Source organism: Enterobacter sp. Taxon_2 (genome assembly GCF_058355295.1).
Genome location: NZ_CM178024.1, coordinates 4,517,370 through 4,632,712 on the forward strand (window position 1 = coordinate 4,517,370; position 115,343 = coordinate 4,632,712).

Annotated in this window: 85 protein-coding genes, 2 tRNA genes and 3 rRNA genes (2 of these 90 cut by a window edge); 29 read left to right on the plus strand and 61 right to left on the minus strand. The window is 56.3% G+C overall.

Annotation, left to right across the window (positions count from 1 at the left end; all coding sequences use genetic code 11):
• The 4 genes from arnA to AC4IC4_RS21575 all read right to left on the minus strand — a co-directional run.
• Positions 1 to 276 carry the 5' end (the start) of a bifunctional UDP-4-amino-4-deoxy-L-arabinose formyltransferase/UDP-glucuronic acid oxidase ArnA gene (gene arnA / locus AC4IC4_RS21560; protein ID WP_290094175.1) on the minus strand. Its footprint begins 1,707 nt before the window's first position, so 276 of the gene's 1,983 nt are visible here — the first part of the coding sequence; it begins with the start codon at positions 274 to 276; its stop codon lies beyond the left edge, outside the window.
• Complete coding sequence (arnC, locus tag AC4IC4_RS21565; protein ID WP_023333737.1) at positions 273 to 1,256, minus strand: undecaprenyl-phosphate 4-deoxy-4-formamido-L-arabinose transferase; 984 nt, start codon at positions 1,254 to 1,256, stop codon at positions 273 to 275. The genes arnA and arnC overlap by 4 nt, the downstream gene beginning before the upstream one ends.
• Before the next feature lies 1 nt (position 1,257).
• Entirely contained in the window at positions 1,258 to 2,397 is a 1,140-nt protein-coding gene (gene arnB, locus AC4IC4_RS21570) for a UDP-4-amino-4-deoxy-L-arabinose aminotransferase (protein ID WP_491471858.1), read from the minus strand.
• 452 nt (positions 2,398 to 2,849) lie between these two features.
• Entirely contained in the window at positions 2,850 to 3,356 is a 507-nt protein-coding gene (locus AC4IC4_RS21575) for a phenolic acid decarboxylase (protein ID WP_024908855.1), read from the minus strand.
• A 99-nt stretch (positions 3,357 to 3,455) separates the two neighbouring features.
• Here AC4IC4_RS21575 and AC4IC4_RS21580 point away from each other — a divergent pair, with 99 nt between their 5' ends.
• On the plus strand, positions 3,456 to 4,337 hold the full coding sequence (locus AC4IC4_RS21580) for a LysR family transcriptional regulator (RefSeq protein WP_491471859.1): 882 nt from the start codon (positions 3,456 to 3,458) through the stop codon (positions 4,335 to 4,337).
• Between the two features lie 32 nt (positions 4,338 to 4,369).
• Entirely contained in the window at positions 4,370 to 5,164 is a 795-nt protein-coding gene (locus AC4IC4_RS21585) for an SDR family NAD(P)-dependent oxidoreductase (protein ID WP_491472850.1), read from the plus strand.
• A 5-nt stretch (positions 5,165 to 5,169) separates the two neighbouring features.
• Here the strand turns inward: AC4IC4_RS21585 and AC4IC4_RS21590 are convergent, their stop codons facing one another.
• Positions 5,170 to 5,616 carry an NlpC/P60 family protein gene (locus tag AC4IC4_RS21590; RefSeq protein WP_491472851.1) on the minus strand — a complete coding sequence of 149 codons (447 nt, stop codon included), beginning with the start codon at positions 5,614 to 5,616 and terminating at the stop codon, positions 5,170 to 5,172.
• 321 nt (positions 5,617 to 5,937) lie between these two features.
• Between AC4IC4_RS21590 and AC4IC4_RS21595 the strand changes: the two genes are divergently transcribed.
• On the plus strand, positions 5,938 to 6,600 hold the full coding sequence (locus tag AC4IC4_RS21595) for an HAD family hydrolase (RefSeq protein ID WP_024908852.1): 663 nt from the start codon (positions 5,938 to 5,940) through the stop codon (positions 6,598 to 6,600).
• A 60-nt stretch (positions 6,601 to 6,660) separates the two neighbouring features.
• On the opposite strand, the gene AC4IC4_RS21600 is transcribed toward AC4IC4_RS21595, so the two are convergent.
• From AC4IC4_RS21600 to AC4IC4_RS21610, 3 genes are all read right to left on the minus strand, one after another.
• On the minus strand, positions 6,661 to 7,686 hold the full coding sequence (locus AC4IC4_RS21600; protein ID WP_024908851.1) for a TerC/Alx family metal homeostasis membrane protein: 1,026 nt from the start codon (positions 7,684 to 7,686) through the stop codon (positions 6,661 to 6,663).
• 166 nt (positions 7,687 to 7,852) lie between these two features.
• Entirely contained in the window at positions 7,853 to 8,251 is a 399-nt protein-coding gene (locus AC4IC4_RS21605; protein WP_024908850.1) for a potassium channel family protein, read from the minus strand.
• Positions 8,252 to 8,359: 108 nt separating this feature from the next.
• Positions 8,360 to 9,553: a BaiN/RdsA family NAD(P)/FAD-dependent oxidoreductase gene (locus AC4IC4_RS21610; RefSeq protein ID WP_463727356.1), complete on the minus strand. Its 1,194-nt coding sequence runs from the start codon at positions 9,551 to 9,553 to the stop codon at positions 8,360 to 8,362.
• 228 nt (positions 9,554 to 9,781) lie between these two features.
• Here AC4IC4_RS21610 and pitA point away from each other — a divergent pair, with 228 nt between their 5' ends.
• From pitA to AC4IC4_RS21625, 3 genes are all read left to right on the plus strand, one after another.
• Entirely contained in the window at positions 9,782 to 11,281 is a 1,500-nt protein-coding gene (gene pitA, locus AC4IC4_RS21615) for an inorganic phosphate transporter PitA (RefSeq protein WP_032648248.1), read from the plus strand.
• A 174-nt stretch (positions 11,282 to 11,455) separates the two neighbouring features.
• Positions 11,456 to 11,845, plus strand: a complete 390-nt coding sequence (locus tag AC4IC4_RS21620; RefSeq protein WP_248273317.1) for a polymorphic toxin type 44 domain-containing protein — start codon at positions 11,456 to 11,458, stop codon at positions 11,843 to 11,845.
• Positions 11,823 to 12,230, plus strand: coding sequence for a hypothetical protein (locus AC4IC4_RS21625; RefSeq protein WP_491471860.1), 408 nt, complete (start codon positions 11,823 to 11,825; stop codon positions 12,228 to 12,230). The genes AC4IC4_RS21620 and AC4IC4_RS21625 overlap by 23 nt, the downstream gene beginning before the upstream one ends.
• Before the next feature lie 43 nt (positions 12,231 to 12,273).
• Here the strand turns inward: AC4IC4_RS21625 and uspB are convergent, their stop codons facing one another.
• Positions 12,274 to 12,609: a universal stress protein UspB gene (uspB, locus tag AC4IC4_RS21630; RefSeq protein WP_003861224.1), complete on the minus strand. Its 336-nt coding sequence runs from the start codon at positions 12,607 to 12,609 to the stop codon at positions 12,274 to 12,276.
• Positions 12,610 to 12,892: 283 nt separating this feature from the next.
• On the opposite strand from uspB, the gene uspA reads away from it, so the two are divergent.
• Positions 12,893 to 13,330 carry a universal stress protein UspA gene (gene uspA, locus AC4IC4_RS21635; RefSeq protein ID WP_003861223.1) on the plus strand — a complete coding sequence of 146 codons (438 nt, stop codon included), beginning with the start codon at positions 12,893 to 12,895 and terminating at the stop codon, positions 13,328 to 13,330.
• 108 nt (positions 13,331 to 13,438) lie between these two features.
• Here uspA and rsmJ read toward each other — a convergent pair whose 3' ends face one another.
• Positions 13,439 to 14,191: a 16S rRNA (guanine(1516)-N(2))-methyltransferase RsmJ gene (gene rsmJ / locus AC4IC4_RS21640; protein ID WP_491471861.1), complete on the minus strand. Its 753-nt coding sequence runs from the start codon at positions 14,189 to 14,191 to the stop codon at positions 13,439 to 13,441.
• Between the two features lie 7 nt (positions 14,192 to 14,198).
• The gene (prlC, locus tag AC4IC4_RS21645; RefSeq protein ID WP_491471862.1) at positions 14,199 to 16,241 is read right to left on the minus strand and encodes an oligopeptidase A; all 2,043 of its coding nucleotides are present in this window, start codon (positions 16,239 to 16,241) and stop codon (positions 14,199 to 14,201) included.
• Positions 16,242 to 16,448: 207 nt separating this feature from the next.
• Between prlC and AC4IC4_RS21650 the strand changes: the two genes are divergently transcribed.
• Positions 16,449 to 17,291 (plus strand): 23S rRNA (adenine(2030)-N(6))-methyltransferase RlmJ, encoded by an 843-nt coding sequence (locus tag AC4IC4_RS21650; protein WP_023333753.1) that lies wholly within the window; start codon positions 16,449 to 16,451, stop codon positions 17,289 to 17,291.
• 71 nt (positions 17,292 to 17,362) lie between these two features.
• A complete protein-coding gene (gorA, locus tag AC4IC4_RS21655; RefSeq protein WP_024908845.1) occupies positions 17,363 to 18,715 on the plus strand; it encodes a glutathione-disulfide reductase in 1,353 nt (450 codons plus the stop codon).
• 11 nt (positions 18,716 to 18,726) lie between these two features.
• Here the strand turns inward: gorA and AC4IC4_RS21660 are convergent, their stop codons facing one another.
• The gene (locus AC4IC4_RS21660) at positions 18,727 to 22,287 is read right to left on the minus strand and encodes a response regulator (RefSeq protein WP_491471863.1); all 3,561 of its coding nucleotides are present in this window, start codon (positions 22,285 to 22,287) and stop codon (positions 18,727 to 18,729) included.
• 269 nt (positions 22,288 to 22,556) lie between these two features.
• Between AC4IC4_RS21660 and AC4IC4_RS21665 the strand changes: the two genes are divergently transcribed.
• A complete protein-coding gene (locus AC4IC4_RS21665) occupies positions 22,557 to 22,865 on the plus strand; it encodes a Biofilm associated protein A (protein WP_491471864.1) in 309 nt (102 codons plus the stop codon).
• Between the two features lie 5 nt (positions 22,866 to 22,870).
• Here the strand turns inward: AC4IC4_RS21665 and AC4IC4_RS21670 are convergent, their stop codons facing one another.
• Positions 22,871 to 24,130, minus strand: coding sequence for a tetratricopeptide repeat protein (locus AC4IC4_RS21670; protein ID WP_491471865.1), 1,260 nt, complete (start codon positions 24,128 to 24,130; stop codon positions 22,871 to 22,873).
• A 308-nt stretch (positions 24,131 to 24,438) separates the two neighbouring features.
• Between AC4IC4_RS21670 and AC4IC4_RS21675 the strand changes: the two genes are divergently transcribed.
• Positions 24,439 to 27,357, plus strand: coding sequence for a transporter substrate-binding domain-containing protein (locus AC4IC4_RS21675; RefSeq protein WP_491471866.1), 2,919 nt, complete (start codon positions 24,439 to 24,441; stop codon positions 27,355 to 27,357).
• 99 nt (positions 27,358 to 27,456) lie between these two features.
• Here the strand turns inward: AC4IC4_RS21675 and AC4IC4_RS21680 are convergent, their stop codons facing one another.
• From AC4IC4_RS21680 to AC4IC4_RS21710, 7 genes are all read right to left on the minus strand, one after another.
• Complete coding sequence (locus AC4IC4_RS21680) at positions 27,457 to 28,143, minus strand: response regulator (protein WP_491471867.1); 687 nt, start codon at positions 28,141 to 28,143, stop codon at positions 27,457 to 27,459.
• A gap of 49 nt (positions 28,144 to 28,192) precedes the next feature.
• Positions 28,193 to 29,668 (minus strand): TolC family protein, encoded by a 1,476-nt coding sequence (locus tag AC4IC4_RS21685; RefSeq protein ID WP_491471868.1) that lies wholly within the window; start codon positions 29,666 to 29,668, stop codon positions 28,193 to 28,195.
• A gap of 1 nt (position 29,669) precedes the next feature.
• Positions 29,670 to 30,908 carry an HlyD family type I secretion periplasmic adaptor subunit gene (locus AC4IC4_RS21690; RefSeq protein ID WP_491471869.1) on the minus strand — a complete coding sequence of 413 codons (1,239 nt, stop codon included), beginning with the start codon at positions 30,906 to 30,908 and terminating at the stop codon, positions 29,670 to 29,672.
• Positions 30,905 to 33,163, minus strand: coding sequence for a type I secretion system permease/ATPase (locus AC4IC4_RS21695; RefSeq protein WP_491471870.1), 2,259 nt, complete (start codon positions 33,161 to 33,163; stop codon positions 30,905 to 30,907). The genes AC4IC4_RS21690 and AC4IC4_RS21695 overlap by 4 nt, the downstream gene beginning before the upstream one ends.
• Positions 33,164 to 33,391: 228 nt before the next feature.
• The gene (locus tag AC4IC4_RS21700) at positions 33,392 to 34,297 is read right to left on the minus strand and encodes an OmpA family protein (RefSeq protein ID WP_491471871.1); all 906 of its coding nucleotides are present in this window, start codon (positions 34,295 to 34,297) and stop codon (positions 33,392 to 33,394) included.
• A 44-nt stretch (positions 34,298 to 34,341) separates the two neighbouring features.
• On the minus strand, positions 34,342 to 40,011 hold the full coding sequence (locus AC4IC4_RS21705) for an Ig-like domain-containing protein (protein WP_491471872.1): 5,670 nt from the start codon (positions 40,009 to 40,011) through the stop codon (positions 34,342 to 34,344).
• Between the two features lie 86 nt (positions 40,012 to 40,097).
• Entirely contained in the window at positions 40,098 to 45,002 is a 4,905-nt protein-coding gene (locus AC4IC4_RS21710) for an Ig-like domain-containing protein (RefSeq protein ID WP_491471873.1), read from the minus strand.
• A gap of 189 nt (positions 45,003 to 45,191) precedes the next feature.
• On the opposite strand from AC4IC4_RS21710, the gene AC4IC4_RS21715 reads away from it, so the two are divergent.
• Positions 45,192 to 45,926, plus strand: coding sequence for a LuxR C-terminal-related transcriptional regulator (locus tag AC4IC4_RS21715; protein ID WP_491471874.1), 735 nt, complete (start codon positions 45,192 to 45,194; stop codon positions 45,924 to 45,926).
• Positions 45,927 to 46,111: 185 nt separating this feature from the next.
• Positions 46,112 to 47,761, plus strand: a complete 1,650-nt coding sequence (locus tag AC4IC4_RS21720; protein WP_032648240.1) for an alpha,alpha-trehalase — start codon at positions 46,112 to 46,114, stop codon at positions 47,759 to 47,761.
• 59 nt (positions 47,762 to 47,820) lie between these two features.
• Here AC4IC4_RS21720 and AC4IC4_RS21725 read toward each other — a convergent pair whose 3' ends face one another.
• Complete coding sequence (locus AC4IC4_RS21725) at positions 47,821 to 49,410, minus strand: STY4199 family HEPN domain-containing protein (protein ID WP_491471875.1); 1,590 nt, start codon at positions 49,408 to 49,410, stop codon at positions 47,821 to 47,823.
• A gap of 149 nt (positions 49,411 to 49,559) precedes the next feature.
• On the opposite strand from AC4IC4_RS21725, the gene AC4IC4_RS21730 reads away from it, so the two are divergent.
• Together AC4IC4_RS21730 and AC4IC4_RS21735 are read left to right on the plus strand one after the other, a co-directional pair.
• Positions 49,560 to 50,099, plus strand: coding sequence for a GNAT family N-acetyltransferase (locus AC4IC4_RS21730; RefSeq protein ID WP_370884491.1), 540 nt, complete (start codon positions 49,560 to 49,562; stop codon positions 50,097 to 50,099).
• A 71-nt stretch (positions 50,100 to 50,170) separates the two neighbouring features.
• Positions 50,171 to 50,509, plus strand: coding sequence for a lysozyme (locus tag AC4IC4_RS21735; protein ID WP_491471876.1), 339 nt, complete (start codon positions 50,171 to 50,173; stop codon positions 50,507 to 50,509).
• On the opposite strand, the gene AC4IC4_RS21740 is transcribed toward AC4IC4_RS21735, so the two are convergent.
• On the minus strand, positions 50,488 to 51,087 hold the full coding sequence (locus AC4IC4_RS21740) for a response regulator transcription factor (RefSeq protein ID WP_048991723.1): 600 nt from the start codon (positions 51,085 to 51,087) through the stop codon (positions 50,488 to 50,490). The two genes, AC4IC4_RS21735 and AC4IC4_RS21740, sit on opposite strands and share 22 nt — an antisense overlap.
• 156 nt (positions 51,088 to 51,243) lie before the next feature.
• The gene (locus tag AC4IC4_RS21745; protein WP_491472852.1) at positions 51,244 to 52,002 is read right to left on the minus strand and encodes an SDR family NAD(P)-dependent oxidoreductase; all 759 of its coding nucleotides are present in this window, start codon (positions 52,000 to 52,002) and stop codon (positions 51,244 to 51,246) included.
• Positions 52,003 to 52,121: 119 nt separating this feature from the next.
• Between AC4IC4_RS21745 and AC4IC4_RS21750 the strand changes: the two genes are divergently transcribed.
• From AC4IC4_RS21750 to AC4IC4_RS21760, 3 genes are all read left to right on the plus strand, one after another.
• Positions 52,122 to 53,021, plus strand: coding sequence for a LysR family transcriptional regulator (locus AC4IC4_RS21750; RefSeq protein ID WP_491471877.1), 900 nt, complete (start codon positions 52,122 to 52,124; stop codon positions 53,019 to 53,021).
• Between the two features lie 50 nt (positions 53,022 to 53,071).
• A complete protein-coding gene (yhjD, locus tag AC4IC4_RS21755) occupies positions 53,072 to 54,097 on the plus strand; it encodes an inner membrane protein YhjD (protein ID WP_032648228.1) in 1,026 nt (341 codons plus the stop codon).
• Between the two features lie 260 nt (positions 54,098 to 54,357).
• Entirely contained in the window at positions 54,358 to 55,680 is a 1,323-nt protein-coding gene (locus AC4IC4_RS21760; RefSeq protein WP_024908835.1) for an MFS transporter, read from the plus strand.
• 93 nt (positions 55,681 to 55,773) lie between these two features.
• Here the strand turns inward: AC4IC4_RS21760 and AC4IC4_RS21765 are convergent, their stop codons facing one another.
• Positions 55,774 to 57,816, minus strand: coding sequence for an AsmA family protein (locus AC4IC4_RS21765; RefSeq protein WP_491471878.1), 2,043 nt, complete (start codon positions 57,814 to 57,816; stop codon positions 55,774 to 55,776).
• A gap of 65 nt (positions 57,817 to 57,881) precedes the next feature.
• On the minus strand, positions 57,882 to 58,655 hold the full coding sequence (pdeH, locus tag AC4IC4_RS21770; protein WP_024908833.1) for a cyclic-guanylate-specific phosphodiesterase: 774 nt from the start codon (positions 58,653 to 58,655) through the stop codon (positions 57,882 to 57,884).
• A gap of 228 nt (positions 58,656 to 58,883) precedes the next feature.
• Between pdeH and kdgK the strand changes: the two genes are divergently transcribed.
• Entirely contained in the window at positions 58,884 to 59,813 is a 930-nt protein-coding gene (kdgK, locus tag AC4IC4_RS21775; protein ID WP_491471879.1) for a 2-dehydro-3-deoxygluconokinase, read from the plus strand.
• Positions 59,814 to 59,874: 61 nt separating this feature from the next.
• Here the strand turns inward: kdgK and AC4IC4_RS21780 are convergent, their stop codons facing one another.
• From AC4IC4_RS21780 to bcsR, 9 genes are all read right to left on the minus strand, one after another.
• Complete coding sequence (locus tag AC4IC4_RS21780) at positions 59,875 to 61,368, minus strand: M16 family metallopeptidase (protein WP_024908831.1); 1,494 nt, start codon at positions 61,366 to 61,368, stop codon at positions 59,875 to 59,877.
• Positions 61,369 to 61,595: 227 nt separating this feature from the next.
• On the minus strand, positions 61,596 to 62,882 hold the full coding sequence (locus AC4IC4_RS21785; RefSeq protein WP_032662127.1) for a dicarboxylate/amino acid:cation symporter: 1,287 nt from the start codon (positions 62,880 to 62,882) through the stop codon (positions 61,596 to 61,598).
• Positions 62,883 to 63,041: 159 nt separating this feature from the next.
• Positions 63,042 to 65,048: a biofilm formation regulator HmsP gene (gene hmsP / locus AC4IC4_RS21790; RefSeq protein ID WP_024908830.1), complete on the minus strand. Its 2,007-nt coding sequence runs from the start codon at positions 65,046 to 65,048 to the stop codon at positions 63,042 to 63,044.
• Between the two features lie 119 nt (positions 65,049 to 65,167).
• On the minus strand, positions 65,168 to 68,650 hold the full coding sequence (bcsC, locus tag AC4IC4_RS21795) for a cellulose synthase complex outer membrane protein BcsC (protein WP_491471880.1): 3,483 nt from the start codon (positions 68,648 to 68,650) through the stop codon (positions 65,168 to 65,170).
• The gene (bcsZ, locus tag AC4IC4_RS21800; RefSeq protein ID WP_491471881.1) at positions 68,632 to 69,738 is read right to left on the minus strand and encodes a cellulose synthase complex periplasmic endoglucanase BcsZ; all 1,107 of its coding nucleotides are present in this window, start codon (positions 69,736 to 69,738) and stop codon (positions 68,632 to 68,634) included. Before bcsZ ends, bcsC begins: the two co-directional genes overlap by 19 nt.
• A gap of 6 nt (positions 69,739 to 69,744) precedes the next feature.
• On the minus strand, positions 69,745 to 72,165 hold the full coding sequence (bcsB, locus tag AC4IC4_RS21805) for a cellulose biosynthesis cyclic di-GMP-binding regulatory protein BcsB (protein WP_157189855.1): 2,421 nt from the start codon (positions 72,163 to 72,165) through the stop codon (positions 69,745 to 69,747).
• 10 nt (positions 72,166 to 72,175) lie between these two features.
• The gene (gene bcsA / locus AC4IC4_RS21810) at positions 72,176 to 74,791 is read right to left on the minus strand and encodes a UDP-forming cellulose synthase catalytic subunit (protein ID WP_491471882.1); all 2,616 of its coding nucleotides are present in this window, start codon (positions 74,789 to 74,791) and stop codon (positions 72,176 to 72,178) included.
• The gene (gene bcsQ / locus AC4IC4_RS21815) at positions 74,788 to 75,540 is read right to left on the minus strand and encodes a cellulose biosynthesis protein BcsQ (protein WP_024908825.1); all 753 of its coding nucleotides are present in this window, start codon (positions 75,538 to 75,540) and stop codon (positions 74,788 to 74,790) included. The genes bcsA and bcsQ overlap by 4 nt, the downstream gene beginning before the upstream one ends.
• Positions 75,541 to 75,551: 11 nt before the next feature.
• Positions 75,552 to 75,740, minus strand: coding sequence for a cellulose biosynthesis protein BcsR (gene bcsR, locus AC4IC4_RS21820; RefSeq protein ID WP_024908824.1), 189 nt, complete (start codon positions 75,738 to 75,740; stop codon positions 75,552 to 75,554).
• A gap of 175 nt (positions 75,741 to 75,915) precedes the next feature.
• Between bcsR and bcsE the strand changes: the two genes are divergently transcribed.
• Genes bcsE through bcsG form a run of 3 tightly spaced genes read left to right on the plus strand, consistent with a single transcriptional unit; the run spans position 75,916 to position 79,341 of the window.
• The gene (gene bcsE, locus AC4IC4_RS21825) at positions 75,916 to 77,478 is read left to right on the plus strand and encodes a cellulose biosynthesis c-di-GMP-binding protein BcsE (RefSeq protein ID WP_024908823.1); all 1,563 of its coding nucleotides are present in this window, start codon (positions 75,916 to 75,918) and stop codon (positions 77,476 to 77,478) included.
• Positions 77,472 to 77,669, plus strand: coding sequence for a cellulose biosynthesis protein BcsF (gene bcsF / locus AC4IC4_RS21830; RefSeq protein ID WP_024908822.1), 198 nt, complete (start codon positions 77,472 to 77,474; stop codon positions 77,667 to 77,669). Before bcsE ends, bcsF begins: the two co-directional genes overlap by 7 nt.
• Positions 77,662 to 79,341 carry a cellulose biosynthesis protein BcsG gene (bcsG, locus tag AC4IC4_RS21835; protein ID WP_267215683.1) on the plus strand — a complete coding sequence of 560 codons (1,680 nt, stop codon included), beginning with the start codon at positions 77,662 to 77,664 and terminating at the stop codon, positions 79,339 to 79,341. Before bcsF ends, bcsG begins: the two co-directional genes overlap by 8 nt.
• A gap of 48 nt (positions 79,342 to 79,389) precedes the next feature.
• Here the strand turns inward: bcsG and AC4IC4_RS21840 are convergent, their stop codons facing one another.
• From AC4IC4_RS21840 to pepQ, 12 genes are all read right to left on the minus strand, one after another.
• Entirely contained in the window at positions 79,390 to 80,382 is a 993-nt protein-coding gene (locus AC4IC4_RS21840; RefSeq protein WP_491471883.1) for a family 8 glycosyl hydrolase, read from the minus strand.
• A 16-nt stretch (positions 80,383 to 80,398) separates the two neighbouring features.
• On the minus strand, positions 80,399 to 81,361 hold the full coding sequence (birA, locus tag AC4IC4_RS21845) for a bifunctional biotin--[acetyl-CoA-carboxylase] ligase/biotin operon repressor BirA (RefSeq protein WP_032648208.1): 963 nt from the start codon (positions 81,359 to 81,361) through the stop codon (positions 80,399 to 80,401).
• Positions 81,358 to 82,386 (minus strand): UDP-N-acetylmuramate dehydrogenase, encoded by a 1,029-nt coding sequence (gene murB, locus AC4IC4_RS21850; RefSeq protein ID WP_032648206.1) that lies wholly within the window; start codon positions 82,384 to 82,386, stop codon positions 81,358 to 81,360. Before murB ends, birA begins: the two co-directional genes overlap by 4 nt.
• 124 nt (positions 82,387 to 82,510) lie before the next feature.
• A 5S ribosomal RNA gene (gene rrf, locus AC4IC4_RS21855) occupies positions 82,511 to 82,626 on the minus strand.
• Between the two features lie 69 nt (positions 82,627 to 82,695).
• Positions 82,696 to 85,600 (minus strand): 23S ribosomal RNA (locus AC4IC4_RS21860).
• Between the two features lie 170 nt (positions 85,601 to 85,770).
• Positions 85,771 to 85,846, minus strand: a tRNA-Ala gene (locus AC4IC4_RS21865).
• Between the two features lie 38 nt (positions 85,847 to 85,884).
• Positions 85,885 to 85,961: transfer RNA gene (locus tag AC4IC4_RS21870), tRNA-Ile, on the minus strand.
• Between the two features lie 70 nt (positions 85,962 to 86,031).
• A 16S ribosomal RNA gene (locus AC4IC4_RS21875) occupies positions 86,032 to 87,571 on the minus strand.
• Together the 16S, 23S and 5S rRNA genes with 2 tRNA genes alongside form the textbook arrangement of a ribosomal RNA operon.
• A 353-nt stretch (positions 87,572 to 87,924) precedes the next feature.
• A complete protein-coding gene (gene hemG, locus AC4IC4_RS21880) occupies positions 87,925 to 88,470 on the minus strand; it encodes a menaquinone-dependent protoporphyrinogen IX dehydrogenase (protein ID WP_032646055.1) in 546 nt (181 codons plus the stop codon).
• 10 nt (positions 88,471 to 88,480) lie between these two features.
• Positions 88,481 to 89,932, minus strand: coding sequence for a Trk system potassium transporter TrkH (trkH, locus tag AC4IC4_RS21885; RefSeq protein WP_023309600.1), 1,452 nt, complete (start codon positions 89,930 to 89,932; stop codon positions 88,481 to 88,483).
• A 39-nt stretch (positions 89,933 to 89,971) separates the two neighbouring features.
• Entirely contained in the window at positions 89,972 to 90,586 is a 615-nt protein-coding gene (locus tag AC4IC4_RS21890; RefSeq protein WP_491471884.1) for an IMPACT family protein, read from the minus strand.
• On the minus strand, positions 90,586 to 91,917 hold the full coding sequence (gene pepQ / locus AC4IC4_RS21895; RefSeq protein ID WP_491472853.1) for a Xaa-Pro dipeptidase: 1,332 nt from the start codon (positions 91,915 to 91,917) through the stop codon (positions 90,586 to 90,588). Before pepQ ends, AC4IC4_RS21890 begins: the two co-directional genes overlap by 1 nt.
• A gap of 190 nt (positions 91,918 to 92,107) precedes the next feature.
• On the opposite strand from pepQ, the gene fadB reads away from it, so the two are divergent.
• Positions 92,108 to 94,297 carry a fatty acid oxidation complex subunit alpha FadB gene (gene fadB / locus AC4IC4_RS21900; protein WP_491471885.1) on the plus strand — a complete coding sequence of 730 codons (2,190 nt, stop codon included), beginning with the start codon at positions 92,108 to 92,110 and terminating at the stop codon, positions 94,295 to 94,297.
• A gap of 9 nt (positions 94,298 to 94,306) precedes the next feature.
• Positions 94,307 to 95,470, plus strand: a complete 1,164-nt coding sequence (gene fadA, locus AC4IC4_RS21905; RefSeq protein ID WP_008501515.1) for an acetyl-CoA C-acyltransferase FadA — start codon at positions 94,307 to 94,309, stop codon at positions 95,468 to 95,470.
• Between the two features lie 159 nt (positions 95,471 to 95,629).
• On the opposite strand, the gene fre is transcribed toward fadA, so the two are convergent.
• Together fre and ubiD are read right to left on the minus strand one after the other, a co-directional pair.
• The gene (gene fre, locus AC4IC4_RS21910; protein WP_008501516.1) at positions 95,630 to 96,331 is read right to left on the minus strand and encodes an NAD(P)H-flavin reductase; all 702 of its coding nucleotides are present in this window, start codon (positions 96,329 to 96,331) and stop codon (positions 95,630 to 95,632) included.
• Between the two features lie 42 nt (positions 96,332 to 96,373).
• Positions 96,374 to 97,864, minus strand: a complete 1,491-nt coding sequence (gene ubiD, locus AC4IC4_RS21915; RefSeq protein WP_196243980.1) for a 4-hydroxy-3-polyprenylbenzoate decarboxylase — start codon at positions 97,862 to 97,864, stop codon at positions 96,374 to 96,376.
• 173 nt (positions 97,865 to 98,037) lie between these two features.
• Between ubiD and rfaH the strand changes: the two genes are divergently transcribed.
• Complete coding sequence (gene rfaH, locus AC4IC4_RS21920; RefSeq protein WP_023309605.1) at positions 98,038 to 98,529, plus strand: transcription/translation regulatory transformer protein RfaH; 492 nt, start codon at positions 98,038 to 98,040, stop codon at positions 98,527 to 98,529.
• Here the strand turns inward: rfaH and tatD are convergent.
• The 9 genes from tatD to udp all read right to left on the minus strand — a co-directional run bounded on the left by tatD (position 98,526) and on the right by udp (position 106,437).
• Complete coding sequence (tatD, locus tag AC4IC4_RS21925; protein ID WP_420277572.1) at positions 98,526 to 99,308, minus strand: 3'-5' ssDNA/RNA exonuclease TatD; 783 nt, start codon at positions 99,306 to 99,308, stop codon at positions 98,526 to 98,528. The two genes, rfaH and tatD, sit on opposite strands and share 4 nt — an antisense overlap.
• A 41-nt stretch (positions 99,309 to 99,349) precedes the next feature.
• Positions 99,350 to 100,120, minus strand: coding sequence for a Sec-independent protein translocase subunit TatC (tatC, locus tag AC4IC4_RS21930; RefSeq protein ID WP_032646063.1), 771 nt, complete (start codon positions 100,118 to 100,120; stop codon positions 99,350 to 99,352).
• Positions 100,121 to 100,122: 2 nt separating this feature from the next.
• Positions 100,123 to 100,665 (minus strand): Sec-independent protein translocase protein TatB, encoded by a 543-nt coding sequence (gene tatB / locus AC4IC4_RS21935; protein ID WP_024908001.1) that lies wholly within the window; start codon positions 100,663 to 100,665, stop codon positions 100,123 to 100,125.
• A 3-nt stretch (positions 100,666 to 100,668) separates the two neighbouring features.
• On the minus strand, positions 100,669 to 100,923 hold the full coding sequence (gene tatA, locus AC4IC4_RS21940; protein ID WP_024908000.1) for a Sec-independent protein translocase subunit TatA: 255 nt from the start codon (positions 100,921 to 100,923) through the stop codon (positions 100,669 to 100,671).
• A gap of 76 nt (positions 100,924 to 100,999) precedes the next feature.
• Entirely contained in the window at positions 101,000 to 102,640 is a 1,641-nt protein-coding gene (ubiB, locus tag AC4IC4_RS21945; RefSeq protein WP_024907999.1) for a ubiquinone biosynthesis regulatory protein kinase UbiB, read from the minus strand.
• Entirely contained in the window at positions 102,637 to 103,242 is a 606-nt protein-coding gene (gene ubiJ, locus AC4IC4_RS21950; RefSeq protein ID WP_061716323.1) for a ubiquinone biosynthesis protein UbiJ, read from the minus strand. The genes ubiB and ubiJ overlap by 4 nt, the downstream gene beginning before the upstream one ends.
• A 13-nt stretch (positions 103,243 to 103,255) precedes the next feature.
• Positions 103,256 to 104,011, minus strand: coding sequence for a bifunctional demethylmenaquinone methyltransferase/2-methoxy-6-polyprenyl-1,4-benzoquinol methylase UbiE (ubiE, locus tag AC4IC4_RS21955; RefSeq protein ID WP_023309612.1), 756 nt, complete (start codon positions 104,009 to 104,011; stop codon positions 103,256 to 103,258).
• Positions 104,012 to 104,077: 66 nt separating this feature from the next.
• The gene (gene rmuC, locus AC4IC4_RS21960; protein ID WP_491471886.1) at positions 104,078 to 105,535 is read right to left on the minus strand and encodes a DNA recombination protein RmuC; all 1,458 of its coding nucleotides are present in this window, start codon (positions 105,533 to 105,535) and stop codon (positions 104,078 to 104,080) included.
• 140 nt (positions 105,536 to 105,675) lie between these two features.
• The gene (udp, locus tag AC4IC4_RS21965; RefSeq protein ID WP_003860792.1) at positions 105,676 to 106,437 is read right to left on the minus strand and encodes a uridine phosphorylase; all 762 of its coding nucleotides are present in this window, start codon (positions 106,435 to 106,437) and stop codon (positions 105,676 to 105,678) included.
• A 255-nt stretch (positions 106,438 to 106,692) separates the two neighbouring features.
• On the opposite strand from udp, the gene AC4IC4_RS21970 reads away from it, so the two are divergent.
• The gene (locus AC4IC4_RS21970; RefSeq protein ID WP_024907996.1) at positions 106,693 to 107,499 is read left to right on the plus strand and encodes a dienelactone hydrolase family protein; all 807 of its coding nucleotides are present in this window, start codon (positions 106,693 to 106,695) and stop codon (positions 107,497 to 107,499) included.
• A gap of 38 nt (positions 107,500 to 107,537) precedes the next feature.
• A complete protein-coding gene (locus AC4IC4_RS21975) occupies positions 107,538 to 109,001 on the plus strand; it encodes a glycoside hydrolase family 1 protein (protein ID WP_491471887.1) in 1,464 nt (487 codons plus the stop codon).
• A 43-nt stretch (positions 109,002 to 109,044) separates the two neighbouring features.
• Here AC4IC4_RS21975 and metE read toward each other — a convergent pair whose 3' ends face one another.
• A complete protein-coding gene (gene metE, locus AC4IC4_RS21980) occupies positions 109,045 to 111,306 on the minus strand; it encodes a 5-methyltetrahydropteroyltriglutamate--homocysteine S-methyltransferase (RefSeq protein ID WP_491471888.1) in 2,262 nt (753 codons plus the stop codon).
• Positions 111,307 to 111,421: 115 nt separating this feature from the next.
• On the opposite strand from metE, the gene metR reads away from it, so the two are divergent.
• Positions 111,422 to 112,375, plus strand: coding sequence for an HTH-type transcriptional regulator MetR (gene metR, locus AC4IC4_RS21985; protein WP_491471889.1), 954 nt, complete (start codon positions 111,422 to 111,424; stop codon positions 112,373 to 112,375).
• Here metR and AC4IC4_RS21990 read toward each other — a convergent pair.
• The 3 genes from AC4IC4_RS21990 to pldB form a co-directional block, all read right to left on the minus strand.
• Positions 112,263 to 113,162 carry a carboxylate/amino acid/amine transporter gene (locus AC4IC4_RS21990; RefSeq protein WP_032646069.1) on the minus strand — a complete coding sequence of 300 codons (900 nt, stop codon included), beginning with the start codon at positions 113,160 to 113,162 and terminating at the stop codon, positions 112,263 to 112,265. The genes metR and AC4IC4_RS21990 overlap by 113 nt on opposite strands.
• Before the next feature lie 82 nt (positions 113,163 to 113,244).
• Positions 113,245 to 114,045 carry a sugar/pyridoxal phosphate phosphatase YigL gene (gene yigL / locus AC4IC4_RS21995; RefSeq protein ID WP_491471890.1) on the minus strand — a complete coding sequence of 267 codons (801 nt, stop codon included), beginning with the start codon at positions 114,043 to 114,045 and terminating at the stop codon, positions 113,245 to 113,247.
• 31 nt (positions 114,046 to 114,076) lie between these two features.
• Positions 114,077 to 115,069, minus strand: a complete 993-nt coding sequence (gene pldB / locus AC4IC4_RS22000) for a lysophospholipase L2 (RefSeq protein WP_024907990.1) — start codon at positions 115,067 to 115,069, stop codon at positions 114,077 to 114,079.
• 109 nt (positions 115,070 to 115,178) lie between these two features.
• Between pldB and rhtB the strand changes: the two genes are divergently transcribed.
• Positions 115,179 to 115,343: the start of a homoserine/homoserine lactone efflux protein gene (rhtB, locus tag AC4IC4_RS22005; protein WP_008501533.1), read on the plus strand. The gene runs 456 nt beyond the window's last position; only the first 165 of its 621 coding nucleotides appear in the window; its start codon is at positions 115,179 to 115,181; its stop codon lies beyond the right edge, outside the window.

Sequence of the window (115,343 nt, forward strand, 5' to 3'; positions counted from 1 at the left end):
GATCTCGTCGGAGAGCAGGTTGCGATAGTAGAACGAGAAGATCACGTCAGGCGCGAGCGCGCGGATGCGATCCACCCACAGCGGGTGATTTACGTCGTCCGGCGCATAAACCGGGATCCCACGCTCGGCGGCGATACGCGCCACGGAGCCGAAAAAGTTATTCTCTCCGGCGGTGTCCGGATGAGTAAAGATTGCCGCAATGTCATAGCCCGCTTCCAGCAGGGCCAGCGTGCCCGTGCACCCCATATCGTGATAGGCAAATACAACAGCTTTCATGGGTGAATTTCCTCTTGAGATGCTTTGTGTTCCTGACGGACAACACGTTGAATAAAGTAGCGCGGACGCGCGCGAACATCGTTATAGATACGGCCAATGTATTCACCGAGAAGGCCCATCCCGACAAACTGGGCGCCGATGAACATAAACAGCACGGCAAAGAGCATGAAGACCCCTTCCGCCGCCCACTGCGGGCCAAAGACCAGTCGCAGTACCACCAGCAGAACGGACAGCGCAAAACCGGCCACGGCGATGATGCTGCCGAACACGCTCAGCAGACGCAGCGGCGTGGTGGTCAGGCAGGTGATGAGGTCATACATCAGGTTGATGAGACGCATAAAGCTGTACTTCGATTCCCCGTGCTCGCGCTCGGCGTGCAGAACCGGGATTTCCGTTGCCTTGCGGGCAAAGGTGTTCGCCAGAATAGGAATGAAGGTGCTGCGCTCATGGCAATGCAGCATGGCGTCGACAATATGGCGGCGGTAGGCGCGCAGCATGCAGCCGTAGTCACCCATCGCTTTACCGGTGGTGCGCTGGATCAGGCGGTTAATGGTGCGTGACGCCAGCTTACGGAACAGGCTGTCCTGGCGGTTCTGACGTACCGTGCCGACCACGTCATAGCCTTCATCGGCTTTGGCAACCAGGCGCGGGATCTCTTCCGGTGGGTTTTGCAGGTCAGCATCCAGGGTGATAATCAGATCGCCCGTGACGTGGCTAAACCCCGCCATAATCGCCGAGTGCTGGCCGTAGTTACGGTTGAGCAGCACGGCTACGATGTGGCTGCCTTCAGCCTGCGCGGCTTCGGTCAGCATCAGTGCGGAATTATCGCTACTGCCGTCATCCACCAGCAGAATTTCATAAGCCTTGCCCATCGTGTCACAGGCGGCCGTTGTACGGCGGATCAGCTCGGGCAGGCTCTCCTGCTCGTTATAAACCGGGATGACCACGGAAACTTTTTGTACAGGTGGTGCACTGAACATATCAATGTCCTGCAAGCTGATGGAGTGCGGTAATGACACGGGTTGTGTCGTCATGAGTCATATCCGGGAAAAGAGGGAGGGAACAAATACGCGCGCTATTCCATTCAGAATTCGGGAGCGATACTTCAGGAAAACGCTCGCGGTAGTATTTTTGGGTGTGGGCCGCGCGGAAATGGAGACCGGTACCGATGCCTTTCTCTTTCAGAGCCGCCATCAGGTTGTCGCGGGAAATTCCACAGCGCGCTTCATCAACGCGAATAATAAACAGGTGCCAGGCGTGCACGTGCGGCCATGACGGAATGGTGAGCGGCTGGAACGGCGTATCGGCAAGTTCCCGCAGGTAGCGTTCAGCGATTTCCTGGCGGCGCCTGTTGGCCTCTTTCAGTTTGCCCAACTGCACCAGCGCCAGCGCGGCGTTAATGTCCGCCAGGTTGTATTTATAGCCCGGCGCGATCACTTCCGCCTGCGGCGCACGACCGTGCGTCTGGCGGTCATAGGCATCTACGCCCAGGCCGTGGAATTTCAGACTGCGGATCCGCTGTGCCAGCTGGGCATCATCCGTGACGACTAAGCCGCCTTCCGCGCAGGTCATGTTTTTAATGGCGTGGAAGGAAAAAATCGCCGTCCCTTTCCAGCCCACGTGACGGTTTTTGTAGTACGTTCCGGCGGCATGGGCCGCATCTTCAATCACCGGAATACCGTGACGTTCACCGATGGCATGGATAGCGTCGATGTCACACGGCGCGCCGGCATAGTGAACGGGAATAATGGCTTTAGTGCGCGGGGTAATGGCGGCTTCAACGGCTTCTGGCGTCACCATTAATGTGTCTTTATCCACATCAATCATGATCGGCGTGGCGCCCAGCAATACGATCATATTCAGCGTGGAGACCCAGGTCTGGGAAGGGGTAATGACTTCATCGCCCGGGCCAATATCCAACGCCATCAGCGTGACGTGCATACCCGCGGTGGCTGAACAGACGGCAATCGCATGCTGATTCCCGGTAAGTTGACAGAATGCCTCTTCAAGCTCCTGATTCTTAGGCCCCGTGGTGATCCAGCCCGACATCAAAACGTCCTGAAGCGCCGCAATTTCCTCAGCGCCCATCGACGGTCGCGAAAAAGGCAGAAAATCACTCATTATTAATTTCCTTGCTGTATTAAAGGCGTCATCTATTACTGCGCTGTCGTAATGGGCAGCTCAATGGGATCATGCAAGATGGTTATTAAATAAAGACCAAATAAAATTAAGTCGCTATAACAGTTATGTCAACAAACCATCAACTGAAGCAAAAGTAGCGTCGTTTTCTTAGGAAAAAATTAAGACAGGCGAAGAGCGGAAGGGAAACAGCACATAGAATAGGATAGAAAATCGTTTTACAACAGCAAGATAGTGTTTCTAACTATTTTTTTGTTTTTTTGTGGGTGGACTCACAGGGATTACTCTACTATTTCATTTCGTTTACATTAAAATTATAAGAAAAGTAAATGAATACTCAACCAAAATAAAAATCCCGGAGGTTTGGGCGGAAATTCCGTCATCCTCCGGGAACTTTCTATTAATATCAATTGTCGCGCATTCAACTGTCGCGCTTAGTTAAGATTAGCAGGAAAATCATTCGGCAATTCGCTGGCGGCGCAGGCGATAACGCTTTCATTATTTGCGCCGCAGTCGCGCACAAAGGTGATCGTGGCAAATTCATCAATTACTTCCGTTGGATACGCCGGACCCGCATCGCGATAGCTATTCATCAGCGGAATATGGTCGTTCTGGAAGCAGACGGTTTTTTCCGGGTTGTTCATGACCCAGCGCGGGAAGAAGATGGTGCCGTGGAACAGTTTGTCGCCCAGGTTCACAATCAGGCTGACGTCGGTACCTGTTGGCTCGGTCCAGGAAATTTTATAGATGCTCTCCCCTACCCGCACGATGTAAGCCTGCTGATCTTTCACCCAACGGTTTGCCACCAGACCGCTGTGAATACGGTAATCCAGGGTCGTCTCATTTTTGACGTAAATCTCGTAGTTCCAGCCGTTGTCGTAGGTATAAACAAGGTGTTTGCCAACGAAACCGCTTAAGTCGTGTTTGTCGAAGGTGTTCATAAGATGTCTCCTTTGTTTTGATGAGACGATCGTACCCCTTCAAAAAATGGATGAATAACGCTATGTTTTAATCAAATTCATCCAAATTTTAGATAAATCATGCATAAGACGACGCTGGAACAATGGTCCTTACTGGAACGAGTGGTGGAAGCGGGCAGCTTTGCCAAAGCCGCAGAAGAAACCCACCGCAGCCAGTCTTCGGTGAGCTATAACCTGTCGCTGCTGCAGGAGCGGCTGGGCGTGGCCCTCCTGGTGCCGGAAGGACGACGGGCGGTGTTAACCCCGGCCGGTGAGCTTCTTCTCAGCCAGGTTAAACCGCTGCTGAAAGCCTTTTCGTATGTTGAGACGCGCGCAGCGACCCTTCGCAACGGGATGCGCACGCGGTTGGATCTGGTGGTGGACTCCATTTTCCCGCGCCGCCGCCTGTTCGCCATTCTGCGCCAGTTCCAGCAGCAGTATCCGCAGACCCAGGTCCGTCTCACCGAAGTGCTGGAAAATACCCGCGCCGACGCCATTAACGACGAAGCCGATGTGATGATCTTAACCCGCCGCCAGGACATTACCGGGCTCGGCGAATGGCTGATGAATATCGACTTTGTTGCCGTGGCCCATCACCAGCATCCCCTCTTTCACCTCGACGCGCCGCTAAATGATGAGATGCTGCGCCCGTGGCCGCTTATCCAGATTGCGGACAGCCAGCCCGCCGCGCGTGCGGCCGGTGAGTCGTGGACCTTCTCCACCATCGATGCCGCCATAGAGGCCGTCGTCTCTCAGGTCGGCTACGGCTGGCTGCCAGAGGAACGCATCCAGACCCAGCTGGATCAAGGCGTCCTGAAACGCCTGCCGCTGAGCCACGGTGCACGCAGAGCGACGCCGCTTCACCTGATTGTAAAGCGTTCCCTCGCCCCGCTTGATGAGCAGGTGGAGACGCTGCTGCGCCTTTTTAGCCAGGAGCCGTCATCCTCACCTGCTACGCTTTAAGGTCCGAACGTTAAAACGATAGGGAGCAGATGATGAAAATCGACTTTGCGGGGAAAGTGGCGCTGGTGACCGCCTCAACCGGCGGGATCGGGTTCGCCATTGCCAGAGGTCTGGCAGAAAGCGGTGCCGAGGTGATCGTCAATGGCCGCAGCACGGAATCGGTGAACAAAGGCATTCAGCAGCTGCAGCAGGTGGTGCCGGGCGTGCAGGTGCGCGCCGCGATTGCCGATCTCAGCACGGCGGAAGGGGTCGAGTCGCTGCTGAAGGTGGCAAATAACGTCGATATCCTGGTCAACAATGCCGGGATTTACGGTCCTGAGGATTTCTATTCCACCGACGATGAAACCTGGGAGCGTTACTGGCAGACCAACGTGATGTCCGGCGTGCGTCTGTCCCGCGCCCTGCTGCCGGGCATGGTGCAGAAAGGCTGGGGACGCGTGGTGTTTATCTCCTCCGAGTCGGCCTGCAATATCCCGGCGGATATGATCCACTACGGCGTGACCAAAACGGCGCAGCTCTCGCTGGCGCGCGGGCTGGCGAAGTTCGTGGCAGGGAGCGGCGTGACGGTCAACAGCGTACTGCCAGGCCCGACGATGTCGGACGGTTTCGCAGAGATGATGAAAGATGAAATCGAAAAAACCGGCAAATCGCTGGAGCAGCTGGCGAAAGAGTTTGTGATGGCCAACCGCCCCAGCTCGGTGATCCAGCGCGCGGCCACGGTTGAAGAGGTGGCCAATATGGTGATTTATGTCTGTTCACCACAGGCCTCCGCCACCTCCGGCGCGGCGTTACGCGTCGATGGCGGCGTCGTGGATGACATTATCTGACGTGGTCAGGCCGCACTGCCTGCGATCCGACGCGCGGTAATGTAGTGCGCTTGCCAGTAATTATCAGTCAGGGTTGAGACCGTCACGCCCTGGCTACTTGAGGCATGAATAAACTGGCTATCGCCAATATACACCCCGACGTGCTTGCGGTTCGGCCCCGTCTGGAAGAAGACCAGGTCTCCTGGCTTCAGGCGGTACTGTGCCACCTGCACGCCGCGATGGATTTGCTCGCGCGTCGTGCGCGGTAAATTAAGATGTGCCGCGTCGCTGAACAGGTGCTGCATGAGCGCGGAGCAATCCACCCCGCGATGCGTGGTTCCGCCCCACTGGTACTGGGTACCTTTCCATTTCTGGTATTGATCGAGAATACGCGAGCGCAGCGGGCCTGTTTCATGATGCACCAGCGCAGATTTCGCCGGTGATACTGCCAGCGCACTGTTCATCGATAACATCGACGCTGGAAGTTGAAAACTCATTGCAGAAAACGAAGCAAAACTTAACGTGAGGATTGAAATAAGCGATCTAAGAGTCATATCAAGAAAGAAGTAGTGAGTGAGTTTTTCCTTACCTGTGGGGGCCAAAGGGTTCCCCTAAATATCGTGCGATGTGGCGATAATATAGGCAGCTCTTTTTTTCACCAATCCTTATCGAGACCAAAAATGGACTCACGTTGAGATCGCAAGATGGAGAAAAAAATGGTGGTGGTATAAGGACTGTCCAGCTAAAGCAGGTAAACTGATCCGCAGAATGTGTATTTCAGCTAAGACGTATTTATGACCAATATGATTGCCGACGAGACGGTGGCGAAATCCAGCGTACTCTCTGTCTTTGACTTTGATGGGACATTAACGCACCACGACAGCTTTATTCCTTTCCTGCGCTTTGCCTTCGGGAAACGTTACTTCGCGGGTCGTCTGGTGCGTATGGCGCTGCCCACGCTCCACTGCGTGCGTCGTAAGCTGACGCGCGATGAGCTAAAGGAAGTGCTGATCAAAACGTTCCTGACGGGCGTGGATGAACACTGGTTGCGCCAGCAGGCGGAAGCCTTTTGCGAAAAATACTGGAACAAGCTGATGCGTCCCGAAGGGGTTCTGGCGGTGGCGGCTGAGGTGAATTCCGGTGCGGAGGTGACCATTTGTTCCGCCTCTCCAGCGCTGGTGCTCCAGCCGTGGGCTGACAAACTGGGCATTAAGCTGATTGGCACGCAGCTGGAAGTGAAAGATGGCAAGCTGACAGGGCGCATCACGGGCCACAACTGCCGCTGCGCCCAGAAGGTGGCAAGGCTGGAAAAAGTGTATGGCGATCTGAACGCCTATCACCTGCGCGCCTGGGGAGACACCCGCGGCGACCACGAGCTGCTGGCGGCGGCGCAGGATCCGCACTGGCGGCACTTCCACCCGCCGCGCAAGCGCCGGAATTCACCGATTAAGGGTTAGGTGCGCTCTGGTGCCCTCACCCCGGCCCTCTCCCACAGGGAGAGGGAGAAAAGCGATGTATCAGGCCTCGCGTTTCCCCGGGAACATCACGCTCGCAATAATCCCCAGCGCCAGCACGCCTAGTACCACAAACAGGCTGGCCGTCGCGCCAATGCTGTAACCATGATGCCAGAAGTGGTCGGTGGCATTTAACCCCAACTTGAACGCCACGAAGAACAGCAGCAGCACCACGGCTTTCTCGAGGTGTACCAGGTACTGCTTCAGCGCTTCCAGCACGAAGTAGAGCGTACGCAGGCCAAGAATGGCGAACATCATGGCGCTGTAGATAATCAGCGGTTCGCGGCTCACGGCAATAATGGCCGGCACGGAGTCAAACGCGAACATCACGTCAGAGAGCTCAACGACGGCCACGCAAAGCAACAGCGGGGTCGCATAGCGCTTCGCCTTCTTCACGCGGCCGACCATCACGTCCTGGTTTTCCGGCTTCTCCAGCTCCGCATCCACCTCTTTCTGCGTCAGAATAAAGGCATTGCTGCTGATTTTCGGCCAGACCGGATAGAAGCGCTTCACCAGGCGATAGGCGAGATGACCCGAGTAATCTTCCACTTCGTCGCTCTCTTCATTACGTCTGAGCATCATCACCGCCGTCCAGCCAACGACCAGCGCGAAAATCACTTCAACGTACGGCCCCAGGCTTAACAGGCTGGTGCCGATAGCTACAAAGATGCCGCGGAAGACAATCGCCCCCAGCACGCCCCAGTAGAGCACGCGGTGACGGTACTTATCCGGCACGCCGAACCAGGCGAAGATCGCCATCATCACAAACAGGTTATCGACGGAGAGCACCTCTTCCAGCGCATAGCCGGTGAGGAACAGGCTCGCCATCTCGGCGCCGTGGTGAACGTACAGGAATCCGGCGAAGGCCATCGCCATCATGACCCAGAAGATGGACCACATCGCCGCGCTTTTCAGCGAGACAGGTTTATCGTGACGGTGCATAAAGAGGTCGATAAACATCGCCCCAACGGCCATCACCACAAAGACAACAACGGTTTCCGTCGGGAAACCGAGATGAGCAGCAGACATACAAAACCCTTTTGGCAGACAAAATACAGAACCATGCAAACTGGCGTAAACCAGGAACAGAAAAGGGCGGGCCGTTAATCAGCCTCTTCGCCCTCAAAATCGCAGCCATCTGGCCGCGCAAGGAGGGGTACTTTACCTTACCAGACGGGGATCGTGCATCTGCCGTTTAAGCGCTCATGCCGCGCAAACGCTGCAGCACCGCCACCAGAACCGCTACAGACCAGCCTACCATCAACGCGCCCACCAGCCCTTCCACCCCGCCGATGAGCCGCCAGTGCTGGGGTAACGTGACGTCGCCGTACCCTACCGTCGCATAGCTCACCAGCGAAAAGTAGAAGCTGGTGTTCCAGTCATTAAACGCGTCGATGACAAAATAAAACGCCGCAAATAGCCCGGCTTCCAGGAGATGGGCGAAAATCATAGAGATCACGATACCGACATTGCGTAAAACAATGCGTACCGCAGAATCGACTTCTAATGTGATGAATTTTAAAACGCCAAACATCCACAGCGAATGAATCACCACGGTTAGGGTAAGCAAAATAATAATACTGAGTAGCTGCATGATGCGTGCTCGACCAAAAGGAATATGGCCCCACTAACGCGGCGGGGCATCTGGTCGAAGCTTAGTTGAACGGAGCAGAAAAGTTGGTGCAATAATTGCGTTGCGTGATTATTTCTCTGCCAGCGCCTGAGCACACGCCCAGGCACTTGCCCATGCCCACTGGAAGTTGTACCCGCCGAGCCAGCCGGTCACATCCATCACTTCGCCAATAAAATAGAGCCCCGGCACGTTGCGCGCTTCCATGGTGCGGGAAGAGAGCTCATTCGTGTCGACCCCGCCCAGCGTCACTTCCGCCGTACGGTAGCCTTCCGTGCCGTTTGGCTGCACGCGCCAGTTTGTCAGGGTCTCTACCAGCATCTCCTGCTCGCGGCTGTTAAGCTGCTTGAGCGACACATCCGGGATCTGCCCCAGCACCTGCAAACACTCCACCAGACGCTTCGGCAGCTGCATTGCCAGCGTGTTTTTCAGGCTTTGATTCGGGTGCGCGGTACGCTGCTCGTTAAGGAACGCGTCGAGATCGCAGTCCGGGAGCAGGTTAACCGTGACGAATTCCCCCGGCTGCCAGTAGCTGGAGATTTGCAGTACCGCCGGGCCGGAGAGGCCGCGATGGGTAAAGAGCAGATTTTCGCGGAACACCGTCCCGTCTTCGGCGGTAATGACGGAGGGAACAGACACGCCAGACAGCGTCTGAAGCTGTTCGAGAAGCGGTTTATGCAGCGTGAACGGCACCAGCCCGGCGCGCGTGGGCAAGACTTTCAGGCCAAACTGTTCGGCAATCTTATAGCCAAACGGGGAAGCGCCCAGACCCGGCATGGACAGGCCGCCGCTGGCGATCACCAGATTATCGGCGCTGACGGTTTCACCGTTGAGCTGTAGCGTATAGCCCTGGTCGTCACGGGCGACTTCCAGCACTTCCGTGCGCAGGCGCATGACGACGCCGCCCTTCTCGCACTCGGCCACCAGCATATCGACAATCTGCTGCGCGGAGTCGTCGCAGAACAGCTGGCCCAGCGTCTTTTCATGCCATGCGATACCGTGCTTACCGACCAGGTCGATAAAATCCCACTGGGTATAACGCGCCAGCGCAGATTTACAAAAATGACGGTTTTGGCTCAAATAGGCCGCGGGTTCAACATACAGGTTAGTAAAGTTGCAGCGCCCGCCGCCGGACATCAGGATCTTACGGCCTGGCTTTTTACCGTTATCCAGCAGCAGCACGCGACGACCCGCCTGTCCGGCCATCGCCGCACAAAACATACCCGCCGCACCGGCGCCAATAACCACGGCATCAAACCTTTCCACGTCAAAACCCTCTTTGTTAACTGCCGCGGATTGTAAAGTTTCCTCTGTGGTCACACCAGCGTAAAAAGATATTACAAAGCCATTTCCTTGAAATTTAAAGAATATCCTTTCAGGCACTTTTCTCAATTCAGGTGGTATGTCAAAAAAAGTCTATATTTCACTTTGCCCGTTGCGCATTTGTCCTGGATAATGCGCCGCGTTCATGTCCTCAAAATGGCGTAACGTCCTATGCTACATTTGTTTGCCGGCCTGGATTTACATACCGGGCTTTTATTATTGCTTGCTCTGGTTTTTGTACTGTTTTACGAAGCGATCAACGGCTTCCACGACACTGCAAACGCAGTAGCGACGGTTATCTACACTCGCGCAATGCGATCGCAGCTTGCGGTTGTTATGGCGGCGGTATTTAACTTTTTTGGTGTCCTCCTGGGCGGACTGAGCGTTGCGTATGCGATTGTGCATATGCTGCCAACAGATCTGCTGCTTAACGTAAGTTCTGGCCATGGCCTCGCTATGGTGTTCTCAATGCTGCTTGCTGCAATTATCTGGAACCTCGGTACCTGGTATTTCGGCCTGCCTGCATCCAGTTCTCACACCCTCATCGGCGCGATTATCGGTATCGGGTTAACCAACGCCCTCATGACCGGTACATCGGTTGTTGATGCGTTAAATATCCCGAAAGTACTGGGGATCTTCGCTTCTCTCATCGTTTCCCCAATCGTGGGTCTGGTGGTGGCGGGCGGGCTGATCTTCATCCTGCGTCGTTACTGGAGCAATACCAAAAAACGCTCCCGTATTCACCTGACGCCAGCAGAGCGTGAAAAGAAAGACGGCAAGAAAAAGCCGCCATTCTGGACGCGTATCGCCCTGATCATTTCCGCTATCGGCGTGGCTTTCTCACACGGCGCGAACGATGGTCAGAAAGGCATTGGTCTGGTGATGCTGGTACTGATTGGCGTCGCACCGGCAGGCTTCGTGGTTAATATGAACGCCTCCGGCTACGAAATCACCCGTACTCGCGATGCGGTCAACAACGTCGAAATCTACTTCCAGCAGCATCCTGACCTGTTGAAGAAGGCGACCGGCGTTGACCAGTTAATCCCGTCACCGGAAGCCGGTGCCGCGACTGCGCCAGGCGAATTCCACTGCCATCCGGCAAACGCGATTAACGCGCTGGAACGTGCCAAAGGCATGCTGGGCAATATCGAAAGTTATGACAAACTGACCGTTGAGCAGCGTGGTCAGCTGCGTCGCATTATGCTGTGCATCTCTGATGTGACGGATAAAGTGGCGAAGCTGCCTGACGTGAATGCTGACGACCAGCGTCTCCTGAAGAAACTGAAAGGCGATATGCTCAACACCATTGAGTACGCGCCAATCTGGATCATCATGGCCGTCGCGCTGGCGCTCGGTATCGGTACGATGATTGGCTGGCGCCGTGTGGCGACCACCATCGGCGAGAAGATCGGTAAGAAAGGCATGACCTATGCGCAGGGTATGTCCGCGCAGATGACGGCGGCGGTGTCTATCGGTCTGGCGAGCTACACCGGTATGCCGGTATCCACCACCCACGTACTCTCTTCGTCCGTGGCAGGTACCATGATTGTTGACGGTGGCGGTCTGCAGCGCAAAACCGTAACCAACATTCTGATGGCCTGGGTGTTCACCCTTCCGGCCTCTATCCTGCTGTCTGGCGGTTTGTACTGGATTTCGCTGAAGCTGATTTAATCGGTTGAAGGCGACAAAAAGCGGGTCAGGAAACTGACCCGCTTTTTTTATGGCTGCAATTTGCCATGAAGTGTTTGATAAAATGAGGATTTTCTGAACATTTTTTGTTCGATTTTAAAACACAGAAAAAACTATCATGGCGGCCAGAAGAAAAATCCAGGCAAAGGAGAATGTATGGCTTCTGTCCCTATTTCAGGACCGGGTTCAATCGTTATAGCGAACAATATGCGCGAGGCACGCCTTAACGGAATGTCACGCAATATGGCTACGCCCTCAACGTATTATTGGTTCTACCAAAAAGTCCGAAATGGTGGCCCCTGGGATTACAAAAAATTCGACCCTTATTTTGCTGCATTTGGTAATTTCAACTTCGGAGCTGCCGGAACTGCAGCAGGCATTCCTGCAAACATCCTTCTTATGGGTGCAGGTTGGGCTCAAGGCCGTGCTGGCACGTCAAAACCTGAATGGGGAAAATGGCACGAAAAGCCACCTTACGGGGACGATCCAACGGACCAACGCAATATCAGAGAAGGAATAGAGTATGCCATTCAAAACGGCTACTAAATGGATTCATCGCCTTGTTACGGTTTCGCTTCTGGCTCTGGTCATTGGATTTGTGTGGCTAAACCACCAGCCTAATCAGCGAAATAACGATGCACTTCAACGCGTTTATAAATTATCTGACAGCGTCTGGCTCTATATGACCGTGAACAATCAGGGTAGCGCCACCGTACCGACAATCTACCGTTACTATCTCTCGGAAAAGATAACAGGGAAAGACATCGACATTATCCATCAGTTGGCAATGAAGCATCCTGTCATTGAAGGTACGGGTACAATCACTGCGGCCAGCATTGATACAAACGGAGACGTTAATATCGCCTATAGCGGGAAGGTTATTTCGATTGAGAGCGATATCTCCGATCTCCGGTTCACGGTTAAGCCCTGAGCCAGAGGAAAGAAGGCGGGGCTGACCCCGCCTGCTGTGATGCTCAGTGCCAAATCATCAATGCAATCATGCTGACCACGACCAGGCCACACAGGGCGCTGGTTAAAATGAACTGACGACGCAGGCGCTCGCAGCGACGGATAAACTCTTCATCGTGATGATCGCGGTAGCGCTGATAGTAGATATATCCCACCAGACGCATCTGTTTGCTGGGCTGCCCATGCGAGGTGAAGAACCCTCCACCGTCCACATACTGATAAAGCAACGGATCGCAACCACGAAGTACCACTAACAGCGCACGTAACGATGAGAAGTAGCGCGCCATATTCACTATGCAAACTACGCATAACGCCCAAAACAATGCGACGGTGCTAATCATACATCCTCCCCGGCGTCCGCCCACGAAGCAAGGCTTCTGAGCTACCGCACCCCAATGCCCTGACAGACAGTTCAGTGAAAGAATGACCAAAAGTCGATCCGGTTCGCGTTTTAATATCCGAACGGCTCATTTAATAGTGTAGGAGATCCGTTAATTTTTTTGCCACAAGGTTAATCGTTATCAACACCAAAGCTTGAAAAATATGTTTAACTGGGCCGTAATGAAAGCATCAGACGACGGCTTTCCCATTTAGTCATCGATAACTTAAGGAAGGAGTAACACTATGGCTTACAAACACATTCTCATCGCGGTAGACCTCTCCCCGGAGAGCAAAGTGCTGGTTGATAAAGCGGTATCCATGGCACGTCCCTACAACGCGAAAGTTTCGCTGATTCACGTTGATGTGAATTACTCCGACCTCTACACCGGTCTCATCGACGTCAATCTGGGCGATATGCAAAAGCGTATCTCCGAAGAGACGCACCACGCCCTGAGCGAACTGTCCACTAACGCAGGCTACCCGATTACCGAAACCCTGAGCGGCAGCGGCGACCTGGGCCAGGTATTGGTTGATGCGATCAAGAAATACGACATGGACCTGGTGGTGTGCGGTCACCATCAGGACTTCTGGAGCAAGCTGATGTCTTCCGCGCGCCAGCTGATTAACACCGTTCACGTGGATATGCTGATTGTTCCACTGCGTGACGAAGAAGACGAGTAAGTGCGTTAAATTCCCCTCACCCTAACCCTCTCCCACTGTACACCCACAGGGAGAGGGGATAGATCGAGGACGTAGGCCGGGTAAGGCGAAGCCGCCACCCGGCTTTTTTTATTCCGGCGTACCTGAGTAGATATCAAACCGGTGCCCTTTGGTGGTCACCGCATTGGTCGTGGCAACGTCCGCCAGCGGCGGCGCATAGTCAGGGCGTTTCACCACCACCCGCTTCGTCGCCAGCTGACGAGCCGGCTCCAGCAGGCCATCCGCATCCAAATCAGGTCCCACCAGCGACTGAAACACCCGCATCTCTTTCTTCACCAGCGCGCTTTTCTGCTTGTGCGGGAACATCGGGTCGAGATAGACCACCTGCGGGCGCGGGGTGATATCGGTCAGCGCCGTCAGGCTCGAGGCATGAATAAGTTGCAAACGCTCCTGCAACCACGGGCCGATTTCCGGATCCGCGTAGCCACGACTCAGACCGTCGTCGAGCAGGGCCGCCACCACCGGATTACGTTCCAGCATCCGCACCCGACAGCCGACAGACGCCAGCACAAAGGCATCGCGTCCCAGCCCCGCCGTGGCATCGACCACGTCCGGGAGGTAGCTTCCTTTGATGCCGACCGCTTTAGCCACCGCTTCGCCGCGACCGCCGCCGAACTTGCGCCGGTGCGCCATCGCCCCGCCGACAAAATCGACAAAAATCCCGCCGAGCTTCGGTTCGTCGCGCTTGCGTAATTCAAGATGTGCTGCGGTCATCACCAGCGCCATCGGGTTTTCATCATCGTGCTCCAGCCCCCAGCGGGCGGCCAGAACAGATAAGGCGCCGTCTCCGGCGCCTGTTTCATCCACTAAGCAGATCTTCACGTAACAATCAGCCTTTGATCCCGTAATGCTCAAGCATCGCATCCAGCTGCGGCTCGCGGCCGCGGAAGCGTTTGAACAGCACCATTGGTTCTTCGGAACCGCCGCGGGTCAGGATGTTGTCGAGGAACGACTGGCCGGTCTCGCGGTTGAAGATCCCCTCTTCTTCGAAGCGAGAGAAGGCATCCGCCGCCAGCACGTCGGCCCACAGGTAGCTGTAGTAACCCGCCGCGTAGCCGCCTGCAAAGATATGGCTGAACGCGTGCGGGAAGCGGCCCCAGGTTGGCCCTGGGATCACGGCGACCTGCTTTTTAATCTCGGCCAGGGTTTCCAGGATTTTCGCGCCCTGCTCCGGGCTGAACTCGGCGTGCAGGCGGAAGTCGAACAGGCCGAACTCCAGCTGACGCAGGATGAACATCGCCGCCTGGTAGTTCTTCGCCGCCAGCATTTTATCCAGCAGCTCCTTCGGCAGCGGTTCGCCGGTCTCATAGTGACCGGAGATAAACGCCAGCGCGTCCGGCTCCCAGCACCAGTTTTCCATAAACTGGCTCGGCAGCTCGACCGCATCCCACGGCACACCGCTGATACCGGCCACACCTGCGGTTTCGATGCGGGTCAGCATATGGTGCAGACCGTGACCGAACTCGTGGAACAGGGTGATCACTTCATCATGAGTAAAGAGCGCAGGTTTGCCGTTCACCGGACGGTTGAAGTTACAGGTCAGGTAGGCGACCGGCTTCTGCAGAGAACCGTCTGCTTTACGCATCTGGCCCACGCAGTCGTCCATCCACGCCCCGCCGCGCTTGTTCTCACGCGCGTAGAGATCGAGATAGAAGCTGCCGCGCAGTTCGTTTTTCTCGTCATACAGCTCGAAGAAGCGCACGTCCGGATGCCAGACGTCGATATCGGTACGCTCTTTGGCGGTGATGCCATAGATGCGTTTTACCACTTCGAACAGGCCGTTAACGGCTTTGTTTTCCGGGAAGTACGGGCGCAGCTGCTCGTCGCTGATGCTGTAGAGATGCTGCTTCTGTTTTTCGCTGTAGTAAGCGATGTCCCACGGCTGCAGCTCGTCCACGCCGAACTCCGCTTTCGCGAAGGCGCGGAGCTGGGCCAGCTCTTTTTCACCCTGCGGACGGGCGCGTTTCGCCAGATCGGTCAGGAAGTCGAGCACCTGCTGCGGATTTTCCGCCATTTTGGTGGCGAGGGATTTATCGGCATAGTTTTCAAAGCCCAGCAGCTGGGCCAGCTCGTGGCGCAGGGCGAGGATTTCCGCCATCACCGGGCTGTTGTCCCATTTACCGGCATTCGGCCCCTGATCGGAGGCGCGGGTGCTGTAGGCGCGGTACATCTCTTCGCGAAGCGCCTGGTTGTCGCAGTAGGTCATCACCGGCAGATAGCTCGGGATATCCAGCGTTAACAGGAAGCCGTCCTGCTCTTTCGCCTCGGCCTGGGCTTTTGCCGCCGCCAGGGCGCTTTCCGGCATGCCGGAAAGCATAGCTTCGTCGGTAATCAGCTTCGTCCAGCCCATGGTGGCGTCGAGCACGTTGTTGCTGTACTGGTTGCCCAGCTCGGACAGGCGCGCGGCAATTTCACCGTAGCGGGTCTGCTTCTCTTTTGGCAGGCCAATCCCGGACAGCTCAAAATCACGCAGGGCGTTATCGACCGATTTTTTCTGCGCCGTGTTCAGTTCGGCATAATGGTCGCCGTCGCGCAGGTCGCGGTAGGCTTTGTAGAGCCCTTCGTGCTGGCCGACCCAGGTGCTGTACTCAGAGAGCAGCGGCAGGGTCTGTTCGTAGGCTTCGCGCAGTTCCGGGCTGTTTTTTACCGAGTTCAGGTGGCTCACCGGGGAGAAGATACGCCCCAGCACGTCGTCCACTTCGGCCAGCGGCTGACACAGATTTTCCCAGGTGTACGGCGCGCCCTGCGCTACCACGTTTTCTACCGCCGCGCGGCAGTTGTCCAGCGATTGCGTAACGGCTGGAACCACATGCTCAGGGAGGATTTTAGAAAACGGCGGCAACGAAAAAGGCGTCAGTAATGGATTGGTCATAAACGCTGTCCTGTTGAATAAGATGAATGAAGCGCGCATCCGGCGCTGTGCATATGCGATCTAGAATGGGGTTAAGTGTAGAGGATTTCAATGCCAGACGTGGCGGAAAAGAGCCCGGTGGTGCTGAGCTTACCGGGCCTACGGGTAATCTGCGCCGTTCTGCTGTAAACTGTGGCAAATCGTCAATTCAGCGGAATATCATTACCCATGCTCAGTTATCGCCACAGCTTCCACGCTGGCAACCACGCCGACGTCCTTAAACACACCGTTCAGAGCCTGATCATCGAATCGCTCAAAGAGAAAGAGAAGCCGTTTCTCTATCTGGACACCCACGCGGGCGCGGGTCGTTATCAGCTGAGCGGCGAGCATGCCGAGCGTACCGGTGAATATCTGGAAGGGATTGCCCGCATCTGGCAGCAGGACGACCTGCCTGCCGAGCTGGAGCCGTACATCGGCGTGGTGAATCACTTCAACCGCAACGGCCAGCTGCGCTACTACCCGGGGTCACCGCTGATTGCCCGCCAGCTGCTGCGCGAGCAGGACAGCCTCCAGCTGACCGAGCTGCATCCGAGCGACTTCCCGCTGCTGCGTTCTGAATTCCAGAAAGACAGCCGCGCCCGCGTGGAAAAATCCGACGGCTACCAGCAGCTGAAAGCCAAGCTGCCGCCGGTTTCCCGTCGCGGCCTGGTGCTGATCGACCCGCCGTACGAAATCAAAACCGACTATCAGGCGGTGGTGACCGGTATCCACGAAGGCTACAAACGCTTCGCTACCGGGACATACGCCCTGTGGTACCCGGTGGTGCTGCGCGCGCAAATCAAACGCATGATCAAGGATCTGGAAGCGACCGGCATCCGCAAAATCCTGCAGATTGAGCTGGCGGTACGTCCGGACAGCGATCAGCGCGGTATGACCGCCTCGGGCATGATCGTCATTAACCCGCCGTGGAAGCTCGAAGCGCAGATGAACAACGTGCTGCCGTGGCTGCACAAAACGCTGGTGCCAGCGGGTACAGGCCACGCCACCGTCAGTTGGATCGTGCCGGAGTAATCGCAGCCATCGGTGGAAACTATTGATTTCAGGTATACAATCGCGGCAATTCACGATTAAGGACAAAAGCTATGACTAAGCATTATGACTACATCGCAATCGGCGGCGGCAGCGGCGGCATCGCCTCCATCAACCGCGCGGCCATGTACGGCCAGAAGTGCGCGCTGATTGAAGCCAAAGCGCTGGGCGGCACCTGCGTGAACGTGGGTTGTGTACCGAAGAAAGTGATGTGGCATGCGGCGCAGATCCGTGAAGCTATCCATATGTATGGCCCGGACTACGGCTTTGACACCACCATTAATAACTTTGACTGGGACAAGCTGATTGCCAGCCGTACCGCCTACATTGACCGTATTCACACCTCCTACGACAACGTGCTGGGCAAAAATAACGTCGACGTTATCCACGGCTTCGCCCGCTTTGTGGACGCGAAAACGATCGAAGTGAACGGTGAGACGATCACCGCCGATCACATCCTGATCGCCACCGGCGGTCGTCCGAGCCACCCGAATATCCCGGGCGTGGAATACGGCATCGACTCCGACGGTTTCTTCGAGCTGCCTGCCCTGCCTAAGCGCGTTGCCGTGGTGGGCGCGGGATACATCGCGGTGGAACTGGCTGGCGTGATTAACGGCCTGGGCGCAGAGGCGCACCTGTTCGTGCGTAAACACGCGCCGCTGCGCAGCTTCGATCCGCTGATCGTTGATACGCTGGTTGAAGTAATGAACACCGAAGGTCCAACCCTGCATACCAACGCCGTGCCAAAAGCGGTCGTGAAAAATGCAGACGGCAGCCTGACCCTGGAGCTGGAAGATGGCCGCAGCCAGACCGTCGATTGCCTGATCTGGGCGATTGGCCGTGAACCGGCTAACGATAACTTCAACCTGGGCGTGACGGGCGTGAAAACCGACGAAAAAGGCTATATCGTCGTCGATAAATTCCAGAACACCAGCGTACCGGGCATTTATGCGGTCGGCGATAATACCGGTGCGGTTGAGCTGACCCCAGTGGCCGTTGCGGCGGGTCGTCGTCTTTCCGAGCGCCTGTTTAACAACAAGCCGGACGAGCATCTGGACTATAGCAACATCCCGACCGTGGTCTTTAGCCACCCGCCAATCGGCACCGTCGGCTTAACCGAGCCGCAGGCGCGCGAGCAGTATGGCGACGACCAGGTGAAAGTATATAAATCGGCGTTTACCGCGATGTATACCGCCGTCACCTCTCACCGTCAGCCGTGCCGCATGAAGCTGGTCTGCGTCGGTCCGGACGAGAAGATTGTCGGTATTCACGGCATCGGCTTCGGCATGGATGAGATCCTGCAGGGCTTCGCCGTGGCGCTGAAGATGGGCGCAACGAAGAAAGACTTCGACAACACGGTGGCAATCCACCCGACTGCGGCGGAAGAGTTTGTGACCATGCGTTAATGACCAAAAGGTCAAAGCGCATGGCAGTTCTCTGACGACAACTGCTGATTAAATCGGTTTATCTCTTCCAGCACGCGGTTGACGAGGTGTTCAATCTCCTCCCAGCCGCGTTCTGCATGACAGGCTGCTTCCAGCTGTTCGCAGGCTTGCTGCAGAGATGCCATATTCATCATCCGCGCGCCGCCGTTAATACGGTGCGCCATGCGGCCTACTTTATCGCGGTTTTTCTGCTCCAGCCACTGCATCAACTTGCGGGCATCCTGGGTATTCACTTCGATCATTTCGGCCTGCAATAGCTGGGTGGCATTATGCACCCACTCAGCTTTCGCGCCGCTGTCTGCGAAATAGCGCTCCAGCAGCGTCTGGAGCTTCTCCGCCGTCAGCGGTTTTTCAAGGTACTCATTCATACCGGCTTCAATGCAGCGTGCCGCCGATTCCTCACCGCTCATCGCGGTCAGGCCGAAAACCGGTATGGGCGACTGTCCGGTGAGCTGTTCGGTATGGCGGATTTGCCGGGCCAGCTCATAGCCGTCCATCTCCGGCATCGTGCAATCGGTAATGATCGCATCGTAGCATTCAGGGTTCCGCTGCCACATCGACAATGCCTCCGCTCCCTGCGTGGCTAACGACACCTGATGCCCCCAGGACTCCAGCCGCTGTTGCAGCGCACGTCGTGCAGGTGGATAGTCATCCACGCCCAGAATATGCAGGCTGCGTGCGGGTTCCGCTGCCGCAGGAAGCATGACTTTACTGACGGAAGGCATCGCAGTGAAGTGAAGGCTCACCACGCAGCCTTCTTGCGGCTCACTGTCGATACGCACGTCCGCGCCCGCCGCGCGCGCCATAAACAGGCAGGCCGGTAGACTGAAGCCGGTATCGGTCCATTCAGATTTCAGCGACACGTGCTGAGACCGTCGGGTAATCTCCTCCACCCTGCATTCGTCAATGCCCTCCCCTCTGTCACACACTTCAATCACCAGAGGGATCGCCGTTGCATTCTCATCTCTGGTACCTTCATACACTTCCACATCAATTTCCCGGCCGCGGGAATGCTTGATGGCGTTACGCAGCAAGCTGGAGAGAATGCGAATAATCAGCAGCGGATCGGTCGTAAACCGCTCGGTAGACAGCTCGATCAGGACGTTCAGCGTGATGCCTTTCGCTTCCGCCTGCTGCCGGTACAGCGCCACCGTACTGTGGATCAGTTGTGGCAAATGCGTGCTGCGCATCGTTCCGTTCAGCTGCGGGTTATCTGCACGGAAGACGTCAAACATGTCGCCGATCAGCGAAAGCAGGTTGAGGGAGGATTCCCAAATCAGATTCAGGTTTTCATTATGCTCATGACGCGCATCGAGCGCCTGGAGTTCCATCTCCAGCAGGCCGGTGATCACGCTCAGCGGGGTGCGTACCTCATGCCCCATGGTCTGCATAAACGCGTTCTTGCTGCCGATTGCCTGCTCCAGATTACTTTTCGTTTCTGAAAGCTGAGCAATCAGCTGCTCTTTTTCGGTGACATCCAGCCAGCCACCGATTAGGCCGCCAATTTCGCCCTGACTATCGTGCCAGGGCACAATCCATCCCTGCAGATAACGCCGCTGGCCATTCAGCCTAAAGCACTCAGACCAGTTTTGCGGTTGCCCATCCTGCAGTGCCTGCTGGTATTTCGCCTCCAGGTTCGCCAGCACCTCCGGCTCGGCAATGTCGATCGCCGTCACCGGCTGCCCCTGAAACGCATCGCCCGGCTGTCCGATAGCATCCGCCCAGGCCTGGTTGTAACGCAGCAGATGGCCGTTGCGATCGCGCACGTAAAGCGCTACGGGCGAGGCGTCAATCAGCGCCTGGGTAAAACGTAACTGCTCGGCAAGCTGCTGCTGCCAGACGTTACCGCGACGCAGCGCGGCTCGCAGATACTGTATCCACAGCCAACATCCTGTCACGACCAGCAGAAGCAGCACGCCCCAGACCAGTGAATTGAGGAACGAACTGTGGACCCAGGTTTCGCTATTATCAATAGCCGCTTGTCGCCAGTCCCCCGCCAGCTGCATCAGTGCCTGCGGCTGCATATCCGCCAGCGCTTTATTGAGGATATTAATCGGCTGGCTGGTTTCGGTTTGCGCGGCAATGACCACGTCGACAGGCGCTACCGGCACCGTCACGGCCAGATAAAAACGGGTGGGGTGATGACGCGTAACCAGGTAGTTGGCAATAAACTGCGGCGCAATCACCCCGCGTACCTCGCCTTTTTTCAGGCGCGCGAGCGCATCGTCCATGTGCGTTAACGGCACCAGCTTAATGGTGGGATACCAGGTTTCCAGCCAGGCGCGCAGCGGGTCATCGGCCATAATTGCCAGCTTTTCCCCCTTCAAACGGGAAAAATCATCCGGTCGCTTGATATCCTGGTCCATGACAACCACGGCGGGAGTCGTAAGTAACGGCGGGGTCATCGCCACGGCCGCAGCGGGCTTTGGCGACACCTCCCCCTGCAGCCTCAGCTCCAGCGCGTCCGGGTTGTCGCGCTTCAGGGCGTTAAGTTCAGCGTCGCTATCCGCGGTGAGAAGCGAAAAATGAATATCGTACTGCTCGCTAAACTGGTTGAGCAGGTCAATCACCAGACCTGCAGGCGCGCCCTCTTCCAGAAACGACAGCGGACGCTGGCGGCTGTCCAGGATCACCTGAATCTGGCTATGCTCACGCAGCCAGTTCTCTTCTTCCTGATCCAGCGCCAGCGGATTGGAGGTGATGACGAAGCTCCGGTTAAGCCCCCAACTGGTGGTGATGCGTAAACGGCTGGCCAACGGGATATGTTTGAACACCGTGTCGATGGCTTCCGCCAGCTGCGGCTGCTGGCTGTCGACACCAAAGCTCATATTCAGATTGGGCAGCGCCGGGCTGTAATGCCAGCGCAATCCCTGGGCCTGATGATACTGGGTGAGATACTCCGCACTGGCTCGGTTAATCCACAGCGCGTCTATCTGCTTAAACGCCAGCGCGCTGACCGCCGAAGGATACCAGAACTGTAAACGTAGCGTGCTGCCGGGATAGTGTTGACGCAGCGCCGGGCTGGCGTGGGTATCTGACATCAGACCGATGGTCTTTAGGCTCTCTTCGGGCGTGTTATCGGCCCGATCGCGCTGGGTCATTAAGACTGCCTTATCCAGCAGCCAGGGCGGCGTGGTCACCAGATCGGGGTTGGGCCACAGCTCCGGGTTCCACATCGCCACCATCTGAATTTCATGGCGGCGCAGCGCCTGGAAAGCATCACGGCTCTGGCTGTAATAGTGAAGTTTGACGTTAACCTTAAGGCTGTCTTCCAGCAGAGCCAGATAATCGGCAGCGATACCGCTGAAGAGTCCGTGATCCATGCCTTCACTCAGCGGAGGATGCGGCTGTCCCCAGACCCCAACGTGAAGCGTCTGATTGTTATTCAGCCATTGTTGCACCTCACCACTCAACTGGACGTGCGGTGCATTAACCTGCACGCGGCGTTGCAGCGTCAGTTCCTGGGCCTGTATCTGCCCGACACTGCACAGCAGTAAAAACAGGCTAATTAACCGGACAGAGATAAAACGCATCGTTTGAATCGTTCCCTGAAAAATGAGAGCTGAAAATAGGCAGACTGGCGTAGCCTTCATTTTAGCAACCGCGCGTCGTTCTGCATTGTCTGGATACCCGCCATAATGTGCGGGAATTTTAGCCATTGGCGATTCAGCCCTAACTAAGGTCGGTCTTGTTTTTGAAAAATATCGACAGCCGTTTTTTATAAGACAGGCCTTATTGTCCCCTTTTGCCCGGACAGGTAAAAACGCAGCAAATTAGCTATGCATAAACAGGTTCCACAATAATGAATAACCCTTTAACGCCCCACGATGAAAAGTCTTCCCTGGTCGAGATTACCCTCGGCGATATTTTCATTGCGGGTGAAGAGCCTCTTTTTATCGACGACGGCAGTCAGCAGTTACTGATAAAAGGTGCGCCCGGCCAGCAGGTCAATCTTTCCGATCTGCTGCCTGCGGAGTCGGAGCCCGGAGAGTGGATGAAGGCGAGAGGCTCCGTCACCGTAGACGGGGTGCAATACGAGGTGTATCACCATTCCGGGATCGAGACGGAGCTGCTGGTACAGACAGGCATAGAGGTTGCCCCTCAGACGTAAACCAGTTACGCGAGCACCTCGACCTGTATCGCACCGGCGCGAAAATCGTCGGCGAGGAAGAAGGGGATAGGCAATCGCCATTGTCCCTCTCGCACCGTCGCCGCGTAGGGATAGTTCACGCCAGCAATACGCAATGCAAGAGTCTGCTTTTCACCTTCAGCATGTTCGCTCGGCCCGGCCAGCACGGTAAACCCGGCGTTGCTGCCCACATGGAAGTGTTCGGTCTTCCAGCGAATCGGTGGGTGTTCGGGCCAGGGTTGAGCATGGTGAAAGGCAAAGATCTCATCATGATTCAGAATGCTCTTTCGGACCGTGGGCCACAGCGCCACCTTGAGGAAATACTGGTCGGTGAAACGGGCACTTCCCTGGTAGCCTGCCACAAACTGACGCATCATCCCTTCCACGTTCGGCACCACACCGCCACAGCCGCCCCACATCCCGGCCAGTAACAGTTCGGTATGGGTGAAGTAGTCGCGCATATGGTGGAAATAAAACGGCGAGCGCAGCCAGGCCTCCACGCAGACCTGTTCACGCTCTGAGAGCAGGGAATCGGCGTCACGCACTAAAAATCGCTCAACCTGCGGGTCATCCATTACCAGAAAGCGCCACAGCGTCGGATAAATGCCCTTTTCCTCGCTCATATCCACCAGCGCGGCCCCCGCCTGCGCCAGCCGCTGCCAGACATGCTGTGGCACGGAGTCGTCCAGATAGACGCGGCAGCGCCAGGCCGGAAACAGATCGGCGGCAACCTCGATATTTTTAATTAAGGTTTCACAGTAGCGTGGCTGATCGCCATACAGGCTGAATGCGATGATGTTCTTTTCCGGGCAATCCCCCCGGAAAGGCGGCGGTGGCGTCTGGGGCAGCGGCCAGACGGTTCCCTGACGAAAACGCTGATCCGAGAGAGTCAACGACTCCAGACCACAGGCGCGCATTTCATCCGTTTTGCCCATATGACCGCACAATTCCGCCAGCCCATCGAGCCAGGTTTCTGACGCTTCATGACGGCGCGGCGACTGATAAATCTTGCGATAGACCTTATACGCCTGGTCATATTTTCCCGCACGCATCAGGCTCAGGGCGTAATCGCTCTGCACCGACATATTGTGCGGCAGAACGGCCAGCGCTTTTTCGCAGCAGAGGGAGGCGGCCGCATAATTCGCGACGGCCATAGCATGGCGGTACTGCTCAGCCAGAGCAGTAAATTTCTGGCGCATGGCGTGTTGTTTCGCCGCGGAAGAGTGAGAATGAAGGGTTCGGCGCATTGTTCGGGCTCAAGAGTAAATAAACGTGCGTATTATTTTCCCCCTCGCCAGTCAGGTTAGCGACAAGACCCGTCTTGATGTTCCTGCCTGTTAACATAAGTTAAGCAGCGAAAAGCAGGCGAAATAGCACGCTTATATTAGTATTGAGGTGATTGCGTCGAATTAATCACGTTCCTGAGCAGACATTACGCTTTTCGTTATTCTCAATTGCCAGAATAATAACCAAGCCTTGTCTCATAACAATACTTTTTACTTTTAACCAGAATATTACTCTCAGTACTTCATCCTCAGGAGCGTTATAAAAAGATATGCGCCACTCCCTTCGTCGTTTTTTGCTTCTGGTTTTATTTTTACTCGTGATGCCGCAGGCACACAGCGAAGAATATAAGATTCTGATGCGCACCCCCATTGAGGGCATGAATCGTTTGCCGCTCACCGATGAGCAGGCCACGCTGCTGAAGCGTTTGCAAAATTTGACGGTCGGTATTACGCGCTATGATGCGCCCCCCTTCGGTATGCGCAATATGCGCCATGAATATGAAGGACTGAGCGCCGACTATCTCGGTCTGGTCTCCTGGCAGCTTAACCTGCCAGTTAAGGTCAAACTGTACGACGCACCGGAAGAGCTGTGGCAGGCGCTTGCCCGCGGTGATATCGATCTGATCCCCTCGGTCGCCGCCTTTGACGCCAACGACGCCTTTGTCTTCTCAACGCCCTACGCCAGCGATAAACCGGTGCTGGGCATTAACGACCGGGACACCCAGCCCCTCGCTGACGATCTTGCCGACACCGACGTGGCGATGGTCAGGGACTATCTGCCCCTGACGCAGGTGAAAGCGGCGTATCCCAACGCGCGCTTTCGTCTGTTTGACAGCTATCAGGACGCGCTCAGCGCCGTGGCGTTTGGGCAGTCACGCGCCTATCTGGGCAATAGCTATTCGCTGAGCCGGAACTATTTAAACAATATTCATATCGAGCGCTTCTCCCGGCTGCCCAACCGTGAAGTCGGGTTTGCCCTGAGCCAGAATAACCCGCAGCTCAATGCCTTAATCAACGCCACTATCCGTGCGGTACCCGAAGAGGAAAAGCTGGATCTCTATCGCCGCTGGCAGCCCGATCGGGTCGATATTGCTCAGGGGACCAACGCGCTGGTCTTTACCGACCAGGAGAAAGCGTGGATCGCCCGTCATCCGGAGGTGAAGGTGCTCATCTACAGTCAGGATAACGCAGCACCGGTCTCGTTTATCGATAACAAGGGCGTACTGCGTGGCGTGGTAGCGGATCTCTTTTCCGTTGTTTCGTTGAGAACCGGATTACGCTTTAGCTTTGAGACAGGAGATACCACGGAGGAGTTAATTTCTCAGGTAGGCCATGGCCAGGCTGACATGCTCGCCTCGATCACCCCCAGCGAGGCACGACAGTCCCAGCTCCTCTTCACACGCCCCTACTTGCGCAGCGCGTTTTCCCTGACAACTTCCACGTCACGCAACGATATCCATACGCTGGCCGATCTGCGCGGCAAACGTCTGGCGGTGGTCAAAAACATTGCCGTCGAGCAGTGGGTGCGCGAGCGTTATCCGGAGATCAAAATTGTTCACGTGGGCAATGAATCACAGCTGCTCGCCAGCATCACCGATGGCGATGCCGACGCGGCGCTCGGCATTCTGGTGATGACGGATTATCAGATCTACACCAACTTTCCGGATCGGCTGAAAGTGGTGTCGATAGTCGGCGACGCCCCCGTCTGGATCTCGTTTGGCGTAGGACTGGCCAGCCCCGAACTGCAAGGTATTCTCGATAAAGTGTTGTTGAGTATCTCCCCCATTGAGATGGAGAATCTGGCTAACCGCTGGCGACCGAACGAGCTGGTGGTGGTGGACAGCTTCTGGTATCGCTATCGCGAAGTGCTGATTGCCACTGGCGTCTTCAGCGCCGTGCTGGTGCTACTGGCGCTGGGATGGGCGCTCTATTTACGTCGGCAGATCGTGCGTAAAGCCGCCCTGCGTCGGCAACTGAACGAGCAGCTCAGCCAGCTTCGCGAGATGCTGACTGAACGTGAATCGCTGCTGGCGGAGTTGAGCGAGGCGAAAGAGCGGGCCGAAGATTCTAACCGGGCAAAATCGGTCTTCCTGTCAACCATGAGCCATGAGATCCGCACCCCGATGAATGCCATAATCGGCATGCTGGACATCGTGCTGAAAAAAGGACGCCGGGGTGAACACGATCTTCAGGCGCTGGAAGTCGCTTACGACTCGGCAGAAGGCCTGGTGGGGTTGATTGGCGATATTCTCGATATCTCCCGCATCGAGGGCGGCCATCTCGATTTCAACCCGGAGCCGGTGCATTTTGGAAAACTCATCGACAATATGATGCGGGTGTTCCAGGGGGTGGCGGTTGAAAAGAATATCCGGCTGAACAAAGTCTTCCCGGCCGAGCCGCTGCATGAGGTCTATGCCGACCCGCTGCGTATTAAGCAGGTGCTCTCTAATTTGCTGAGCAACGCCATTAAGTTTACCGACCGCGGCGGCGTGACGCTGACGTTATCGCAACATGAGGAGCCCGGCACCGACAATACCCAGTTTGTCATTGAGGTACAGGATAGTGGTGTCGGTATTGATGCCAGCCAGCAGGCCGCCCTCTTCAAACCGTTCAGCCAGGCAGACAATCGCCGGGCGGGAACGGGACTGGGGCTTTATATCAGCCGTACCATTTGCGAAAGCATGAATGGCACGCTTACGCTCACCAGCGAAAAACATGCCGGGACCACGGTCAGGGCGACCTTCACTCTGCCAAACGTCGCCCGTGCCGTCACGCCCCGTCTCCAGCCTCATGCGGAAGATGAAAAATTACCGACGCTTAACGTGCTGGTGGTGGATGACAACCCTGCCAACCGTATCCTGCTGGCCAAACAGCTGGCCTGGCTGGGCCAGCACGCGCATCTGGCGGCCAGCGGCGATGAGGCGCTCAACATCTGGGCCGATACGGCGTTTGATGTGATCATCACCGATTGTAATATGCCGGGCATCAACGGCTACCAGTTGACGGCCATGTTACGTGATGCAGAGCGCGAGCAGGGCCGTGCTCCGGCATGGATTATCGGCTTTACCGCCAATGCGATGCATGAGATTAAGGAGCGGTGTTTGCAGGCGGGCATGAACGATTGTCTGTTTAAGCCGTGCTCAATTAGCGATCTTGCGACGGCGCTGCGCAACAGCAACGCATCCTGAATTTTGCCCGGCGGCGCTACGCTTGCACGTGCCGACAAAGAACACCAGACCGGGTAAGCGCAGCGCCACCCGGCAAGAAAAGCGGTTCTAAGGGGAGAGTTACAGCAGCTGGTCGTGCCAGAGGAACAGCTCCGGGTCGGTCTTCACCCCCAGCTTTCTCATCGCCGATTTCTTCTGACCGCTGACCGTTTTGCGGCTCCGTCTGAACTTCTCAGAAATCTGCAGCACCGACATCCCGGAAAGGAACAGGCGTAACACTTCCAGTTCCCGAGGAGAAAGCTCATCCAGACGGCCAATACCGTCGATGACCTGCGGTTCATCTACAACGTCGCCAGGTGCTGTCGGTTCGGAGATAAGATAAAACTCTTTCTCCATGCTTTCGGAGAGGTAGATATCCCCCCCCGCCACCTGGCGTACCGCCGCGACCACTTCCGAGGCGTCACGGCTTTTACCGATATGCCCACGCACGCCCGCCTTTAGCGCCTGACGGACAATCGCGGTATTTTCCAGCGTCGATGAAAGCAAAATTTTCAGCCAGGGGAAATTGCTCATCAGCTGTTTGATCATCGGTAATCCGTCGATGTCTTCCTCACCGAGTAAATAGTCGAGGATCAGCACATCAATACGATTGGAACGTAAGAAGTTCATCAGATCAATGCGGCTGGCAAAGCTGCCCTTCAGGTCGAAATCCGGTTCCTGGCTGAAAATAATTTCCAGCCCTTTGCGCACAATCGGATGATCGTCGAGTAAGGCGATATAGATTTTTTTTCCTGAAAATGGGTTCATCTGCACTCTCTTTCTGTGCCTGCTGCGTGGTTCATTATAAGATGGCTGATTAGGGTTTTCTCAGCCACTGCAACAATGTTCCCGCACTGGCATAACTACGAAAAATAGCAGCGTAAGCGTCAAAGCGGTTAGTGGCTTCTGCCACCTGGTTACCGTAATAATCACTTTCTGCACTCAGCACATCCAGTAGGGTTCGTCTGCCAAGGTGGTACCATTGGTCGAAGAAATCATGGCGAATACGATCGGATTCAAAAGCTAAATCATGGTACAACTCAGCGCGCTCCAGCATGCTGCGAGCATCGTGATCGGCCGCACGCACGCGGTTATCCAGATCGCGTAACTGTTTTTCAATGGTTTCTCTGCTGGCATCGGCACGACGCGCGGCGGAGAGTTCAGCGGCGCGCTGTGAACCGCCGCGGAAAATAGGCCAGCTTACGTTAACCCCGGTCTCCCAGGACTGCTCCCGCCCCAGCTCGTCACGCCCGGTACTTTTACCCACGTTCCAGGTGACCGTTGGGTATGACGCCGAACGCGCGGCATCCGCGTCCGCCAGCGCCGACGCGGTTTCCGCCTTCGCCTGGCGAATCGTCGGATGACTGTCGATGACCGCGAGTTGTGACGTCAGTTCTCCCGGCTTCAGGTTCCAGGCGGTTGCCGTTGGCAGAGGGACTTTTTTATCGCCCAGCAGGCGATTAAGAGTGATTTCAATATCGCGGGCACGCGACACTGCCGTATCCAGCGAGGATTGCGCCTGAAGCAGACGCCCCCGGGCCTGGGTCAGCTCGCTGCGACGCCCCTGGTCAACCTTCACAATCCCGTCCAGCATGGCGACCAGCTCGTTCATCCGCGCCACGTACTTTTGGCTCAGGCTGATGATCTGGCGCTGTTTGCTCAGTTCAATCAGTGAACTGCTCACCTGCCAGGCGATATCTTCCGCCTGCGCATCGACGTTATTTTTCGCCGCGTCATGCAATGCTTCCCGGCTTTTAATGGTATTACTGGTGCGGCCAAAGTCGAGCAGCGTGGTCGCCATATTGACGGTGACCGCTGGACGGCTGTCGCTGTAGCGGCGTTCACCGCCACCAAACTGATAGCTTTTGGAACGGGTGCCAACGTCAATTTGCGGCCAGCGCTGGCCTTTGGCTTCGTCCACGTTGGCTTCTGCCGCTTCCGTATTGAAATTCGCGCCACGCACTTCCGGGCTAATATTCAGCGCAGTATTGACCGCGTCATTAAACAGTTCGCGAATATCATGTTCACTGGGTACCCGGGCCGTTGAAGACGGGACCGGGGTTTCACGTTTTGGCGCAGCAATCACCTGTTTCACAGACGCCTGTTCCACCAGCGGCGCGGCGGGTGCCGGCGGCGTGGAGGCCATCACCATGCGAGATTTTACCACAGGGTCCACAGGCGAAAAGGCTAATAAGCCATCACTATTTGCTGCACTTTTGGCCGATACCAGGCAAGCCGCGGCCGTCAGCAGCGCCGCCAGGCGGCGCTGCATAAAGATTGAATCACTTTTCATATTAACGCTCGCGGAATGCTTCCTTCGCTTTGAAGATAGGTTTCAACAGGTAATCAAGAATGGTTTTTTCACCGGTGCGAATTTCAACCGTGGCAATCATGCCGGGAATAATCGGCAGGGATTTACCGCCCGCCGTCAGCGTGCTGGTGTCGGTTAAGACCATCACCCGGTAGTAGGTATCGTCAGGGCGACCGGCAGCGGCTTTGGCGTCGTCCTTCAGCGTATCCGGGCTGACGAGAGAAACGTGCCCTTTCAGGCCGCCATAGATGCCGAAATCGTACGCGGTGATCTTCACCATCGCCGGTAACCCGGCATGCAGGAAGGCCACGTCAGACGGTTTGATTTTCCCCTCCACCAGCAGTTGATCTTCCAGCGGCACGATTTCCATAATGTGCTCACCAGGCTGGATAACGCCGCCGATGGTGGTCACACGTACGTTTTTTACCGTGCCTTTTACCAGCGCGGTGATGGTGGTCCGGCTCACCACGTCGGCACGCCCGGTCAGGCTCTCCTGTGCCTGCACCAGATCCAGCTCCTGGCGAATCAGCTCGGCGTTAGCATCTGACTGGTAGCGGTTGCGGCGTTCGACAATCTGCGATTGCAGGTCATTGGCCTGACGGCGCATGCGCAGCAGTTCCACTTCAGAAAGTAAGCCGCGCGCGGCCAGCGGCTCGGACATGGCAATCTCGTTCTGCGCCAGGCGGTAGCTTTTTTCTAACGACGCGACGCCCTCTTCCAGCGCCTGTTTGCGGCTGTTATAGGCATGCGTTTCCAGCTCCACTTCTGACGGGTACTGCTTCACGCGGTCGCTGAAGGTCAGCGGCAGACCATAGGCTTCGGCACGCAGACGATCGACAGTGGCCTCAAGGGCGATCACTTTACGCAGCGTCTCCTGATAGCTGGACTGGGCGCGGGTCGGGTCAATTTTCAGCAGCACCTGTCCCGGCTCGACGATGTCGCCTTCACGCACGTTCATCTCTTCAAGGATCCCGCCCTCCAGGCTCTGAATGACCTGCTCGCGGCTCTTGGAGACAATTTTGGCGTCTCCTTTGGTGATCTCTTCCACTTTCGCGAAATGCGCCCAGATCAGAAAACCGCAGAAGACGACGAGTATAAGCCACAGCACCAGCCGCGATTTTGGCGTGGTCTGGGAGAATAACGCCTCCTGAATGTCACTCATCCAGGCGGCGTCGCGCGCCGAGAGGGCTTTTTGTTGGGTGTTACGTTTAAAGAATGTCATGCGCTCGCCTCCACGGGCTGTTTTGCTGGCGTGGCTTTCGCAGGGGAACTGTCATTAGCCGGTGCGCCGTTCAGGGCGGCCAGCACCTGTTGTTTCGGCCCATCGGCCACGATTTTGCCGTCATCAACCACCACCAGGCGATCCACCAGCGCCAGCAGCGACGGTCGATGGGTCACCACCACCAGCGTGTGCCCGGCCGTTGCGACTTTCAGGTGTTGTAAGAAAAGGGCTTCCGTCTGGGAGTCCATCGCGCTGGTGGGTTCATCCAGCAACAGCAGATTTGGTCTCGCCAGCAGCGTACGAGCCAGTGACACCAGCTGACGCTGACCGCCGGAAAGACTGTTCCCCTGCTCGCCCACCGGCATGTGGATCCCGCGAGGATGGCGCGCGGCAATCTGATCCAGCCCGGTCAGGCGCAGCACGTGCAGGAATTCATCAGAGGAGGCGTTCTGACGGCCAATCATGATGTTTTCACGCAGGGTGCCGTAAAACAGGCGCGCTTCCTGGCCGACAAAGCCCACGTTGTTACGCCAGTCAGAAGGCTCAATCTGGTTCACATCCAGCCCGCTGCTGAAAAGTTGCCCTTTCACCGGGGTATAGAGACGCGCAATGATGCGCAGCAGGGTCGATTTGCCGCTGCCGATTTTGCCCACGATCGCCACACGCTCACCCGGCTTAATCGTCAGGTTGACGCCTTTCAGGATCTCCGGGTTAGGCTGCATCGGCGGTGCCGGGTAGGAGAAGGTCACCCCTTTCAGCTCAATATCGCCGTTCAGCTCAGGCTGTTTGATATAGTCGATCTCGCTGCTGCGGTCGGTCGGATGCTCCATCAGCCTGTTCAGTGACGACAGGGCTGCCTTCGCCTGCTGAAAACGCACGGCCAGACCAATCACCTGGCTTAATGGCGCGGTCACGCGGCCAGCCAGCATCACGGTACCGATCAGCGCGCCCTGGGTCAGGTGACCGGCATCAATCAGGTATACTCCGGTCACAATCAGCAGCACCGTCTGCAGTTGCTGCAGGAAGCTCACCGAGTTCATAGCCAGCGTCGAGTAGTGTTTGGACGCCGCAGCGCTGGAGGACTGCATGGCGCTGAATTTCTGCCAGCGGCTCTGCATCCAGGATTCACCGCCCACGGACTTCAGGGTTTCCATCCCCTCAATGGATTCAATCAATACGCCCTGCTTTAACGAGGCTTCCTGCAGGCTGGCTTTCATGACTTTTGCCAGCGGCCACTGGATCAGCAGACTCACCACCAGAATCATGGGCAACATCAGCATTGGGATGATGGCCAGCGAACCGCCGATGGCAAAAATAATGCCGATAAACAGCAGCACAAACGGCAGATCGGCAATCGCCGCAAGGGTGGCGGAGGAGACAAAGTCGCGGACGGATTCAAACTCGCGCAGCTGGTTGGCAAACGAGCCGGATGAAGCCGGTTTATGCTCCATTTTGACCGCCAGCGACTGGCGAAAAAGAATGCTGCCGACAATCAGGTCTGCCTTTTTTCCGGCGGTATCGAGCAGATGCGCCCGCACCGTACGGGTGACGGCCTCAAAGACCATCGCCACCAGAACCCCAATGGCCAGCGACCACAGGGTGGTAAATGCCTGGTTAGGGATAACACGGTCGTAGACGTTCATGGTAAAGAAGACCGACGCCAGCGCCAGGACGTTGACCAGCACCGAGGCCAGCGCGGCGCTGCGGTAGTAGCTACGGTAGCGCCACAGGGTGCTGAACAGCCAGTGGCCCTTCGGCGGTGGCGGCGCGATGTCGCTGACCCGGCTGTCGATGCGCGCCGTCGGCTTTGCCGCAATGGCATAGCCGACATACAGCTCGCTGAGCGCCTCATGGTTTAGCTCAACCGGCTCGTCACCCACTTCCGGCATGATCAGAGAGTAAAACAGGTCCCATTTATCGTCGGCATTTTTACGACGCTCACGCGCCAGCAGTACCATACCGCCCGCGCCTTTGCGCAGCAGGATCATGGGGAATACCTGCTCGGGCAGTTCAGCGCTGTTACGCTTGATGAGCCCCCCGGTGATACCGGCGTTTTTGAGCGCATCAAGCGCTAAAGAGGGTGTGAGGATTTGTTCAACAGGCAGACCAGCCAGCAGGACATCGTCGCTTTTACCCAGACCATAATGCTCCGACAGCCAGGCAATGCTTCGGAGTAAGGAGTCGTCATTCAGTCGGGTATCACGGGCGGTGGCGTGCAGCTGTTCCTCCTGGGTATTGGCCATTGAGGATTCCATATTTCGCGTGTTCCTGGTTATTAAAACTCATTAAAATCAAAAAGATGAATTAACTTCTTGCAGTGAATTAGGAATATTCTGTCACGCGGAATGGTCTTGCCTTAATGAGACCTGTCTCAATGGACCTGCTTATTTTTTGACACGAAAAAGGAATGGGTGGGAAAATGCTTTCCATAAAGCAGGCCGGGTAAGCGAAACACCACCCGGCATAAATAGCTGAAAAATAAATTATTTTTGTGCTGACGCACTCACATCCTGACCACCGCTGACACGCACCACCACACGACGGTTAGGCGCATTGCAGGCAATCAGGGCTTGTTTATCGGACGCCGCGCAGTCGTTCACCACCGGCTCATCGCTGCCCACGCTTGAGGCGCTCATCAGGCGAGCCGGAAGGCCATTCTCCGCCAGCATGGTACGTACGGTCTGCGCACGCTTCAGGCCAAGGGCGTAGTTGCTGCGATCGCTGCCAATGGCGTCCGTGTGGCCGATCACCTGGATCTGCTTCAACTCTACGTTTTCACGTTCGATCGTCGACACCAGATCTTTAACGGCCTGACGGCCCTGGGCTGAAACCCCTTTCGCACCAGACTGACCAAAGCGGAACATCACATCGCCGGAGAGAGTGTAGTCTTTGTACTGCGGCGCGAGATTCTTACAGGCCTCTACGCTTGAAGCGCGGGACAGCACGTGGGTCTGCTCGCGCAAGCCCACCAGATCTTTTTCCGCCTGCTCGCGGGTGCGCGCTTCCGGCACCGCGTTCATCGTGTGGCTGACGCGAACAAAGTAGGTCTGGCCGCCGCTCATCTCAACGTTATAACCCTGCTCCTTGCCGCGGTACTGTGGCGCATCGTTCTGATACGCGCCCAAATTGTGCTTGCCCGGCGCCAGGCAGAACGTGGTAAAGCCACCCGGCAGCAGCGCGTCGTGGAATTCGTTATCGACATAAATATGCGCTGCGCCGCCCGCCGTATTGCTGGCATCACGGTAGTAAACCACCTGGGTTTGCGTCTGGCCGACAGGTGCAACGGGTTGATACGTCTTACCAAAGTTTTCCGCCGCCAGCGCCGGGTGAATTATCAATGCGGAGGAGGTAAACAGCGCCGCGAATAAAGAGGTCTTGAAAAAAGTCATAAATCCTCCACGGGCCCCCTCTCGGGGGCCCGGAAAAGTTTTAGTTAGTGATTATTCACGTTGACGGTGACGCCGGTCTGTACCAGCAGCTCCACGTCGTGGTTTTCCATGTGGTACACCTGGTATTCCACGCCGGAGACCTTGACGTTACCTGCGTTGGTCCAGTTACCCGGATCGCTGTTGTCAGGCAGCAGATCGTTCAGGTTCACCACATCGCCTTTATTCCCCTGCACCATCAGCTGCTTGTTGCCATCAGCGATGAACAGGTCTTTTTCAGCGTGGGTCAGCACGTCGTTCAGACTGATATTCAGCTTGTCCTGCTTGCTGTTCGTCAGGTCAATGGTCTTGTGCTGGAGGTTATCCAGGTTGATCTCATGACCGTTCAGCGTGCTTACAGCGTGGTTGCTGTCGTCATGCTGCTCTTCGGTGTTCATCATCATGCTTCTGGATGCAGAGCGTGAGGTGTTAACCGTCCAGCGAACGTCATCAATCATGTACTGATCGGTGTTGATCGTGTTACCGCCACCCGACAGACCACTGCTGGCACCGCGTCCCATACTGAAAACAATATTGCCGATCTCACGTCCCGCAGGTGCGGTAGCCGTGAAGGTGGCTTCTCCCGACGGCAGATATCCAGATGTAATCACCTTTCCTGCGGTATCGTAGACAACGTAAGTTGACTTCACGACGCTTGATTGCACGGCATCATTCGCACCGGAAATCGCCATGCTCACCGCATTCACTCCATCAAAATGCATGGTGATATCACCTGTCAGCGCCAGCTTACGGCTATTCCCCGTGCCCCACTGATAAATGGAACCACCGTAGCCAGGGTAATAGTTATCGCTTAACGTAAACTTCAGGCCACTCGCCAGCGTCACCAGCCCCTTACCGTAGGTCTGTGGCGTCAATGCGTTAAAGTCCTCAAAGCCGCTGCTTTTCGGTGAAACAACCGTCAGGCTACGCGAAACGCCCGCGCTCTTGTTACCCGCCTGGTCAATCGAGAACACGCTAAACGTATGGTTACCCAAGGGCAGCGCTGGCGGCGTAAAGCTCCAGTTGCCGTTCGTGGCGACAGTGCTGTACGTGGTGCCATTCACAGCGATATAGACCGTGCTGCCTGCTTCTGCCGTGCCGTTTAACGTTGGCGTGCTGTCATCCGTTTTGCCCAGGTTAGCAACGTTACCCGTTTCATTCCCGACGTTATCCATCACGCTGGTAATGGTCGGTGCGGCGTTAACCGTATCGACAACCACATAATGCTGGTTGCCCAGTGCACTGGTGTTACCCGCCAGATCGGTCTGTTTGGCGCGGAAATACCAGGTGCCATCCTGCAGCGCCTTCGGAATTTCCAGGCTCCAGGTTCCATCGGCTTTAGCCGTGGTGGTGTACACGAGGTTGTTGCTACTCCAGCCCTGGTTACCCAGCGCCAGCACAATCTCAATCTTCGCACCCGGCTCTGCGCCATTACCGGTAATGGTCGGACGGTTGTCGTTCGTACGCTCCCCGTCAACCAGGTTACCGACTTTACCGCCCGCCACGTTATCAGAGATAACGGTGACATTCGGCGCGGCCACCACGGTATCCACGGTAATCGCGAAGTTCGTCGAGTTCACCGAACGGTTTCCGGCTTTATCAATCGAGTAGGCCTGGAAGTTATACGTCTGGTTATAGTTGGTCGTAACCGGGAATGACCATTGACCATTCGTACCCGCCGTCGTCGACCCGTACACCGCGCCGTTGGCCGGGTTGGTGATATACACCACGCTGCCCGCTTCCGCCGTACCGCGTAAATCCAGCGTTCTGTCGTTAGTGACGCCGCCGTTACCCACCAGACCGTTATACACGCCACCCTGAACGTCATCCCAGGAACCGGTGATCACCGGCGCAGCATTGACCGTATCCACCGTAATCGCGAAGTTCGTCGAGTTCACCGAACGGTTTCCGGCTTTATCAATCGAGTAGGCCTGGAAGTTATACGTCTGGTTATAGTTGGTCGTGATTGGGAATGACCATTGACCATTCGTACCCGCCGTGGCCGACCCATACACCGCGCCGTTGGCCGGGTTGGTGATATACACCACACTGCCCGCTTCCGCCGTGCCGCGTAAATCCAGCGTTCTGTCGTTGGTAACGCCGCCGTTACCCACCAGACCGTTATACACACCGCCCTGCACGTCATCCCAGGAACCGGTGATCACCGGCGCGGCATTGACCGTATCCACGTTCAGTGAGTAGGTCGCCGATTTTTCTGAGACGTTGCCCAGATCGTCCTTGGCAATGGTATAGAACATGTGCGGACGGCCTTCCGCCGTGTTCGCGACCGCACGCTCCCAGCTCCATTTGCCGTCCGGACCGGCTTTTACCGTATCCAGCACCGCGTTGTTATACGCGTTGTAGATGTAGACGATGCTGTTCGCTTCCGCTGTCCCACGCAGCTCCATATTCGCGTCGTTGGTCAGCCCACCGTTCGGTACCAGTGCCTTGTAGATGCCGCCTTCTACGTCATCGTACGCGCCCAGGATGACCGGTGTTTTCGACTGAGTATCCACTTCCAGACCATAATGGTTGGACTCACCGGAGACGTTGCCCGCCTTATCCTGCGCCGTCACGTAGAAATCGTGTTTCGCATCGGACAGCACCGGCGAGGTCCATTTCCACTCGCCATTCGCGTCGGCATAGACCGAGGCAATCGGCTCTTTATTGCCGGGAACGTAGATTTTCACCAGGCTGTCTTTCTCAGCGGTACCACGCAGCTCCGGCGTCGCGTCGCGTGAACGGCTACCGTCGACAATCAGCGTGCCCGTATCGTCATACATGCCCTTGATCGTTGGCGCATCCGGCGCCTGAGTATCGATGGTGATATTCCACGGTGCCGTTGGGGCACTCTTCACGCCTGTCGGGCTCTGGAATACCGCCGTCAGGGAGAGAGATGTGCCGTTGTTCTGCTGCGGCAGAGTAAAGTTCCAGGTGTTCGCTGGCCCTACGGTGACAGAGTCAATCAGTCGGTCGCCATCGTAAATAAAGACCACATCACCCGCCACGCCCTTACCGTACAGGGTCGGCGTGGTGTCATCCGTCACCGCCGGGTTGGCCAGGTCACCCTGCACCAGACCCACGTCGTCCGCGACGCGATCCAGCGAACCTGTCGGGATACGGGTATCCAGCGTCAGCTCGAACGGCGCGGTTTGCGCGCTCTCACCTGCGCCTGCATCTTCGCTGGCGGTGATCTTATAGGTCGCATCCGCCGTCAGCGCCGGGCTGATGGTGTACTGCCATTCACCGGTCACGGCGTCAGCGCGTACGCTGTCGACAAATTTGCCATCAACATACACCTTCACCAGGGCGCCAGCCGTCGCACGGCCCACCACGGTTGGGGTCGTGTCATCGGTATGGCTACCGCTACCCAGGTTGCCGGTAAAGTCACCCTGATCGTCCACCACGTGGCTGATGGACACGCCGTTGTGGCTGGTGTCCACAATAAAGTGGATAGGGTCAGAAGCCGGACCGACGTTCCCCGCTTTATCTTCAATCGCGACTTTCCAGGTGTAGTCGCCGTCCGCCAGCGCAGGCGCCGGGGTGTAGCTCCAGTTACCTTTCTCGTCTACCGGCACGCGCACGGTGGTACCGTTACCCAGATCGATGATCGCAGTGCCGTTCGCTTCACCCTTGCCACGGTAGGTTGGGGTGTTGTCATCGGTGGTGTCGCCATTAGCGATGAGGCCCGGGGTGCCGAAGTCGTCCCACAGCTCAATGTCCGTAGGTGCCAGCGGATCAACCGAATCGACAATAATCACCCACTCACCGGTTTCCGGGCTGCGGTTACCTGTTCTGTCTTCGGCCACCGCGCGGAAGCGGTGCTCGCCCTGCGCCAGATCGGTATCAAAATCAATGGTCCAGCGGCCGCCCGTCACCACGGCGCTGCCGATCGGGTTCGGGTTAGTGCCATCGTACAGATAGACCGTAGTGCCATCCTGAGCGGTACCGGTAATGGTTGGGCGCGCGTCGTTGGTGATACCGCCGTTCTGTACCGTCCCCACATGCGCGTCAACGTCGTCGATCACGTCAGTGATGGCCGGCGCAGTTGGAATACCGCCCGCCAGCAGATCAAACGAGAAGGTGTCAGACGGCTCGGAGCGCAGCCCCGCTTTGTCCTGGGCGACAACGCTCACGTCGTAATGACCGTTCGCCAGGCCCAGCGATGGCGTCCAGGTCCAGACCCCGGTAGCGGCATCAGCGGTCACAGAGTCAACGGTTTTCCCGTTCACGATGATGTAAACCAGACTGCCCTTCTCGGCGGTACCGGTGAAGTCTGGGGTGCTGTCGTCCGTGATACCGCCGTTAGCGATATTGCCGGTTTGCTGACCTGCATCGTCATACACGGTATCAATTGTCGGTTTCGCTGGCGGCTGCGTGTCCACGATAAAACCGATCGGATCGGACGGATCGCTGGCGTTACCTGCAGGATCGCTGATCACCACCACGGCTTGATGCTCACCGTCTTTCAGTGGGTTTTCCGGGGTCACTTCCCATTTACCGTCGTCGCCCACGGTAGTGGTACCGACCACTTCATCGTCAACAATCAGCTCAACGATATCACCAGGCACGGCGCCTTCGCCGCTGAATACCGGTTGCGTGTCATCGGTGGTGTCACCGTTGTGAATCGGGCCGACAACCGGCCCCTGGTCGTCTTCCACGTCACCAATGATCGGTTTGTTCGGTGCTTCGGTATCGATCACCAGCTTCCACGGTGCCGTCGGTGCGCTTTCCACACCGGTCGGGCCACGGAAGACCACGCTGACGTCCAGCGCCGTGCCGTTCGTCTGCTCAGGCAGGGTATATTCCCAGCTGCCGTCAGGGCGAACGGTGACAGAATCAATGATGTCGCTGCCGTTGCGCACGAACACGATATCACCCGGACGGCCGGTACCGTGCAGGGTTGGCGTGGTGTCATCGGTGACGCCCGGGTTCGCCAGGTCGCCCTGATAGCGACCTTCGTTGTCTTCAATACGGTCCAGCGAACCGGTCGGGATAACGGTGTCAATAGCCAGCAGGAACGGACGCGTCGGCGCAGGGATTTCGCCCGGACCGCTATATTCACCTGCGGTGATTTCGTAGGTTTTACCCGATTCCAGTGCAGGTTTGATTTCGATGGCCCACTCGCCGGTTACCGGATCAGCAGTCTTCGAGCCAACAGGTTCGCCATCAACGTACAGCGTGACCAGCGAGCCCGGCGTCGCCGTCCCCACGATAACCGGGTTCACGTCATCCGTGCTGCTGCCACTTGCCAGCGGATTAGTCAACGGGCCGGTGTTATCTTCAGCGTGGCTGATGGATACCGCATTCCCCTCGGTATCAATGACAAAGCTGATTGGCGCGGTAGAGGGACCACGGTTGCCCTGAGCGTCTTCCAGGGCGACGGACCAGGAATAGGAGCCGTCCGCCAGCGCAGGCGCAGGCGTCCAGCTCCAGGTACCGGATGAGTTCACGGGTACGCGAACGGTCTGACCGCCACCGAGGTCGATCACTGCCGTCATGCCCGGCTCACCCTTACCGCTGAAGGTTGGGGTGTTATCTTCGCTCGGATCGCCGTTGTGGATTTCACGCGGGAACTGGTAGTCGTTCCACAGTAAAACGTCTGTCGGCAGCGGTGGCAATGTCGCCATTGCGGCGATATTTTCGGTATTGTTGTTAGAAGCAATGGTCTTTTTCATACAATTTTCCAAATGAATTCTGTTTATGTTCTGGTCAAAAACTCTCTGGAGGTTCCGGTGAAGGAACCTCTCGTTCCTGGTATCAATTAATGGTTCTGCAGCGTGACCGTGACCCCCATCTGAACGAGGATCTCGGTATTCAGGCTATCCATCTGGTAAGACTGATACTCCACTCCTCCAACATTCACCGTCCCGCCATCGGTCCAGTTCCCCGGGTCCATACCGTTCGGCAGCAGGTCGCTCAGATTTACCGTGTCGCCCGCGTCGCCCTTCACCATCATTTGGTTGAAGTCGTTGTCGTGGAACAGGTTCTGCGTGGCGTTTTCCAGCACATCGCCCGCGCTCAGCGTCAGGGTGTTGTTGCCTGTTCCCGTAATGTCGAACACTTCCACCGACTGAACAGGGTGCGTCAGCGCACTCAGGTCGAGATGCTGATCCGCCCCCAGCAGCTTCAGCGTGTCGGTTCCTTCTCCGCCCTGAATCACCGCGCTGGTCAGGCTGGCCACGTCCGCAACCTGATACAGGTTGTCCGCCGCGTCGCCGTACCAGACATCGCCCTGGTTATCCGCCAGGAATTCACCCGGGGTGACGGTTTTCGCCGTATTGCTCACCACCAGGTTATCGATGCTGAAACCAAACCCGGAGCTGGTCGCCTGTTCCTCGTGATGAATCTCCATCCGGTAAACCGGCGTATCATCCGGGCTGGTGAATGACACCGGGACGTTACGGTTGCTGATGAAAGCACTCACCGGCTTCGAGCCAATCACATCACCGTTGACGTCGTAGAACGTCACCACCGTCGACGGGCCGGCAAAGCGCGGGTTGAAATCGAAATCGATCGTTTTGGCACCGTACTGGAAGTCGACAAACATGCTGGCTGCCATCCCGGTATCCGTAGAGGTGCTGTACAGATACAGGCTGTCGGTGTTGCCCGCGCTAATAACCTGCTTGTTGAACTCATAATCCGCCGTGCCGGTATCGGGTGTGTGAGAGAAACGCATCCCGTGCACCCATGCGCCTGCCTTAATGTCCGCGAACTCCGTATCGTCTTCGAAGCTGTTGGTACTGGTGAACGCGCTGGTGCGGTAGCTGGAGCTGTTACCCGCCGCGTCAACAATCGCCGCGCCAACCGGAATATCGGTGTAGCCGCCCGGTGGCAGACTCAGGGTCACGTTGCCGTTGGCAATGTCTTCCGCCGTCAGCTTATGGGTCACGGTGATGTCGCCGCTCTTCACCAGCACGGTGTCGCCCTCGACAATCCCGCTGCCCGGCAGCGTCACCGTCACGTCGTTACCGCTGCGCACCACGTCAGTCGGTTCATCCGGTGCCACCTGATCCAGCACCACTTTCTTGAAGGACTCGGTGTAGTTGCCGGCGGCATCAACCACGCGGGTCAGCACCGTCCAGTCCGCGCTGTGGGCCTGCCCGTCAACAAACGCCCATTTGTCGCCGTCAACCATCGCTTCAAGCCAGGTTTTCCCGCCGTCAGTGGAGACCAGCACCCTGCCGCCCGCTTCCAGCGGCGCGGAGAGATAGCCGCTGACCAGAGCACCGGCCTGACCATTGTTAGTAATAAAGTCGCTGCCGTTGACGCCGGAGTCATGGGTCATCGCATCCACCACCGCACTGCTTACCGGCGCTTCGGTATCAATGGTGATTTTCCACTCCGCGGACGGCGCGCTTCTCACGCCGGTCGGGCTCTGGAAAACCGTGGTCAGGGACAGCTCCGTGCCGTTGTTCTGTGCCGGCAGGGTGTAGTTCCAGGAACCATCCGGACCGACGGTAACGGTGTTGATCAGCGTGGTACCGTCGTAAATAAAGACGGTATCGCCCACCACGCCTTTCCCGTGCAGGGTTGGCGTGGTGTCATCGGTCACGGCCGGGTTACCCAGGTCGCCCTGCACCAGACCTACGTCATCCGATACGCTATCAAACGAGCCTGCCGGTACGCGGGTATCCAGCGTCAGTTCAAACGGTGCGGTCTGCGCGCCATCACCGGTGCCGGTATTTTCACTGGCGGTGATCTGGTACGTCCCGTCAGCGGTCAGCGCCGGATTAAAGGTGTATTTCCACTCACCGGTCATCGGGTTCGCGATCACGCTGTCGACAAATTTACCGTCCAGATACACTTTCACTTCCGCGCCTGGCGTCGCGCGGCCCACAACGGTAGGCGTCGTGTCATCGGTGTGGCTACCACTGGCCAGATTGCCTTTCAACTCTCCTTCATCATCCACCACGTGGCTGATGGAGACGCCGTTATGGCTGGTATCGACGATAAAGTGGATAGGGTCAGAAGCTGGCCCCACGTTCCCCGCCTTATCTTCAATCGAGACTTTCCAGGTGTAGTCGCCGTCCGCCAGCGCAGGCGCCGGGGTATAGCTCCAGTTGCCTTTGTCATCTACCGGCACGCGCACGGTAGTGCCGTTACCCAGATCGATGATCGCGGTACCGTCTGGCTCACCCTTACCGCGGTAGGTTGGGGTGTTGTCGTCGGTGGTGTCGTTGTCCGCAATAATGCCCGGCGTACCGAAGTCGTCCCACAGCTCAATATCCGTAGCCGCCAGTGGCTTAACGGAGTCAACGTTAATTACCCATTCGCCGGTTTCCGGGCTGCGGTTGCCAACGGCATTTTCCGCTACTGCACGGAAGCGGTGCTCGCCCTGCGCCAGCGGGGTGTCGAAATCAATAGTCCAGGTGCCATCCTTGACCACAGCGCTGCCGATCGGCGTCGGATTCGTGCCGTCGTACAGGTAAACCGTGGTCCCGTCCTGACCGGTACCGGTGATGGTCGGTTTGTCATCGTTAGTGATACCGCCCTGCTGCACGGTGCCGAGATAGGCATCGACATCATCGATGACGTCCGTGATAGCCGGAGCTGTCGGAATACCGCCCGCCACCAGGTCAAACGAAAACGCATCGGATGGTTCGGAACGCAGGCCAGCCTTGTCCTCTGCAATCACTTTCACGTCATAGTGACCGTTGGTCAGCGCCGGAGAGGGTGTCCAGGTCCATTGACCGGTTGGATCAGCCGTAACGGAATCCACTTCTTTACCGTTAACAATGATGCGTACCACGCTGTTTTTCTCAGCGGTACCGGTAAAGGTCGGCGTGCTGTCATCGGTGATATCACCGTTAGCCAGATTGCCCGTTTTCAGGCCTGCATCGTCAAACACGCTATCAATCGTCGGTTTAACAGGTGGTGTGGTGTCAACGATAAAACCGATCGGATCGGACGGATCGCTGGCGTTACCGACAGGATCGACGATAACCACTACCGCTTCATGATCGCCTTCCGGCAACGGTTTCTCCGGGGTCACTTCCCATTTGCCGTCATCGCCGACAATCGCCGTACCCACCACTTCATCGTCAATAATCAGACGCACGGTGTCGCCTGGCGTACCATTGTCGCCACTGAATACCGGCTGGGTGTCGTCGGTGGTATCACCGTCGTGAATCGGACCAATAACCGGCCCGACGTCGTCCTCTACGTCACCAATAACGGGTTTAGCCGGTGCGTCCAGATCGACGATGAACTTAAAGTCATCAGACGGTTCACCCGCATGACCATCAGGATCGGTGATCACCACCTTCCCGACATGTTCACCTTTCGGTAACGGGTTATCCGGGGTGACCGCCCATTTGCCGTCATCACCCACGATCGCCGTCCCTACCAGTTCGTCGTCAACGATCAACCTGACGATATCGCCAGGCGTTGCGCCTTCGCCACGGAACGTCGGCTGCGTATCATCCGTCGCGCCGCCGTTTTGAATAGGCCCCACAACAGTGCCGACGTCGTCTTCCACGACGCCAATAATCGGTTTTTCCGGTACAACGATAAATTCAAAGTCGTCAGAAGGGACGCTCTCGTTGCCAGCGGGATCGGTGATCACCACTTTCCCGACGTGATCGCCTTCCGGCAGCGGTTTCTCCGGGGTCACTTCCCATTTGCCGTCTTCACCCACAATGCCGGTTCCCACGACGTTATCGTCAACAATCAGCTTAACGGTATCGCCAGGCGTGGCACCTTCGCCGCGGAACACCGGCTGTTTGTCATCGGTATTATCGCCGTTATGAATCGGGCCGGTTTTTGCGCCAACGTCGTCTTCCACTTCGCCGATCACAGGTTTAGCGGGGGCTTCCAGATCTACGGTGAAATCAAAAGAATCGCTCGGCGCGCTGGTGCGGCCATCCGGGTCTTTACCGATCAGCACAATGCTGTGGTCGCCGTGCGCCAGCGGGGTCTCGGGCGTCCAGGTCCATTTGCCGTCAGCGCCCACTCGGGTTTCGCCGAGCTTGACGTTGTTTTCCCAAAACTCAACGATATCGCCCGGTTTGCCTTTGCCGCTAAACGTTGGCGTGGCGTCATCGGTTACGCCGTTTTGCGGGATCGAGCCGGTTTTGGTGCCATAATCGTCATGCACGTCGGTCAGTTCTGGGGTCGTAACGGGGGCTTTGCGGCTACCGCCATTATCATCGTCACGGTTATGACGAATAATGGCGCCAAGGCCTACAAGCGCACCAATCCCCGCTAACGCACCCAGCGCCAGCAGAGCAGGAGAGAACGCGGTGCCCGCAACGGCCAGGCCGTCCAGGCTCGCAATCGCGCCCGTACCCAGCGCCTGAGCGGAGGATTCACCATCCAGCAGAAAGGCGGCTTTGTGGTCGTCGTCGCCGTCAGTGGCAATATATTCATGCCATTGACCATCTTCGCCCTTACCGACCAACTCGCCTGGGTTGTCGAAATAGTCTTCAATGATCAGCTGCGGCTGATCCTCGTCAGTGCCTTCCAGCATGACGAACAGGTCTTTGCCTACGCGTTTCAGCGTAATGTTTTCTGGCGCGACGCCATTTTCTCCTTCAGCAAGAATGTATTTTGCATGCGGGATAGCTTTGATTTTGACAGCACTGCCAACTTTTTCACTGCGCAGAACGTCAGCTTTGACAATCGTATCCTTATCAACGACTGCAATATTTACTGGCTTGAGACTCATTCGCTAAATTCTCATGTAAATAATCGATCTGTGTCTGCGCAATGCGTCAGACGCACTTCCATACGGGATACATTCCCTGGCTGACGCTATCTTCCCGGCTGGCCAGTGTTGGCTTAATAAGACCTGTCGCAAACCGGTCTTATATGTCTCAGGGGGGAGGGAAATGGGGGCGAAAGGGGCTATAACCTGATGGCATCAGGGCGTCAGAAAATAATGGCAAAGATAAAGACAAGTCTTAGCCAACTTTTTTTAGCGCAGATGGAAAATGACATCTTTGTCACCCAATCAGGACAATCAGGAATGTCAGATAAAAAAGTCATTCTCATGGATGCCAGTTCATTGCTCCGGACAGGCATCCAGGGGTTATTAGCAGAACACGGTTATCAGACTGCGGCACAATTCCTCACGATTGAGGCGATGCAAAGCGCGTTGCCAACGTTACATGCTGACCTGATTATCATGGAGCACCTGCAACAGAGCCCCGACGTTTTCTCTCATCTGGTACAAATAAGAAAATCCTATCCTGATATTAAGATTCTTATTCTGTCGTCTTCCTCCAGCGACTTTCATATTCAGTTGAGCCGGCGGGCCGGTGTGGCTGGATATATAAATAAAAACAGCTCACTGGATAAAATTATCACCACCGTTAACAAGATCACCTCCGGGGGATATTGCTATGGTGCTGAGTTGTGGCAACACCACGCCCGATATCCCCGGGATGCATCGCTGCTATTATCCCTGTCCCATATTGATATTTGTATTTTGCGTTATATTTCTGCTGGCTACAGTAACCAGATTATCGCCTCGCTGTTGAATATGAATAATAAAAAGGTAAGCGCGTATAAGCAGCGCATCATGGCAAAATTCAAGATAACCCGTCTGGCGGAACTGGTGGATCTGGCAAAACGGAATTATCTGTACTGAACGCCGGAAGAGGCCCGGACGGCGGTATGTTCGGGCTTAATGACATAAATCGTTGCAAAACGAATGCTCCGAAAATAGTGATCTACCGCACATATTCCTCCCCCTCTACCGAAGCGAATGTCTACGCTTATAAGACGCCCGGATAAACCTGTCTTTTGAACACACAACCGGAGGTCCCTATCACCATGTTCAACCAGAAACTACAGGCTACCGAGAACATCGAATTCGAGATTGCAGAAGAGCTGCGCTACGAGACCGATCCCTGCGAGTTGAAACTGGATGAAATGATTGAGGCGGAGCCGGAACCCGAGATGATCGAGGGGCTACCCGCCTCCGATGCGTTGACGCCCGCAGACCGCTATCTTGAACTGTTCGAGCATGTGCAGTCGACGCGGCTGTTTGCCGACAGTAAAACCTTCCCCGACTGCGCGCCGAAGATGGATCCGCTGGATATCCTGATCCGCTACCGGAAGGTCAGACGCCACCGGGATTTCGACCTGCGCCAGTTTGTGGAGAACCACTTCTGGATGCCGGAAACGTACGGCACAGAATATGTCTCCGACCCGGGACTCTCCCTGAAGGAGCACATTGATAACCTGTGGCCGGTGCTGACGCGCGAGCCGCAGGATCATATTCCCTGGTCTTCCCTGCTGGCGCTGCCGCAGGCCTATATCGTTCCCGGCGGGCGATTCAGCGAGACCTACTACTGGGATTCCTATTTCTCCATGCTGGGGCTGGCGGAGAGCGGTCGTAACGACCTGCTGAAGTGCATGGCGGACAACTTCGCCTGGCTGATTGAACGCTACGGGCATATCCCCAACGGCAACCGTACCTATTATCTCAGCCGCTCCCAGCCGCCGGTCTTTGCGCTGATGGTGGAGCTGTTCGAGGAGGACGGCGTGCGCGGTGCGAAACGCTATCTGGATCACCTCAAAATGGAGTACGCCTTCTGGATGGACGGCGCGGAGTCGCTGCTGCTTAACCAGGCCTACCGCAGCGCCGTGCGCATGCCGGACGGTTCACTGCTAAACCGCTACTGGGACGACCGTGATACCCCGCGCGACGAATCGTGGATCGAGGACGTGGAAACTGCCCGCCACTCGGGGCGACCGCCAAACGAGGTCTATCGCGATCTGCGGGCGGGGGCGGCGTCCGGCTGGGATTATTCGTCCCGCTGGCTGCGCGATCCGTCGCGGCTCGCCAGCATCCGCACGACGCAGTTTATCCCCATCGACCTGAACGCCTTCCTGTTCAAGCTGGAAAGCGCGATCGCCAACATCTCGGCGTCGAAAGGGGACAAAGAGACGGCCGACCTGTTCCGCCAGAAAGCCAGCGATCGCCGCGCGGCGGTGAACCGCTATCTGTGGGACGAGGAGAGCGGCTGTTACCGCGATTACGACTGGCGGCGCGAAGAGCTGGCGCTGTTTTCTGCCGCCAGCATCGTGCCGCTGTATGTCGGCATGGCGACCCACGAGCAGGCCGAGCGCCTGTCGGATGCGGTCAAGGCACGACTGCTCACGCCGGGCGGGATTCTGGCGACCGAGTACGAAACCGGCGAGCAGTGGGATAAACCCAACGGCTGGGCGCCGCTGCAGTGGATGGCGATTCAGGGGTTCAAGCAGTACGGCAACGATTCGCTGGGAGATGAAATCGCCTGGAGCTGGCTGCATACGGTGAACCATTTTTATCAGACGCACCATAAGCTGATTGAGAAGTACCACATCGCCAGCAGCACGCCGCGCGAAGGGGGCGGGGGCGAGTATCCGCTGCAGGATGGTTTCGGCTGGACGAACGGCGTGGTGCGGCGGCTGATTGGGTTGTATGGGGAGCCTTGAGTGAGGTGCGGTCTGGCGCCCTCACCCCGGCCCTCTCCCACAGGGAGAGGGAGAACAACTTAGCGGATCACCTCATAAATGGCGCTCTGAATGGACTGCCATTTTTTCGTGGTGGCATCTGGCTGTGACTTCGCACGGCGTATGGCCATGTCGAGATCGTGCTGCTGGCGTTTCACCACGGCAGGCACGGTGCAGAACGCTTTAAGATACTCTTTACGTACCGAGGTCAGAGACTCGCCGTTCGACATCGCGTGGCTGAGCGTGTTGATGAAGCGGCGACACGGCTTCTCCTCAACCATGTTTTGCCGGTAGCGTAACATCAGCTCCAGCACGTCATCATAGCCTGCCGACATCGCCTCTTCGGTCCAGGACAGCTTCCAGTCCATACCACCCTGCAAAAAGAGCTGGGTCACGCGGGTGTCGTTGCGGTTAATGGCCGAGCGGAAATTATTCTCGTCCCAGGTCACCCCCATGCGCGTGAGCGTTTCACGCGAGGAAGGCGTCTCGCGCATTTCCTGTGGTGGTGCCGCTTCAGCCGCGTTAGCGGTCGCAGGCTGCGGTTTACTGCTGGTCACCAGCCAGAAGCCCCCCGCCACGATGGCAATCACCATGACGCCAACTGCCCCCCATAGCGCGCCGGAAATAAGCTGCTCACGTTGTTCGGGGGTGCGCGGCGCGCGCTGGGTCGGCTTTTCAATGGTGTCGCGGACTTCAAACAGATCCCCACCGGTGACCCGATCCATTTTCTGCGCCTTTTCCCAGAAGGTATGCAGTTCGCTGGCATCTACCGCCATGAATCCCGCCGGATTGACGCGCGTTCTCCCCTCTTCAAACGCGCGTTGAACGGGCCGCGCGATCTGCGCGTAGTAGTTATCCAGCAGCTGAATTTGCGCCGAGCTCAACGTTTTCTGAACGGTGATGCTGTTGCGAATTTGCCGGATGTCGTCGAGGAAGGTTTGCAGCGTTTTACGCGGTTCAACCAGCAGCGTCAGCATGGACGGATCGCTGAACAGCGAAGCGTAATAGCGGCTGAACTCTTTTTTATCCACCAGCATTTGCGCCAGCTCGCTGAACATCATGCCGCTCAGGACATCGTTGATCTCGCCCAGCTTCAGCCAGCGCCGAACGCGATCGGCGTTAAACAAGGTCTTCAGATGATTGTTCAGCCGTACCTGATCGGGCCAGGCCTGCTGAATGAGCCCTTTAATCATCAGCTCTATCGCACGCACCTGCTTGTGCGCCTGCTGCTGCTGAAGTTCGCTTCCCGGTGCCAGATCCGTGCTGTAGGTCAACAGAGGCTGCTGCAGGCGCAGGTGTTCCAGCGCGGTAACAAACCGCATCGCCGCAATAAGCTGGTTTTCACTCACATCCTGTCCGCTTTCATACTGCGGAACGCGCTGCTGCAGCAGGCGCAGCTGGAGCGTAAATTCCGACATCTCGGCATCATTCAGGTTGAGTTTTTTCGCAACGGCTCCCCAGCCGCCCAGCGCTAATCGAGCACTGTCGAGTTGCTCCAGAAACCAGCGTGGATCTTTGCCCTCAGAAGCATGTACATTCAGAAGTAGCAAAATTTCCACCGACGCATGGCGAATGACCGCCAGACAGTGTTCGAACTGTTCGCGAATATGATGTGATGTGCTGAGACTCATTGTTTTCCTTAAGCGACAACGAAGACATCCGGAATGGGCACGAGACGGCCTTTTTTTCTTTTTATTTATACGCGATTAACCATACCTGACTTTCTGTTGAAATAAAGTGACAACCCTAAAATCATTTAAAATGTTTCAGGAGAATCTGAATGCCGGTTTTAATTACCCCTCGCCTTACCTGTTCACCTCTGCTGGAACAAGACTGGCCCTTTTTTCTGGCATTACAGCAGCATCCCGACGTCATGCGCTTTGTGGCGGAAAACCGCCCCGTTGCGGCGATCCGCGAGGCATTTGATTCACGCCTGACGCCCTGGTCACCGGGCAGCGCGCACTGGCTTTGTCTCGTCGTACGTGACACCGCCTCCCGGGCCCCGCTGGGCGTCACCGGGTATATTCATCGGGAGGAGGACTGTGCCGAAGTGGGCTTCCTTTTCGCACCCGAGGCGCAGGGGAAAGGCTACGGCTTTGAATCCCTGAAAGCGCTTTGTGATTACGCTTTTCATCAGGGCGGTATACGTCGACTCACCGCCACCGTCACCGTGGGAAATGTCGCTTCAAGACGCCTGCTGGAAAAAGCCCGCTTTCGCCTGGAAGGCGAATTACGCGAGAGCTATTATCTTGCGGGGCGCTGGCAAAATGACTGGTTATTTGGTTTATTGCAGCAGGAATACCTGAATAATAATGCCTGATCAACAGCCATTTGGCGGATATTTCTCAGACGTCGTTTCCTCTACAGTATCGATCTTAAGAGGAAATGAATATGAAAGGTCATGCGCTGAAAATATCTTCTGCCGCCATTGCGTTAATAAAAAAACACCAGGGTCTTTCTCTGGAGAAATATCGTGACGAAAACGGATTATGGGTTATCGGCTATGGCCACGTTATCCGCGATCGGGCACTTTTTCACGGTCCCATCACGCCTGCCGAGGCAGAAGATTTGCTGCATGACGATATTCAGCTGTGTGAGGCGCTGCTGCGGGAAAGTGTGACACGTCCATTAACCCAACAGCAGCATGATGCGCTGGTTATGATGGTATTCAGCTTCGGAGAGATGCCCTCGCTCCCAAACGCGATTTTTCAGGCCTTCGCACGGGTATAGTACATGGCAGCCTGCGTTCTGTTTTTCACGTCCAGCCGCCGGAAAAGCGCCTCGAGATGCGCTTTTACCGTGGCCGCACTGATGTTGAGATTGCGGCCAATCTCTTTATTTGACTCCCCCGCCGCCAGCAATTCCAACACGTCGCGCTGACGCTCGCTCAGGGATGATAACGCCTGAGACGACGGCTGCCTGACCCACTCCCCGGGAAAACAGACCATCCCTCTGGACACCGAATCCAGCACAGCGGAAAACCGCTCGGGACTGGCATTTCGGGGAATAATGGCCATGATGTTTCGCTGCCGCAATTGCTCAACCCATCTGGCCTCTTTTTTCGCCAAAACCAGAATCACGCGTATCGCCGGAAAGCGTTGTAGCATCTCTTCCAGCAAAGCGCTCCCCTCGTCCTGCATTAAATTCCCGTCAATCATGACGATAGCTGACGGTGAAGCGGAAATCTGGGTCCATAAATCGTCTGCCTGACAGGTCCCTGTCATATCTATTTCCGGAATGAGCGTCTGAAGACTGTGTATCGCTCCGTGAATAAAGAGTGACTGCCTGTCAAACATGATTACTCGCATCGTTTTTTATCCCTCTGAGAATAGCGAAGGGGGATTCTACAGAGGGGTTATTTAAGAAAAAACTCAACGAATGGAGACGTTACAAAACCCCCCGAGTTCTTTATATCTGTCCGTATTTAGACACATTGACCTTAAGGATTTCCTTAAGTGCGTACATCACAGGAACATGCCGCCTGAGACTTCAATACGTTGCGCATTCATCCAGCCCAGTTTGTCGCTGAGCAGTGCCGCAATGGCATCGCCAATATCGTCCGGCAGCCCCACCCGTCCCAGCGCCGTTTGCGAGGCCAGCAGCTGATTCAGTTCCGCGTTGTCGCGCACGCGTCCGCCGCCAAAGTCAGTTTCAATCGCGCCCGGCGCGATGATATTGACGGCGATCCCGCGCGCGCCCAGCTCTTTCGCCTGATAACGCGTCAGCACTTCCATCGCCCCCTTCATGGCCGCGTAGGTCCCTGAGCCCGGCTGGGTAAAGCGGGCCAGCCCGCTGGAGACGTTGAGGATCCGTCCCCCGTCGTTCAGCAACGGCAGCAGGCGCTGGGTCAGGAAGAAAGGTCCTTTGAAATGAACGTTCAGCGCCTCATCAAACTGGGCTTCCGTCGTGTCGGTATAGGGCGCATATAAACCCGTTCCGGCATTGTTCAATAAATAGTCAAAAGTTTCACACTGCCAGACACGCCTAAGGGTTTCCTGAAGCTGCTGGGCAAAATGATCAAAACCCGTGATATCCCCGACGTTGAGCTGTAATGCCGCTGCGTTAACGCCTTTTTCCTGAATTTCATGCACAACATCCAGCGCTTCCTGCAGGCTACGGTTGTATGTCAGGACGATTCCCGTGCCGTCTGCCGCCAGCTTTAACGCAGCGTTTTTACCCAGACCACGGCTACCACCCGTCACTAATGCGATACGTTCACTCATCATAAACCTCGTTTTGGCTGTTAAGGAGATTGAGAAAGAGCTTATTAGGTGATAGAAAATCAATAAAGATGGGTTAAAACGCTTCACTGTTTCAGCTGTAACAACAATGAGCTTCCGCTATGGATAAAATTCACGCAATGCAGTTATTCGTCCGCGTCGCGGAACTGGAGAGTTTTTCCCGCGCGGCCGAAACATTAACCCTGCCGAAAGGCAGCGTTTCACGACAAATTCAGGCCCTGGAAAACCGACTTGGCACCCAGCTATTGCACCGCACCACGCGCCGCGTCAGCCTGACGCAGGACGGCATGGTCTATTACGAGCGGGCAAAAGATCTGCTGACAAACCTTGATGAACTCGACGGTATGTTTCAGCACGATCCCTCCAGCATCAGCGGACGGCTCCGCGTGGATATGCCCGTCGGCGTTGCTCGAAATTTAGTCATCCCCAAACTGCCTGCTTTCCTGCAGCATTATCCGGGCATTGAACTGGAACTCAGCAGCAGCGATCGCCTGGTGGATGTGATCCGTGAAGGGTTTGATTGCGTCGTCCGCGTCGGCACGCTGAAGGATTCAGGGCTGATTGCCCGTCCGCTGGGCAAGCTGTCGGTGATTAACTGCGCCAGTCCGGATTATCTGGCGCGTTTTGGCTACCCGGAAACGCTGGACGATTTAGGCTCACACGCCGTGATCCACTACGCCGCGATGCTGGGAACCCGCCCGCAGGGCTTTGAGTTTTATAACGGCAGTGCGACGCAGTGGGTAAAAACGGGCGGGGTGTTAACCGTTAACAGCACGGAAACTTACCAGGCTGCCTGCCTCGCCGGACTGGGCATTATTCAGGTTCCGCGGGTTGGGGTGCGCGATCTACTGCGCGCGAAGAAACTGGTTGAGATCCTGCCGCAATACCGGGCCGAACCGATGCCTGTCTCCCTGATTTATCCCCACCGCCGCAACCTCTCCCGACGGGTCCATCTGTTCATGGAGTGGCTAACCGAACTCTCAAAAGCTTACGTGGACTAGTCGCAAGCTATAATTCAGTAACATCCAGCCAAACGAAAAGGAAAAGACGCGTGACGCCGGAAAACAACCCGCAACGACCCACCCAACATTTAGAGTATGAGCCCGTCAAAAAGATGGAAACCGGGCCTGAAGAGGCCAGGTCCCCTGGTACCGCCAGCAAAGCGCTGGGGACCGTCACCGGCATTGTCGCCAGAATTCAGCAGTTTCCCATGATTGCGCATCTGATACGCGCGACCGAACGCTTTAATGACCGCATGGGAAACCAGTTTGGTGCCGCCATCACCTATTTTTCCTTCCTGTCGATGATCCCAATCCTGATGGTGTCGTTTGCGGCGGCCGGTTTTGTGCTCGCGTCGCACCCGACGCTGCTGCAGGATATCTTCAATAAGATCCTGAATAACGTCAGTGACCCGACCCTTGCCAGCACGCTCAAAAGCACCATCAATACCGCCGTTCAGCAGCGTACTACCGTCGGGATCGTCGGTTTGCTGATTGCCCTTTACTCCGGCGTTAACTGGATGGGCAACCTGCGCGAGGCCATTCGCGCCCAGTCGCGCGATGTCTGGGAGCGTAAGCCGCAGGACCAGGAGAAAATTTGGGTTAAGTACCTTCGCGATTTTGTTTCTCTGATTGGCCTGCTTGTCGCGCTCATCGTGACGCTTTCTATTACCTCCGTGGCAGGCTCGGCGCAGCAGATGATCATCTCCGCGCTTTACCTTGATTACATCGAATGGCTGAAGCCGGCCTGGCGCAGCATTGGTCTGGCCATTTCCATCTTTGCCAATTACCTGCTGTTCTTCTGGATCTTCTGGCGCTTGCCCCGACATCGTCCGCGCAAGAAGGCGCTGATCCGCGGCACGTTGATTGCGGCGATCGGCTTTGAAGCGATCAAAATCGTGATGACCTACACCTTACCGTCACTGGTTAAATCCCCTTCCGGTGCGGCGTTTGGCTCGGTGCTGGGGCTGATGGCGTTCTTCTACTTCTTCGCGCGTTTGACCCTGTTCTGCGCGGCGTGGATTGCCACTGCCGAGTACAAAGACGACCCGCGAATGCCGGGCAAAACGCACCGGTAACCCCACTCTCGGGCTGAAATTTCAGCCCGATTCATCATTTCAGCATATAAATCCAGTCTGTAACTTTTATTTAACCAAAAACCAGTTTTATTGACTGATATTTAAAATCTGTGAAGCATTTCATAGACCTGTTTTGGCTGGCCTGAAAATTATCCGCTTTTTGTTGCTTTTATCACCAGTGCGCGGCTTTGTTACAGATTGAAATGTCGCTTTTGCTGTGCGTAATATGGCCTTTCGTTCGACAAAAATAAGAAAATATTATGCAAGCAACAGCCACCACACTCGACTCAGGAACGGAAAACGTTCCGGTAAACTCGCGCAATAAAGTTGTCGTCGCATCGCTGATTGGCACCGCCATTGAGTTCTTCGACTTTTATATTTATGCCACCGCCGCGGTCATCGTCTTCCCGCATATTTTCTTCCCACAGGGCGATCCGACGGCGGCCACGCTGCAGTCTCTGGCGACCTTTGCTATCGCGTTTGTTGCGCGTCCGATTGGCTCTGCGCTGTTTGGACACTTTGGCGATCGCATTGGCCGCAAAGTCACCCTGGTGGCCTCGCTGCTGACGATGGGCATCTCCACCGTGGCCATCGGCCTGCTGCCGACCTATGAAACCATCGGCATTCTGGCGCCTGTCCTGCTGGCGCTGGCCCGTTTTGGTCAGGGTCTGGGCCTTGGCGGCGAATGGGGCGGCGCGGCGCTGCTGGCCACCGAGAACGCCCCGGCACGCAAGCGCGCGCTGTATGGCTCATTCCCGCAGCTGGGCGCACCGATTGGCTTCTTCTTTGCCAACGGGACGTTCCTGCTGCTCTCCTGGCTGCTGACGGATGAACAGTTCATGAGCTGGGGCTGGCGTATTCCGTTTATCTTCTCAGCCGTGCTGGTGCTGATTGGCCTGTACGTGCGCGTTTCTCTGCATGAGACCCCAGTTTTCGCAAAAGTGGCCGCGGCGAACAAGCAGGTGAAAGTGCCGCTGGGTACGCTGCTGACCAAACACGTCCGCGTGACCGTGCTGGGCACGTTCATCATGCTGGCAACCTATACGCTGTTCTACATCATGACCGTCTACTCCATGACCTTCAGTACCGCCGCCGCGCCGGTTGGGCTGGGTCTGCCGCGTAACGAAGTGCTGTGGATGCTGATGATGGCGGTGATCGGGTTTGGCGTGATGGTTCCGATTGCGGGCCTGCTGGCGGATAAGTTCGGTCGCCGCGCGAGCATGATTACCATCACCACGCTGATCATTCTGTTTGCCCTGTTCGTCTTCCCGCCGCTGCTGGGTTCAGGTAGCCCGGCGCTGGTGATGGCCTATCTGCTGATTGGTCTGAGCCTGATGGGGCTGACCTTCGGCCCGATGGGTGCGCTGCTGCCAGAGCTTTTCCCGACGGAAGTGCGTTATACCGGCGCGTCGTTCTCTTACAACGTCTCGTCTATTCTGGGCGCCTCCGTAGCGCCGTATATCGCCACCTGGCTGCAGGCGAACTATGGTCTGTTCTATGTGGGGGTTTATCTGGCGGCAATGGCGGGACTGACGCTGATTGCGCTGCTGCTGACGCACGAGACGAAACATCAGGCTCTGTAAGCTAATGCCGGGTGGCGGCTACGCCTTACCCGGCCTACGATTCAAATGTAGGCCGGGTAAGCGCAGCGCCACCCGGCAATAACAGGCCGCAACTTACTTCTTCATCTGCGACAAAATGGTCCGACACTGATTCGCCTCGCCTTCTGACGGCGAAATCAAGGCCAGCAGCGCTGCGGCTGGAGTGACCAGCGTCGCAAGCGCCGCAGCCACTGCGCCACGCGCAATCAGCGGTCCGGGCTTCACGCCCGCCTGCGGATTTTTGAAGGTCCCGCGCACGTAAAGCGGCGAGCGCAGGGTGATGATACGAATCCCCTTACTTTCCGGGTCAATCGTCAGATCAAGCTGCTCCGAGGCCATGCTGGCGGTACCGGTCACGTTAATCACCGCGTTTTCCGTGTCAAAGGCAAAAATCTGCGGGCGCGCCACGCCGTTAACCAGATCCAGATTGGCCGCCGCGCAGTTCACCCGCACCTCGTCATCACCGAAGATTTGCCCGATGACGTAGTTACCGACGTTCAGCCCCAGGATCTCCATCAGGTTGCGGCTCACCAGCCCGTCGTTCATCAGCAGCTTCAGGTTACCATTGCCGCTGCCCAGCAGCGCCGCCACCGAGTTCCCCACGCCGCGAATATCGGCATCACCGTTCATTTCACCGAGGGTTTTCTGCATCAACTCGACGTTCGGCATCAGCTCTTTCAGCTTCAATCGACGCGCCTGAATCTCCGCCCGTCCCTGCATCGGCTTCTTATCGCCTTCCAGGTGAATGTTCGAGGAGATCGTCCCGCCCGCCATGCCAAACTTCAGCGGCTGCAGACGCAGGTCGGCGCTTTTAAGGAGGATATGGGTCGTAAGATTGCTTATCGGCAGCGTACTGCCATGTTCAATTTTTCCGCCTTTGAAGCGCACATCCGCATCCATCACGTTCCATTTATCCGTCTCAAAACGTTCATAAGGCAGCACTTTGCCGGCAGGCTGAGGATCTTTCTTCACCTCTTTTGACTTCGTACCTTTACCGGAATCAACGCCGATCAGCGGGCCCAAGTCGGCCAGACGCAGCTGACGGGACTCAACATCCCCTTCCAGTTTCGGGCGCGGTTTTCCGGTGGTGTAGGTCAGCGTGCCGTGGATGTCGCTGTCGCCGATCCGACCGTTAAAATCCCGGTAGTCAAAAACAGACGCTTTTTCGGTATCGATTTTGGCGACCAGATGCCCGTCCGTTTCGAACGGTGGGGTATCCGGCAGCAGAACGCCGGTCAGTTCATACAGCTCGCCCAGCGAATCACCAGCAAATTTGAGCTGAAGGTCCACGCCCCCCATATTCATCGGGTCGTTGACCGTGCCCACGAACGCCACGCGGGTGTTACCGGAACGGAAGTCCGCCTGCACCGGGAACGGCGTGCCTTCGCTCCGTAGTGCCAGCATACCGCCTATTTTCCCTTTACCGCTGAGCGGCTGGTCGTTATAGCGTCCTTTTGCCGTCAGGCCGAAGACATAGTCGCCCACGCTTGCCGCATCACCTTTCGCTTTCGTCCCCGTGACCTCGCTGAACGGCAGCGGCTTGCCCAGCGGATCGACCAGGATCTCCACATCCGCCTTGCTGACCTTATCGTCGATGGCGATCCGTCCGCGATCGAAGAGAATGTTGTCGAGACGGAATGACCAGGAAGAAGGCTGGGCATTCGGATCTTTTTCGCTGTCGCTGGCCAGGCTAAACGTCCAGTTGTTGTTTTTTTCGGAGAGGCGGATCAGGCGCGCATCGGGCTGCTGAAGTTTGATCCACGGCAGATAGACCGTTTTGGTGAGGAGTGCCAGCGGAGCCAGCGTGGCTTCAACCCGCGGCAGGTGGATCATTGTGACGTCCGGGATATCCGGCGGGTTGCCAAGAATGATGTCGTCAGCATGGATATGTGGCCAGGGGATCCAGCTTCGCCAGCCGGGTTCCTCTTTCTGGCGCTCCCATACCACCCCTAAATCACCCCGTATGGCGAAGGGGCGGTTCAGCTCGGTTGAGACTTTCTGGTTGATGGTCGGCTTGAGACGGTTCCAGTCAAACGTCGCAATAATGATGGCGACAACCACGATCAACAACAAGAAAATCCCTGCTGTCCAGGAGATTACCCTGGTTGTTCTTGTCATTTTTATCCCCTTTCCTGATGACCTGTCCTGTAAAACTATAGTCCAGACAAAGGGAAGCGGGTTTATCAGAGGGTCGTTATGACGTTATCGAGGCGATCCATGGGCACCGGGCGAGAGAGATAGTAGCCTTGCGCCGCCGCTGCGGGAGAGTTTTGCACATCGCGCCACTCTTCCAGTGTTTCCACACCTTCAACAATCACGCCCTGGCAATAGCGGTTCATCAGCTGTAATAAAAGCGTAAACAGATTCCGCCCCTCCGGGGTCTGACGCAGCATAATGAACAGATCGCGGGCCACTTTAATGTAGTCGTAGCGCACTTCACTCAGGGCGGAGAAGTTCGCCATGCCGGTGCCAAAGTCATCCAGCCACAGCGGACCGTATTCGCATATCGAAGCAAACGAGGAGTCCTGCGGCAAACGGACATGCTCCACCAGCTCAAAGCGCATCCACGGCAGGGTGGCGATCAGCTCCTGCAATTTGGCGTTCTGGCGCAGCGCCAGCAGGGTTGGGCCATCGACGTTCACCGAGGCGAGGATATCGTGCTGTTCGAAAAAGGCGTGCTTCGTTGCCAGCATGCGAAGCTGCTCTTCCAGCACGTCCAGACGCTGGCGAACGGCAACTTCGGCAAAATAGCGATCCGGCGCGATGCGCTGAGTAGGGTTTGAGGGGTGCGTAACGACGGTCAAAATTTCGATGGCCATCAGTCGACCATCTGTTCGGTAGATCGGCTGATAGGTATACGCACGCTCACATTGCAGCCAGTAGCGATGCTCCTGCAAGTTCTCAATACTTGCCTCAGGCGTAGTGCTCAGCCGCTGGATAACCTGCTCTGACTTCATTTCAGATGTCCTGTTGTTGGGATAGCCTTTCTGGACTCGTCACAGGATTATCGGCGCGACAATTGAGAACTTTATGTTCAATTCACCCGGAAAATGAAATTAAGATGACAGAAATGCGCGGGAACACGCGCTGGCTCAAAAAAATAATGGAACGTTGTTTTAATATAGTTGACCAGTTAATTCACTCAGCGCACACTGCTGATAATTCTTCTGTTCAGGTTCACGACTATGTCCAAAAAAATTGCCGTGATTGGCGAATGCATGATTGAGCTGTCACAAAAAGGCGCGGAAGTCAGCCGCGGATTTGGTGGCGATACGTTAAACACATCCGTTTATATTGCCCGTCAGGTCGCGCCTGAGGCGCTTACCGTGAACTACGTTACCGCCCTGGGTACGGACAGCTTCAGCCAGCAAATGCTGGAGGCCTGGCAGAGTGAACATGTTGAAACGTCGCTGATTCAGCGTATGGAAAACCGCCTCCCGGGGCTTTATTACATCGAAACCGACAGTACAGGCGAACGCACGTTTTATTACTGGCGTAACGAAGCCGCAGCCAAATTCTGGCTGGAGAGCGACGCGGCCGCGGCCATCTGCGAAGAGCTGGCGACATTTGACTATCTCTATCTGAGCGGCATTAGCCTGGCGATTTTAAGCCCCGCCAGCCGAGACAAGCTGCTCTCGCTGCTGCGCGAATGCCGTGCCAACGGCGGTAAGGTTATTTTCGATAACAACTACCGCCCGCGCCTGTGGGCCAGCCGCGAAGAGACGCAGCAGGTCTATCAGCAGATGCTGCAGTGCACCGATATCGCCTTCCTGACGCTCGACGATGAAGACGCCCTGTGGGGTGAAAAACCGGTAGAGGACGTAATTGCGCGCACGCAGGCGGCAGGCGTGAGCGAAGTGGTGATTAAGCGCGGTGCGGATTCGTGCCTGGTCGCGGTGGCGGGTGAAGCGCTGGTTGACGTTCCGGCAGTGACGCTTGCCAAAGAGAAAGTGATTGATACCACGGCGGCAGGTGATTCATTCAGCGCGGGCTATCTGGCGGTACGCCTGACGGGTGGAACGCCAGAAGCGGCGGCACAGCGCGGGCACCTGACGGCCAGCACGGTAATTCAGTATCGCGGGGCGATTATTCCGCGCGAGGCGATGCCCGTTTAAGTAGGGTGCGGGCTGATGCCCTCACCCTAACCCTCTCCCACAGGGAGAGGGAATGTTTGCATTACTGCCCTTGCGGGATATCCGTCGCGTCCGGATGTAAATCATCCGCCGTGGCGGCCTGCGCTGGCTGCGGCGCGGTAGCCATAATGGCATCCCAGGTCGTCTGAAGTTCCTTCATGTCATATTCCGGCTCGCCCTTCGGTTGCAGAAGGATCAACGCCATCTCCTGCGACAGCTGCTGACGGAGGTCCTGATTGAGCATATCGACGGTCAGACCGTTCAGGAAGTCCTGACGAAGCTTCTGATACTGTTCCGGCGCAATGTCCACCACCTGATTCTGCAGGGAACGAATACGCTGGCTGATCAGAATGTCGGTATCGGCGCGAGCGTAGGTCGCAAACAGCTTCTGCAGCTCGAGTTTTTTCTGCGCCACGAGAGCATTGAATTCCTCTTCGGAAAGCCCCTCTTTACGCACTTTTGCCAGCTCTTTCGCGACCACACCCAGATTGGCATTTAGCTTATCGCCCGGTGATTCAACGTTGATGGCACATTGTGCACGCTGGAACAGCACGCGGCAGTCAAAGCCAAGACCAATATTCTTCACGTTGTTCTTACTCAGCGTCTGCTGGACGTGCCAGAACAGCGCTTCACGTGCCAGATCGGCACGCCAGTAGCGTAACATCGCCGCAGATTCACGGATGGGCTGCCAGGCGTTATCCCACATGACGGAGAGGCGATCCTGACGCACGGTGTCCGTCATAATGCTGACAGGCTCTGCACGCAGCGGAGAGAGCGTCGGGACAGGTGCTGGCGTTTCACGCTTGCCTTTCAGATCGCCAAACGCTTTGTTGATCTGCTCCACCACCGCGCGGCTGTCCACGTTACCCACCACGATCAGCGTCATCGCGTCCGGGGTGTACCACTTCTGATAGAACGATTTCACCTGTTCGGCGTCCACTGGCTGTTTCAGCGGTTCGGCCGGGTCATGTCCCAGTAACGTTGAGCCCTTCAGGCGGTAACGCCACCAGCCCTCTTTGGTATCCCCAGGCCAGGTTGCCACCATGTCGCTGTTACTCAACGCATAGTTGACGGTGTCCGGCGTGATCGCCAGATTGCCAGAGGCATCGGAGAGATACGTCAGCGCTTCTTTAAGTAGGTCGTTACGGTTGTTTGGCAGGCTCAGGTTAAACATGGTGTAGTCATACGAGACAACAGCCGGGGGAAGTGGGCGTTTCGGATCGATGGCCTGCTGCCAGAGTGAACGCACCTGAACCGCTTGCAGGCTGCCGCTCTGCGTGAGCGCCAGCCGGGGAATAAAGTGGCTGAAACCGGTTTGCTGAGTGCTTTCCGTGAGGGAGCCGGTATTTACGGACAGACGGATTTCAATACGATCGCTGGGACGTTGCGGCGTGGCTAAGACCTGCCATTGAAAACCGTTCGCTAATGTCCCTTGTTGCCAGGCCGGGTCTGGCTGGAGCGCATCTGCCTGCACATAACTGGCTGCTGCCATCATCAGCAAACCGCCGGTTAAGAGTCGAATTTTTGTGCCCTGCATGTGAACCCCTGATCAACATTCCTGGTAAAAAAAGAGTGCCTCGCGACGCGCTTCACTCTTAAAGATGACGATGAAAACACGTCGATTAGACCGCGCGTTCGGCAAAACGTCACGGTCCGAAGTGAAATATACCCAAAAAAAATCTTGTCGAATTATGACAGGTATGAACAGTTATTATGCGCAGGAGCCCGCATCCCCACAAGGGAATACGGGCATTTGTGACAAGTTTAAGAGGATAAGCCAGGATTTTTGCTGTCAGTTGAACGATTATTCAGAGTATCGTCGAGCTTTTTGTGATCCAGCTCTTTCACCCATTTCGCCACCACCACCGTTGCCACACCGTTACCCACCAGGTTGGTTAACGCACGCGCCTCAGACATGAAGCGGTCAATACCCAGAATCAACGCCAGACCCGCCACCGGCAGGTGACCCACAGCAGAAATGGTGGCTGCCAGCACGATAAAGCCGCTGCCCGTTACGCCTGCCGCACCTTTAGAGGAGAGCAGGAGCACCACCAGCAGGGTAATCTGATGGAAAATATCCATATGGCTGTTGGTCGCCTGAGCGATAAATACGGCCGCCATCGTCAGGTATATCGAGGTACCGTCCAGGTTGAAGGAGTAGCCCGTCGGGATCACCAGCCCGACCACCGATTTACGACACCCGAGTTTCTCCATCTTGTCGAGCATACGCGGCAGCGCCGATTCTGAAGAGGAGGTCCCCAGAACAATCAGCAGTTCTTCGCGGATGTAACGGATAAATTTGAAGATGTTGAAACCTGTCGCGCGGGCGATGGAGCCCAGCACCACCACCACGAAAAGGATACAGGTAATATAGAAGCAGATAATCAGCTGACCCAGCTGCACCAGCGTGCCGACGCCATATTTACCGATAGTGAAGGCCATCGCACCGAAGGCACCGATTGGCGCCAGGCGCATGATCATATTGATGATGCCGAAAATGACCTGCGAGAAGCTTTCGATCACATTAAAGATAAGCTGGCCTTTGCTGCCCAGACGGTGCAGGGCAAAACCAAACATCACGGCGAACAGCAGAACCTGGAGGATGTTTCCGCTGGCGAACGCGCCAATGACGCTGCCAGGGATGACGTCCAGCAGGAAGGCGACCACGCCCTGATCCTTCGCCTGCTCGGCATACACCGCGACCGCTTTGGCATCCAGCGTTGAGGGGTCTACGTTCATCCCCGCGCCTGGCTGCACCACGTTGACGATGATCAGACCGATAATCAGCGCCAGGGTACTGACCACTTCGAAATAAAGAAGCGCCACTGCACCGGTACGACCGACCGCCTTCATGCTTTCCATGCCAGCGATGCCCGTGACTACCGTACAGAAGATCACCGGCGCGATGACCATTTTGATGAGCTTAACGAACGCGTCGCCAAGCGGTTTCATTTGCGCGCCCAGCTCAGGGTAATAGTGACCCAGCAGAATACCGATGGCGATGGCTGTCAGGACCTGGAAATAAAGACTTTTGAAGAGTGAGGTTTTCATAAGGTGTCCTTGGGAAGAAAAACCACAGGTTTTGTAAGGTTATGGTTAACCTGCGGCTTTAAAATAACACCCACATAACAGGACAGAAATAAACTCAGTTCAAATTTGAAACACAAATGTTAAGAACTTTGAGCTGGCTCGCACAAGCCAGCAACAAAGTTACACTTTTGCGGGGTCGTCAGCACCAGAAAGGTAACGTTGTTCAAAGACATCCGAAGGAACAGCAGGGGCAAAAAGGAAGCCTTGCCCGCTCTCCACACCCGCCTCTGCCAGCCAGGCGCGTTGCGCGTCGGTTTCAATCCCCTCGGCAATAAGGTGCAGGTTGAGACTGCGCGCCATCTGGATAATCGCCTGCACCATGCTGCTGTCGTCCGGCAGACCGTCGACAAACGCTTTGTCAATTTTGAGCACATCTACCGGAAGGGTTTTCATGTGCTGAAGCTGGCGCAGCCCGGCGTACCCCATGCCAAAATCGTCCAGTGCAATGCGAATACCGGCATTACGCAGCGGCTTCAGGATCGCGACCGCCTCATTGGGGTCGTCAATACGTCTGCTCTCCGTCACTTCCAGGGTCAACGTATCTGGCTTGATGCGGTAACGATGGATCAGCTCCAGCATCTCTGAAACCATGGTCGGGTGCATAAGCTGCAGGGCAGACAAGTTGACCGACAGCGGCAGCGTCACGCCGCGCTCCTGCCAGGCCGCAAGCTGGCGGCAGGACTCCTCCAGCACCCAGTAGCCGACGGTAACCATCAGGCCGCAGGACTCAATGCGCTCAATCAGCCCTTCCGGCAGTTCCCATGAACCATCCGGCTGCTGCAGACGCAGCAGAGCCTCGGCGCTTTTCACTTCTCCCGTCAGCAAATTCACCTGCGGCTGTAGCCAGAGGGCAAACTGGCGGTTATCCAGCGCGGTCAGGATGTCGCTCTCTTCCGTCAGGCGCTGCTGCGCCTTTTCCATCTGCTCCGGGTCGAAGAACTGGATCTGATTTTTCCCTTTGCGCCGGGCAGTAAACGCCGCCGAGAAGGCGCGACGATAAAGCTGTTCCGCCGTTAAATCACCGTAGTACATGGCGATACCGATGCTGGCGCTCGGGCGAAGCTGGATACCCTGAATGGGCAACCGCTCATTAATGACAGTAAGTACTTGCTGACCTAATGTGATTGCATGCCAGGGCTCTTTTACGCCATTGGCAATCACCACCAGATCGTAACCGCTGACCTGGGTCAGCACCATGCGCGGGGCAAGGACAGATTTGATCTTTTCCACCAGGGTGAGCAGCAGCATTTCGCGCTGGCTCTCCTTGAGCACGCCAGCCGTGTCCTGCAGCGTTTCACAGGCGATAACCATCAGCGCCGTGGTTTGCTGGCGCTCAACGGTTTGCTCCAGCATCGCCATCAGGAAGGCTTTATTGGGAAGCTCCGACACCGGGAAGCGCGTGGCGCTGCTGTTTAACTCATCCTGCTGACGCTGGATGCGCTGCTGGTTGAGGTTGTAGCTGCGCACCAGCATACCTATTTCATCGTCATGGTGCAGACGCGGTAGCTCAAGCTGATGCCCCATCTGATCCTGCGGCGCAAGCGTATTCAGCTCGCGGGCGATACGGCGCAGCGGATGAACAATCAGCCGGTTAATACACCAGGTGAGCGCCACGCTGAGAATAAGCGTCATAAGTAAGCAAGTGGTCACTAACGTAACCACCCAGCTCATGACGAATTTATACATGCGGTAGGAGTCCGCCTGTAATACCAGGTAGGCCAGCGGCTGCGGGTTGGCAGGGCGTTCGAGTGAATAAACGGGCAGCGAAATTTGCACCGGCAGTTCAAACAGGCGCATCACCATCATCGGGACGGGACGCTCCGGGATAAAGCTCATCCGCAGCGCCTGAAACTGGTTAGGCAAGACGACGTCGGCGCGGCTAACGACGCCGGCAGGCTGAATGCGTTTTAAAATGGTTTCCGCTTCGGGAATATCCCCTTTCAGAATCGAGGCGGAGAGCGGGCCGCGCACCGAGCGGGCAATACTTTCTAACTGCGAAGCCGTGTTATAGCGATTCTGCTGTACGGAATGAAACAGCAGAATTACGCAGAAAAGCAGGACAAACAGCATGGTGACGGCAGAAACCATCGCCATCTGTTTGATTGTTAAGGAACGGCTGACACGCAAAATGACTCTCCACAAAACTCGAAGCGCAGGGCGCGCCAGGGTGTAAACCTGGCGCGCCTGAGTATACCCGATTGCCGCGCTATTAAGAGAGACTTACAAATGGATTAAGGAAAATCCGATTACCAGTCCGCGTAAGGGACAAGCGGCTGCGGCGGTAAGTCCATATCGCCCTGCCAGCCTGCAGCAGAGTAGCGCACATAGATCAGCGCGTGGCTTGGGGTATAGTCTTTCGCTTCCTGAATATCCACGCCCATGCCCACAAACCAGTTGGACGTGACGCGGCGTTCGATAATGGCCCGCGCGGTATAACCCGTGCCTGAGGAGCTGCTGCCGGTTTCCATCGCGCCCCGGTCGGTATAGCGGTCTGGCTCATCGGTCGGGATCAGATTCTGAATCGGGTAGCGCAGCTCGTCTTTGGTTTTGGAGTGAGACCAGGACACCGAGCCACCCAGCTCCCAGGACCAGTTCTCCGTGCGTTTACGCCAGGTCACCGGCAGCGCAAAGGAGACATACTCCTGCGGGCTGTAGTAGCCGCCCTGACCCAGGGTATAACCGCTCAGGTCTTTGTCGTAGTGCCAGAGCATGTTGGAGACGCCGACCGTCAGGCGCTCATTGTTTTTATTAATGAGCTTGTAGTAGTAACCCGTCATCCAGCGGACGCGCCAGTTATCTTCCACATTTTTACCCGTCAGCGTTTCCGCGTTCAGGCTGGACCAGACGCCGTTCGCTTCTCCTTTGTCATAGCTCACGCTCACGCCACCACCAGTGGCACGTACGCCGCCCCAGGTGGTGCCGGTGTTGGTATCTTTTTGTCCGGCAAAGGCCAGCAGAGAGCTGGAGATTGGGCGGCGATGGGCGTTAACGGTATAGCCGACAGGCCCCAGGTCGCTGCTGTAGCTGATGCCGCCCACCACGTCGACGACGTCAAAGCCCATTGGGGTGGTACCAATATCCATCGCCCAGGTTTTATTCTGCCAGCCGACGGCAACGCTTGCGCCATTGTCGGACTGATGGGTATTGCCGCTACACGGTGTTTCGTAGCAGGTCCCCCATTTAGGATCGTAAGTCCCGTTATTGTTATCAAATGAACCGGCGTCCATGTTGACCAGATCGCTTCTGAAGAACATACGCCCGTCAGAGAGCGGGGCATCCACCTGTAGCATGGTGGTATGCGCTTTCAGGTCGGAATAGCCGCCCGTGCCGCTGGAGCCCCAGTAGTCGTGCTGCAGCGTGACGTTAACATCCTGCTGACGATACAGGTCACCGGCATCACTGCGCACGCCGCGCTTCAGCCAGTCGTCCTTTTCATCGTTACGCGTCAGACGAGTGAAGCTGTCGTTGTCGGTCGGACGGGTCGTCGTGATGCCGGACGACACCATCGCATCTTTATAGGTTTCCAGCGCCTGCTGAGGCTGGCCGTTCTGCGCCTGGAAACGCGCGGCATCACGCAGCACCAGCGCGTTTTCCACGGAGCCGGGCTGCGATTTAGCCTGCGGAATGATTTTGTTGAAGGTCTGTTCTGCGGCAGCGGAATCGCCCAGGCCTGCCTGCGCCATCGCGATGCGGCGCTGCATATTGAGCGACAGCGGCTGGCCGTTTTGCGCGGCGGGCAGTTTCGCCAGCTCTGCGCGCGCGGCATCTTTGTTACCCTGCGCGCTGTAAATCTCGGTCAGGCCGAGGATTGCGTCTTCGTTCTGCGGTTCACGCTGCAGGACGGCGTTGTACGTCGTTTTCGCCGAGTCCAGATCGCCACGCTGCTGTGCCCAGTCCGCCAGCGTGAGGTCGATACGGGTGGAGGTCGGCTGCTGGCGAAGAAGATTTTCTGCGTCCTGCTCTTTGCCGCTGTCGCGCAGACGGTTGGCGGTTTCCAGCACCTGGTTGCTTTGCAGGCGGTCGGCAAGTTCCTGAATATTGCCGTTCCACTGGCTGCGCGGCAGCGTGTCCAGATGCGCCAGCGCGGCGCGGTCCTGATCGTTTCCGGAAAGATAGAGTCCGTTGGCATACACCTGATCCGGATCGGACGGTTTCTGGCTGGCAAGCTGACGCATCAGGGTATCCGCCTGGCTGCGCTGACCCGCGCTGTAGAGATCGCGCGAGAGACGATAGGTTATCCACACGTCGCCGGGAGAGAGCGCCAGACGACGACGCTGGATCTCTGCCGCCTGAGCGTATTTCCCCTGATTTTCCAGCTGTTCGGCCTGAGTGGAGAGCTGCTCGTTGGTCAGGCTACGTTCAATATCGTCTATGCTTCGGCGCTGGCTGGCGGAGAGAGACTGGATAAACTGCGAGGCCTTCTCCGGGGACTGCGCGCGGTAAATATTGGCCAGCCCGCGAACCGCATTGCTGTTGCCGCTGTCCATCCGCAGCGCCTGGCGATAGTAACGCTCCGCCGCGTCGTTATCTTTACGCGCCGCGGCGGCATCGCCCAGCCCCAGCACGGCATAGCTGTCGGCATTGTCGATACCGCGTGCCTGCTGATAGTAACGCTCCGCCTGCGCCGGGTTATTCGCCTTCAGCGCCGCGTCACCCTGCTGAATCAGTAGCCAGTAACGGTTAACCTTCAGAAGACTGTCCCATTTACCCCGGTTATCGCTCTGGGGATCGAGGGCAATCGCCTTTTCAAACTGTGCCACCGCGCGGGCGCGGTCGCCCTTTTGGGAGTACGCCTGTCCAAGGGCCCCCACCGCCTCACTGTCGGCATGGTTGGCGCTGACGGCTTTTTGCAGCTCCGCCACAGCCTTACCCCCCTGCCCGGCATCCACCGCCGCCAGCCCTTCCGCTTTCGCGCGGAACGCCGGGTCAGCGAGCTGTTTTTGCTGCGCTTCAAGCTGGGCACGCGCCGCCGCGACGCTATCCCCGTCGCTGAATACGCTCAGGTATTTTTGCAGCGCGCTGACGCTGGCGCTGCTGGCAGGCTGACCTTTGATTTGGTCATACCACATATCAGACGCCTGGTTACGGCCATTGGTGGATTTGGCCATCTCCTGCAATACCGCAAAGCCTTCATCACGGCGTCCGCTCTGGAACAAAAGCTGGGACAGCGTCGCCTGCAGCTGCGTATTTCCGGGGCTGCTGCTGTTTATTTTCTTGAGCTGGTTAATGGCTGCATTTCGGCGAGCAGGGTCTTTCGCCACGACGTTCCAGTATTCCGTGGCCACGTCGCCGCCCGGCGGGTTGCCGTCAAACAGCTTGTCATAGGCGGCAATCGCCTCCTGCGTGTGTCCCGTGGTGGCGAGTAATCGCGCCTGCTGGAGCTGCTGGCGGCCATCCGGGGTAGAAAGCAGCATCGTGTTGCGTGATGACTGGTACGCACTCGAGCCCGGCGCGATCCCTTTCAGACGATCCAGCTCTTTTTGCGCACCGGCGTTATCGCCCTGGCGCAGCAGGTAGCGAAAGCGTGCGGCAATGACGTCAGGGTTGTTCGGGTCAATCAGCTCCAGACGATAAAGCGACTGACGAACCAAATCCTCACGCTGTGTCGATTCGCCCAGCCGAACCTGTTCCAGCAGCTGTTTCTGCTGCGGAGAGTTGGCGGCTTCAGCCAGCGGCATCAGTGCCAGGCCAAGCGATAAAGTGAGTAGATTTACTGTGAACTTGCGCATTCCTGGCCCCAATCCGGTATTAATTCACCTTTTGCGGTGAAGCGAAAACGATGCTGATCCCATCCTTGCCCAAAGAGAGTCAGCACGTAGCTGTAATAGGCATTGTTATCGGGAAAATAGTCCGCAACGCGCTGGCGCTGAACCGCCTGGGCATCACGCTGTTGTAAAAACGGCAGCATGGCGGCAGAGAACCCGACCGGACCATTCCCGGTGCGTTTCCCCGTCGCCACATCCACTTTCTCCGGCGGCACACCCCGTTTCATGGTCTTTGCCGCCATCGGCTGGAAGCGCGTCAGCAGCCGGGCTTTCTGAGGATCGTTGTCACTCATCATGCCCACCCAGAGATACACGCGGATGGCGTCGTAGCCGCCCACCAGCGCCTTATCCTGCTGTAACCGCCAGCCTTTGTGTTTCTGATACTGCACCCAGTCCGGCGAAAAGCCTTTCGGCGCACTCTCCAGCAGCAGGCGCAGATTGGTTTCACGAAGCTGGGTCCACGGGGAACCAAAGCGCGTGAAATAACTCGCTAACTGCGGAGGAAGATAACTGGGGTTAAAGCGCCAGACCTGTTCATCGGCAAAACCGACTTTACCGGGAAGCAGCATTGCGCCGAGCCCCGGCACTTTCACCACTTCCTCGCTGACAATGCGTTTCAGCAACGCTTTACCCGTGCGGGTATAGTCCGGATGTTTCCACAGCCGACCCGCTTCGAGCAGTGACCAGGCGATCCAGACATCGGCGTCAGAGGCGGAGTTGGTATCAATCACCGCCCACGTTTCTTTATCCTTCTGACCCCATAGCCAGGCAGGCAGATGGTCGTTGAGATCGCCGCTGGCAAGATTATCGCGCGTCCACGTCAGCAGCTGGTCAAACGCGTTGCGATCGTTCGCCGCCAGGGCAAAGAACAGGGCGTAGCTTTGCCCTTCCGAGGTCGTTATTTTGCGCGTGTCACTGGGATCAATGACACGCCCGCCCTCACTGATGTAGTCCTTTTTAAACTGCTCCCAGGCAGGCCAGGTACAGGCGGCGCGAAGAGGAAGCGCCGCCAGCATCACCGCTGCTAATGCACACCAGCGAAAGGCTTTCATTACATCTTACTCATCCGGGTTCAGACGACGACGGCTGATGATACGCAGCAGACGCCACAGCACCCATGCCAGCAAGACCACGCTGACCGCAGCCAGGATGGCGAGCAGCACCGGATGGTTAGCCAGCGCATACCACAGGCGTTCAAACCACGGCAGATGGCCCACGTAGTACACATCGCCCACGCGCAGGCTATTGACGCCGGACTCACGGATCACCGACACGGAACCAAACATCGCGGCACGTTTACCGCTGTCGTTCATGGCCGTATTGAGGAGCTCATACCCGCGCGGGCTGTCCGCAAGGAGAGCCACCACGCTGCGCTGTTCGTTGTATGGGGACTGGAAGCCCACCACTGCGGCCATCGCCCCCTGAGACGTTACCGTCGTCTGCGCGCTGGCCTGACGGTCGTTCACATCCGGCATAATGCTCGGGAACTCGGTCTGGCGCAGCGGCGTGTTAACCCAGGACTGGGCCGCTTTCACCAGCAGATCGATACGCTTGTCATCCTTCAGCTTATCCGGAATGGTACCGATCACCATGATGTCAGCGTCTTTGTTCTGAATCTGGCTACCATCGTCCGTCAACGTGACGTTAATCGCCGGTAATCCTGTTTGTCCCCCAACGGTCGCCATGGTGTCCAGCAGGGTCGTGACCTGCCCTTCGTTTGGCGCTTTTGGCATCACCACAATGGACTCAGAGAGATCGGCCATGCGGCTGAACGGGAAGCCCGCGTTAGCAAACGCGCGCAGGTCCGGCATCGCCAGGAAGTGATAGTACTTCGAGAAGTCGATGGTCGACTCATCGCCAATCACCACGTGGTTCTGAACCGGCTGGAAGGTGATGCAGTTTTCCGCCGAGCCGCCAGGCATCGGGTTCATGTACTGGAAGTCAAAGCGCAGCTGGTTTATCGCACCCAGCTTCAGTGCCGGAATGGAAACATCCGTTTTACCGTCCAGCAGCCCCTGCAGCACCGGCAGGCGAAGCATCAGGCGGTTAGTATCCTGCGTGCTTTGCAGGCTGAAGGATTGCAGGAACTGGTTGTTGAGGCTGATATCCATGCGCGAGCTGTCTTTGGTGGCTGGCGCGGTATAGCGGTAGTTCAGATTGATATCAATGCCGTTGGTACGCAGCAGGTAGAGATCCGGCGGCAGGTTCAGCGACAGGCTAATCGGCGCTGGCTCAAGCCCCGTCGCCTGCAGCTGTTCTTCATAGGTTTTCAGCTCGCCAAAGGTTACCGCACGGTCGGTACGCACCCAGTTTGGCGCATCATACGGTTTACGCGCCAGCAGCGGCTTGACCTCATCTATCACCACGCTGTTGCCACGGAACAGGACGTTGCCCTGGGCAATCGCTTTTGCTGCCTGCACCAGATCTTTATCATCACGACCAAAGACCACCAGCAGCTTCACGTACGGGTTTTCCGGATGGCTTATCATCTCAACGGTCGGCGCTTTGACGTCCGGATGATCGCGCAGGAAGGCCGGGCGTTTCGCGTTGGTCGCAAACACAATAGCATTTCTGTCCGGCAGCTTGTCATACATCGCCGGGAAGCTCTGGCCGCGCCAGCCTGCGCGTGAACCAAACCAGGACGCCACGATGGTGGCCGCCAGTTGCTCGGTCACGTCCGGGGATGAGGCAAACACCATCGGCAACGTGAGCGGACGGTTATCACGCGGATCAAAGAACGGAACCGGGAAGGCCGAAAGATCGTTTTTCAACGCCAGCGACTGGTAGGTCAGCTGCAGCGAGGAGTTACGTCCGACGTCCATCCACAGCGTATTGCTGGCCGGGTTTTCGCAGACATCGCGGTAGTGACCGACAAATTCCAGACGGATACGGTTGAAGTCGGTGATGAACAGCGGGTTAATCGGCACCTGAGCCTGGGTTTTCTTGCCCAGCTGCTCTTTGGTGACCGGCAGAACGTCCATCAGCTCATCATTCAGGTAGACCTTCAGCTGAGACTGGGTCGGCAGCAGCGACGGCGACGGCGTGTATTCAAGGTTCAGCACCGCATTAGAGACGACCTCATCGCTGCGCATGCCAAATTCAATGCCGCCGTTAGGGTTGATACCGCGCAGCACCATGCTGCCCGGAGGCGGCGCAATTTGCGCGAAGGTCAGCTTCACGTCCCGTGACGGCGCATTGTCCGCGACGACGGGCGCATTCGCCCCCCGGACGCCCGGCATCACCTGCCCGATGACCTGACCGTCTGCCGGCAGGGTATTCCCCTCCGTTGGCTGGTTCGGCAGGATGTTTTCTGTTTGACCGGGTGCCGCGGTGACAACCGGATCGGTTGCTTGCGCGACGACAGGTACCGTTGGCGCAGGCGTTGCCGCTGCATTACCAGGAGCGGCGTTAGCCATTGTTGCGGGGAGGACATTCATCCCCATTGCCACTGCACATAACCAGGAAAGTTTTGTTTTCATCGCGTTATCATCATTGTTGAGCCATAACCGGGTCCGCCTGCTTCGCCTCATCCCGCTCAGGACGACGAGGAATGAACGACACGACCCAGGAAACCAGCGAAGTAAGTGACCGGAAAATTAATTTCACCGACGACGGGGCAAATTCTGCAAGGTGACGATAGCCACGGAACCCCAGCTTCAGAATATCCAGCAGGCTTTCCAGAGGTTTATCTTCCGGGAAGCTGTCCTGCCAGAGAGCCCACGTATCCGCGCGGGCAAACGTACATTGCACAAAATCGATATGCTGCTTTTTGGTCAACGGCATGAGCTGCAGACCGACTTCATTGCCCGCCACGCGAACAACCTGCGTCGGGAAGACATACTCCTGCTGACCGCGCTTAAGCAGCAGGTTAACTTTCTGCCCTTCCAGCACCTTCGCCTGGCCGTTGATTTTGATCCCCAGACCGCCGTCAGAGAAGTCGTGTACGGTACAGGAGAAGAGATGGCCATCTTCACGGGCGATCGCCGCAGGCATGCAGATTTCAACGCGATGCGCGCGACGAACCTGTTTGCTTTCCACCGACACCGCCACCGCGCCGCCGAGGATAATCAGGTTGTAGAAGACCCAGGCCATACTCACGAAGACGGTCAGGATTTCGTTTTCCGGGCCGTAGAAGTAACGCCAGATACCGGCGATGACGCCAACGATATTCAGCAATACCAGGAAGATATACGGACGGGAGATCACCCAGTCGACGTACTCCTCTTCCACCAGGCCGCCCTTCGCGGTGACGTTGAATTTCCCTTTATGCGGGTTAATCAGCGCCACCATCGTCGGCGGTGCGATGTACCAGGCCAGCACCGTTTCGTAGATTTCACTCCAGAAGGAGTGGCGGTATTTACCCTGTATCTTCGAGTTCGTCAGGCTCGCGTGGATCATGTGCGGCAGAACAAACAGCGCAATCATCAGCGCCGGGGCGTAGATGATATAAGCGTGAAGGAGCAGGAACGCCAGCGGCGCGGTCAGGAAGATCAGCCGCGGGATACCGGATAAGAAGTGGAACATGGCGTTGACGTAGCAGAGACGCTGCGCCAGCTTGAGCCCTTTCCCGATCAGGGGGTTATCGAGACGGAAAATCTGCACCATCCCGCGCGCCCAGCGAATACGCTGACCAATGTGCGCCGACAGTGACTCCGTTGCCAGACCGGCAGCCTGCGGAATGCGCATATAGGCTGAGGTATAGCCACGACGGTGCAGGCGCAGCGAGGTATGCGCATCTTCGGTGACCGTTTCGACGGCGATACCACCAATTTCATCCAGCGGTTTACGGCGGATAACCGCACAGGAGCCGCAGAAGAAGGTGGCATCCCACATGTCGTTTCCGTCCTGCACCAGGCCATAGAACAGCGTGCCTTCGTTCGGGGTTTTACGGAAACGGCCAAGGTTACGTTCAAACGGGTCCGGCGAGAAGAAGTGGTGCGGCGTCTGCATCATCGCCAGCTCTTTCTCCTTCAGGAACCAGCCCATAGTCATCTGCAGGAACGAGCGCGTCGGGACGTGGTCGCAGTCAAAGATCGAGACAAACTCCCCGGTGGCATACTTCAACGCGTTGTTGATGTTCCCGGCTTTAGCATGTTCGTGCGTCGGACGGGCGATGTACTCGACGCCGACTTCCTCTGCGAACTGGCGGAACGCCGGACGGTTGCCGTCATCCAGGATCCAGACCTTGAGCTTATCTTTCGGCCAGTCGATGCCCAGCGCGGCGTAGATGGTGTTCTTCACCACGCTCAGGTCTTCGTTGTAGGTCGGCACGAAGAGATCGACGGTTGGCCACTGGGTGGTGTCCTTTGGCAGCGGAACCGGCTGGCGGTTGAGCGGCCAAATCACCTGGAAATAGCCCAGCACCAGCACAATCCAGGCATAGGTTTCAGCAAACAACAGCACCAGGCCGCACACCAGACTCACCGGATCGTCCCAGTTCAGCGTCGAGGTATAACGCCACCAGATGTAGCGACAGGAGACGGTCAACGACAACACAATCAGCATCAGCGCCGAGAAGCGGCCCGGAATACGGCGGACCAGCAGCGCCACGCCCCACAGCAGGATCAGGAAGGTGAACTGCGCCAGAGGGTTGAAAGGCTGCGTAATACAGACCAGCGCCAGAATGAGCGAGAACACGACGATCACGCCGAGGATAAAACGCCGCAAGCCCGGGTGGAGATGCCCGAGCTCTTTATGGTTATCCAGATGGCTGGTCTTATCGCTGACGCTGTTGGGTAGTTTATCCAGCCACTGGTGGTAGCGTTCACGTAGCTGCTGCACGCGGGAGAAACTGCGCCAGTGCGGCGTTTTTGTCTCCGCGCGGGATGAGGTCGCCACCAGCCAGATGGCCTGAATGAGATAACGCGCCGGATCCAGTGGACGCGGACGGTCAGGATTAATGTGCGGATACAATTCACTGTGCCGTGCACGTATGCGCTGCCAGCGCGGGTGTTCGAGTGGAATAAACATCCAGGCCAGAATCATCCAGAAACAGCCGAGCGCGGCGCTGAATGCCGACGCGCCGTGACGGCGAAAATGCCGGTAATGTTCGCTCAAACGCGAACTGACCGGTGGGATGAGTAACCAGCTGGCGAAACGACTCATACATCACTCCCTGCATGCTCCGCCCTGTTGGCGAAGTTCAGCAGACACCAGTTAGCCAGCGTCAGGATCTCTTCTGCCGCCAGTGAATCGCTGCGGTATTCGCCGAGCGGTTGCTTCGACGCAAGGCATTCCGCCATGCCCTCATCACGATGGATGACAATGGGAAGGAGGCGGCGCTGGCTCTGCAGCCAGACCTGATACAGATCGTCCTGGATCTGGCTGCCAATGCGCAAATCGTTAATCAGGATATGGCCATTTTGAGGTAGCCCCTGCTGATGCAGGCGGATATGGCAGTTCGCATCGACGTTGACGATCGAGAGCACATGATCGCACTGGGCAATAAGCTGTCGGGTCAGCGTGCCGGCGCCGTGCGGCAGATCCAGCAGGATCCACTTGTAGTGCCCCTTTTCTTTCAGGGTCTGCAGCGCCAGCGTGAACTGCGAAAACAGACGCTGATACGCGGCTTCATTCTCGCGCTCCGTGGTGGTCAGTTGACCAAACGGCAGCAGATCGAGCTGGGAGGTATAGCGCATTCCTGCATCCTGCCAGTCTTTATCGTCGAGCAGCGCACGGGCCCAGCCCTCTTCGCGAGTAAAGTCGACGTTAAACGACATACGCAGCAAATTATCGGCGCAGGCGTCAATAACCAGCACCGATTCACCTAAAAGCTGTAATGACCACGCCAGCGCCGCGGTAACAGATGTGGTACCCACACCGCCACGGACACCCTGTAATCCGAGTATGGCCATCAATGGCTCCCTTAATGTTGATGGGCGAATTCAGCTAATAACGGCCAGCGTTTAATAGCCGCGGCCAACTGTTCCCGCTGGGAAATATCGGTGTAATCTATTTCAGGTAAAGAAAAGGCCTGCGTCAGCGCCAGAAAATCGTTTTGGAATGTGTAACCCAGGGTCGAATCGACTGGGGTTCCGGGTTCGTTATTATCCATTCTTTTTCCATCCCTTTGAGGAAAATCGCACGCTAAAGAAGTTGCGGGGCTTCCTGCCCTGACAAATTTCATTTACATGCTAAATCTGATGTTCTTTAATTTCAATGTTAGGTTTATTTCTACGCTTTCGCTAGTAAACTGAGATACAGATAAATTAGACGAAAAGAGGGACACCGTGGACTCCATATTTTCTATTGGCATCCAGTCATTATGGGACGAATTGAGCCACATGCCAGTCGGAGGAGTCTGGTGGATTAATACGGACCGAAATGAAGATGCTATCAGTCTGGTAAACCAGACAATTGCTGCCCAGGATAAGGATTCCCGCGTGGCCGTCATTAGCATGGGCGAAGATCCGAAGAAAATTATCACGCTGGAAAACGATTGCGGGCCTCAGACTGTGCGATTATTTTCCATGACATCGGATGCCGATAGTCTATACTTTTTGTCCCGCGACGTTCAGTGCACTATTGATCCGGATCACTATTTAGTGATCCTTAAATGCGCAAATAACGTCCTGCAAAATATCCCTTCTGAAAAACTGCTGCCGTGGCTGGAAAAAATCAATAAATGGGCAAAATTTCAAAATTGCACGCTATTGATAGTCAATCCCGGCAGTAATAATGACAAGCTATTCTCACTTTTAATGGGTGAATATCGCTCCCTGTTCGGTCTGGCAAGCGTTCGTGACCAGGCGGGAAGCTATCTCTACGATATTGCATTCTGGTGTAATGAAAAAGGTGTGAGCGCCAGGCAACAACTTACGCTGAAACATATCGAGGGTAAGTGGCACCTGGCGCAGCAGGAAGAAACCGTGGTGCAACCGCGCAGTGATGAAAAACGCATTCTGAGCCATATCGCGGTTTTAGAGGGGGCGCCCGCCCTGTCGGAAAACTGGTCACTGTTTGAATCTAACGAAGCCCTTTTCCATGAAGCGCGCACAACCCAGGCGGCAACGATTATTTTCTCGCTGATGCAGAATAACCAGATTGAGACGCTGGCAAGGCAAATCCACACCTTACGCCGCCAGCGCGGCAGTGCGTTAAAAATCATCGTACGCGAAAACAATACCAGCCTGCGCGCCACCGATGAGCGTCTGCTTCTGGGCTGTGGTGCGAATATGGTTATCCCCTGGAACGCGCCGCTGTCACGCTGCCTGACGCTTATCGAAAGCGTTCAGGGCCAGCAGTTTAGCCGCCATGTTCCGGAAGACATTTCTACGCTGCTCTCCATGACGCAGCCGATGAAGCTGCGCGGATACCAAAAATGGGATACCTTCTGCGACGCCGTCGGCAACATGATGAGCAATACGCTTCTTCCTGCAGATGGAAAAGGGGTTATGGTTGCCCTGCGCCCTGTTCCGGGTATCCGTGTTGAACAGGCGCTTACCTTATGCCGCCCGAACCGTACAGGGGACATCATGACCATTGGCGACAATCGCCTGGTGCTGTTTTTGTCCTTCTGCCGGGTAAACGATCTCGATACGGCGCTTAACCACATCTTCCCTCTGCCTACCGGGGATATTTTCTCGAACCGTATGATTTGGTTCGAAGATAATACGATCAGTGCGGAGCTGGTGCAGATGCGTGCGCTCCAGCCTGAACAATGGGTTAAGCCACTCGCTATCAAGAGCGATGCCAAACCGATCCTCAATGCCAGACATGATGGACACGTCTGGCGTCGGGTGCCGGAACCCCTTCGCTTATTAACAGACAACGCGGAGAACGCATCATCATGAATATCAGCGATATTATTCAACTGGTTATATTCTGTGCGCTGATCTTTTTCCCGCTTGGCTACTATGCGCGTCATTCCATACGCCGTATCCGTGATACGGCCAGAGTGCTGTTTATAAAACCTCGCTACGTAAAACCAGCCGGAACACTGACACGGGCATCACACGTCAAGGCAGACCGAAAACATGACTAATTCTACCTATACCGCTTCGTCACCCTCGCCGCTCTGGCAATACTGGCGCGGCCTTTCCGGCTGGAACTTCTACTTTCTGGTGAAGTTTGGTCTGCTTTGGGCAGGCTATCTGAATTTCCATCCTCTACTCAACCTCGTGTTTATGGCCTTCCTGCTGATGCCGCTGCCAAATATCAGGCTGCATCGCTTACGTCACTGGGTTGCCATCCCCGTCGGCTTTGCGCTGTTCTGGCATGATACCTGGCTACCGGGGCCGGACAGCATTATGAGCCAGGGGTCCCAGGTGGCGGGCTTTAGCGCCAGCTATGTCCTCGATCTGACCGAGCGGTTTATTAACTGGCAGATGATAGGCGCGGTATTTGTGCTGCTGGTTGCCTGGCTGTTCCTGTCACAGTGGATCCGCGTCACGGTGTTTGTCGTCGCGATTATGATCTGGCTTAACGTGCTGACCCTGGCTGGGCCAAACTTTTCGCTGTGGCCTGCCGGTCAACCGACCACCACGGTGACCACCACAGGGGGAAGCGCGGCGGCCACCGTCACCACGGCAGGCGATACGCCTGTGGTGGGTGATATCCCAACCCAGACCGCACCGCCGACCTCAACCAACCTGAACGCCTGGCTCTCCAGTTTCTATACCGCGGAAGACAAGCGACAGACGAAATTCCCGGATGCGCTGCCGGCGGATGCTCAGCCGTTTGAACTGCTGGTGATCAACATCTGCTCTCTCTCCTGGGCCGATGTGGATGCAGCTGGTTTGATGTCTCATCCGCTGTGGTCTCATTTCGACATTCAGTTTAAAGATTTCAACTCTGCCACCTCCTACAGCGGCCCGGCGGCCATCCGCCTGCTGCGTGCAAGCTGCGGTCAGGCATCGCATAAGAATCTGTATCAACCCGCTGGCAACCAGTGTTATCTGTTCGATAACCTCGCCAAGCTGGGCTTTACGCAGCATCTGATGCTGGGACATAACGGCCAGTTCGGTAACTTCCTGAAAGAGGTGCGCGAAGAGGGTGGCATGCAGTCACCGCTGATGGACCAAACCGGTCTTCCTGTCTCTCTGCTGGGCTTCGACGGCTCGCCCGTCTATGACGATACCGCCGTCCTGCAACGCTGGCTGCAGACCATCGAAAAAGACAGTAATCCACGCAGCGCGACGTTCTTTAATACCCTGCCGCTCCATGACGGTAACCATTTCCCGGGCGTGAGCAAAACGGCAGATTATAAAGTGCGTGCGCAGAAGTTCTTCGACGAGTTGGACGCGTTCTTCACGGAGCTGGAAAAATCAGGCCGTAAAGTGATGGTGGTTGTGGTGCCTGAGCACGGTGGTGCGCTGAAAGGTGACAGAATGCAGGTGTCAGGTCTGCGTGATATCCCAAGCCCGTCGATTACCAACGTACCTGCAGGCATTAAATTCTTTGGTATGAAGGCACCGCATCAGGGCGCACCAATAGAGATTACGCAGCCAACCAGCTATCTGGCAATCTCAGAACTGGTTGCCCGCGCCGTTGACGGGAAACTCTTTGTGGAAGATAGCGTGAACTGGGACCAGCTCACCAGCAAACTGCCACAAACGGCAGAAGTCTCGGAGAACGCCAACGCGGTAGTGATTCAGTATCAGAACAAACCGTACGTTCGCCTGAACGGCGGAGATTGGGTACCGTATCCACAGTAACTGATTTACCCCTCTCCCCATCGGGGAGAGGGGATAGTCGGTGCGTTATTATTGCGCTGAAATCCACACCAGCATTTTCAGACTTGCCGAATAGTAGTCGTCCTTAGACGTGATTTCGGGTTCTCCGGAAGACTGTCCCATCGTTAAATCCCTAACCGCCAGCAGACCACCTTCCATCATGTAGGGCGCATATTCGTTAGTCGTGACGTTAACCCAGGCGGGCGTTTGTTCCCGGGGGAACTGACCGAACCAGGCCTTCCACGGTGTCAGTAGAGGGCTTTGTTTATCAGACCAGGCAACGTACAGCGGAATACGAATCGCGTCATAGCTCATTCGCGGCGGCCAGCCTTTAGCGGGAGCCAGCTTGCCACCTGATGTCAGTGAAACCCAGTCAGTGGGCAAGTTCGCTTTACCCGAGCCCATTTTCCCCAGCAGGCGTTCCCCGTCCTTAATCAAATCGCGCCAGACCGGCAAATGACTGCGTCCGGCGAAGGCCTGCCAGGCCGGAAACACAAAATAGGAAGGATTAAGAACCACTTCACCGTCAAGCTTAAATCCCTGGACGCCGGGCAGCATCACGCGGTAACCCGCATAGCGGATGACGCTATGGGCGACCAGCGCTTTTGTAATAGCATCCGATGCGGCGCTGTAGCGTTTGTCATGCCAGCGGGCATCGGCTTTAAGCAGCGCCCAGGCAATCAGCACATCGCCATCGGCGGCGTTGTTTTTGTCGGCGATCGGGTTGGACTCTGCGGGGTTATAGCGCCAGTAAAACAGTCCGTTCTCTTTGTTCTTCAGCTCACGGTTTGTCCATTGCCAGAGCTTATCGAACGTGGCTTTATCGTCGTTGACCACTGCCATCAGCATGGCAAAGCCCTGACCTTCCGTATGCGACACGCCGCCATTGCCGGTATCGACAATGCGGCCTTCCGGTTTGAAAAAGCGCGCCTTGTAACTCTCCCAGGCCTGACCCGCCTGAGAGAGGGGTGAGAACAGCAGACTCATCATGACGGCTAGTGTCGCGCAGACGGGTTTTCGCATCGTTCACTCCATCCGGTTATTCGGCACTCCGCAGGGAAATCTCACCGCCCATCCAGGGTTTGATCACGCCATCCTGCTCCAGAAGCAGCGCGCCCTGAGCGTCAATACCGCGGGAAGTCCCGTAGATCTCTTTATCACCGATCAGCAATTTCACCGGGCGGTTGATGAAGTTATCCAGCTTTTCCCAACGAGACAGGAACGGTGCCAGCCCTTCCTGCTCAAAAAGCGTGAGCGAGCTGCGCAGCTCTTTAATCATACGTACGGCAAGGGTGTTACGATCGATGACGATCCCCGCCTCCTGGAGGTTAGTCCAGGCCTGATTCACCACATCATTTTGGACATTGCGCATCACCATATTGAGACCTGCGCCAATGACGATTTGCGCCGCATCGCCCGTTTTTCCCGTCAGTTCGACCAGAATACCGGCAAGTTTACGATCGTTGAGGTAGAGGTCATTAGGCCATTTAACGCGTACTTTATCCGCCCCCAGATCGTGCAGCACTTCCGCCATGACGATGCCGATGACCAGACTCAGGCCAATGGCAGCGGCCGGGCCCTGATCGAGTCGCCAGTACATGGACAGATAGAGGTTAGCGCCAAATGGCGAAAACCACTTGCGTCCGCGACGGCCACGACCGGCCTGTTGATATTCAGCAACGCAGGCATCGCCGGATTTCAGCTCAGGCAGACGATCCAGAAGATACTGGTTCGTCGAGTCAATCACCGGCAGCACCGCCACATTGCCGTGTCCAATCTGGCTGCGGATCGCTTCTTCATTCAGCAATTGAATAGGCTCCGGCAGGCTGTAGCCTTTTCCGGGAACCGTAAATACATCAACACCCCAGTCACGGAGCGTCTGGATGTGCTTGTTAATGGCGGCGCGGCTCATGCCCAGCTGTTCACCCAGCTGCTCGCCGGAATGAAATTCACCATCCGCCAGGATACCAATCAGGGTTAACGGGACCGTATTGTCCTTCATGCGATAGTCTCCACAGCGTTGACTTCACCTGTGCGACCAATGAAGCGGACTTCTGGCTCCAGCCAGACGTTAAATTTTTCGCCGACACGCTGGCGAACGTAGTGAGCCAGCTGTACCACATCGTCGCTGGTCGCATCGCGCTGGTTAATCAGCACCAGGGCCTGCTGTTGGTGAACGGCTGCCCCGCCGACTGAAGTGCCTTTTAGCTGGCATTGATCGATAAGCCAGCCCGCGGCCAGCTTCACGCTGCCGTCCGCCTGAGGGTAATGTGGCGCCGCTGGCCATCCTTCAAGAAAGACTTTTGCATTTTCGCTGCTGATAACCGGGTTTTTGAAGAAACTTCCTGCATTTCCGTTTACTTTTGGATCGGGAAGCTTGGTCATCCGCATATGGCAAACCGAGTCAAAAACGTCGCGGGCGGTAACGGTCGCCGGATCGAGACGCGTTAAATCCCCGTAGGTCAACACCGGCTGCCAGTTCTTCGACAGGCGCAGGCCCACGGCGACAATCACGTAGCGATCCTGATATTCATGTTTGAAGATGCTGTCACGATAGCCAAATCGGCACTGTTCTGCCGTTAAACGCTTAGCCGTTCCGGTCGCCAGTTCGATGCAGTCGACATATTCACAGACGTGTTTCAGTTCGATGCCGTAGGCGCCGATGTTTTGAATAGGTGACGATCCGGCGCAGCCTGGAATAAGCGCAAGGTTTTCCAGTCCCGGCATCCCTTTTTCGAGGGTAAATTGCACCAGATGATGCCAGTTTTCTCCGGCACCCACGTGCACGTGCCAGCTGTCGGCACGCTCTTCCACATCAATTCCCATGATGCGGTTAACGATCACGGTTCCCGCAAAATCATCGAGAAACAGGACATTACTTCCTTCGCCCAGAATCAGTACGGGTTCGTTATTTTCTGTCGCGTTTTGCCATGCATCCAGCAGCTGCTGTGCAGTATCGGCACGTACAATTTGATTAGCATTGCGTTGAATGCCAAAGGTATTCCAGGGCTTAAGGGAGTGGTTCATAGACGCTATCCTGATGCAAAAACGCAGGTAGTTTACCGTATAAGCAGGGTGATGGGGGATCAGTTTGTGCAGCGTATAAACGCAAAAAGGCCATCCTTTCGGATGGCCTCTTCACTTAATTGATGCCTGGCAGTTCCCTACTCTCACATGGGGAGACCCCACACTACCATCGGCGCTACGGCGTTTCACTTCTGAGTTCGGCATGGGGTCAGGTGGGACCACCGCGCTAAAGCCGCCAGGCAAATTCTGTTAATCTGTATCAGGCTGAAAATCGTGTCTGTCTCGTCGCCGAAACAGCTTCGGCGTTGTAAGGTTAAGCCTCACGGTTCATTAGTATCGGTTAGCTCAACGCATCGCTGCGCTTACACATCCGACCTATCAACGTCATAGTCTTTAACGTTCCTTCAGGAGACTTAAAGTCTCAGGGAGAACTCATCTCGGGGCAAGTTTCGTGCTTAGATGCTTTCAGCACTTATCTTTTCCGCATTTAGCTACCGGGCAGTGCCATTGGCATGACAACCCGAACACCAGTGATGCGTCCACTCCGGTCCTCTCGTACTAGGAGCAGCCCCCCTCAATTCTCCAGCGCCCACGGCAGATAGGGACCGAACTGTCTCACGACGTTCTAAACCCAGCTCGCGTACCACTTTAAATGGCGAACAGCCATACCCTTGGGACCTACTTCAGCCCCAGGATGTGATGAGCCGACATCGAGGTGCCAAACACCGCCGTCGATATGAACTCTTGGGCGGTATCAGCCTGTTATCCCCGGAGTACCTTTTATCCGTTGAGCGATGGCCCTTCCATTCAGAACCACCGGATCACTATGACCTGCTTTCGCACCTGCTCGAGCCGTCACTCTCGCAGTCAAGCTAGCTTATGCCATTGCACTAACCTCCTGATGTCCGACCAGGATTAGCTAACCTTCGTGCTCCTCCGTTACTCTTTGGGAGGAGACCGCCCCAGTCAAACTACCCACCAGACACTGTCCGCAACCCGGATCACGGGTCTACGTTAGAACACCAGCCATTAAAGGGTGGTATTTCAAGGATGGCTCCACGCAGACTGGCGTCCACGCTTCAAAGCCTCCCACCTATCCTACACATCAAGGACCAGTGTTCAGTGTCAAGCTATAGTAAAGGTTCACGGGGTCTTTCCGTCTTGCCGCGGGTACACTGCATCTTCACAGCGAGTTCAATTTCACTGAGTCTCGGGTGGAGACAGCCTGGCCATCATTACGCCATTCGTGCAGGTCGGAACTTACCCGACAAGGAATTTCGCTACCTTAGGACCGTTATAGTTACGGCCGCCGTTTACCGGGGCTTCGATCAAGAGCTTCGCGTTACCGCTAACCCCATCAATTAACCTTCCGGCACCGGGCAGGCGTCACACCGTATACGTCCACTTTCGTGTTTGCACAGTGCTGTGTTTTTAATAAACAGTTGCAGCCAGCTGGTATCTTCGACTGATTTCAGCTCCACCCGCAGGGGCTTCACCTACATATCAGCGTGCCTTCTCCCGAAGTTACGGCACCATTTTGCCTAGTTCCTTCACCCGAGTTCTCTCAAGCGCCTTGGTATTCTCTACCTGACCACCTGTGTCGGTTTGGGGTACGATTTGATGTTACCTGATGCTTAGAGGCTTTTCCTGGAAGCAGGGCATTTGTTACTTCAGCACCGTAGTGCCTCGTCATCACACCTCAGCGTTAAAAGGTACCGGATTTACCTGGAACCTCCGCCTACATGCTTAAACCGGGACAACCGTCGCCCGGCTAACATAGCCTTCTCCGTCCCCCCTTCGCAGTAACACCAAGTACAGGAATATTAACCTGTTTCCCATCGACTACGCCTTTCGGCCTCGCCTTAGGGGTCGACTCACCCTGCCCCGATTAACGTTGGACAGGAACCCTTGGTCTTCCGGCGAGCGGGCTTTTCACCCGCTTTATCGTTACTTATGTCAGCATTCGCACTTCTGATACCTCCAGCATGCCTCACAGCACACCTTCAACGGCTTACAGAACGCTCCCCTACCCAACAACACCTAAGTGTCGCTGCCGCAGCTTCGGTGCATGGTTTAGCCCCGTTACATCTTCCGCGCAGGCCGACTCGACCAGTGAGCTATTACGCTTTCTTTAAATGATGGCTGCTTCTAAGCCAACATCCTGGCTGTCTGTGCCTTCCCACATCGTTTCCCACTTAACCATGACTTTGGGACCTTAGCTGGCGGTCTGGGTTGTTTCCCTCTTCACGACGGACGTTAGCACCCGCCGTGTGTCTCCCGTGATAACATTCTTCGGTATTCGTAGTTTGCATCGGGTTGGTAAGCCGGGATGGCCCCCTAGCCGAAACAGTGCTCTACCCCCGAAGATGAGTTCACGAGGCGCTACCTAAATAGCTTTCGGGGAGAACCAGCTATCTCCCGGTTTGATTGGCCTTTCACCCCCAGCCACAAGTCATCCGCTAATTTTTCAACATTAGTCGGTTCGGTCCTCCAGTTAGTGTTACCCAACCTTCAACCTGCCCATGGCTAGATCACCGGGTTTCGGGTCTATACCCTGCAACTTAACGCCCAGTTAAGACTCGGTTTCCCTTCGGCTCCCCTATACGGTTAACCTTGCTACAGAATATAAGTCGCTGACCCATTATACAAAAGGTACGCAGTCACACCACGAAGGTGCTCCCACTGCTTGTACGTACACGGTTTCAGGTTCTTTTTCACTCCCCTCGCCGGGGTTCTTTTCGCCTTTCCCTCACGGTACTGGTTCACTATCGGTCAGTCAGGAGTATTTAGCCTTGGAGGATGGTCCCCCCATATTCAGACAGGATACCACGTGTCCCGCCCTACTCTTCGAGTTCACAACCTGTGTGTTTTCGTGTACGGGAGTATCACCCTGTACCCTGCGACTTTCCAGACGCTTCCACTAACACACAAGCTGATTCAGACTCTGGGCTGCTCCCCGTTCGCTCGCCGCTACTGGGGGAATCTCGGTTGATTTCTTTTCCTCGGGGTACTTAGATGTTTCAGTTCCCCCGGTTCGCCTCGTTAACCTATGTATTCAGTTAACGATAGTGCAACGAATTGCACTGGGTTTCCCCATTCGGACATCGCCGGGTCAAAGGTTCATATCACCTCGCCGGCGCTTTTCGCAGATTAGCACGTCCTTCATCGCCTCTGACTGCCAGGGCATCCACCGTGTACGCTTAGTCGCTTAACCTCACAACCCGAAGATGTTTCACTTCTGATTGCGAAAATTTGAGAGACTCGAACACACCTTAAAGATGTGTCGTTTCAATTTTCAGCTTGATCCAGATTTTTAAAGAGCAAAACTTCGCAGTGCACCTTTTCAGGTTCACTCTGAAGTTTTCTTGTGTTCGCAGTAAAAGATGGTGGAGCTATGCGGGATCGAACCGCAGACCTCCTGCGTGCAAAGCAGGCGCTCTCCCAGCTGAGCTATAGCCCCATCGTTTTGCTAACCTCTTCAAATTTGCTTCGCAAATTTGGTAGGCCTGAGTGGACTTGAACCACCGACCTCACCCTTATCAGGGGTGCGCTCTAACCACCTGAGCTACAAGCCTGTAGAGGTTTTTTACTGCTGTTTTTCATCAGACAATCTGTGTGAGCACTACAAAGGCAGGTTCTTTAAGGTAAGGAGGTGATCCAACCGCAGGTTCCCCTACGGTTACCTTGTTACGACTTCACCCCAGTCATGAATCACAAAGTGGTAAGCGCCCTCCCGAAGGTTAAGCTACCTACTTCTTTTGCAACCCACTCCCATGGTGTGACGGGCGGTGTGTACAAGGCCCGGGAACGTATTCACCGTAGCATTCTGATCTACGATTACTAGCGATTCCGACTTCATGGAGTCGAGTTGCAGACTCCAATCCGGACTACGACGCACTTTATGAGGTCCGCTTGCTCTCGCGAGGTCGCTTCTCTTTGTATGCGCCATTGTAGCACGTGTGTAGCCCTACTCGTAAGGGCCATGATGACTTGACGTCATCCCCACCTTCCTCCAGTTTATCACTGGCAGTCTCCTTTGAGTTCCCGGCCTAACCGCTGGCAACAAAGGATAAGGGTTGCGCTCGTTGCGGGACTTAACCCAACATTTCACAACACGAGCTGACGACAGCCATGCAGCACCTGTCTCAGAGTTCCCGAAGGCACCAATCCATCTCTGGAAAGTTCTCTGGATGTCAAGAGTAGGTAAGGTTCTTCGCGTTGCATCGAATTAAACCACATGCTCCACCGCTTGTGCGGGCCCCCGTCAATTCATTTGAGTTTTAACCTTGCGGCCGTACTCCCCAGGCGGTCGACTTAACGCGTTAGCTCCGGAAGCCACGCCTCAAGGGCACAACCTCCAAGTCGACATCGTTTACGGCGTGGACTACCAGGGTATCTAATCCTGTTTGCTCCCCACGCTTTCGCACCTGAGCGTCAGTCTTTGTCCAGGGGGCCGCCTTCGCCACCGGTATTCCTCCAGATCTCTACGCATTTCACCGCTACACCTGGAATTCTACCCCCCTCTACAAGACTCTAGCCTGCCAGTTTCGAATGCAGTTCCCAGGTTGAGCCCGGGGATTTCACATCCGACTTGACAGACCGCCTGCGTGCGCTTTACGCCCAGTAATTCCGATTAACGCTTGCACCCTCCGTATTACCGCGGCTGCTGGCACGGAGTTAGCCGGTGCTTCTTCTGCGGGTAACGTCAATCGATGAGGTTATTAACCTCACCGCCTTCCTCCCCGCTGAAAGTACTTTACAACCCGAAGGCCTTCTTCATACACGCGGCATGGCTGCATCAGGCTTGCGCCCATTGTGCAATATTCCCCACTGCTGCCTCCCGTAGGAGTCTGGACCGTGTCTCAGTTCCAGTGTGGCTGGTCATCCTCTCAGACCAGCTAGGGATCGTCGCCTAGGTGAGCCGTTACCCCACCTACTAGCTAATCCCATCTGGGCACATCTGATGGCAAGAGGCCCGAAGGTCCCCCTCTTTGGTCTTGCGACGTTATGCGGTATTAGCTACCGTTTCCAGTAGTTATCCCCCTCCATCAGGCAGTTTCCCAGACATTACTCACCCGTCCGCCGCTCGTCACCCGAGAGCAAGCTCTCTGTGCTACCGCTCGACTTGCATGTGTTAGGCCTGCCGCCAGCGTTCAATCTGAGCCATGATCAAACTCTTCAATTTAAGTTTGATGCTCGTGAATTAAACTTCGTAATGAATTACGTATGTTCACTCAGAGACTTGGTATTCATTTATTGTCCGAAGACATTAAGAATCCATGTCACTTTGAGTGCCCACACAGATTGTCTGATAAATTGTTAAAGAGCAGTGCCGCTTCGTTTTCGCTGCGGCGCGGGGTGTGCATATTACGCTTTCCCGCTTCAGAGTCAAGCGTTTATTTTCGCTATTCTCTGCTGACCCGGCGGCGTGTGTGCCGTTGTTCCGTGTCAGTGGAGGCGCATTATAGGGAGTTATTCTGAAGTGACAAGCACAAAATACAAAAAACTTTTCGTTCGCTCACTTTTCAAACTTAACGCTTATTTATGTCGCGAATCGCCCGTTAAATGTGCGATTTCTCGCGCAAAACTAGCTACCTGCGACCAGTCGGTATAAACCACTTCTTTACGCGTGTCGGTTTCGCCCCCCGTCATCTTCATAATAAGACGGATCATAAAGCGGTCATACCAGCGGTAGCGAGGGTAGCGCAGCGCGCCGGCAAAGACGGCGCACAGATCAGGCTGCCACGGCGAGTTGAGTAAAAACTTGCGCGTGTAGCTGTTGGTCTGCGGCGTGCGCTTCTCGGGTTTACGCGCGACCAGATTGACCGAGTAAAACGCACCGGGCAGTTTGTTGAGCACCGCCGTATGCTTTTTCACAAAACGATCCAGCGCCGGATGGAAATGCCCGTAACGAATAGATGCACCAATTACCACGCGGTCGTAATCCTGCCAGCTTATCTGCTCAGCACGGTTCAGGTTCACCACATCCGAGTAAATACCCAGCTCTTTTAATTCAGATGCCAGATACGCGGCAATCTCGCGCGTTTGCCCGTCTCGCGTAGAGAAAAGAATCAGTGTCTTCATCAATAGCTCCTTACTCGCGCCAGAATGTAGGGGTGAACAGCACCAGCAGCGTAAAGACCTCAAGACGACCAAACAGCATATTGGCGATGAGGATCCATTTCGCGACCGGGTTCATACTGGCAAAGTTATCCGCCACAACCCCCAGGCCAGGCCCAAGGTTGTTCAATGTTGCGACGACCGACGCAAAGGCGGAGAAATCATCCACACCCGTCGCGATAATCGCCAGCATACTGACGATAAAGACCAGCGCATACGCCGAGAAGAACCCCCACACCGCTTCGAGGATACGTTCCGGCAGCGCGCGGTTACCCAGCTTGATGCTGTAGACCGCGTTCGGGTGGACCAGGCGTTTCAGCTCACGGTTGCCCTGCTTGAACAGCAGCAGAATACGGATCACCTTCAGGCCACCGCCCGTCGACCCCGCACAGCCGCCGATAAACGCGGAACAGAGCAGAAGCACCGGCAGGAACAGCGGCCAACGGGCGATGCTGTCCGTAGTAAACCCGGCGGTTGTCGCCATCGATACCACCTGGAAGAAGGCCTGGTTTAGCGTGGTCAACGCGGAGTTATAGACATCATGGAACCAGAGCACCAGGGTACAGATAATTACCAGCGTCAGCTGGACGCCAATAAACATGCGGAACTCAGGGTCACGCCAGTACACCTTCAGGCTGCGTCCGCTCAGTAAAGAGAAGTGCAGACCGTAGTTACAGCCAGAGATCAGCAGGAAAATGGCAATAATCGTGTTAATCGTTGGGCTGTCGAAGTAGCCGACGCTGGCATCGTGGGTGGAGAACCCACCGATCGCGATCGTCGCGAAGCTGTGTCCGATGGCGTCGAAAGCGGGCATCCCGGCGAACCATAGCGCCAGCGCACAGGCCACCGTCAGTAATACATAGATAAGCCAGAGAGTTTTCGCCGTCTCAGCAATACGCGGGCGCATCTTGTTATCTTTCAGCGGCCCGGGCATTTCGGCGCGATAGAGCTGCATCCCACCAACGCCCAGAATCGGCAGAATAGCCACCGCCAGGACGATGATCCCCATCCCCCCGAACCACTGCAGCATCTGGCGATAAAAAAGAATGGCGTGCGGAAGTGAATCCAGCCCCACCAGCGTCGTCGCCCCGGTGGTCGTTAAACCGGAGAAGGATTCAAAAAAGGCATCCGTGATGCTCAGGTTAGGTTGTTCAGAAAAGATAAAGGGCAGCGAACCAACGCTCCCCAGCACCGTCCAGAACAGGACCACAATCAAAAAGCCTTCGCGAGATTTCAGCTCACCTTTCTGGCGACGGTTTGGCCACCAAAGCAGCGAGCCAATCGCCAGCGCGACAAAGAAGGTCTGGGTAAATGCCCGCCCCGCGCCGTCCCGGTAGATAAGCGCCACCAGTCCAGGGAGAATCATCGTCCCGGAAAAGAGTATGACCAGCAGTCCAACGATTCGGGTTATGGCACGAAAATGCATCTCTGCCGCTTCCTTTGGTATTCAAAAGTGAGGTGGGGATTATTCTTCAATCGGCAGCAATTGCAACGAACCACGACTAAAATCAGCCAGTTTTGCTGAAAAAGCAGCCAGTTCCGCCTGAGGAAGCGCCACGCGTAATTGCACCATTGCCTGATATTCACTGTGTGCGATGACACCGTTAAACTGCCTCAGCAGCGCTTCAATACCCGATAGCTGGGCGTAATCGCATAATAAAGTATATTCGGTAAGCGGCGTTTTGCGGGTAGTGACCAGCATATTAAGCGCCTGCTGTACGCCCCCGCCATAGGCTTTAACCAGCCCACCGGTGCCTAACAAAATACCGCCGTAGTAACGCACCACCACGGCGGTTATTTCGCCCACGCCGCTGCCCATTAGCTGGGAGAGCATGGGTTTGCCGGCCGTGCCCGCCGGTTCACCGTCATCGGAAAACCCCAGCTGCTGCGAATCGTCAGGCGGCCCTGCTACCCACGCCACGCAGTGGTGAGGGGCGTCAGGATGCTCAGCCCGGACGGACTCGACAAACGCTTTTGCCGCCTCTACGCCATCGGTATGCGCCAGCAGCGTAATAAAGCGGCTTTTCTTGATTTCCTCAACAAAGGTGACCGGTTCAGCCGGTATCAGCCAGCTTTCCATCAGGCCAGCTTCAGGTCTCGCGTCATATTCTCGATACCGTTTTCGTGAACCACCACGTTATCTTCGATACGAATACCGCCAAACGGCTTCAGCGCTTCAATTTTTTCCCAGTTGAAGTGCTTGCTGAACTGGCCTTCACGCCACGGCGCCAGCAGGGATTCGATAAAGTAGATCCCCGGTTCAATCGTCAGCACCATACGCGGCTCAAGAATACGGGTGCAGCGCAGGTAAGGATATGTAGACGGTGCCGCCAGGTGCGTACCGGTATCATCCTGCATAAAGCCCGCAACGTCGTGAACCTGCAGGCCCAGCGGGTGACCAATGCCGTGCGGCATGAAGGGCCCGGTCAGATCGTTCTCAACCATCGCCTCTTCGCTCATATCTTTCACAATCTGATGCTTACGCAGCAGTTTGGCGATGCGCTGATGGAACTGGATGTGGTAATCCACATAGCTGGTGCCCGCCTTCATGGTGCCAATCAGCGCCAGCTGTTCATCGTTCACGTCTTTGATCAGCTGCGCGAACTCGGTGTCCGCATTCGCCGCCCAGGTGCGGGTCAGGTCGGCCGCGTAGCCGTTGTACTCTGCCCCTGCGTCCAGCAGGAAGCTGCGCATTTCCGACGGAACCTGGTGATCCAGTTTGGTGTAGTGAAGCACAGACGCGTGCTCGTTGAGCGCGACAATGTTGCTGTACGGCACGTCGGTATCACGGTGGCCTGTCGCGGTCAGATAGGCCTGATTGATATCGAACTCGCTCATCCCCGACTGGAACGCTTCGTGCGCGGCACGGTGGCCATTCACCGCCGTTTTTTGCGCTTCACGCATGCAGTAAAGTTCATAGTCGGTTTTATATGCGCGGTAATAGTGCAGGTAATCCAGCACCCCTTTCGGGTTGAGTTTGTCTGCCGGAATATCCAGACCCAGCGCACGCTCCGGAACAGGGCCAATGTAGCCGATGTTGCCACGCGCGGCAGGCAGCTGGCTGCCAATACCGTCCGCTTTCGGCAGCGCAATGACCTCAATCTCTTCCGTCCAGAAAGAGGTCGGCAGCGGTTCTACGTTGTGCCAGTAATCGACCGGCAGGTAGAACCACAGTTTCGGTTTGTTCACGCCATCCACCAGCAGCCAGCAATTTGGAACCTGCGTCACCGGTACCCAGGCTTTAAACTGCGGGTTCACCTTAAACGGATAAGCGTGGTCATCCAGAAAGGTATTCATCAGCTCGCCGGAGTGGATCAGCAGCGCATCCAGCTTAAAGCGGGCCAGTACATCGCGGGTACGTTCTTGTAGGGTAACGATATGATTTTTATAAAGCGAAGCCAGTGAGTCCATCATTCTTCCTTTCGTTTTTTTGACCTCAAGTCATCGCATCTTAGCACACCTCACTCCGGCTGCGTGATTTCCACCGACCGTGATCAATGCAGCATTTTCTTAATGAGTAATTTGCATTTTATTAACATAAATCCCACACTCCGATTCATCTGGTATGACCAGATCCAATTGCTGGATTCAGGAGACTGACATGCTCTACAAAGGCGACACCCTGTACCTCAACTGGCTGGAAGATGGCATTGCCGAACTGGTGTTCGATGCCCCCGGCTCAGTGAACAAGCTTGATACCGCGACGGTGGCCAGTCTTGGCCAGGCGCTGGATGTTCTTGAAAAACAACCTGAATTAAAAGGGCTGCTGCTGCGTTCGAACAAAGCGGCCTTTATCGTCGGTGCCGATATCACCGAGTTCCTTTCGCTGTTCCTGGTCCCGGAAGAACAGCTGAGCCAGTGGCTGCACTTTGCCAACAGCGTCTTTAATCGTCTGGAAGATCTGCCTGTCCCGACCATTTCCGCCGTTAACGGCTATGCGCTGGGCGGCGGCTGCGAGTGCGTGCTGGCGACAGACTATCGCCTGGCGACACCGGACCTGCGCATCGGCCTGCCGGAAACCAAGCTGGGCATCATGCCGGGCTTTGGCGGCTCCGTCCGTATGCCGCGTATGCTGGGTGCCGACAGCGCGCTGGAGATCATTGCCGCGGGTAAAGATGTCGGCGCAGAACAGGCACAGAAAATCGGCCTGGTCGACGGCGTTGTGAAACCTGAGAAGCTGGTTGAAGGTGCTGTCGCCATTCTGCGTCAGGCGATTAACGGCGATCTCGACTGGAAAGCCAAACGCCAGCCGAAGCTGGAACCGTTAAAACTCAGCAAGATTGAAGCCACCATGAGCTTCACCATCGCCAAAGGCATGGTGATGCAGACGGCGGGTAAACACTACCCGGCGCCAATCACGGCGGTGAAAACCATTGAAGCGGCTGCCCGTCTCGGACGCGATGACGCGCTGAAGCTCGAAAATCAGAGCTTTGTCCCGCTGGCGCACACCAATGAAGCCCGCGCGCTGGTCGGTATCTTCCTTAACGATCAGTTCGTGAAAGGCAAAGCCAAACAGCTGACCAAAAACGTTGAGACGCCAAAACATGCGGCGGTACTCGGCGCGGGCATTATGGGTGGCGGCATCGCTTACCAGTCGGCCTGGAAAGGCGTGCCGGTAGTGATGAAAGACATCAGCGAGAAATCCCTGACGCTGGGCATGACCGAAGCGGCCAAGCTGCTGAATAAACAGCTGGAACGCGGAAAAATTGACGGGCTGAAGCTTGCAGGCGTGATCTCCACCATTCAGCCCGTGCTGGAATACAGCGGTTTCGACCGTGTCGACGTGGTGGTCGAAGCCGTTGTCGAGAACCCGAAGGTTAAAAAAGCGGTGCTGGCGGAAACGGAAGACAAGGTTCGTCCTGAGACCGTGCTGGCCTCTAACACCTCCACCATTCCAATCAGCGAACTGGCGAGCGTGCTGAAGCGTCCGGAAAACTTCTGCGGGATGCACTTCTTCAACCCGGTACACCGTATGCCGCTGGTCGAAGTGATCCGTGGGGAAAAAACTTCTGACGACACCATCGCCAAAGTGGTGGCATGGGCAAGCAAGATGGGCAAAACGCCGATCGTCGTTAACGACTGCCCGGGCTTCTTCGTCAACCGCGTGCTGTTCCCTTACTTCGCCGGTTTCAGCCAGCTGCTGCGCGACGGCGCGGACTTCCGCAAAATCGACAAAGTGATGGAAAAACAGTTCGGCTGGCCGATGGGCCCGGCGTATCTGCTGGACGTGGTCGGCATTGATACCGCCCACCACGCCCAGGCGGTAATGGCGGCAGGTTTCCCGCAGCGTATGCAGAAAGATTATCGCGACGCCATTGACGCGCTGTTCGACGCTAACCGTTTCGGTCAGAAAAACGGTCTGGGCTTCTGGCGCTATAAAGAAGACAGCAAGGGCAAACCGAAGAAAGAAGAAGACGCGGCGGTGGATAGCCTGCTGGCCGATGTATGCCCGCCGAAACGCGACTTCACCGACGACGAGATCATCGCCCGCATGATGATCCCGATGATCAACGAAGTGGTGCGTTGCCTCGAAGAAGGCATTATCGCCAGCCCGGCGGAAGCGGATATGGCGCTGGTATACGGCCTGGGCTTCCCTCCGTTCCACGGCGGCGCGTTCCGCTGGCTGGACACGCTCGGCAGCGCCCGCTATCTCGATATGGCTCAGCAGTATCAGCACCTCGGCCCGCTTTATGAGGTGCCGGAAGGGCTGCGTAACAAAGCGCGCCATAACGAACCCTACTATCCAGCAGTTGAGCCAGCCCGTCCGGTTGGCGAACTGAAAACGGCTTAAGGAGTCACAATGGAAAAGGTTGTCATTGTTGATGCGATTCGCACCCCGATGGGCCGTTCAAAAGGCGGTGCATTCCGTAACGTGCGTGCGGAAGACCTCTCCGCGCATCTGATGCGTAGCCTGCTGGCGCGTAACCCGGCGCTGGATCCTGCTGCGCTGGACGATATCTACTGGGGCTGCGTGCAGCAGACCCTGGAGCAAGGTTTCAACATCGCCCGTAACGCGTCGCTGCTGGCGGAGATCCCGCATTCGGTTCCGGCCGTCACCGTGAACCGCCTTTGCGGTTCGTCAATGCAGGCGCTGCACGACGCGGCGCGTATGATCATGACCGGCGATGCGCAGGCCTGCCTGGTGGGCGGCGTTGAGCACATGGGCCACGTGCCGATGAGCCACGGGGTCGATTTCCATCCGGGGATGAGCCGCAACGTGGCGAAAGCCGCGGGGATGATGGGTCTGACCGCCGAGATGCTCTCTCGTCTTCACGGTATCAGCCGTGAAATGCAGGATGCCTTTGCCGCGCGCTCTCATGCTCGTGCCTGGGCGGCGACGCAGTCCGGTGCCTTTAAGAACGAGATCATCCCGACCGGCGGTCACGATGCGGACGGCGTTCTGAAGCAGTTCAGCTACGACGAAGTCATCCGCCCGGAAACCACCGTCGAAGCGCTGTCTACCCTGCGCCCAGCGTTTGACCCGGTCACCGGTACGGTCACGGCGGGAACGTCGTCCGCCCTGTCCGATGGTGCCGCCGCGATGCTGGTGATGAGCGAAAGCCGTGCCCGCGAGCTGGGCTTAACCCCTCGCGCTCGGGTACGTTCGATGGCGGTCGTGGGCTGCGATCCGTCAATCATGGGCTACGGCCCGGTTCCGGCCTCGAAGCTGGCGCTGAAAAAAGCGGGATTAACCGCCAGCGACATCGATCTGTTTGAGATGAATGAAGCCTTCGCCGCACAGATCCTGCCGTGCATTAAAGATCTGGGGCTGATGGAGCAGATCGACGAGAAGATTAACCTCAACGGCGGCGCGATCGCCCTCGGTCACCCGCTGGGCTGCTCCGGGGCGCGCATCAGCACGACGCTGATCAACCTGATGGAACGCAAAGATGCCCAGTTTGGTCTGGCAACGATGTGTATCGGGCTGGGTCAGGGTATCGCGACGGTGTTTGAGAGAGTGTAGGTCTAATACGTAGGCCCGATAAGCATCGCGCCATCGGGCTTTTGCCGGGAGGCGCTGCGCTTTCCCGGCCTACGAGAGGTACCTCACCGCCAGTGGCGTCACTGGCGAAGAGAGAGTTTAGTTGCCGTTCTTCCCGCCTGTCAGGGGCGGGTTTTTTATTTAAATGAAGGCAAACGCATCGCCAAACAGGCGGTCTTCACGCGCATCACGTTCGTTACAGAACAGATCGCGGGCAATTTTCGCCATCTCAAAACGGCCAGCGATATAGATATCGTGCCCAGCCAGCGTACCGTGATCCTGCAGCACCGCCGTCAGCACCGTACCGCTACGCCCGCGCCAGCCCTCTTCCGGCTGCTCAACCACCGGCTCAATGCGAAGGTTAGGATGGGTGACGCTCAGCGCTTCCAGTTCAGACAGATCGTACAGATGTTTCTCTTCGCGGCCACCCCAGTAAATGGTAATGTCCCGGTCCGGGTTACGCGCCAGGGCGGTCAACAGAATAGAGCGCACATAAGAGAAGCCCGTACCGCCAGCGATCAGGATCAGCGGACGGTCTTCGTCATCGCGTAGCCACGCATCACCGTGCGGAATATCTACTACGATCTCGCGCTCTTTCAGAATGCGGTCCATGACGGCCATCGCATACAGGTTAAGCTCTGACGCACCGATATGAAGCTCAATAAATTCCTGCTCCGCCGGCGTGGAGGCCATAGAGAAAGGACGCTTATCACGCTCATCCATCACAACCATCAGGTACTGACCCGCGCGGAAAGAGAATGGCGCTTCTGGCACTAAACGGACGCGATATACGGTGTCGGTGATGGCATCTACCGAGGTCACTTTACAGCTTAAGGTTGTCATTCGCTCTCTCTGTCGGGAAGTCTATAGGGCTTAACGGTCAGCTCAGGGTTTACCGTTATTCATTATGGCCAGCTCGTCCCAGATCGCGTCAATGCGCGCGGTCACAGCAGGATCTTTTTTGATCGGGCGACCCCATTCACGGTCGGTTTCGCCAGGCCATTTATTTGTGGCATCCAGTCCCATCTTTGAGCCAAGACCGGAAACCGGCGAGGCAAAATCCAGATAATCAATCGGCGTGTTTTCGACTAACACCGTATCGCGCGCCGGGTCCATTCGCGTGGTAATGGCCCAGATTACGTCATTCCAGTCGCGGGCGTTAACGTCATCATCGCAGACAATAACAAATTTGGTATACATAAACTGGCGCAGGAAAGACCACACGCCCATCATCACGCGTTTAGCATGACCTGGATACTGCTTCTTCATCGTGACCACCGCCATGCGATACGAGCATCCTTCAGGCGGCAGATAAAAATCAACAATTTCCGGGAACTGCTTTTGCAGGATCGGCACAAATACTTCATTCAGCGCCACGCCCAATACCGCCGGTTCATCAGGTGGACGCCCGGTATACGTGGAGTGATAAATCGCATCTTCACGCTGCGTAATGTGCGTTACGGTAAACACCGGGAAGTTATCCACTTCGTTGTAATAGCCGGTGTGGTCGCCGTAAGGGCCTTCTGGCGCCATTTCCCCCTGCTCAATGTAACCTTCCAGCACAATTTCTGCACTGGCCGGGACTTCAAGATCGTTAGAGATACACTTCACGACTTCGGTTTTCGTTCCGCGCAGCAGGCCAGCAAAGGCATACTCCGAGAGCGTATCCGGTACGGGCGTGACGGCCCCGAGAATGGTGGCTGGATCGGCGCCCAGCGCAACGGACACCGGGAAACGTTCACCCGGGTGCGCAGCACACCACTCCTGGAAATCCAGCGCGCCGCCGCGATGCGACAGCCAGCGCATGATGAGTTTATTCTTGCCAATCAGCTGCTGGCGGTAAATACCGAGGTTTTGCCGCTCTTTGTGCGGGCCGCGCGTAACGGTGAGCCCCCAGGTGATCAGCGGCGCAGCATCTTCCGGCCAGCACTGCATGACAGGGATTTTGGTCAGATCAACCGCATCGCCTTCCAGCACTTTCTGCTGGCACGGCGCGCCGCGCAGGCGTTTGGTGGGCATGTTCAGCACCTGCTTAAACTGTGGCAGCTTGTCGAACAAATCGCGGAAGCCTTTCGGCGGCTCCGGCTCTTTCAGGAAGGCCAGCAGCTTACCGACTTCGCGGAGGGCCGTGACGTCTTCCTGTCCCATCCCCAGTGCGACGCGACGCGGTGTACCAAACAGGTTGCACAGTACCGGCATGGAGTACCCTTTCGGATTTTCAAACAGTAACGCGGGGCCACCGGCACGCAGGGTGCGGTCAGCAATTTCTGTCATCTCCAGATAAGGATCAACAGGAAGTGTAATGCGTTTGAGTTCACCCTGCTTTTCCAGCAGCGTCAGGAAGTCGCGGAGATCGTGGTATTTCATGCAGTTAATCATGGCCTCTCTGTAAGCGCTTCATTATACGGCGTAAGCCTGCTTGATGCTGTAATTTTGTTAAATTAGCGTGAAGTTATGCGTTCTGTCCCATTTTCGCCCATTATAATCAACTTAGCGATCCCGCCAGGGTTTTGATATGCTTGCGCCCCGAACTAAGGGAAAGAGTGATTATGCAGGCCTGGTATTTACTGTATTGCAAACGCGGGCAACTTCAGCGCGCGCAGGAACATCTTGAACGTCAGTCTGTAAATTGCCTGACACCCGTGATCACGCTTGAAAAAATGCAGCGCGGGAAGCGCACAACCGTCAGTGAGCCGTTGTTCCCGAACTACCTGTTCGTGGAGTTCGACCCGGAAGTCATCCACACCACCACCATCAGCGCCACGCGTGGCGTCAGCCACTTCGTTCGTTTTGGTGCTCACCCGGCAACGGTTCCGTCGACGGTCATTCATCAGCTGTCGATTTATCAACAGCCTGAAGGGATCACCGACCCCGAAACCCCTTACACGGGCGATAGCGTCGTAATTACCGAAGGCGCTTTCGAAGGCCTGCAGGCGATTTTTGCCGAGCCGGACGGGGAAGCGCGCTCTATGCTGTTGCTCAATCTGCTGAACAAGCAGGTGCTGCAGAGCGTTAAAAATACCGACTTCCGCAAACTTTAAACGTTTATCCCGAACAGATTACGCGCGTTGTTATCCGTCTGCGCTGAAAGCCAGTGCGGATCCTCTCCGCGCCACTTCGCAACGCTCTCAACAATGTGCCCCAGATACGCGGGCTCATTTCGCCGCGATGCCGGTTTGGGTTTCATATCGCGCGGTAGCAGATAGGGCGCATCGGTTTCAAGGAGCAACCGGTCAGCCGGGATCGCTGGCAACAGCTCCCGAAGTTCGAGCCCGCGACGCTCATCGCAAACCCAGCCAGTAACACCCAGATAAAGCCCTCGCTTCAGGCAATCCAGCGCTTCCTGTCGTGAACCGGTAAAGCAGTGGAGTACCGCGCCGGGCAGTTTCTCCAGCCACGGATCCAGAAGTGCCAGGAAACGCTCATGCGCGTCGCGGCAGTGCATAAATACGGGCATTCCAAGCTCTGCCGCCAGCGCAAGCTGGGCAGTGAATGCTTTTTCCTGCTCTTCAGGCGTGGAAAAGTTACGGTTGAAATCGAGACCGCATTCGCCGATCGCTACCACTTCTGTCGTCTTCGCCAGCCTGTACAGGGTGTCGCCACTTTCCGGGGTCCACTGGCTACTGTCGTGAGGATGTACACCAGCAGTAGACCAACAGCGATCGTAGCGTTGCGCCAGCTGCTGCGCCTGCTCGCTCTCATGCAGGTTAGTGCCTGTCAGCAGCAGCCCTTTCACCCCGGCAGCAAACGCACGCGCAACTACCTCATCACGATCTTTCGCAAACTGCGAGCTGGTCAGATTGAGTCCGATATCAAACATGCAAATCCCCATATAACAACCGCCCTGACGGGCGGCTGGTTTTACTCTTCAGTGGTCTTGTCGGACGTATCGTCTTCGTCATCCGCTCGACGTCCTTTACCCACGTAGAAACGCGAGAAGAAGACGCCAACCTCAAACAGACAGTACATCGGTATGGCCAGCAGCGTCTGCGAGAACACATCCGGCGGTGTCAGCAGCATGCCGACCACAAAGGCGCCCACCAGGATATACGGACGCTTCTTACGCAGGTCATCCGGGGTTGTTACCCCTACCCAGCAAAGCAGCACAATGGCCACCGGCACTTCGAATGCCACACCGAACGCCATAAACAGCGCCATCACAAAGCTGAGGTAGCTGGCGATATCCGTCGACACCTGAACCCCTTCCGGCGCGGTATGCGTCAGGAAGCCGAAGGCCAGCGGGAAGACAACGAAATAGGCAAACGCCATGCCGATATAGAACAGCAGCGAACTAGACACCAGCAGCGGGATCACCAGCTTACGTTCGTGCTTATACAGTGCTGGCGCCACAAACGCCCACACCTGATAAAGAATGACCGGCGCTGAGGCAATCAACGACACCCAGAAGGTCAGCTTGATGGGGGTAAAGAACGGAGAAGCAACGTCTGTTGCAATCATCGTTGCGCCCAGCGGCATCTGCTTAATCAGCGGTGCAGAGACCACCTGATAGATATCGTTGGCAAAATAGACCAGGCACAGGAATATGAGTAAAACCGCAATAATGCAGTTTAACAGGCGCTTACGCAGCTCAATGAGGTGCGCAATCAGCGGTTGAGTATCATCTACTGCCATGTTTACGCTTTATCACTCGACGAGGGGGATGATTCGGAAACGGACGCAGCGGGCTTCACTTCCGCCGTTTTTGCCACCGGCTCTTCCGGCTGCACCTGTTTTTTCACTTCGGTTTCCTGCGGCGTCTGTTCTGGCGCGGCAGCCTGATGTTCTGCGCTGGCAGGCGTTACGCCCTCGCGCTGCTCCTCGCTGCCCTTCACCACCGGGTTATGGATGGTGTTCGCTTCATCGCTCGCTTTTTCAGGATCGTTAACGCTGTAGGAGCGCTTCATGGATTCCGCCGCTTCGCGCAGCTCATCCATTGACGCTTTCAGTTCCGGCGTCAGGTTATCCATGCTCGCCTTCTCAACCTTTTTCAGGCTTTCCTGAAATTCCTGCAGCTTAAGCTCCTGCGCCAGCTCATTCTGAACGGTCGATGCCAGCGATCTCAGCGCACGAACCCAGCCCGCAACGGTCTTCACCGCCACCGGCAGACGCTGCGGCCCCAGCACAATCAGGCCAATCACAAAGACCAGCAGGAGCTCACTAAAACCAATGTCGAACACGACTTACACCTGCTCTTTATCGTGGCGTTTAGCGTCTTCCTTTTTGGCTTCTTCCTGCTTATCGGCGATGGACTTAGCAGTAAAATCAGCGTCCTGGCTGGTTTTATCCTGCTTGCTCTCATCATCGCTCATCGCTTTCTTGAAGCCTTTGATAGACGCGCCCAGGTCGGAACCAATAGAACCGAGCTTTTTGGTGCCAAACAGCAGCACGACGATGACGGCAATGATCAACAATTGCCAGATACTGATACCACCCATACATGTTCCTCAGGGATAGATGATTAATTAGTCAGGTCGCATTATACGTATGCGACCCGTCGATAGCGACGCAAACTCAGCGCGTTTTTCGCCATCCGGCAAGCCAGACAACCACCCCGGCGGCCATCAGCCAGGCGGGCATCATCTGCCAGTCCGGACGGTTGATCAGCAGCAGCGTACCGCTCAGCAGCAGCGTTGCGCCAATCCCAAAGAGATAGCGTGACTGTCCCTGGCGTACCCGGCTGGACTGAAGCTCGCGGGCGATTTTATCCATGCTGTGCTGAAGGTTCTTGCTCTGACGCAAACTGTCATAAACCAGTTCAGGAATTTCCGGCATTTTTTCTATCCAGAACGGGCCTTTCTCTTTCAGCGAGCGCACCAGCGCCGGAATGCCAACCTGATCCTTAATCCAGGACTCAAGGAAAGGTTTCGCGGTCTTCCACAAGTCTAACTGAGGATAGAGCTGTCGGCCTACACCCTCAACGTAAAGTAATGTTTTCTGAAGTAAAACTAGCTGTGGCTGAACTTCCATATTAAAGCGGCGAGCCGTGTTGAACAGGTTTAACAGCACGTGCCCGAAGGAGATTTCCGCCAGCGGTTTTTCAAAAATCGGTTCACAAACGGTCCGGATCGCGAACTCGAACTCCTCGACGTTGGTGTCCGGCGGCACCCAGCCTGAATCGACGTGCAGCTCGGCCACCTTACGGTAGTCGCGGTTGAAGAACGCGATGAAGTTCTCAGCCAGATACCGTTTATCTTCCTTGTTCAGTGACCCCACAATCCCGCAGTCGATACCGATGTACTTCGGATCCTCAGGGTGTTCGTAGCTCACGAAGATATTGCCCGGATGCATGTCCGCATGGAAAAAGCTGTCGCGGAACACCTGGGTAAAGAAGACCTGTACCCCACGCTCGGCCAACAGCTTCATGTTCGTTCCCTGCTTCTCCAGGGCCACCACATCCGAAACCGGAATACCGTAGATACGCTCCATTACCATCATGTTCTGGCTGCAGTAGTCAGAATAGACTTCAGGAACATAGAGCATCGGGCTGTTTTCAAAGTTGCGACGCAGCTGAATGGCGTTTGCCGATTCGCGCAGCAGGTTAAGCTCATCAATCAGCGTTTTTTCATATTCCCGCACCACTTCCAGTGGACGAAGGCGACGCCCGTCCGGCAGCAAGCGTGGTACCCAGCGCGCCAGACGATAAATCAGCTTCATGTCTGCTTTGATGATGGGCAGGATGTCCGGACGAATGACCTTAATAACAACTTCTTTGCCGTTTTCTTTCAGACGCGCGGTATGCACCTGCGCGATAGAGGCCGATGCCAGTGGGTGAATGTCGAAATCGTCAAACCAGGTCTCGACGGGTACATTTCCCATCGCCTCTTCAATTTGCTTTTTCGCGCGCGCGCCGTCAAACGGTGCGACGCGGTCCTGCAGCATCGCGAGCTCATCGGCAATAAGCGGCGGGAAGAGATCGCGACGGGTCGACAGCATCTGTCCAAATTTAATCCAAACCGGACCGAGCTCCTGCAGCGCCAGGCGAAGACGCTCACCCAGCGGTTGACCTTTATGGCGATTGGGCATCCAGAACAGCATCCGCCGCCAGATACGAAGCGGCAGCGTGATACGCATTTTGGGGATAAGCTCGTCGAGCCCGTAGCTCAAAAAGGTGCGAATAATAAAATAGAGGCGCCGAATTTCACCAGGCGTCATTTGCCCTCCAGTTTTTCCAGCCGTTTGGTTAACGCATCAACCGCACGTTCAACAGCAGCGGTCTCTTCCGCAAACCACGCCACTTCCAATGGCCCGGGTGCCATTCGCCACTCCTCCGTCAGCACTTCCGCCGCATAGCGTTGCTGACGATGCAGGCTTTTACGCGCAAAGGAGGCGCCACCATGAAGGACTTTCCCGATGCCTTCGGCGGCGATGTCGCCGATAAAAGGCGCGAGCAGCTCTGCCGGGTCGAACTCCGCAAGATCGGTGAGCGCAACGAAGTTCTGCACGACCTGAATGTCGCCTTCTACTTCCAGCTCACCGCTGCGGATAAGCGCCGTTAATTGCTGGCGATCGCGCAGTTTTGGCAGCACGCTCATGTGCGTGATGACCGAGCAGTCAGCTTCACCTTCCCACTCCCCCAGTACGTCAAGCTGGCGTTCGCTGAAGACCAGTACAAGCGGCGTCGATAACTCTTTTAAAACAATGCGCAATACCTTCCCGTTTAGCCGCTGACGCGCAGCTTTCAGCGCCGGAGCGCGATACAGGAAAGCATTCAGTACATTCTCGATGCCTGCAGAGACTAAGGGTTTAAAGGGCACGGGACACCTCCACTCAGAATTTGTAACCGCGATGCAGCGCGACGACACCCGCAGTCAGGTTGAAATATTCAACATTCTCAAATTCTGCATCCTGCATCATGGCTTTTAAGGTGTCCTGATCCGGGTGCATACGGATAGATTCCGCCAGATAGCGGTAACTTTCCGCATCATTCGCCACCAGCTCACCGATGCGCGGCAGCACGTGGAAGGAATAGGCGTCGTAGGCTTTGCTCAGCGGCTCAATGATCGGTTTCGAGAACTCGAGCACCAGCAGGCGTCCACCCGGTTTCAGCACGCGGTACATGGAGCGCAGCGCCTTTTCTTTATCGGTCACGTTACGCAGACCGAAGGAGATCGTGATGCAGTCAAAGGTATTGTCCGGGAACGGCAGCGCTTCGGCGTTTGCCTGAACATATTCCACGTTCCCCACCACGCCGATGTTACGCAGCTTTTCGCGGCCCATTTTCAGCATGGAGTCATTAATGTCGGCGAGGACAACGCGCCCGGTTTCGCCCACCAGGCGAGAGAATTTCGCGGTTAAATCGCCCGTACCGCCGGCTAAATCCAGCACCGTTTGTCCGCGACGCACGCCGCTACAGTCAATGGTGAAGCGCTTCCACAAGCGATGAATGCCGAACGACATCAGGTCATTCATTACATCGTACTTCGCCGCCACGGAATGAAATACGTGGGCCACCATGTCAGCTTTCTGCGCTTTGGCGACAGTCTGAAAGCCAAAGTGCGTTGTGTCTTGTGAATCGTCAGCCATCTCAGAGCCTGCTTATCAGTAAAATGTTCGTGAAGTGTAACAGATTGGGCGCGTTTGCCCTACGTTTCAACCACCGCGAAAGAAACGCGCTGGAGTCTCGTCTGGTGATAAATCCACCGCTAACGTATTGTCTTTACTGTTTGTCTTTTGTTCGTCCGCACCTTCTCGCAGGCGAAACTCGTCGTCCTGGGCGGTGGCCTGTTCCACCAATTCCGGATTAATCTCGCGTTTAACCTCTACCCCCAGGCTGCGGAATGATTCGGCCTGCGCCAGCAGATTGCCGCGTCCCGAGGTGAGTTTTTTCATCGCCTGGCGGTAGTTATCCTGCGCACGATCCAGGCTCTGCCCGACTGAGGACATGTCGTCCACGAAGAGGCGCATTTTGTCGTACAGCTTGCTGGCACGATCGGCAATCTGCTGCGCGTTGCGGCTCTGGTGCTCATAGCGCCACAGGTTCGCAATGGTACGTAACGCCACCAGCAACGTGGTAGGGCTGACCAGCATAATGTTATTTTTGAGCGCTTCGGTGATGAGTTCAGGCTGCCTGTCGAGTGCCAGCAGAAACGCGGGCTCTACCGGAATAAACATCAGGACATAGTCCAGCGAGCGAAGACCCGGCAACTGCTGATAGTCTTTTCTGCCGAGCAGGCGAATGTGGTTACGCACGGAGGCAATGTGCTCCTGCAGCGCCGATTCGCGGGTGTAGTCATCCTCCGCGTTGAAGTAACGCTCATACGCCACCAGGGTCATTTTGGCGTCAATCACCACATCTTTACCCTGCGGCAGCCGCACAATCACATCCGGCTGCATGCGCGAGCGGGCGTCGTTTTCGATACTCACCTGCGTTTCGTATTCGTATCCTTCCCGCAGGCCGGAGGCTTCCAGTACGCGGGTCAGCACCACTTCTCCCCAGTTGCCCTGGGTTTTATTATCCCCTTTGAGCGCGCGGGTCAGGTTGACCGCTTCCTGCGCCAGCTGGGCATTCAGCTGCTGGAGATTGCGAATCTCATGCGCCAGGGTGTGCCGCTCGCGGGCTTCCTGACCAAAACTGTCCTGCACCTGACGACGAAAACCGTCCAGCTGTTCACGCAGCGGCGTCAGCAGGCTGTTAAGGCTCTGGCGGTTCTGTTCATCAACGCGGCGGTTGCTGTGCTCGAAAATACGGTTGGCGAGGTTCTCAAACTGTTCGCTGAGGCGCTGCTCGCTGTTGATCATCTGGCGGATTTTGTCTTCCGCATGCAGCTGAGTGGATTCAAGGCGGGTGGTCACTTCGCGGAGATCGGCCTCCAGCGAGGTGTTGATATCACGGAGATTGCGCAGCTCGTTGTTAAGCAGCTCGCACTCGTCGCGCCAGTGGTCACTCAGGGCAAGCTGCTGCTTTGCCGCACTTAATTCAGCGACGATCTCTTCGCGCTCTGCCAGCTGTTCGGCCTTCTGCTGTGCATGCTGATAGCTGGAAATGAGCCAGCCTATCGCCACGCCCACCAGCGCAATCACCGCATAAATCAGGATTGAGATATCCACAATGCCCCCTGCATCAACGTATTACCCGCACAAAATAAGATTGTGCTGTATAAACGTCCAGTTTGAAAGGGTTTTCCTGCGAGGCGCTACGCAAAAAATAAAGGCCGAACGTGCCGGCCTTTGATTTCGAAAGGAGGGGACTAGATCAGGCGACGCGCGGCTTCGACCACGATTTTCACTGCATGGCTTTCGGTCTGCTTCATGGTTTCGGCGTTCGGGATCTCCTGCTGGGTACGGTTGACGATAACGCCCGCCACCATACCGGCACGCAGACCCTGGCTTGCGCACATGGTCAGCAGCGTGGCGGATTCCATTTCGTAGTTCATCACACCCATTGACTGCCACTCTTCCATGGAGCCTTTGAAGCGGCTTACCACGCGGCCAGAGAAGGTGTCGTAACGCTCCTGGCCCGGGTAGAAGGTGTCGGAAGAGGCGGTTACGCCCACGTGGGTGGTGGCACCCACAGATTTTGCGGCTTCAACCAGCGCGGTGGTGCACTCGAAATCCGCCACTGCCGGGAATTCCATCGGTGCAAAGTGCAGGCTTGCACCATCCAGACGGACGGACGCGGTCGTGACCAGCACGTCGCCGACGTTGATGTGCGGCTGGATAGCGCCGGTGGTACCGATACGCAGGAAAGTACGAATGCCCAGCTGCGCCAGCTCTTCAACAGCAATAGACGTAGACGGACCACCGATACCGGTAGAGCACACGATCACCGCTTTGCCATCCAGCTCTGCGCGCCAGGTGGTGAACTCACGATGGGCAGCCAGCTTGACCGGCTTATCCATCAGCGCGGCGATCTTTTCCACACGCTCAGGATCGCCAGGGACGATAGCGAGCGTAGCCCCTTGTAAATCGTTTTTAGTGAGGCCGAGATGAAAAACATCAGACTTAGACATAGGTGACTCCTCTGTGGGTCGGTTAGTCAGAAGAAGTAAAACGGTACTTTACAGAAGCAGTAAGCATAATTTCGTGACGCACCTCACCATGAATGAAAATGATTGCATTGAATTTCCACCAAAAAGTGATTTACATCACATTAACAAGTTATATCGTCAGGTGCTGCACAAAAGATAGACCGTTTAAGGCACTGTGAGTTGTTAACCTGGTGTCTATATTTACCTTTGCGCTAACTGATTGGTACGGAGAATGCCATGACTGAAAAAACCGGTTTTGCACCTGCTGCGGCCCCGCATGCCTCAACCATCGTCTCAACATCTGAAGACGCCATCACGGCGGGTGAGACCTCTATTCCCTCGCAGGGGGAGAATATGCCTGCTTATCACGCACGACCAAAGTCGGCAGACGGCCCGCTGCCCATCGTGATTGTGATTCAGGAGATATTTGGTGTTCACGAACACATTCGCGACCTCTGCCGCCGGCTGGCGCTGGAAGGCTATCTGGCCGTTGCGCCAGAACTCTACTTCCGTCAGGGCGATCCGAACGACTACAGCGATATTCCCACCTTGCTCAGCAACCTGGTCAGCAAAGTCCCGGACGCGCAGGTGCTGGCCGACCTCGACCACGTCGCCAGCTGGGCGGCGCGCAACGGGGGCGATCCCCATCGTCTGCTGGTCACCGGTTTCTGCTGGGGCGGACGCATTAGCTGGCTTTATGCCGCGCATAACCCGCAGCTCAAAGCCGCTGTCGCCTGGTACGGCAAACTGGTGGGTGAAAAAACGCTGAATTCACCGAAACATCCGGTTGATATCGCCACCGAGTTGAATGCTCCCGTGTTAGGGCTTTACGGTGGTCAGGACACCGGTATTTCGCTGGATTCGGTAGAAACCATGCGCCATGCGCTCCGCGCGGCAAATGCGAAGGCGGAGATTGTGGTTTACCCGGATGCCGGGCATGCGTTTAACGCCGACTATCGTCCGAGCTATCACGCTGAATCGGCGAAAGATGGATGGCAGCGGATGCTTACGTGGTTCCGTCAGTACGGTGGTAAAAAAGGGTAAGCCTTTCCCATCATCATGACGCATAAGGAGTGCGTGTTATGGACAATTCCCTCGCGTTTCCATACGGTTTTTTATGGGGCGGCGCGATTGCCGCCAACCAGGCCGAAGGCGCATGGAACGTGGACGGCAAAGGGCCGTCCGTTGCCGACGCTGTCGCCTGGAAACCCAACCTCTCCGTGAAAGATTACAGCGGCCACATGGCCCTGACGGACGAGAATATCCGCGACGCGTTTGAAGGTAAAAATGATGCGCTGTATCCGAAACGCCGCGGCATCGATTTTTATCACCACTATAAAGACGATGTCGCGCTGTTTGCTGAGATGGGTTTTAAGGTACTGCGCGTATCCATTGCCTGGTCGCGTATTTTCCCGACCGGCGAGGACGCCGCGCCAAACGAGGCCGGGCTGCAGTTTTATGAAGAACTGTTCCGCGAGCTGCGTCGTCATAACATCGAGCCGCTGGTCACCCTTTCCCACTACGAAATGCCGCTGGCGCTGAGCGAAAAATATAACGGCTGGGTGCATCGTAATGTGGTTGATGCCTTTGTTCGCTTCAGCAATGTTTGTTTCGACCGCTACAAAGAGCTGGTGCGTTACTGGCTAACCTTCAATGAAATAGACAGTATTCACCGCCATCCCTTTACGACCGCGGGCATTCGCGAAGAGAAAAGCGCGCCGGGCAACGCGAAACAGGATATCTATCAGGGTCTGCACCACCAGTTTGTCGCATCTGCACTGGTCACCCGAGACTGCCACGCCAAAATTCCGGGCAGCCAGGTCGGGTGCATGCTGACGAAACTGACGACCTATCCGCACAGCTGCCGTCCGGAAGACGTTGAAGCCACGCTGAAGAAAAACCTGGAAAACTATTTTTATGCCGACGTGCAGGTATTTGGCGACTATCCGCCGCTGATCCTGCGCGATCTGGAACGACGAAATATCCATATTGAAATGCACCCTGACGATCGGCGTATTTTAAAGGCGCATACCGTCGATTTCGTCTCCTTCAGCTATTACATGTCGATGACCGAATCCACTCAGCCTGACGCCGAACGCATTCCCGGGAATACCGTTCTCGGTGTGAAAAACCCGTATCTGCCTGCGTCCGAATGGGGATGGCAGATTGATCCGCTCGGGTTGAAAATCTCGCTGCTGGAGCTGTATGACCGTTACCGAAAGCCGCTGTTTATCGTTGAAAACGGTCTGGGCGCGAAGGATGTAGTCGAAAACGGCAGGATCCACGATAGCTATCGCATCGACTATTTCCGCGCACACTTCACGCAAACGCTGGCCGCGATTAATGAAGGCGTGGAGGTTATAGGGTTCACCACGTGGGGCTGTATCGACATCATTAGCGCGGGCACCTCGCAGATGTCCAAACGCTACGGTTTTATCTATGTCGATCAGGACGATGAAGGCAACGGTACATTGAAACGGCTGAAAAAAGACTCCTTCTGGTGGTACCAAAAAGTGATTGCCAGCAATGGCGCAGACCTGAGCTAAGTACGATAAGGCCGGGCTGGCACCCGGCCATCGCGCGTCACAATTATGCCTGACGCAAGTTCTGTGCTGCCTTCACCATGTTCGCCAGCGCCGCACGCGTCTCCGGCCAGCCGCGGGTTTTCAGGCCGCAGTCCGGATTCACCCACAGGCGCTCAGCCGGAATGCGCTGGGCCGCTTTTTTCAGCAGGGCTTCAATCCACTCCACGCTCGGCACGTTCGGGGAGTGAATGTCGTACACGCCCGGCCCGATTTCGTTCGGGTACTCGAACTCTTCGAACGACTCCAGCAGCTCCATGTCTGAGCGCGACGTTTCAATGGTGATCACGTCGGCGTCCAGCCCGGCAATCGAATCCATGATGTCGTTAAATTCGCAGTAACACATGTGGGTGTGGATCTGGGTGTCGTCCTTCACCACCGCGGCGTTGATGCGGAACGCTTCCACACCCCACTGCAGGTAGGCATCCCAGTCGCTGCGGCGCAGCGGCAAACCTTCGCGCAGGGCCGGTTCGTCAATCTGAATAATGCCAATGCCTGCTGCTTCCAGATCCGCCACTTCATCACGCAGTGCCAGGGCAATCTGTTTGGCGATGGTTTCACGGGTCACGTCTTCACGTGGGAAGGACCAGCAAAGAATGGTCACCGGACCAGTGAGCATGCCTTTCACCGGCTTGTCCGTGAGGGACTGCGCGTATTTCGCCCACTCCACGGTGATCGCTTCCGGGCGGCTGACGTCACCGATAACCACCGGTGGCTTCACGCAGCGGGAGCCATAGCTCTGCACCCAGCCGTTCTGGGTAAACACGAAGCCATCGAGATGCTCACCGAAGTATTCCACCATGTCGTTACGCTCGGCCTCACCGTGCACCAGCACGTCCAGACCCAGACGTTCCTGCTCGATAATCGCCTGCTTGATGTGTTCGGCGATACCGGTGCGGTAGTGATTCGCATCCAGATTGCCCTTTTTGAAGTCCAGACGCAGGCCACGGATTTCGGTGGTTTGGGGGAAGGAACCGATGGTGGTGGTCGGCCACGCAGGCAGGTTGAAGCGGGCACGCTGCGCTTCAGCGCGGACTTCATACGGGCTCTGACGCTGGCTGTCCTGGGCGGTGATGGCCGCCAGACGTTTTTCCACCGCCGGGTTGTGCACGCGCGCCGAGTGACGACGCGCCTGGATCGGTGCGCTCCATTCGGCGATCGCCGCCGTGTCGCCGCTGTTCAGCGCATCGCGCAGCAGCGTCAGCTCTTCGCATTTTTGCAGGGCGAAGGCAAACCAGCTTTTCACCTCGGCATCCAGGCGAGTCTCCACGCTCAGATCGATCGGGCTGTGCAGCAGGGAGCAGGACGAAGCCACCCACAGTTCACGTTTGCCGACGATGTCCTTAATCTGGGCATATTTCCCGGTGAGATCGGCACGCCAGACGTTACGACCGTTAATCAGCCCGGCGGAGAGCAGCCAGTCCACAGGCAGGCGCTTGTGCAGCTCCGCGACATCGTCTTTACCGTGTACGAGGTCAACGTGCAGACCCTGAACCGGCAACGCGGTAATGGTGTTAAGGTTCGGCGTCACGCCTTCGAAATAGGTGGTGAGCAGCAGCTTCACCTGCCCGGTGAGCGCGTCATACGCCGGTTTGAAGGCATCGAGCCAAACCTTGGGCAGTTCGAGCACCAGCGCCGGCTCGTCGATTTGCACCCACTGAATGCCGCGTTTGCCCAGCTCAATCAGCACCTGTTTGTAGACCGGCAGAATGTCCTTCAGCAGGCTGAGGCGGTCAAACTGTTCGCCTTTTACTTTACCCAGCCACAGGTAGGTGACTGGCCCCAGCAATACGGGCTTCACCTGATGACCCAGCGCCAGAGCTTCGTCCACTTCATCCAGCAGCTGCGTCCAGGTCAGCCTGAACTGCTGACCTTTTACGAACTCCGGCACCATATAGTGATAGTTAGTGTTAAACCATTTAGTCATTTCCGCCGCTGCCGCTGGCTCACCCGTTGGCGCACGGCCACGGCCGATGCGGAACAGGGTATCGATATCTACCGATCCATCTTTGTTCTGATGACGAGCCGGCACGTTGCCAAGCAGCAGGCTGGTCGTCAGAACATGGTCGTACCAGGCGAAATCGCCCACCGGCAGCAGGTCAATGCCCGCCTGTTTTTGCTGATCCCAGTGACGGGCGCGCAGCTCGCGTCCCACCGCCAGCAGTTCTTCACGGGTGGCGTTCCCCGCCCAGTAGCTTTCTTGCGCTTTTTTCAGCTCGCGACGCAGGCCAACGCGAGGGAAACCGAGTGTGTGATTGCGAATTGTCATGGTGTGCCCCTTGTGAAATTCGTTATTTAGACGTCCAGATGTTTACACATCTATAATTGGCAGGTACTGTATATTCCTCAAGCGCAATATGTTCATGGCGAAGTGAAGGACTTTCATGATCGAGATAAAACACCTGAAAACGCTACAAGCGTTGCGGAACTGCGGCTCGCTCGCGGCTGCGGCTGCCACGCTGCACCAGACCCAGTCCGCCCTTTCTCACCAGTTCAGCGATCTGGAACAACGCCTCGGCTTCCGTCTTTTTGTGCGTAAGAGCCAGCCCCTGCGCTTTACGCCGCAAGGTGAGATACTGTTGCAGCTGGCGAATCAGGTCCTGCCGCAAATCGCCAGCGCGCTGCAGGCGTGTAACGAACCGCAGCAAACCACGCTGCGTATCGCCATTGAGTGCCACAGCTGTATTCAGTGGCTGACCCCCGCGCTTGAGAACTTCCGCCAGAAGTGGCCGCAGGTGGAGATGGATTTCAAATCCGGCGTGACGTTCGACCCGCAGCCGTCCCTGCAGCAGGGCGAGCTGGACCTGGTGATGACCTCTGACATCCTGCCGCGCAGCGGCCTGCACTATTCGCCGATGTTTGATTATGAAGTGCGCCTGGTGCTGGCACCGGATCATCCGCTGGCGGCGAAAACGCGCATCACGCCGGAAGACCTGGCGACGGAAACGCTGCTGATTTATCCGGTCCAGCGCAGTCGTCTGGATATCTGGCGCCACTTCCTGCAGCCCGCGGGCATCAGTCCGCAGCTGAAAAGCGTGGATAACACCCTGCTGTTGATTCAGATGGTGGCGGCCAGAATGGGTATCGCGGCGCTGCCGCACTGGGTGGTAGAGAGCTTTGAACGCCAGGGTCTGGTGGTGACCAAAACCCTGGGTGAAGGACTGTGGAGCCGACTGTACGCCGCCGTGCGCGATGGCGAGCAGCGTCAGCCGATTACGGAGGCGTTTATTCGCTCAGCGCGGAACCACGCGTGCGACCATCTTCCGTTTGTGCGGAGCGCGGAGCGACCCAGCGGCGATGGACCCACAGTGAAGCCAGGATCACCGCTCCCCCAATAAGGAAGCTCGGCCAGTGCGGCTGTTGCTGCCAGATGGCGAGGTTGACCAACAACCCAGCCGGGACATGCACGTTGTTCATGATCCCCAGCGTACCGGCGTCGACCTGCGTCGCGCCGTAGTTCCACATGAAGTACCCCAATCCGGAAGCCACGACGCCCAGCCAGATCAGCACGCCCCACTGCACGGCGGTGGTCGGCAGCTTGTGCGGGTTACCGAGCATAAACCACGCCGCCACTGCGACAATCGCGGCGCCCATATAAAACCAGGCGAACGCGTTATGCTGCGGCATCGGGCGGGTTTCCATCAGGCGCTTATAGCCCACCATGCCGATGGCGAAACTGATATTGGCGAGCTGGACGAACATCAGTCCGGTCCAGAAGTGATCGCTGACTTTGTCGTAGCGAATAATCGCCGCGCCAATCACCGCCAGCGCCGCGCTCAGCAGGTATCCCCAGCGCAGGCGGCGTTTACTCAGCAGATCGTATATCAGCGTGATGTAGAGCGGCGTCAGCACGGTAAAGAGCAGGAATTCCGAGACGGACAGGTAGACATAAGCCCGGAAGCTAAACAGGTACATGATGCCGAGTTGCATCGCCCCCACCAGCATATACAGCACAATCGTTTTCAGCGACTGTCCGCGCGTACGCAGAAACGGCAGGAACACCAGCGCCGCCAGCCCCACGCGCATCAGCACCGAGAAGTAGCTGTCGACCGAACCGGCAAGGTATTCGCCAATCAGACTAAAGGAGAAGGCCCACAGGATAGTGGTGATAATGAGTAGCGCCACAATGCTTGTCTCTCAGAAAGAAGGAGAGGCATTGTAGCGAACTCTTTAGTTGACATCTGAGCAATAAACAACCAAATGAAGATTATTCAAGGAACAGTTTGCGCAGGTATTTCGGTACCGCATTGTCTGCGTTGGTGCCGATCACTTCCAGCTCCGGGTGCAAATATTTCAGACGCTGGTGCGCATTCTCCATAATGCAGCCCTTGCCCGCCATCGACAGCATTTCGGCATCGTTCATGCCGTCACCAAAGGCGATACAGTCTTTCAGCTCGAAGCCCAGACGTTTCGCGACGGCTTCCAGCGCGTGGCCTTTGGAGACGCCACCCGCCATCACTTCCAGACAGGTCAGGGTTGAGAAGCTCACATTGACGCGATCGCCCCAGCGGGCGTTGATTGCCTGCTCCAGCGGGAGCAGTTCTTCGTGACTGTCGCAGGTGAAGAACACCTTACTGATCCCCTCCGGCTCCAGCAGACCCGGCTCGTACAGGGAGTAGTTAAATACCGCTTCTTTGAAGAAACGCATTTCATCCGGGCGGTGGCGGTTCATGAACCAGTCGTCGTCACGATAAACGTTGGTGACGATAGCCGGATTATTGTGCACCACGCCAAACAGATCGGCGGCAATATCGCGATCCAGGTTGTGGGTGAAGATCAGGTTGCCGTCGGTATCATGCACGCGCGCACCGTTGGAGGTGATCATGTACGATTTGATCTCAAGATTATCGCGGATCTGCCCCACGTCGACGTGGTGGCGGCCGGTGGCAAACACAAAGTTCACGCCCCGTGCCGTCAGCAGCTTTAGGGTCTCTTTCGCGTAAGGCGACAGGGTGTGGTCAGGGGAAAGCAGCGTGCCATCTAAATCAGATGCAACAACCTGGTACATAGGGATTTCAACCTCTGGTGGAAAACAATAATCAATTATGCCTGTTGAAAAATTCAACAATGGCGTTGAGCGCGACTGAGCGCATAGCGTCCTTTTCAAAAAGGATCTCATGGTACGCGCCGTTAATGACCAGCGGTTTTCCCCCTTCACAAGGGTGACCGGCGGCCGCGCGCAGTTCACAATAGCGGTCATGCATGCGGTTATCCACCACACGCTCTTCTTCCGCCTGAATCAGGAGTGTTGGTGTATCGTCATTGCCGACACCTGCCAGAACCTGCTCACCGGCAAGGATACCTTCCCGCACCCAGTGGTAGGTCGGTCCACCCACGCGCAGGCGCGGCTCATCGGCATAAAAACGCAGGTTACGACGATACCGCTGGCGACTGTGGGTCAGCACGTTCATCGCAAACGGCAGTGCCCGCCAGCGTCCCGTCCCGATGGCATAGCCTTCCCGAATGCGCTGATGGCCCTCAGCCCAGTCAAGAATATGACGTACCATCCAGTCAGGAAAACGCATGACGATGCCATACATCGGCGCGGTGAGCGCAATGGCATCGCACTGGTGAGCGTGGCGCTGTAAAAACAGCGTTGAAATCGCGCCGCCCATCGAGTGCGCCAGAATATAGCGCTTCCGCCAGGGGCCGGGCTCGACCTCCTGCTGCCAGAACGCGGCGAGATCGTCGACGTAATCGCTGAAGTTATCCACGTGGCCGCGATGCGTATCCGATAGCAGGCGGCCAGATAGCCCCTGCCCGCGGTGATCGATAATCAACACATCGAAGCCCAGATGGAACAGGTCATAGGCCAGTTCGGCGTATTTGATGTAGCTCTCGATACGCCCGGGGCAGACCACGATGACCCGGTCATTTTTCTTATCGTGAAAACGCACAAAGCGTACCGGTATATCACCGACGCCCGTAAACTCATCTTCCTCACGCTGGCGCCAGAAATCGGTCAGCGGCCCCATGGAGAAAGCAGCAAATGCGTTTTCTCGTGTTTCCCAGTCCTTTTTCTGCTGAAACATCGGGTTTCTACTCACCTAAGCCAAGGAATATCGTTTTTTCGTAACCGGTCACAAAATGACTCAACAATAGCGTATTGTGGCATAAAAACAGACGATTCGGGAGTTTCAAATGACCTTCGAGTGGTGGTTCGCTTACCTGCTGACATCTATCATCCTTAGCCTTTCACCGGGCTCGGGCGCCATTAACACCATGACCACCTCCATCAACCACGGCTATCGCGGTGCGGCAGCGTCAATTGCCGGTTTGCAAACCGGGCTGGGCATTCATATCGTG

Excerpts from the sequence above, each read along its gene's own strand:
- arnC (WP_023333737.1), bottom strand. The coding sequence starts at position 1,256 with ATGTTCAGTGCACCACCTGTACAAAAAGTTTCCGTGGTCATCCCGGTT.
- arnB (WP_491471858.1), bottom strand. The coding sequence starts at position 2,397 with ATGAGTGATTTTCTGCCTTTTTCGCGACCGTCGATGGGCGCTGAGGAA.
- AC4IC4_RS21575 (WP_024908855.1), bottom strand. The coding sequence starts at position 3,356 with ATGAACACCTTCGACAAACACGACTTAAGCGGTTTCGTTGGCAAACAC.
- AC4IC4_RS21580 (WP_491471859.1), top strand. The coding sequence starts at position 3,456 with ATGCATAAGACGACGCTGGAACAATGGTCCTTACTGGAACGAGTGGTG.
- AC4IC4_RS21585 (WP_491472850.1), top strand. The coding sequence starts at position 4,370 with ATGAAAATCGACTTTGCGGGGAAAGTGGCGCTGGTGACCGCCTCAACC.
- AC4IC4_RS21590 (WP_491472851.1), bottom strand. The coding sequence starts at position 5,616 with ATGTTATCGATGAACAGTGCGCTGGCAGTATCACCGGCGAAATCTGCG.
- AC4IC4_RS21595 (WP_024908852.1), top strand. The coding sequence starts at position 5,938 with ATGACCAATATGATTGCCGACGAGACGGTGGCGAAATCCAGCGTACTC.
- AC4IC4_RS21600 (WP_024908851.1), bottom strand. The coding sequence starts at position 7,686 with ATGTCTGCTGCTCATCTCGGTTTCCCGACGGAAACCGTTGTTGTCTTT.
- AC4IC4_RS21605 (WP_024908850.1), bottom strand. The coding sequence starts at position 8,251 with ATGCAGCTACTCAGTATTATTATTTTGCTTACCCTAACCGTGGTGATT.
- pitA (WP_032648248.1), top strand. The coding sequence starts at position 9,782 with ATGCTACATTTGTTTGCCGGCCTGGATTTACATACCGGGCTTTTATTA.
- AC4IC4_RS21620 (WP_248273317.1), top strand. The coding sequence starts at position 11,456 with ATGGCTTCTGTCCCTATTTCAGGACCGGGTTCAATCGTTATAGCGAAC.
- AC4IC4_RS21625 (WP_491471860.1), top strand. The coding sequence starts at position 11,823 with ATGCCATTCAAAACGGCTACTAAATGGATTCATCGCCTTGTTACGGTT.
- uspB (WP_003861224.1), bottom strand. The coding sequence starts at position 12,609 with ATGATTAGCACCGTCGCATTGTTTTGGGCGTTATGCGTAGTTTGCATA.
- uspA (WP_003861223.1), top strand. The coding sequence starts at position 12,893 with ATGGCTTACAAACACATTCTCATCGCGGTAGACCTCTCCCCGGAGAGC.
- prlC (WP_491471862.1), bottom strand. The coding sequence starts at position 16,241 with ATGACCAATCCATTACTGACGCCTTTTTCGTTGCCGCCGTTTTCTAAA.
- AC4IC4_RS21650 (WP_023333753.1), top strand. The coding sequence starts at position 16,449 with ATGCTCAGTTATCGCCACAGCTTCCACGCTGGCAACCACGCCGACGTC.
- gorA (WP_024908845.1), top strand. The coding sequence starts at position 17,363 with ATGACTAAGCATTATGACTACATCGCAATCGGCGGCGGCAGCGGCGGC.
- AC4IC4_RS21660 (WP_491471863.1), bottom strand. The coding sequence starts at position 22,287 with ATGCGTTTTATCTCTGTCCGGTTAATTAGCCTGTTTTTACTGCTGTGC.
- AC4IC4_RS21665 (WP_491471864.1), top strand. The coding sequence starts at position 22,557 with ATGAATAACCCTTTAACGCCCCACGATGAAAAGTCTTCCCTGGTCGAG.
- AC4IC4_RS21670 (WP_491471865.1), bottom strand. The coding sequence starts at position 24,130 with ATGCGCCGAACCCTTCATTCTCACTCTTCCGCGGCGAAACAACACGCC.
- AC4IC4_RS21675 (WP_491471866.1), top strand. The coding sequence starts at position 24,439 with ATGCGCCACTCCCTTCGTCGTTTTTTGCTTCTGGTTTTATTTTTACTC.
- AC4IC4_RS21680 (WP_491471867.1), bottom strand. The coding sequence starts at position 28,143 with ATGAACCCATTTTCAGGAAAAAAAATCTATATCGCCTTACTCGACGAT.
- AC4IC4_RS21685 (WP_491471868.1), bottom strand. The coding sequence starts at position 29,668 with ATGAAAAGTGATTCAATCTTTATGCAGCGCCGCCTGGCGGCGCTGCTG.
- AC4IC4_RS21690 (WP_491471869.1), bottom strand. The coding sequence starts at position 30,908 with ATGACATTCTTTAAACGTAACACCCAACAAAAAGCCCTCTCGGCGCGC.
- AC4IC4_RS21695 (WP_491471870.1), bottom strand. The coding sequence starts at position 33,163 with ATGGAATCCTCAATGGCCAATACCCAGGAGGAACAGCTGCACGCCACC.
- AC4IC4_RS21700 (WP_491471871.1), bottom strand. The coding sequence starts at position 34,297 with ATGACTTTTTTCAAGACCTCTTTATTCGCGGCGCTGTTTACCTCCTCC.
- AC4IC4_RS21705 (WP_491471872.1), bottom strand. The coding sequence starts at position 40,011 with ATGAAAAAGACCATTGCTTCTAACAACAATACCGAAAATATCGCCGCA.
- AC4IC4_RS21710 (WP_491471873.1), bottom strand. The coding sequence starts at position 45,002 with ATGAGTCTCAAGCCAGTAAATATTGCAGTCGTTGATAAGGATACGATT.
- AC4IC4_RS21715 (WP_491471874.1), top strand. The coding sequence starts at position 45,192 with ATGGCATCAGGGCGTCAGAAAATAATGGCAAAGATAAAGACAAGTCTT.
- AC4IC4_RS21720 (WP_032648240.1), top strand. The coding sequence starts at position 46,112 with ATGTTCAACCAGAAACTACAGGCTACCGAGAACATCGAATTCGAGATT.
- AC4IC4_RS21725 (WP_491471875.1), bottom strand. The coding sequence starts at position 49,410 with ATGAGTCTCAGCACATCACATCATATTCGCGAACAGTTCGAACACTGT.
- AC4IC4_RS21730 (WP_370884491.1), top strand. The coding sequence starts at position 49,560 with ATGCCGGTTTTAATTACCCCTCGCCTTACCTGTTCACCTCTGCTGGAA.
- AC4IC4_RS21735 (WP_491471876.1), top strand. The coding sequence starts at position 50,171 with ATGAAAGGTCATGCGCTGAAAATATCTTCTGCCGCCATTGCGTTAATA.
- AC4IC4_RS21740 (WP_048991723.1), bottom strand. The coding sequence starts at position 51,087 with ATGCGAGTAATCATGTTTGACAGGCAGTCACTCTTTATTCACGGAGCG.
- AC4IC4_RS21745 (WP_491472852.1), bottom strand. The coding sequence starts at position 52,002 with ATGAGTGAACGTATCGCATTAGTGACGGGTGGTAGCCGTGGTCTGGGT.
- AC4IC4_RS21750 (WP_491471877.1), top strand. The coding sequence starts at position 52,122 with ATGGATAAAATTCACGCAATGCAGTTATTCGTCCGCGTCGCGGAACTG.
- AC4IC4_RS21760 (WP_024908835.1), top strand. The coding sequence starts at position 54,358 with ATGCAAGCAACAGCCACCACACTCGACTCAGGAACGGAAAACGTTCCG.
- AC4IC4_RS21765 (WP_491471878.1), bottom strand. The coding sequence starts at position 57,816 with ATGACAAGAACAACCAGGGTAATCTCCTGGACAGCAGGGATTTTCTTG.
- pdeH (WP_024908833.1), bottom strand. The coding sequence starts at position 58,655 with ATGAAGTCAGAGCAGGTTATCCAGCGGCTGAGCACTACGCCTGAGGCA.
- kdgK (WP_491471879.1), top strand. The coding sequence starts at position 58,884 with ATGTCCAAAAAAATTGCCGTGATTGGCGAATGCATGATTGAGCTGTCA.
- AC4IC4_RS21780 (WP_024908831.1), bottom strand. The coding sequence starts at position 61,368 with ATGCAGGGCACAAAAATTCGACTCTTAACCGGCGGTTTGCTGATGATG.
- AC4IC4_RS21785 (WP_032662127.1), bottom strand. The coding sequence starts at position 62,882 with ATGAAAACCTCACTCTTCAAAAGTCTTTATTTCCAGGTCCTGACAGCC.
- bcsC (WP_491471880.1), bottom strand. The coding sequence starts at position 68,650 with ATGCGCAAGTTCACAGTAAATCTACTCACTTTATCGCTTGGCCTGGCA.
- bcsZ (WP_491471881.1), bottom strand. The coding sequence starts at position 69,738 with ATGAAAGCCTTTCGCTGGTGTGCATTAGCAGCGGTGATGCTGGCGGCG.
- bcsB (WP_157189855.1), bottom strand. The coding sequence starts at position 72,165 with ATGAAAACAAAACTTTCCTGGTTATGTGCAGTGGCAATGGGGATGAAT.
- bcsA (WP_491471882.1), bottom strand. The coding sequence starts at position 74,791 with ATGAGTCGTTTCGCCAGCTGGTTACTCATCCCACCGGTCAGTTCGCGT.
- bcsQ (WP_024908825.1), bottom strand. The coding sequence starts at position 75,540 with ATGGCCATACTCGGATTACAGGGTGTCCGTGGCGGTGTGGGTACCACA.
- bcsR (WP_024908824.1), bottom strand. The coding sequence starts at position 75,740 with ATGGATAATAACGAACCCGGAACCCCAGTCGATTCGACCCTGGGTTAC.
- bcsG (WP_267215683.1), top strand. The coding sequence starts at position 77,662 with ATGACTAATTCTACCTATACCGCTTCGTCACCCTCGCCGCTCTGGCAA.
- AC4IC4_RS21840 (WP_491471883.1), bottom strand. The coding sequence starts at position 80,382 with ATGCGAAAACCCGTCTGCGCGACACTAGCCGTCATGATGAGTCTGCTG.
- birA (WP_032648208.1), bottom strand. The coding sequence starts at position 81,361 with ATGAAGGACAATACGGTCCCGTTAACCCTGATTGGTATCCTGGCGGAT.
- murB (WP_032648206.1), bottom strand. The coding sequence starts at position 82,386 with ATGAACCACTCCCTTAAGCCCTGGAATACCTTTGGCATTCAACGCAAT.
- hemG (WP_032646055.1), bottom strand. The coding sequence starts at position 88,470 with ATGAAGACACTGATTCTTTTCTCTACGCGAGACGGGCAAACGCGCGAG.
- trkH (WP_023309600.1), bottom strand. The coding sequence starts at position 89,932 with ATGCATTTTCGTGCCATAACCCGAATCGTTGGACTGCTGGTCATACTC.
- AC4IC4_RS21890 (WP_491471884.1), bottom strand. The coding sequence starts at position 90,586 with ATGGAAAGCTGGCTGATACCGGCTGAACCGGTCACCTTTGTTGAGGAA.
- pepQ (WP_491472853.1), bottom strand. The coding sequence starts at position 91,917 with ATGGACTCACTGGCTTCGCTTTATAAAAATCATATCGTTACCCTACAA.
- fadB (WP_491471885.1), top strand. The coding sequence starts at position 92,108 with ATGCTCTACAAAGGCGACACCCTGTACCTCAACTGGCTGGAAGATGGC.
- fadA (WP_008501515.1), top strand. The coding sequence starts at position 94,307 with ATGGAAAAGGTTGTCATTGTTGATGCGATTCGCACCCCGATGGGCCGT.
- fre (WP_008501516.1), bottom strand. The coding sequence starts at position 96,331 with ATGACAACCTTAAGCTGTAAAGTGACCTCGGTAGATGCCATCACCGAC.
- rfaH (WP_023309605.1), top strand. The coding sequence starts at position 98,038 with ATGCAGGCCTGGTATTTACTGTATTGCAAACGCGGGCAACTTCAGCGC.
- tatD (WP_420277572.1), bottom strand. The coding sequence starts at position 99,308 with ATGTTTGATATCGGACTCAATCTGACCAGCTCGCAGTTTGCGAAAGAT.
- tatC (WP_032646063.1), bottom strand. The coding sequence starts at position 100,120 with ATGGCAGTAGATGATACTCAACCGCTGATTGCGCACCTCATTGAGCTG.
- tatA (WP_024908000.1), bottom strand. The coding sequence starts at position 100,923 with ATGGGTGGTATCAGTATCTGGCAATTGTTGATCATTGCCGTCATCGTC.
- ubiB (WP_024907999.1), bottom strand. The coding sequence starts at position 102,640 with ATGACGCCTGGTGAAATTCGGCGCCTCTATTTTATTATTCGCACCTTT.
- ubiE (WP_023309612.1), bottom strand. The coding sequence starts at position 104,011 with ATGGCTGACGATTCACAAGACACAACGCACTTTGGCTTTCAGACTGTC.
- udp (WP_003860792.1), bottom strand. The coding sequence starts at position 106,437 with ATGTCTAAGTCTGATGTTTTTCATCTCGGCCTCACTAAAAACGATTTA.
- AC4IC4_RS21970 (WP_024907996.1), top strand. The coding sequence starts at position 106,693 with ATGACTGAAAAAACCGGTTTTGCACCTGCTGCGGCCCCGCATGCCTCA.
- AC4IC4_RS21975 (WP_491471887.1), top strand. The coding sequence starts at position 107,538 with ATGGACAATTCCCTCGCGTTTCCATACGGTTTTTTATGGGGCGGCGCG.
- metE (WP_491471888.1), bottom strand. The coding sequence starts at position 111,306 with ATGACAATTCGCAATCACACACTCGGTTTCCCTCGCGTTGGCCTGCGT.
- metR (WP_491471889.1), top strand. The coding sequence starts at position 111,422 with ATGATCGAGATAAAACACCTGAAAACGCTACAAGCGTTGCGGAACTGC.
- yigL (WP_491471890.1), bottom strand. The coding sequence starts at position 114,045 with ATGTACCAGGTTGTTGCATCTGATTTAGATGGCACGCTGCTTTCCCCT.
- pldB (WP_024907990.1), bottom strand. The coding sequence starts at position 115,069 with ATGTTTCAGCAGAAAAAGGACTGGGAAACACGAGAAAACGCATTTGCT.